Below are 112,114 nucleotides of genomic sequence, written 5' to 3' on the forward strand. Positions count from 1 at the left end.
CCGCGGTCACGCCGACCTTGTTGGCGAGCTCGAGGCGGTAGTCGTTGACGTCGGTGATCACCACGTGCCGGGCGCCCGCGTGCCGGACGACGGCCGCGGCCATCAGCCCGATCGGGCCGGCACCAGTGATCAGGACGTCCTCACCGACCACGGGATAGGCCAGCGCGGTGTGCACGGCGTTGCCGAACGGGTCGAAGATCGTGGCGACGTCGAGGTCGATGTCGGCCGGGTGCTTCCACAGGTTGCCGACCGGCAGGGTGAGGTAGTCGGCGAACGCGCCGGCCCGGGTCAGTCCGACACCCTGGGTGTTGGCGCACAGGTGCCGGCGGCCGGCCATGCAGTTGCGGCAGCGTCCGCAGACGAGGTGACCCTCGCCGCTCACGATGTCACCGACCGCGACACTGTCCGCCCCGGGCCCGAGCTCCACCACGCGGCCCACGAACTCGTGGCCGACCACGAGTGGGGTCGTGACGTGCGTACGGGCCCAGTCGTCCCAGGCCAGGATGTGCAGGTCGGTGCCGCAGATGCCGGTCTGGAGCACCTGGACGAGGGCCTCCCCGGGGCCCGGGGCCGGGTCCGGAACCTCTTCGAGCCACAGGCCGGGCTCGGCCTTGGCCTTCACCAGCGCTCGCATTGCCTCTATCTTCCGCCGGTTGGGAACTACGGGTGCCGGCCGACCAGGGCGATCAGTTGGTCCTGCAGGTCGTCGGACTGGGTGCGTACCGGCGGCGCGAGCATACTGCTGCCCTGCCATTCGGGTACCCGCACGGAGGCGTATCCCCAGACGTGGCGTACGACGTCGGGGTCCAGCCGGGCCTCCAGGCCGGCGCCACGGGCGAGGTCCCAGGCGTGGACGGCGAGGTCGGTCAGCATCTGCTCGGCGTACTCGTCGACGGAGGTGTCTCCGAAGGACAGGTGCACCATGGCGTCGTCGGGTGTCTCCTCCCAGGCCGCCAGCGAGGCGGCGATGGCGGCGTCCCACGCGGCCACCGGCTCGGCGCCGAGCACGTCACCGTCGTAGCGGTCCCCGACCTGTTCGACGGTCTCGCCGCGGAGCAGGTGCGGTGCCCACAGGTGTTCGCCGACCAGGTGGTTGAGCAGGTCTCGAACGCACCACTCGGTGCACGGGGTCGGCGCGTCCCAGCCGTCGGGGGGTACGTCGTGCACCCGGCTGCCGAAGTCCCGTGCCGCGCGGGGGATCAGTGACCGCGCGGACTCCTGCGCCGTCATGGCGTCACCCGTTCGGTGACGCTGGCGAGTCGTGCGGCTACCTGATAGCGTTCGAACATGCTTTCGAATACCTCTCGCGCGGCGGCGTCAGGAAAGCTCGACGAGATCGACCCGATCGCCCTCGGCCATGCCGGTCTCCAAGCCCTCGCACTTGCCGGCACGGCAATCCTCGCACGCTATGTCACCACCGAGACTCGCGCTGACGGAATGGCCGAACTCGAAGGCGTGGTGCCCCATCCGCAGTGGACGATCCTGATGCGGGCCATCGGTGCGTTCGCCGAACCAGGCGAGTCCGACGGTGACGAAGACCCTGAGGGCCGGCGGGCGGCGGCACTCACGGCCATGTGCTCGCGGGCCCGCACGACCCTGACCCGCGAGCACCAGTTGGCGCCTCGCCACCCGAGACGGCACTAGCTGGCGGATCCACCCCGGACATCCCATGTCCGGGGTGCCGCATGTCCGGGTCGTGTCCTAGTGGGCGCCCCGCGGGCGGGACTCCGACGTTCCGGTCCAGCCCGCCGTGTCGACCCCGCCGGGAATCGGCGCGGCGTCGTCGTAGGGCTCCCGGGTGTAGATGAACGTCGCGAGGTTCAGGTGGGTGACCTCACCCGATGGCCCGCGTTCGGCGCGCAGCGTCTCACCCGCGTAGTAGCCGTCCAGTCCGGTCCAGGTCCCGTCGCCGTTCGGGCGGAACCTCGACGCTCGTCCACCGTTGCCGAACGGAGTGAGCTCGAGGAGACCGTCCTGTCGTGCTCGCATCACCGAGGGCGACGGACCCCAGTACCACGGCCCCACCAGGTCGAGGGTGCCCTCGGGCAGGGCGCTGGCCGGCGTCCATTCCGGAGCCGGCGAGGGCTCGCGGTCCAGCAGGATGTCGATCAGGTCGGCGCCGAGGGTGAACGGCCCCATCCCGGAGGTGGTGTTGGCCAGGCAGACGGCGCCGACCTTCTCCTCCACGTCGACGTACAGCCCCGCCAGGAAGCCCGGCATGGAGCCGCCGTGCCCCACCAGGGTCCGCCGGCCCGCGCGCAGGACCTGCCAGCCCAGGCCGTAGCCGGCCGTCCACTGCGGCGCGCGTTCCACCGCGTTCGGCTCCCGCATCTCCGCGAGGGTGTCGGGGTCGAGCACGCCTCCGGTGTCCCCGGCGACGAACGCCGCCCACCGGGCCTGGTCGGTGATCGTCGACCAGAGCTGGCCGGCCGGCGCCATCGCGCCCGCGTCGTGTGTGGGTTCTGGGAGCACCACGTCGGCCCACGGGTGCACCGCGAAGCCGGACGCGTGCGGCGCCTCCGGGTGGTAGGTCGTACGCCGCATCTCCAGCGGCTCGAGCACCTCCGCGCGCAGCACCTCCCACCAGGACCGCCCGCGAAGGCGGGCGACGACCTCGCCCAGGACGGCGAAGCCGAGGTTGGAGTAGTGGAAGCGCCGACCGGCCCGGTGCCGCGCGGTCTCGGCGTTGAACGTCGCCGCCAGGCCGTCCCAGCCCGCGCCCGGGGTGCGCTCCCACCACTGCCCGTCGGACTCCGCCTGGGCTCCCGACAGGTGCGAGAGCAACTGCGCCAGAGTGCGGTCACCGAGCGGGGTGCCCGGAACGTGCCGGTCGAGTGGATCGGCGAAGTCCAGCCGACCCTCGTCGCGAAGCCTGGCCACCAGCACCGCGGTGAACGTCTTGCTGATCGACCCGAGCCGGGACTGCGTGTTGGCGTCCGGCCGGGCGTCACCGACGCGACCTCGACCACCGCTCCACGCCAGGGCGCCGTCGCGGACGACGCCGGCCGTCACGGCGGGGACCCGGCTCGTGGCCTGCTCCTTGGCGATCCGCCGCAGCAGCGCGTCGGCGGTGGCCGGCAGGACCGTGTGTCGCCCGGTCGCGGTGTCCACGCCACGGGTGTCCACGCCAGGGGTCGGGACCTGGGTGGTCGCCGAGGAGTCCAGGGGCTGTGCCATCGGGTCAGGTTAGGGCCTGCCCGGCCGGTCCGGGCCGACGGGTGAACGGGTGTTCCGCGGCCGGCCGGGACGCCGGCGAAGGCCGGCGACCGGGCTCCGGCCAGCGCTTCGGGAGGCCTGGTAGGGCCTGGGTCGATCTGGGCGGAAGGTGTCCGCCCGACGGCCTCGTTCCGGCCGTGGTTACACTCGAACCGTGCCGGGCGGCGATGGACTGCTCTCCTTTGACCTCCACCCCGACGACAAGGGCCCCAAGGACGCGTGTGGCGTCTTCGGAGTCTGGGCTCCTCGGGAGGAGGTCGCGAAGCTTACCTATTTTGGGCTCTACGCCCTACAACACCGTGGCCAGGAGTCAGCTGGCATCGCGGTGAGTAACGGGCGCCAGATCCTCGTATACAAGGACATGGGCCTGGTCTCCCAGGTGTTCGACGAGACGATTCTCGAGTCGCTCACCGGGCACCTGGCGATCGGCCACTGTCGCTACTCCACGACGGGCGCCAGTGTCTGGGAGAACGCACAGCCGACCTTCCGATCCATCGGTAGTGGCAGCGTCGCTCTCGGACACAACGGCAACCTCACCAACAGCGGCGATCTCCTCGAACTCGTCGCGAAGCGGTCGGCCGAGATCGATCGAGCCGAATCGCCCGGTGACAAGGGCGCCACGAACGACACCGACCTGATCACCCGCCTGCTGGCGACCTATCCGGACCTGTCCCTGCTGGACGCGGCCGCCGAGGTCTTCCCCGAGTTGCGGGGCGCGTTCTCCCTGGTCTTCATGGACGAGAACACGCTGTACGCCGGCCGTGACCCTCAGGGCATCCGCCCACTGGTGATCGGCGAGCTCGCCGACGGCGGCTGGGTCGTCGCGAGCGAGAAGGCCGCCCTCGACATCGTGGGCGCCACCTTCCTGCGCGACGTCGCGCCGGGCGAGATCGTCGCCCTGGACGGCGACGGGATCCGGTCCCGCCGGTTCGCGGTCGAGCGTCAGAAGGGTTGCCTCTTCGAGTTCGTCTACCTCTCCCGGCCCGACGCCCGGATCTCCGGCCGCTCGGTGCACGAGAGCCGGGTCGAGGTCGGCCGTCGGCTGGCCCGCGACTTCCCGGTGGAAGCCGATCTCGTCATCCCGGTGCCCGAGTCGGCGACTCCCGCCGCCATCGGGTACGCCGAGGCGAGTGGCATCCCCTACGGCCACGGCCTGGTCAAGAACAGCTACGTCGGCCGCACGTTCATCCAGCCCAGCCAGACACTGCGCCAACTCGGCATCCGGTTGAAGTACAACCCGCTGCGTGAGGTGATCGAGGGCAAGCGCCTCGTGATGGTGGACGACTCCATCGTCCGGGGCAACACCCAGCGCGCCCTGGTGCGGATGCTGCGCGACGCGGGTGCCAGCGAGGTCCACGTCCGGATCGCGAGCCCGCCGGTCAAGTGGCCCTGCTTCTACGGCATCGACTTCGCCTCCCCGTCCGAACTCATCGCCGCCGAGCAGAGCGTCGAGGAGATCTGCGCGTCGATCGGCGCCGACTCGCTCGGCTTCATCTCCCTCGAGGAGCTGACCGAGGCGAGCGAGGTGCCCGCCGATCGCCTGTGCCGGGCCTGCTTCGACGGCAGCTACCCCGTCGAGGTCCCCGACTCCGCCCGCCTGGGCAAGTACCAGCTCGAGGTCGTGGCCCCGGGCCGCTGACGACGCGAGGCGTCCACGTGGCGAGCATCTGATCGAGATTCCGAAGGTGCCAGACCGTCCCCGTCGACGCCCGGACCCGCGGCGCACCCTGCCGCTCCCTGAGAAAGGATCCCCAGCAATGCCCGAGTCCAGCGCCACGCCCGGCGACCGGCGTACGTCCTACGCCCAGGCGGGGGTCGACATCGAGGCGGGTGACCGGGCCGTCGGGCTGATGCGCGAGTGGGTCGAGAAGACGCGGCGCCCGGAGGTCGTGGGCGGCGTCGGCGGGTTCGCCGGGCTGTTCGACGCCTCCGCCCTGCGCGACTACCGCCGGCCGCTGCTGGCGACGTCCACGGACGGGGTCGGTACGAAGGTCGCGATCGCGCAGGCCCTCGACAAGCACGACACGATCGGCCTCGACCTCGTGGGCATGCTGGTCGACGACCTGGTGGTCTGTGGAGCCGAGCCGCTGTTCCTGACCGACTACATCGCCTGCGGCAAGGTGGTGCCCGAACGCATCGCCGCGATCGTCAAGGGGATCGCCGAGGGATGCGTCCAGGCCGGGTGTGCCCTGGTCGGTGGCGAGACCGCGGAGCACCCCGGACTGCTGCAGCCGGGGGAGTACGACCTCGCCGGCGCGACCACCGGGGTCGTCGAGGCCGACGACGTGCTCGGCGCCGACCGGGTACGGCCCGGCGACGTGGCCGTGGCGATGGCCTCGTCGGGACTGCACTCGAACGGGTTCGTGCTCGTCCGCCACGTCGTCCGGGAGGCCGGACGCACCCTGGACGAGCATGTCGACGACCTTGGTCGCACCCTCGGTGAGGAGCTCCTCGAGCCCACCCGGGTGTACGCCAAGGACTGCCTCGCCCTCGCCCGTGGCGTGGACGTGCACGCGATGTCCCACATCACCGGTGGTGGGCTGGCCGCGAACGTCGCCCGCGTACTGCCGGCCGGCCTGGAGTTGGAACTCGACCGGTCGACGTGGACGCCCCCGCGGATCTTCACCCTGGTCGGTGAGTGGGGTGGTGTGGAACAGCTTGAACTCGAGCGCACGCTCAACATGGGTGTTGGCATGGTCGCTCTGGTGAATCCCGCAGACGCTGATGCCGCGGTCGGCCTTCTCGCCGCCCGCGGCATCCACGCTTGGATCGCCGGGAAAGTGCTCGCAGGTGAGGAATCCGCGCATCTCGCGGGCAGCTACGGACAGAGCTGACCGCGATCATGTCAACCGTGGTTAGCGGCGACGTGCGATGCGATGACCCTCATCGGCCCCGTCTTCGTCTGGCTCGTCGGGGTCGTCCTGCTCGGCTCGAACGTCGCCGTTCGTGCCGTCACGACCCGACAGCTCTCGCTGCAGCGCCTCGAGGTCGGTGTCGTGGGTGCGGTACTTCAGCTCCCGGGCGACCTTCGTCTGCTTGGCCTTAGCACGGCCGCGCCCCATGGGTCGACCCCCTCGCACAACATAAACCGGGGCAACACGTTATGCACGTGTGCCCTCGGGCTCACGGTCTCATCTGCTCGTAGGTCAACGGTACCGGCAGCTGGCCGGATCTCGCACCTGGGGTCGGTCCAGATCCGGGTCAAAGGTCCGACGCGGCCCGGGATCCCTGAGTCGGGACGCCCGAAATCGCCCCGGTAGGCCCTTGCGGGGGCCGTTTCCGCGACAGTCCGTATGGGATCAAACGCGCAGAGAAGTCGATTTCGGGAAGTCGGTGTGACCGAGTCCGGGATCGGGCAAGCCGGTCCATACGGCGGAATCGCTTCGAAGCCGGCCGACGTGGTGCGATAGGAATGCGATTACCCAGCATGGCGGGCGACCAGGACGGGACGGCGCAGATGGTCCAGCGGACAGTGCTCCTCACCGGTGCGGCGGGCAGCGTCGGGCAGTTCCTGCTCCCCGGGCTGAGTGAGTACGCACTCCGGCTGACGGACCTGCCCGAGCGGGAGAGCGAGCTCTCCCATCTGGCCGGCGAGGCGCTGTCCACCGAGGTCCGCACCGGCGATCTCGCCGACCGCGCGTTCACCGAGGGTCTGGTCAAGGACGTCGACACCGTCGTGCACCTGGCCGGCAACCCGGCCGCGCCCTCGTCCTGGGCGCAGCTTCGGGTGCCCAACATCGAGGTGGTCGAGACCGTGCTGGACGCGGCCCAGGCGGCCGGTGTCCGCCGGGTCATCCTCGCGAGCTCCGTCCACGCGATGGGCGCCTACGTCCAGCGGGAGCAGCATCCGGTCGACCCGGCGTGGCCGCCCAGCCCCTGCTGCGTCTACGGCGCGACGAAGGCGTTCGCCGAGGCGATCGGCCGCACCTACACCTACCGCACCGGGCTGTCGGTGGTGTGCCTGCGCTTCGGTGGTGTGCAGAAGCGACCCGTGGCGGTCGGCTCCCTGCCCTCCTGGATCGCGCCGGAGGACCTGCGCCAACTCGTCGTCGCCGCGATCGAGGCCGACACCGCCCGCGTCGCGTTCGGCGTCTACCACGGGATCTCGGCCAACACCCGCCGCGAGTGGGACACCTCCAACGCCCAGGCCGACCTCGGCTACGAGCCCACCCGCGACTCCGAGATCTTCCTGGGCGAGATCGACCCGGACACCACGCGAGGCCTGTGTCCGCCGGGCCCGCTGGCCTGAGTGGCCGGCTCGGGCCTACTCCGGCCTCTACGACCGACCTCTACCTCCGACCGACCCCGACTTCAGCCCCGGGAGCTGATCCCCGCACCACCGCGACGTTCCGCGACCGACACACCGGCGTCTCGGCGTCCGATCTCGCGGTCACCAGGGCTGGCGAAACCGCAGACCCACCTCTTTGGAGGAAACGTGAGCGAGCAGGGAAAGATCCGCGTCCTCGTCTGGTCCGAGCACACCGCGCCGAAGGCGATGTACCCGAACGACATCAACGGCGTCGTCGCCGACGGCCTGCGCCAGGACCCGATCTTCGAGGTGAGCACGGCCGAACTGGTCGACCCCGACCAGGGCGTGTCGGAGGAGGTCCTCGCCAACACCGACGTTCTGGCGTGGTGGGGCCACCTCCTGCACCGCATGGTCCGCGACGAGACGGTGGACCGGATCGAACGCCACGTCAAGGAGCGCGGCATGGGCTTCCTCGCACTGCACTCCTCGCACATGGCCAAGCCCTTCACCCGGCTCATCGGTGACGACGGCCGGATCGGCGGGGTCAAGCACGAGGCCGGGCCCGAGGAGGTCAAGGTCCTCGCGCCCGACCACCCGATCGCCGCCGGGGTCAGCGACTTCTCCATCGACCCGGAGGAGATGTACGACGAGGAGTTCGGCGCCGGCAAGCCCGACACGGTGGTGTTCCACTCCACCTTCCCGGGCGGGCACGAGTTCCGGTCCGGCCTCACCTACACCGTCGGCCTCGGCCGGATCTTCTACTTCCGGCCCGGACACGAGGAGAACCCGACGTACTACCGCGACGACGTCCGCCACATCCTGCGCAACGCAGCCAAGTGGGCCGCCGGCCGCTCCTGAGGTCGGCACCGGCCCGGCTTCGGGCGGTCGTCAACGATCTCCACGCGGACGCCGCGGCCGGCGCCATCCGGCCGCGGCGTCCGCGTGTCCGGACCTGGCGGGTGGCGTCACCGCCATCGTGGACGCGGGGTGCCCCGGCGGTCAGTGGCTGAGCCAGAGGTGGCGGAGCCGGCCCACCTCGGCCATCCGGCGTTCGGCCAGCCGGTCGGCTGCGACGACCGGTGGGACGCCTTCCTCCGCGGCCAGCGCGAGCACCTTGCGCGTCGTGTCGAAGATCCGGGCGGCGCGGGCCTTGGCCCGTTCGAAGTCGAAGCCGCGGAGCTCGTCGGCCACCTGGATCAGTCCGCCCGCGTTGACGAGGTAGTCGGGCGCGTAGAGGATCCCGCGGTCCTCCAGCATCTTCTCGATGCCGCGGTGGGCCAGCTGGTTGTTGGCACCACCGCAGACGATGGACGCCCGCAGCAGCGGAACCGTCGTGTCGTCCAGGGCGCCGCCGAGCGCGCAGGGTGAGTAGAGGTCGATGTCGGCGCCGATCAGCGCTCCCGGGTCGGCCAGTACGTCGACCTCGGGGTGGTCGCGGCGTACCTGCTCGACGGCGTGTTCGGAGACGTCGGTCACCACGACCTCGGCTCCGTCCTCGAGGGCGTGCGCGACCAGGTGCCGCCCCACCTTCCCGACGCCGGCGATGCCGACCCGGCGGCCGCGCAGCGTCGGGTCGCCCCAGCGACGCTCGGCGCAGGCGCGCATGCCCTGGAAGATGCCGAAGGCGGTGAGGATCGAGGAGTCGCCCGCCCCGCCGTTCTCGACGGTCCGGCCGGTGACGTGGTCGCACTCCCGGGCGATCACGTCCATGTCGGGTGCGTAGGTGCCGACGTCGCACGCGGTGATGTAGCGGCCGCCGAGGGACTGGACGAACCGGCCGTAAGCACGCAGAAGCGCCTCGGTCTTGTCCCGGTCCGGGTCTCCGATGATCACCGCCTTGCCACCGCCGAGGTCGAGTCCGGCGAGCGCGGCCTTGTAGGCCATCGCGGTGGAGAGGTTGAGAACGTCGGCGAGCGCGTCGTCCTCGGTCGCGTACGGGTGGAACCGGGTACCTCCGAGCGCCGGTCCGAGCGCGGTGGAGGAGATGGCGATGATCGCCTTGAGCCCGCTCGGCTCGTCGGTGCAATACACAAGCTGCTCATGGCCGGGACTCCGGCCGAAGAACTCGGTCACTGTGGTGACTCCTCGTTCAAGCGTGCCCGCAGGGGTGGCGCAGGCGTCCGGCTCCACCATAGAGCGATAACGCCTCCTCTGGATCTGACTGGACAGGTGCCGCGAACGGCTAGAGGGGTGCACGATGGGAGCATGCGGACTTCGGTTGTGCCGCCGTACTGCTGCTACCTGCGGGTTTATGAGCCGCTCCCCGCCTTTCCGGCGCGTGAGCGGACGTCGTGGGAGGCAGAGGTATGTGTGCCCGAACACCCGAAAACAGGGTTTTTGGCAGTGGTCGAGCAGCGTGAGTCGTTGGCGGCGCTGCTGCCCGCGATGCCGCCCGGAGCTGTGTCGGCGGCGCGCCGCGCTTACTCCATGGAGGTGGAGGGCAACCTCCTGCTGTGTCCGGACGAATCCGCCCTTCGGGTCCGCCAGGCACTTGGTGATCTGATGACGTCGTTGCCTGAGCACGTGCTGCAGGTGCTGCTGCCCGCGGGTGGGTTGGACCGCGTGGATTTCGGTGCACTGCAGGACGAAGCGTGCCCGCCGGACGCCGAACCGCACATCCTGACGGCGCGCTGGCACGTTCCGCTGGCTTGGTTCGTCATCTTTAGTGATGAGGACCGCAGTATCGGGATGGATCCCGTGGAGCTCCGGTACCGCACGCCGATGGTGGAGGCGCGCCGCCGCCTCGGGCGGGCCCACCGGCTGCTGAGCCGGCAACGCCCCGAATGGGAGCTCGAGCCACTCCGGACGCTCGGCCGCTGGATCGAGTCGTTCCACCCCCACGGATGGGTGGAACTCGACTATGGCGGCCTGGTTCACCTGATGGATCCGGATACGTTGGCTGCGGATCGTTCCGCCAGCGATGTGACTGCCGCACTCCATGCGGTGGCTCAGGGTGACGATGAGGAGGCGATAACGATCTACCACCGACTACGGAAGCGGTGGTGGGAGCTGCGCGTGAAGGAGCGCGCATCGTGAAACACCGGAACAGGTCCGGGAAATTCTGGAAAAACTGGGCGGAACCCCTGGACACGGGTTACGGTGAGTCACGTGAAGAAAGGGGTGGACTAGCACCATTACGTCACGTGGGGGATAAATGACGTGGCGTGACCAGATATGGGGTGCTTTGTCCGTTTGTTGCTCCTTACTTCGTTGAGGGATTCGATGCACCATGGAGGGTGCGGGACGGACTACATGTCCGCTTCTCGTGGAGGAGGCCGCTCATGACGACACGTACGCCGGAGACCGAGTCTCTGCTGACGCCGGCAGAGGTCGCGGCCATGTTCCGGGTCGACCCCAAGACAGTGACCCGGTGGGCAAAGGCAGGCAAGCTCAGCTCGATCCGGACACTTGGGGGACACCGGCGTTACCGTGAGTCCGAGGTGCGCGCGCTGTTGGCGGGGGTCCTCCCCGAACAGCGCGGCGGAGCCGAGAGCCGCTGAGGGGCGGCTGCAAGGCCTTCGGACGAACTGAACACGCGACGAACGTGGCGGCTTGACCCAACCGGGGTCAAGCCGCCACATTCGTCTCAGGCGCGAGCCCGGATGACCGGGCCCGTCGCTCCCGGGCCGGGGTGTCGACCAGTCGTGGTCGGCGCTGACCGGCCCTTTTTGGTCCGGTGTCCCGGGCGCTCTTGCCACGGGCGACACGTTGAGCTTGTGTGAGATCGGCGACATTCATGCGCCGATCCCGAGCATGACCGCCTCCGGACGACTGTCACGCTCTGTGATCGACTACTGAGGCATTTGCCACGATCCGTCGCTAATAGCCCATTTCGTTGTCAAATCGCTATCGGCGAGCCAGTGTCCATGGCCTCGGAGCGGCATAGTGTGACCGCCAAGGCGCGCCCGGGGGAGAGAGGGGCGACCGTGCGTGAACGCAGGACGTTGAGCCACTACGGCACGGCGGGCACGGTCGCCATCGTGCTCGGACTGCTGGCCCTGGGGGCCCTGGGCCTGGCCTGGCAGGAGCGGGTTCCCCTCGACACCGAGCCGGTCTCGGCCGGCACCGTCATCCCGGTGATCGGTGTGCTGGTCGGCCTCGGGCTGGCCCTGTTCCTCTTCGGGATCACCTCGAGGACTCCGCTCGCCTTCGTACGCCGACGGCAGCGCAGCGGCGGGCTCGGCATGGCCATCACGGGCATCGTGATGTTCGCCGTGGTCCTTGTGCTCCTCGCCTACCACCGCCAGATCGGCGACGCACTCAACAGCGGGCCCCCGCCGCAGCCCCTGCCCTCGCTCACTCCCGTCCCGGGCGGAGTGCCGCCGCCCATCCCCGGCGACCAGGTGACCACCGGCTCACCGGCCGCCTGGAACTGGCCGATCGCGATCATCGCCGGCTTCGTGATCGGGATGGCGGCCCTCGCCCTGGTGTTCGTGTCCCGGCGGGCCGTCCCCGAGGAAGGCGTCGGCGTCGAGGAGCCCTCGCTCGCGGAGATGCACGCCGTCGTGGTCGCCGGCCGCGCCGCGCTCGCCGACATCGACGAGCCCAGGGCGGCCGTGATCGGTGCCTACACCGCGATGGAACGAGCGCTCGCGGAGACCGGACTCCGACGCTCCCCCTCCGACACGGCGGGCGACCTGCTCGAGCGAGCCGGGCGAGCCGGCCTGCTCAGCCCGACCGGGGCAGCCGCGGCGAGCGAACTCACCGACCTCTTCCGGCAGGCCCGCTTCAGCCGGCGTGACGTCGAGTCGACGCTGCGCGACCGGGCGGTCGACGCGCTCGGTCGGCTGGAGGGCGAACTGCGGATGGCGACGATCCTGGATCCGGACGCGGAGGCGCGGGGGTGAGCCAACTCCGGCTGCTGCTGTTCATCCTGCTTCTCATCGCCACCGCCACCCAGCGGTTCGCCGGGCTGCTGCTCGGACTGACCGTGCTCGCGATCAACGAACTCATCCACCTGCTGCTCCAGCTCCAGGGGCCCGCCCGGGTCCGGCGCCGCCCCCTGTCGTCCTGGCTGAACCGGCTACCGGCGCTGCTCCGCCGCCGACGCGGCGCGGTGCGCGACGCGCGCTTCCCGACGTACGACCGGATCGCGGCCGACCTCGGCTGGGCGAGGTTCTCGCGACGCGACTTCGACTTCGGCCTGCGCGAACGGCTGCTCCAGGCCGCGACGGTCCGCCTCGTCGACGGCCACGGCATCGACCTCACCCGCAACCCCGAGGCCGCCCGCCCACTGCTCGGGGAGGAGGCGTGGCGATTGCTCGCGCCCGGCCAGCGCCCCTCCACCGACCGCTCGGCGCCTGGCCTCACCCTCTCTGAGCTGGACCGACTGGTCACCTCACTGGAACGGCTGCGATCACCCGCGAGCCGTACCGACCACACGCCGGCCGGGCCCGAGTCCGGCGGAGCGGAAAGGACCTCATGACCGAGACGACGTGGACGCCGGAGCGAGCCCAGAAGCGGGCGGTCGCGGTTCTGGACGAGATGGAGCGGGTGATCGTCGGCAAACGCGAACCCCTCACGCTCGTCCTGCTCGGGATCCTGGCCGGTGGACACGTACTGCTCGAGGACCTCCCCGGGCTGGGCAAGACGCTGCTCGCGCGGTCGTTCGCCAAGGTGCTCGGCCTGACCTTCACGCGGGTGCAGTTCACCCCCGACCTGCTGCCCCAGGACCTCACCGGCGCGTCGATCTACCACCAGAAGACGGGCGAGTTCGCCTTCCGTGAGGGGCCGGTCTTCACCCAGTTGCTGCTGGCCGACGAGATCAACCGGACCCCACCCAAGACCCAGGCCGCCCTGCTGGAGGCGATGGAGGAACGCCAGGTCTCCGCCGACGGGGTGACCCGGCCGCTGCCGGTGCCGTTCGTGGTGCTCGCGACGGAGAACCCGATCGAGTACGAAGGCACCTACCCGCTGCCGGAGGCGCAGCTCGACCGGTTCGTGTTGCGGACCCGGCTCGGCTACCTGACCGCCGAGCTGGAGGCCGACATGGTTCGCCGCCGCCTCGACCGGGGAGGCGCGCCACCGCAGGTCTCGCAGGTGGTCGACCCGAGCGAGCTGCTCGCCATGTGCGGTGCGCTGGAGCAGGTGGAGGTGCACGACGACGTGCTGCAGTACGTCGTCGCCCTGGTCCGCGCCACCCGCGAGCACCCGAAGGCGCAGGTCGGCGCCAGCCCGCGCGGCACCCTGGCGGTGACCCAGCTGGCTCGCGGAGCCGCCGTGCTCGCCGGCCGCGACTACGTCACCCCCGAGGACGTGAAGCTGGTGGCCAGGGCCGCGCTCGGGCACCGGCTGGTGTTGCGACCTGAGCTGTGGGTGCGCCGGGTGACCGGCGACGACGTGATCGGGGAACTGCTGGCCCAGGTCCCGACGCCCACGACCCGGATCTTCGACCGGACCGGCGCCTCCCGATGAGTCCGGCCACCGGCGACCAGCCCCCGGAACCAGCCTCGGCCGGCGAGCCCAGCTCGTCGGAGCCGGCTCGGCAGCCGACCCTGGCCAGGCAGTCCGGCTGGGTCGGTATGCCGCGGGCCAAGCTCGAGGTGACCCCCCACTGGCGGTTGAGCCGGATGTGCATCCGGCTGGCGGTCTTCGGTGTCCTCCTGCTCGTGGCGGCGATCGTGTCGGCCCGGGCCGAGCCGGTCCTGGTGGCGGCGCCCTGCCTGCTCGCCGTCGTCCTCGCCGTACGCCAGCCCCGCCCGGCCACCGTGCGGGTGGAGGCCTCGGTGTCGGAGCTGCGCAGCTTCGAGGACGACGGGGTGGAGGTCTCCGTCTCGGTCGCCGCCGACACCGAACTCGGGGAGATCGGGCTCGACCTCGCACTTCCCGCGACGTTCGTCATCGACGGGGACCAGGCCCGGCGGGCCTTCGCGGTCCGGGCGCTGTCGCACACCTGGACGGTCCGCGCGGAGCGCTGGGGACGCTGGCGGGTCGGCCCGCTGCACCTGCGGCTGCGTACGCGTGGCTGGGGGCACGTCGGAACGGCCGAGCTCACCCTGTCCGAGCTGACCGTCTTCCCGCCGCCCTCCGCCGCCCGCGAGGTCGCCGTACCCCCCGCGCTGCTGGCCCGGGTCGGCAGCCACGTCGCCCGCCGGACCGGGCACGGCATCGAGTTCGCCGGAATCCGGTCGTTCGCGCCCGGTGACGCCGTACGCCGGGTCAACTGGCCGGTCAGTACCCGACGCGGGGAGCTGTACGTCAACGAGTACGCCGCGGAGCGCGCGGCGGACGTGGTCGCGGTCGTCGACACCACCGTCGACGTCGGACCGTTCGGCCGGTCCAGCCTCGACCTCGGGGTCCGGGGCGCGGCGACCGTGGTGCAGGCCTACCTCCGTTACGCCGACCGGGTGGGCGTCGTCACCCTCGGCGGCGCCCTGCGCTGGCTGGCGCCCGACGTCGGCGCCCGGCAGTACTACCGGATCGTCGAGACGCTGCTGTCCTCCCGCCTCGACGACAGGTTCCTCGAACCCGAGCTGGCCTACCTGCCACCGCAGGCCCTGCCTCCGGGCGCCCTGGCGTTCGTCTTCACACCCCTGATCGACCCGCGGGCCGTGGAGGCCGTCCGCAACCTGCGCGAGCGGGGCCACCCCGTCGTCGTGGTCGACGTCCTCACCAGCGAACCCGAGCCGGGCCGCGAACGCGACGCGCAGCTCGCCGTCCGGATCTGGCGGTTGGACCGGGAGGTCCTCCTGCACGGCCTGGAGGAGATGGGGGTGACCGTGCTGCCCTGGGACGAGGAGTACGGCATCCCGCTGGAACGCGTTCGGCTCGAGCCGCTGCTCGGCGGTGCCCGATGAGGGCGATGAGGGTCGGACCACGGACCGCGGGGCTCTTCGCCGGCGCGTGCGGTCTCGCCCTGGCCCTGGTGACGATCTGGGTGCTGCCGGCCGACTCGCGGGGCTGGGTGGGGATCCCGGCGACCCTCGCCGTCCTGGTGGGTCTGCTCGGCCTCGTCGAGCGTGCCCTGGCCGCGCTGGTGCCGGTCGGGCTGGGCCTGGTCGCGCTGGGGGCGATGTTCGCCGCCGACAGCGGCCGACTTCCGGTGCCGACGGCGGCGCTGATGGGTCTCCTGGGCCTGGCCTATCTGGCGTTCCTGGAGCTGGCGGAGACCCTGATGAACGACACCGGCTGGGAGCGCGGGGGCGTGGGAACGACTTCCGCGAGCCTCGCCGGCTGGGTGCGTACGCTCACCCCGATCTTCGCCGTGGCCCTGGTGGGTGTGGTGGTCCTGTCGGTGGTCCTCCTCGAACCACTGCAGCCCGCGGCCGCGCTGGTCGTGACCGCACCGATCCTGCTCGCGGTGGCTGTCGTCCTGGGCCTGGCACACTTCACCCGGCGCCGGCCGACGGATCCGCCCCGGTAGACCGGACGTGTGGTGGGAAGACCGCCGCCGCGCCGGTCAGCCGGCGGAAGTGGTCGAACTCGCGCCGAGCGTGCTCGCGCCGTAGCGCTCCTTCTCCCGGGCGAGGTCGAGCCGACGGATGCCCTTGCGGCCCTGGAGTGTCTCCTCGTCGAGCTGGTCGAGGGGCACGAACCACGCCACCTCGAACTCGATGCCGTCCGGGTCCTGGCCGTACAGGCTCTTGCTGGTGCTGTGGTCACTCGCGCCCGCGAGCGCACCGGCGGCGACGAGGCGGTCCTGGATCGCCTCCAACTCGGCGAGGGTGTCGACCTCCCACGCGAGGTGGTAGAGCCCGACCGTGGTCCGTCCGGCCTCGCTGGGGCGGGCGTGCTCGCCGATCGCGAACAGGCCGAGGTCGTGGTCGTTCCTGGAGCCCGCGGCCTGCAGGAACGCCGCTCCGGTGAAATCTTCCGGGGTCATGTCGACCCGGCGGAAGCCGAGCACGTCGCCGTAGAAGGCGACGCTGCGCTCGACGTCCCGGACGTACAGGACCGCGTGGTTCAGGCGGGTGATCGGCATCGGAACCTCCATGGGCCGGGCGGCCCGTCCGGCCGCGTCCCTACCGGCAACGTACCACTCATTTGGTTGAAGCTTCAACCAAACGGGGAGGGGTAATCGCCCTGGATCGTGGGGGACTGCTCGGCCTGGCCGTGGACCGCTTAGGGTGCTCGACGTGGCCTCGACCTACAAACTCGTGATCTTCGACTGCGACGGCGTCCTCGTCGACAGTGAGCCCCTCGCCCTGCGGGTCGACGTGGAGCTCTTCGCCGAGCTCGGCTGGCCGCTGTCCGCGGAGGAGATCGCCCGGCGCTTCGTCGGCCGTACGACGGAGTACATGATGGGCGAGCTCGCGGCCCACATCGGTCGTGCGATCCCGCCCGAGACCGACGCGAAGTTCGCGGCCCGCTACCGCGAGGTGCTCGCCGCCGAACTCCGTCCCGTCGACGGCATCGGCGAGGCGCTCGACCGGATCGCCGGGCTGACCTGCGTCGCCTCCAGCGGCAGTCACGACAAGATGCGCTTCACTCTCGGGCTCACCGGCCTCTACGAGCGCTTCGAGGGCCGCATCTTCAGCGCCAGCGAGGTCGCCCACGGCAAGCCCGCGCCCGACCTCTTCCTGCATGCCGCCGCGACGCTCGGCGTCGAACCGCGCGAGTGCGCGGTGGTCGAGGACAGCGAGTACGGCGTTCTCGCGGCTCGTGCGGCCGGAATGACGGTCTTCGGCTACGTCGGGGGCGACCTGATCCCCGCCGAGCGGCTCGAAGGCCCCGGCACCACGCTTTTCGCCGACATGCGGGACCTGCCCCGCCTGCTCGGCGAGGACTCCTAGGGCACACGCCCGGACGTCGCGGCGCCCGCGTCCGGGCCGGCTCGCGTCCTACGCCGGCAGGGCCGCGCGGACGAGTGCCATCCCGGCCTCGCCGGCGACGCGTAGCGGTTCGGTACTCCGAGCCGAACGGCACAGGACGAACGCGCCCTCGATCAGGCTGACCAGGCAGATCGCGGTGGCGCGGGCGGTGTCGGCGGACATGCCGGCGGCCTCGAAGCGTTCGCCCACGGCCACGATCCAGCTCTCGAAGACGTCGGCGGTCGCCTGGCGGAGCGCGTCGTTCGTGCTCGCGACCTCCAGGGCGACCGTCGCGATCGGGCAGGCGTCGGCGTAGTCGGTGTCGACGAGGGTCTGCGCCGCGCCGCGGAAGAAGTCGCCGGTCGCGGTGACCACGTCGGGTGCGGGGTCGAAGATCGCCGCGACGAGCTGGAGGTACATCGCGCCGGAGGTGCGGATGACCTCCTCGCCGAGCTGGACCTTCCCGCCCGGGAAGAAGTGGTACAGCGACCCGAACGGCGCGTTCGCCGTCGCCACGATCTGTTTCACGCCGGTCCCGGCGTATCCCTGCCGCCGGAAGAGCTCGGCCCCCGCGTCCACGATCCGCTGCTTGGTGGTGACCGTCACGCCGTCCCCTTCCGTCCGCCATTGCGTGCCTTCACGACGATAGCTAACGTTCTCTAGAGCGATCTATCAAATCGATCGGACGGGGGTCCGAGATGTCACACGCACGGCCAGAGGCACGGCCGCGATCCCACCTCGCCGCGGCGGGAGCTCAGGGGAGCGCGAAGGACTCCTCCGCCCGGACCGCCGGATGGGTGCTCCACGTCATCCTGCTGACGGCGTTCGTCGTGTCGGTCGTCCACTACACCGACAACTACGTCCGATTCGACCGGTACGCCCTCAACCCCGACAGCCCGATCCAGGAGCCGATCCTGATCGTCGTGGGCTGGCTCCTCTTCACGGCGTTCGGTGTGGCGGGCTACGTGGCCTACCGCCGGCAGCGCTGGTGGCCGGCGGTCGCCCTCACCGCGCTCTACTCCGTCAGCGGTCTGGTCAGCCTCGTCCACTACACCGACGCGGCGCCCTCGGCCTTCGACGGCGCCCAGAACACGCTGATCGTCGCGGACGTCGTCGCGGGAGTCGCCGTCGTCGGGCTGGCACTCTGGCTGATGTTCAGGCGGGCCTTGGTGGCCGACGTCGAAGCGGCCGACGCGGCCGGCTGACGCGGCTCAGGCTGACGCGGCTCAGGACGCGGACTCGCCGAGCACGAGGGCCGCGAGCTGGGTGCGCGAGGAGATCCCGAGCTTCGGGTACGCCTTGTACAGGTGGTACCCGACCGTGCGCGGGCTCAGGAAGAGCCGCGTGCCGATGTCCCGGTTGGACAGCCCCTCCGCGGCCATCCGCACGATCTGGAGTTCCTGCGGTGTGAGGCCGGCCAGGACGTCGGGCACCCCGGACGAGGCGCCGGACGAGGCGCCGGACGTGGCGGTGGGCACGCTCGCACCGGTGGCGCGGAGCTCGGCCCGGGCCCGCTGCTCCCAGGGTTCGGCGTTCAGGCGTTCGAAGGTCTCCAACGCGGTGCCGAGCTGGGCGCGGGCGTCGACCCTGCGACGTGCCCGGCGCAGCCACTCGCCGTAGAGGAGTCGCGTCCGCGCCTCGTCGAAGGGGTGGCCGGCGGTGTCGTGCAGTTCGTGCAGCTCGACCGCCCGGACGAAGTGGCCTTCGGCCTCGGCGTCGGGCGCGAGCAGCGCGTGGCACCGGCACACCGCGGCGTCAATCCAGCCTTGCCGAGCCCAGGAGGCCCACTCCTCCAACCGGGCAAGGGGTTCGGCCGCCCGCTCGGGTTGGCCCAGGCGTACGGCGGCCTCCACCTGGTCGACCGTGCCCCGGATGGCGGGAATCTGGTGGCGTGCCGGCCCACGGCTCAGGGCCTCCAGCCGGGTCAACGCCTCCTCGGTGCGACCGGCCGCGAGGTCCGACGCGCTCAGTGCCCAGTGCGCCCAGGACGGTCCGGGTGAGCTGCCACCTCCGACCGACTCGACGAGTACGGCGTTCGTCAGATCGCGGCAGCGCGCTTCGTCGCCGTCCAGAGCGGCGAGGTAGGCGAGGACGCCGCGGAAGTGGCTCACCACGTGGGCCTGGCCGGTGTCGGCGCCCACGCGCAGCGCCTCCTCGAGATTCGTCGCGGCGTCCCGGTGCCGGCCGAGGAAGAGTTGCGCTTCGCCGAGCGAGCCGAGCCCGGCCGCGAGCCAACCGATCCGGCCCTGCGCGCGTGCCTCGTCGACGAAGCCGGCGAAGATGTCGTGGGCCAGGTCGTCCCGGCCGGCGATCCAGGCCGCACCGCCGAGCATCACCGCGGCGCGTGGATCAGCCTGGCCCGCCCGCAGGGCCGCCTCGGTCATCTCCGGTGACGGCCCGGCCTCGCGATCGTTCGCCAGCCGGGCGTGCATCGTCATCAGCGGGAGCAGGGGGCGCAGCAGATGGTCTGCCGGCAGGCGGACGGCGTCCAGCCTGGCCGCCGCGGTCTCGCTCAACGTCGGGTCGCCGGTGAACCACGCGACGTGCACCGCCTGCATGAGCATCCACGCCGCCTCGCCCGGGTCGTGCCGGTGGACGGCCTCCGCGCCTTCGAGGAGGACCTGGTGCGCCTGCCGGAGCGCACCTGTCCAGAAGTGCGCGTTGGCCCGGATCAGGACGAGCCACGCGGCGGCCTCGTGGTCGAGTGACCGATCCGCGGAACCCGCGCCTGCGCCGGCCCGCTCCGCCAGCGTGATGGCGCGCGGGAAGTCGCCGGTCTGGTAGGCGGCCTCGGCGGCCTGCCGGAGCCGGCAGGCGCGGGCGGAGGCGTCCGGGCTCAGTCGGGCCGCGCGTTCGAACGCCGTCGCCGCGTCCGCGTGTCCACCCCGCTCCGCCGCGCGGGCGGCGCTGGCCTCCAACTCCGCGGCGACCTGTTCGTCGTGGCCGGTGGAGGCCATCGCGAGGTGCCACGCTCGCCGGTCCCGGTCGGCCGGCTCCACGAAGGCGTCCGCGAGCGCCTTGTGCGCGCCGAGGCGTTCGCTCAGCGGCGCGCTCTGGTAGACCGCCGCGCGCACCAACGGGTGGCGGAACCGCACCGCCCGTTCGTCGATCCGGATCAGGCCGGCGCTCTCGGCCTCCCCCGCGTCGTCGAGGCCGGTCCCGAGCTGTGAGGCGGCGCGGAGTACGACGTCCAGGTCGGCGCCGTCAGCGGCCGCGACAAGCAGGAGCAGCGCCTGGGTACCGGCCGGCAGCCGGCGGACCTGGCCGTGGAAGGCGACCTGCAGGCGATCGGTCAGGGGGAGGGTGCCCGCCGGCGTCGCCGCGGCCGCGGGTTCCCGCGCCAACGCGGCCGGAAGCTCCGCCAGGGCGAGCGGATTACCGGCGGCCTCGCGCAGGACCCGGGACCGCACGCTCGGCGCCAGCCCCTGCCCGCCGGCCGCACCGACCCGGGCGTCGCGCCGGGGGGTGTCGAAGTGGGCGTCGAACTGGGCGTCGAGCAGCGCGTCCGCGGCCTCCGGGGACAGGCCGGCCAACGCCAGTTCCGGCAGCCCGGGTGCGGCGAAGGTGGCCGCGCCGTCCCGAGCCGCGATCACGAGCGCCACCCCCTCCGCGTCCAGGCGACGAGCGGCGAAGAGCAGCGCCTCGGTCGACGCCTGGTCCAGCCACTGGGCGTCGTCGACGAGGCAGACGACGCCGCCGTCCTCCGACAGCTCCGGCAACAGGGACAGGACGGCAAGGCCGACGAGGAACCGGTCGCCGCCACCCTGGGCCGGTCCCAGCCCGAACGCCGCCGCCAGGGCGTTCCGCTGCGGCTCGGCGAGAGCGTCCAGCCGGTCCAGGGCCGGACGCAGGAGCAGGTGAAGTCCGGCATAGGGGAGTTCGGACTCCGACTCGATGCCGCTGGTCCGCAGCACCCGCAGGTCGCCGGCCGAGGCGGCCGCGTGATCGAGCAGCGCGCTCTTGCCGATGCCGGGATCGCCGCGCAGGACCAGGACGCCGCTGCGCCCCGCCCGCGCGGTCGCGATCAGCTCCTCGAGCCGCGCGAGTTCGCTCGCCCTGCCGTACAGCACCCCAGCACGCTACCGGGGCAGCCGCGACGGATCCCCCGGCGAGGCCCGGTGGGCCGGTCGTACCGGTGCCCGACTGATGCCGTACTGGTGCCACCGGTCCGCGGACCAGTCATTTGACGGAAGCCCGGGCAGGTGCCCGCTCCATAGCGTTTGACCTGCCAGAACGCACCAGAACAGGACAGGTTCACGGCCCGGACCAAGGCGGGCCAGACGCCCAGAGGAGCAGACGATGAGTGACTTCAACGAACTGGCCGAGCGGTACATCGCCACCTGGAACGAGACCGACCCGGCCGCCCGGCGGGCGGGCATCGAGGCGATCTACACCGCGGACGCCACCTACACCGACCCACTGGTCGTCGCGGAGGGCCACGACGCCATCGACGCGACCATCGCGGCGGTGCAGGCGCAGTTCCCCGGGCTGGTCTTCCGGCTCGGCGGCGGCGGCGTCGACGCACACCACGACATCGCCCGCTTCACCTGGGAGCTGGGCCCGCAGGACGGCGAGGCGCTCGTCGTCGGGTTCGACGTCGCGGTACGCGCCGAGGAGGGCCGGATCAAGGCCGTGCACGGATTCCTCGACAAGGTGCCCGCCGGCGCCTGAGCCGTCGACCGCGGACGCGTGGTCCGCGAGGCGGCGGCAACGCCGACCGAACCACCTCCGAAACGACCAGCACGGCGGCGGAGGCGGTCCCGACCTCACGGTTCGGGCCGCCTCCCCGCCGCTCCCACCCGATCGGCCCAGATCGACGGCCTCGATCGACGCAGACCAGACCTGGAAGGACCGCACGTGTCGCAGATCCTCAGCCCTCGCAGGACCCGGCCCCGTCCGTCCGCCCGTTCGGCAGCCGTTGCCGACGCGGCCGCTGCGGCTTCGACCGGCTCGGCGTCCTGGGGGCCGTTGTTCGTCGTACTCGCCGGGTTGTTCATGACGACCCTCGACTTCTTCATCGTGAACGTCGCCATCCCCTCCACCCAGCAGGACCTGGGCGCCGGACCGGCTGCGATCCAGTTCATCGTCGCGGGCTACGGGCTCGCCCTCGCCGCGGGACTGATCACGGCGGGACGGCTCGGTGACCTGTACGGGCGGCGGCGGATCTTCGCCCTCGGGCTCGCCGTGTTCACCGTCGCGTCCGCCGCCTGCGGTGTGGCCCCGTCGGCGGGCCTGCTCATCGCCGCCCGGGTCGCGCAGGGGGCGGCCGCCGCGCTGCTCACCCCCCAGGTGCTGGCGATCCTGAGCACCGTCTACAGCGGGGCGCAACGGGCCCGCGCCTACCGCGCGTTCGGCCTGACGCTGGGCTTCGCGGGTGTGTTCGGTCAGCTCATCGGCGGGGTTCTCATCCGCGTCGACATCGCCGGACTCGGCTGGCGGACCATCTTCCTGATCAACGTTCCGGTCGGTGTGGTGACGCTGGCCCTGATCCGGCGGGTTCTGCCGGAGTCCCGCGCGGAGAACCGGTCCCGGCTCGACCTGCTGGGCACCGCGCTGGCCGCCGTGGGTCTGGTCGGCATCGTGCTGCCGCTCGTCGAGGGACCCGAGCAGGGCTGGCCGCTGTGGACCTGGGCCTGCCTGGCCGGTGCGGTCGTCGTCCTGGTCGGCTTCGTGGCCCAGCAGCGCCGCCTGGGTCGGCTCGGTCGCGGACCGTTGCTGGACCTGGCGCTGTTCCGAGCGCGGGCGTTCAGCGCCGGTAGTGCGATCGGGCTCGCGTACCTCATGGCGGCGGCACCGTTCTTCCTGTTCCTCGCGGTGTACCTGCAGGAGGGGCGTGGCCTGTCGGCCCTGGAGTCGGGCGTGATCTTCATCCCGCTCGGGCTCGGGTACTTCGCCTCGTCGCTGCGGGCCGGAGCGTTGGCCGCCCGGCTCGGTCGGCAGGTGATGGCGCTCGGCGGTGGTCTGCTCGCGGCCGGCCTCGGGGTCCTGTGCCTGACAGCGCTCCGGCTCGGTACGACCGGCGCGGTCGGCTGGCTGATCCCGGGCCTGGTGATCGCCGGAGCGGGCATGGGGCTGGTCATCGGCGCGCTGCCCGGCACGGTCCTGGCGGGAGTCCAGCCGGCTCACGCGTCCGCCGCCTCCGGGATGCTCTCCACCGCGCAGCAGGTGGGCGGCTCCATCGGCGTGGCCGTCGTCGGACTGGCGTTCTACGGACGCCTCGGCGACCTCGGCCAGTCGGCGGGTCCGGCTGGGATCCCCTCGGCGTTCGCGCTCAGCCTGGAGATCGTGGCCGCCATCTGCGTCGGGATCGTCGTCCTCGCCCAGCTGCTCCCACGCAGTCGCGCCCACTGACCTCGGTCCGGGGTCGCTCGGATCGAGGACGAGAAGACGGTTGACCTCAACCAAGGATGAGGTTGAAGGATGTGAGAGCACCGAGGAAGGCCGGGCGTCGATCGGGGCGCCCGGCCGAAGGTCGGCCGTAGGCGAGAGGACGTGGGACGGTGCGTGCAGTGCTGGTGAGTCGGTTCGGTGGGCCGGAGGTCCTGGTGCCGACGGATGTGCCGGACCCGGAGGCGGGGCCGGGTGAGGTCATCGTCCGCGTCGCCGCGGCTGACACGCTCTTCGTGGACACCCAGATCCGGCGCGGAGCCTGGCAGGACTACCTTCCGGTCGAACTGCCGTACGTGCCTGGCGGCGCTGTGGTCGGCACCGTCGTGTCGGGCGTGGGAGTGGATCCCTCCTGGATCGGTCGGGACGTCGCGACCAGGACCGTCGGGTGGGGTGGCTACGCCGAGCAGGCGGTGGCACGGGCCGACGACCTGGTCCCGGTGCCGGACGGACTGGACCGACAGCAGGCAGCGGCACTGCTGCACGACGGCCCCACCGCGTTGGGGTTGTTCGACGCGGCCGGCGTGCGCTCCGGCGACTGGGTGCTGGTGACGGCGGCGGCCGGCGGGATGGGCACGGTGCTCGTGCAACTCGCGCGTTCGGTGGGCGCGCACGTCGTGGGGGCCGCCCGGGGTGCGCCGAAGCTGGACCTGCTGCGCGGCCTGGGCGTCGAGGCCGCGCTCGACTACACCACGCCTGGTTGGGCGGAGCGGGTCCGTGAGCTGACCGGCGACACCGGTGTCGGCGCCGCGTTCGACGGTGTGGGTGGAGAGATCGGCCGGGCGGCGTTCGACCTCACGGCCGACGGGGGCCGCTTCTCCCAGCACGGAGCGCCGAGCGGTGGGTTCGCCGGGATCGCTCCCGAGGAAGGCGAGCGCCGGGGCGTGAGGGTACGCGGCATCGAACAGGTTCAGTTCGCGCCGGAGCGGGTGAAGGTGCTGACCGCCCGCGCTCTCGCGGAGGCGGCGACGGGCCGCGTCCGGCCGGTCATCGGGCGGACCTTCCCGCTGGAACGCGCGGCCGACGCCCATGCCGCGATCGAGGGCCGGGCCGTGGTCGGCAAGGCCCTGCTGGTGGTGTGAGGTCGCGGGGGCCTGCCGACGCGTACGTGCGATGGGGGAAGTGAATGGGGGAAGGAGCCGGTCGCTCCTTCCCCCACCCCCATGGTGTTTCCCGTGTGGTCCCGTCTGGTGGAACGGTCGGTCAGCCCAGGGCGCTGCCCGCTCGCCAGTCGGTCCAGGACAGGTTCCAGTCCCCGTAGCCGTTGTTGAGCTCCATCGGATCCCCGTCGGGGTTGACGAACTCCACCGGGTCACCGATGTGGGAGACGCTGTACAGCCACGCGGAGTTGTCGGTGCTCATACCCACGCAGCCGTGGCTGACGTTGGAGTTGCCCTGCGCGCCGGTCGACCAGTACGCGGTGTGCATGAACTCACCGCTCACGGTCACCCGCATGGCCCACCTGGCGGTGAGCGCATAGCTTTCCGCCGCGCCGATCATGTCGTTGGTGAACAGGTAGTTCTCCCGCTTGTCGAGGATCACCTTCGTACCGCTGCGGGTTTCCCAGCCGGGCTTCCCGCCGGTGACCGGAATCGTCTTGGCGAGCTTCCCGTCGATGAAGGTGCGGGAATGGTGGTCGACCAGGTTAACCTTGGTGACCACGGAGTTCGTGATCGAGAAGTTCTGCTCGATGTTGCCGACACCCCAGGTGTCCGGGCCGGCATTCACCTTGTCCAGATTGGCGTTGATGGTGACCCTGCTGTGTGCCGGCCAGTATGTCTTCGGCCGATAGCGGACCTCCTTGGAGTCGATCCAGCGCCACGCGCCCTGAATCGGCTTGGAGGACTTCACCTCGAGTCGCTTCTCCACCGCGGCCCGGTTGCGCACCGGCTTGTCGAACTTCACCGCGACCGGCATTCCCACACCGACGCTGCTGCCTTCCTCCGGTGTGACGTGCGCGCCGAGTACCTTCGGCGGCACCCCGGTGCTGAACGTGTTCACCCTCGCCGATGTCTGGCCGTCCCGGTTGACGGCCTCGGCCTCGACGCGGTAGACGAGCGTCGGGATGAGCGAGTCGGTGGCCGTCCACACCGTGCGGTTGGCGTTCCAGGTGCCCCTCAGCCGTTCGCCGGTGGCGGCGGACACGCTGACCTTCGCGAGCGTCCCGCCGGTCGCCACGACCTTGACGGGAGCGTGCAGGCCCACGGCCACGGCGTTGTCTGTCGGTGCAACCGCGATCCGGGCCGGCGGCGCCGGGCCGCTCTCACCGGACTGGCCTTTGGAGCCGGTACAGCTCGCCACCATTGCGGTGCACAACGCGATCGCGAGTAATCCGAATATCTGCGCCGTTTGTCCGTGGCGCCCTCGTCGTCTCATCTCGACCCCCTGTGTCGGCGGCCACTGGCGAGGCCTTTCCGTGAACCCCTTCGAAAGGGTCTCGTCGCTGAGAGGATGCATTGCCCATGGGGGATGCACTTCCCTTGGGAAGGGAGCACGGATCTGTGCCACAGAAATATTACCCAACCGACAGGGTCCGCGACGCTCGGTGAGTAATTTCGTCGTACGCACGAAGGCATTTCGCGCCGGACGCAGGACTGGTCCGTATTCGCGAGGGGGAAACGTCCCTTGTGCGCCAGGTGAATGTAGGCGGACGAGTAACGCAGTTTTCTTCAAGTGGGGCAAGTCGGACGCTACGCTCTGCCGGTGCCACACAGCCCTGTTCGCTACCAATCCGCCGACGAGGACAGTGCCCGCTGGGAAGGCTTTCCCTTCCGGTCGGGCGACATCGTGATCAGCACCCGCTCCAAGAGCGGCACGACGTGGATGCAGATGATCTGCGCGCTGCTCGTCTTCCAGACTCCGAACCCACCGGCGAAGCTTTCGGAACTCTCGCCCTGGCTGGACTGGCTGGTCGTCTCGCGCGATGCGGTGTATGCCCGCCTGGCCGCCCAGGAGCACCGGCGTTTCATCAAGACCCACACCCCGCTGGACGGGATACCGCTGGACGAGCGGGCCACCTACATCGTCGTGGCCAGGCACCCGCTCGACACGGCGGTGTCCCTCTACCACCAAGGCGACAACCTCGACCGCGGCCGGCTTCGCGAGCTGATCGGCCAGCCCGAACCCGAACCCCACAAGCCGCCCGCGCCGCGCCTCCCGCTCCGGGACTGGCTGCTGTCCTGGATCGACCGGCACGTGGATCCACGCGAGGAGATGGACTCCCTGCCCGGGGTGATGGCGCACCTGTCCGACGCGTGGGCCCGTCGCGGCGAGAAGAACGTCGTACTCGTGCACTACGGCGACCTGTCCGCCGACCTCGAGGGTGAGATGCGGCGACTCGCGAGCAGGCTCGGAATCACCGTGCCGGAGGAGGCCTGGCCGGCGCTGGTACGCGCTGCGACGTTCGAACAGATGCGGGCCAACGCCGACCAACTCGCCCCCGACCCCGCCGGCATCATGAAGGACCGGTCGGCCTTCTTCCGGCACGGGACGTCCGGCTCGGCGAGGGAACTGCTCCGCCCCGAGGAGGTCGCCCGCTACCACGCCCGCGTCGCACGGCTGGCGCCGTCGGACCTGCTGAGCTGGCTCCACCGCGAGCGGACCGGCGGCTCCTGACCCACCCGCGGGGGTGGTTCGCCGGCTCGGCGAACAGCGAACCGCTCCCGGGCCGGCGGGACTCATCGGCCGACGGGACTCAGGTTCCGGAGGTCTTGGCACGCCTTCTCGTGCGGGGACGGTGCGCTTTGGCCGGGCAGCTGTCGAGGTGATCGTCGATCACGCCGACGGCCTCCAGGAACGCGTAGATGATCGTCGTACCCACGAACGTGAAACCACGTCGCTTGAGGTCCTTGCTGACCCGGTCGGACAGGTCCGTTCTGGTCGGCAGGTGACCCATGGTGCTCGGGTGGTTGACGACCGGCGCCCCTCCGACCCACTGCCACAGGTAGGCGTCGAAGGACCCGAACTCCTCGCGGACGGCGATGAACGCGCGCGCGTTCTTGACGGTCGAGGCCACCTTCAGGCGGTTGCGGACGATGCCGGCGTCCTGCAGCAACGAGTCGAGCTTGGCCTGGTCGTACTTCGCGATCGTCGCGACGTCGAAGCCGTCCAGCGCCCGCCGGTAGTTGTCCCGCTTGGCGAGGACGGTCGACCAGGACAGGCCGGCCTGGGCGCCTTCGAGGAGCAGCATCTCGAACAGGTAGGCGTCGTCGTGGGACGGCACGCCCCACTCGGTGTCGTGGTAGGTGGCCATGGCCGGCGAACCGTTGGCCCATGCACATCGTTCGGCGGTGTTCACGGGCCGTCCTTCCGGTAGCGGAAACGCACTATTCGAGCGTACGTGCGGACTCCTGTTGCGCGGCTCCGGGGGTGCGCGCCAATGTTCGGAGGGCGGAGACAGGGCGTGGGGTGGGGGTCCGGGGGAGGTGCGGCAGGATGTGGCGTATGGCTGACGGTGATGAGCAGATTCGTGTTCGACCGGCGGTGGTGGACGACAACGCCGCGCTGTTGGCGATCGACAACACGGAGTGGACCCAGGGCTCAGGCTTCCCCTCGGTGATCGAGCAGGAGCGCACGACGTACTTCACCATCGACACTCCGCCGGGTGACCATCTGGTGGCGGAGTACCGCGGTGAGGTGGTCGGATACGTACGCCTCAAGCCGAAGACGCCGCTGCGGGAGGGTGTGCACGTGTTCGGCATCTTCGGCCTGGTCGTCACCAGGCGGGCCCGACGGCTGGGTGTCGCGTCGGCTCTGCTGGAGGCCGCGGCGCAGGAGGCGCGGGCCCGTGGCGGCCGCAAGCTCAGCCTGCACGTTCTGGGCAGCAACCCCGCCGCGCTGCGGCTCTACGAGCGGAACGGCTTCGTCACCGAAGGGCACTTTCGCGAGGAGTTCCTGATCGAAGGCGAGTACGTCGACGACATCACCGTGACCAGGTGGCTCAAGTGACGGCGCCCCGACGCGGGTGAGCCCGCGGGAGCGCCGCCTCGTGACCCGGCGCCGGAGGGGCGCCGGTCAGTCGTCGACGAAGCCGAGGATCCGCTCGTTGACCTGCTCCGGTTCCTCCAGGGTGAGACCGTGTCCGACGACCGGCATGACCTCCACCCGAGCGCTCGGCAGGAGCGCGTGAACCCTGGCACGGGCCCGCCGCGGGCGTAGCAGAGAGCTGCGCTCGGCGAGGAGGAAGTACGCCAGTGTGGCGATCGAGGCGAGTTCGTCGTCGCCCAGCCGCGGGGCCGCCGACCGGGTGAGCCGGAAGGTACGAGCGGCGAGCATGAGCGTCCGCTGCATGCCCGGTGGTGCGACCAGGGCCGGGTTGGCCATCCGGCGCGCCAGCCATGGACGCATCCGGCGGGGCGCGGCGAGTGCCGGGAGGCCGGCCAGCGCGTGCAGGTAGAACCGCGCGGGTACCTTCTCCAGCCCGCCAGGGTCGATCAGGGTGATCGTGGCCAACGTCTCGGGAGCGCGGATCGCCTGGTTGAGGGCGAGGTAGCCCCCGTAGGAGTGGCCGACGAGGTGGACTCGGTCGAGCCCCAGCCCGTCGAGCACCTGGGCCAGCCAGGCGGCGTAGTCGGCCGGTCCGTTGATCGCCGCCCGCTGCACGCTGCCGCCCGGATCATCGATCGTGTCGACGGCGTACACCGGATGGTCGCTGCCGAGGGTGCCGACCTGGAGGTACCAGTTCGACGCGTTGCCCGCGGATCCGTGCAGCAGGACGATCGGGTCGCCGTGGTCGGCGCCGCCGCGGTGGACGCGGGTCATACCGAACCCTGTCTCCACGTCGATCTCGCGCCGGGGGAGCGGCCACAGGTCGAGCGCCGCGTCGTACGCCTGCAGAAACTCGTCTCGCGCCGCCTCGCTGGTGAACTCGGCGATCCGCGTCCGCTCACTGGTAGCTGTCACCACTGCCTCCTCTGTCGCACCACTGCGTACCGGCCACTGCGTACCGACGTCGTGGTACATGCGTATCATAAAGGCGGGTCGACGGAAAAGGAGCCGACGGGAAGGGGCGGACGTGCCGAGGACCACCGACCATGACGAGCGCCGCACGCACCTCGTCAAGGCGCTCTTGCGTGTCGCCGGACCGCATGGCCTGCACGCGGTCACGATGCGGAACGTCGCGGCGGAGGCCGGCGTCTCCTTGCGCATCGTGCAGTACTACTTCGGCACCAAGGAGGAACTCCTGCACGCCGCCCTGCGACACCTCGGCGCGAGCGTCGCCGAACGCGTGGGGTCCTCACTCACAGCCGCCGGACCGGAGGGATCCGACCGCGACACCATCGAGGCCTGGCTGCTGGCCATGTTGCCGCTGGACGAGGCGAACCGGGACTCGTGGATCGTCTTCGCCGAGTACCACGCGCTCGCGTTGACGGATCCGGCCCTGGCCGCGATCCGCTACACCGACATGTCGAGCACCCTGGAGGAAGCGCTGGCCGGGCTGGTCGCCGCGGCACAGAAGGCGGGAACGGTGGCCCGCGGTCGGGATCCCCGAACCGAGGCCGCGATCCTCCTTGCGACGACCACCGGCCTCGGCGACAGCATCATGGCCGGTATGCGCGAGACGACCCAGGCCGTCACGATCCTGCGCTACCACCTCGACCGCCTGTTCGACCGGCCGACATGACGAAGGCGGAATCCCCTCAGGCGCCGGCGGCCGGTGACTTCCCGCCGCGCAGGGACTCCGTCCACGTGGCGTTCTCGTGGCTGCTGACCTCGACCACGCGTTCGGCGAGGAGCCCGTGTGGGTCGGCCGCCCCGGCGTAGTCGCCGGCGCGCTGGGCGAACAGCCAGGCCTCGTTGCGTAACCGCTCCGCCGCCACCCGGTAGGCCAGATAGCCCTCCTGAACGCGGAACAGGCTTCTCACGCCCTCGGCCAGAGCGATCAGCGCTCCCAGGATGGCGATCGTCCAGCGCGGACTGTCGAAGGCCGCCGACGACGCGATCACCACCGCGGCGGCCAACTGGACGAGGCTCAGACTCCAGTAGGCGAGGCGGGCAAGCCGAGCCTGCCGGGCGTACCAGCCGAACCTCCTGGTCGCCATCTGCTCCGCGGGTGAGTCCCGCAGGGTGGGGAAGTCCCGAAACTCGCCGGCACCCATGCGAAACCTCCCGTGCGAAGCCTCCCGGTGATCCAGGCCGTGTCGATCTTAGGGCCGGGCAGGGGCCAGTGTTCGTTCGCCGGTGTGGGGTGAGCGGTTGCGGGTTCATCGGCCCGCCACCCACCTCACGAAGCCTGGCAAGGCAACGTCGAGAGATTCGCCCCGGAGGTTCCTCGTGTCAGACTCCGCGAAACTGAGTCGCCGATCATTCGTCCTGGCCGGAGGTGCGGCCGCCGCGCTGTGTGTCGTCGATCCCACCGCACTGGCGGCCAACGCCAAGGCCGCCGGCACCCTTGATCCCGTCGACCTGATGGGTCCGCTCGGCCCGGTGCCCGACGCGCGGGACGGCGTACCTCGTCTCGTGCTGCCCAAGGGTTTCGGCTACCGCAGCTTCGGGATCGCGGGCACCACGTTGGACGACGGCAACATCTGCCCCTCCCAGCACGACGGGTCCGGCGTCTTCTCCCTCGGCGACGGGCACCTGCGGATGATCCGCAACCACGAGGTCGACGACGCCTCGATCGACGCCAAGCCCCTGGCCGGCGGCCACAACGCCTACGACAAGCGGGCCGGTGGTGGCACCACGACCGTCGACATGCGGGTCCACCGGGACGGCACGGTCGACGTGATCCGCGAGTTCGTGAGCCTCAACGGCACGCACACCAACTGCAGCGGCGGACGGACGCCGTGGGGTTCGTGGCTGTCGTGTGAGGAGACCATCGAGGACGACCGGCCGTTCGTGGTGAACGAGGAGAACGACGAGTTCCAGAACGGCTTCGAACGCCGGCACGGCTACGTCTTCGAGGTTCCCGCCACCGCCAACGGGCCGGTCGACCCGGTCCCGCTCGTCGCGATGGGCCGCTTCATCCACGAGGCGGTCGCCATCGACCCGTACAGCGGTGCCTGCTACATGACCGAGGACGCCGACCAGGCCGGCTTCTACCGGTTCGAGCCCGACCGCCCGGGGCACCTCGCCGAGGGTGGCGTGCTCCAGGCGCTGCGGGTGCGGAAGTCCCCGGGCATCGACCTGCGTGGCGGGGTCGCTCCCGGTTCGCGCTTCGAGGTCGACTGGGTGACCATCGAGGACCCCGACCCGCCGGCCGGTGAGACCTACGAGGACGCCGCCTACGGCGTCTACCGCCAGGGCGCCGCCCAGGGTGCCGCCACGTTCACCGGCCTCGAGGGCTGCACCTGGCAGGGCCGGGGCCGGACCCGTGGCAGCGCGGTGTTCGTGTCGACCGCGGGCGGCGCCGCCAAGTGCGGCCAGGTCTGGGCCTACCACCCCGACAACCGCGGGCACGGGAAGGCCGAGACCGGGGTCCTGGAGTTGCTGTACGAATCGCCCGGCATCGACGTCCTCAGCTACCCCGACGCCCTCACCGCCTCCAACCGCGGCTCGCTGGTGATCGCCGAGGACGGGCCCGGCACGGTGCTGCTGCGCGGCATCACGCCCCGCGGCGAGATCTTCCCCATCGCCCACGCCGTCGACATGGTGAACGACGTGACCGGCCCGACGTTCAGCCCGGACGGCAAGGTGCTGTTCTTCAACCTGATGGGCGAGGACCCGCCCTACGAGCCGGGCATGTCCTTCGCGGTCTGGGGACCCTGGCCGAAGTACACCTGAGGTCGACCGCCCATCTGAGGACGACCGGCCGGGTACGCCGCAGGGGGGAGCGGCGTGCCCGGGCGGCTCACGGCGGTCCGGCGGGCTCGGTCGAGGGACGTGGCTCCCGCGATGGGGCAGAATCGTCCCTCGTGAGCGAGTTCTCCGGCCGATCCGCGCAGTCCCCGGCTGCCGAGGATCCCGACCTGGCCCGGGCGCGCCAAGGCGATGGCGCCGCGTTCACCCGGCTCCTCGCCCCGTTACGTCGCGAACTCCACGCCCACTGTTACCGCATGCTCGGCTCCACCCACGACGCCGACGACGCCCTGCAGGACGGGATGTTGCGCGCGTGGCGAGGGCTCGCCCGCTTCGAGGGCCGTAGCTCCCTGCGCTCCTGGCTCTACACCGTGGTCACCCGTACCTGCCTGGACGCCCTGGAGACCCGCGACAAGCGGGCCATGCCGGTCGACCTCAGCCCCTCCAGCGACCGCGCCGTGGTGAGCGACGCTCCGCTGACCGACGTCGCCTGGCTCGGCCCGTACGCCGACGCCGGCCTGGCGGGAGGTCCCGCCGGACCGGACGCCCGCTACGAACAACGCGAAGCCGTCGAACTCGCCTTCGTCGCCGCACTGCAACACCTGCCGGGTAACCAGCGGGCGGCCCTGCTGCTGTTCGAGGTCCTCGGCTTCACGCCCGCCGAGATCGCCGCGACGATGAACACCTCCGTCGCCTCGGTCCACAGCGCCCTGCAGCGGGCCCGCGCGATCGCCGCTCAGCGGATCCCGTCCCCCACCCAGCAGCAGACGTTGCGCAAGATCGACGACGCGCGGGTCCGGGAGATCGTGGCCGACTACTCCTCCGCGCTCGAACGCGGCGACGCCGACGCCCTGGTGGCGCTGCTCACCGAGGACGTCACCTGGTCGATGCCGCCGCTGCCGGGCTGGTACCACGGCCTCGCGGCCGTCACCGACTTCGCCGTACGTGTCCCTCTGACCGGGTGCGGTTCCTGGCGGCACGTCCCGATCAGCGCGAACGGTCAGCCGGCGATCGCCGCCTACCTCCGACGCGACGAGGCCGCCTCGACCTACGACCGGTGGGCGATCAACGTGCTGACCCTGCGCGAGGAGCGGATCGTCGAGATCACGTCGTTCATCGGCTCCGAGCACTTCGAGCCCTTCGGGCTGCCGGTCTCGCTGACCTGAGCCCTCCGGCGCACGGACGCGCCTGAGGCCGGACGTCTCATGTATCTATGTTGTATCTATGAGCTAGGCTCGGCCTCATGCCTGCGACCTCCAGAGCCCAGGTGCCCGCCGCCGAGCGCGCCTACGTGCTCACCAAGAGCCTCATCCTCAGCGGGCAACTCCCCGGCGGAACGCTGATCAGCGAGGGCGAGATCGCCGAGCGGACCGAGCTGAGCCGCACGCCCGTCCGCGAGGCCTTCCTGCGCCTGCAGGCCGAGGACCTGCTGCGCCTCTTCCCCAAGCGCGGTGCCGTGGTCGTACCCGTGGCTCCCGGTGAGGCCGAGGACGTCCTGGAGTTGCGCGAGGCGCTGGAAGGCGCCGCCGTCCGCCGCATCGCGCGGCGCGAGGAGCCGCTGGACGACGTCGTTCCCGTCCTGGCCGGCTTGGTCGACGCGCAGCGCGAGCCCGCGCGGACCGGCGACGTGGTCACCTTCGCCGAGGCGGACACGGCGTTCCACCGGGGGATCGTGGCGGCGTCGGGCAACGCGCTCGCCGAGCGGATCTACGACACCCTCGCCGACCGCCAGCGCCGGATGGTCGTCCAGGCCGTCCGGCCCCGGCCGAACCTTCTGGACGTCCTCGTCGAGGAGCACACCGCCCTGCTGGACCGGATCGCCGCCCGGGACGCGGACGGATTCGCCGAGACCCTCCGGGCGCACCTCGACGCCACGCACCGCACCATGACCGGCCGCTGAGCACCCCGGCCTACCCGCAGGAGTGGCACCGCACGTGAGCATCACCCGACAGGCCCCGGTTCGTCGCGCCCAGGCCTCGGCGACCGGCCGGCCGTGGCTGCCCGTGGTGGCGGCGATGTTCTGCTGCGGATGGGGCGGCAACCAGTTCACGCCGTTGCTGCTGATGTATCGCCAGCAGGCCGGCTACTCCGAGGTCACGGTCGACGCGTTCCTCGCCGCCTACGTCCTCGGCCTCGTGCCCGGGCTGCTGGTGGCCGGACCCGCGTCGGACCGGTACGGCCGCAAGCCACTGTTGACAGCCGGAACCGCGTTGTCCCTGGCGGCCAGCGCTGTCCTGGCCGGCGGTGTCGCCGGAGCGCCCGCCATCTACGCAGGACGCCTCCTCGCGGGAGCGGCCGCCGGCGTCGCGATGGCCGTCGGCACCAGTTGGGCGAAGGAACTCTCCCAGCCGCCGTACGACCCCGCCGCCGACACCGGCTCGGGAGCGCGCCGCGCCTCCCTGGCACTCACCCTCGGCTTCGGGTTGGGAGCGGGCGTCGCCGGTGTCCTCGCCCAGTGGGGCCCCTGGCCGATGGTCACGCCCTACGTCGTCCACGTGCTGATCGTCGTACCCGCCCTGCTGGCTGTGGTCCGCGCCCCCGAGACCCGGCCACGGACACCGGAGGCCGCGGCGCGCAGCCTGTGGGCCGACCTCAGGATTCCCGCGGCCGGGCGGCGCAGGTTCGTCCGCGTGGTGGTTCCGATGGCCCCGTGGATCTTCGGCTCGGCCGGCGTCGCCTACGCCGTGACCCCCGAACTCGTACGGGACCGGCTGGGCCACCTGAGCCTCGGCTACGCCACCGGGCTGACCGTCCTCATGCTGGGCACCGGTGCGGTGGTCCAACCACTGGTCAGGCGGCTCGAATCCCGCTCACCCGCCCGTACCGGCGTGGGCGGCATGGTCCTGATGGCCTGCGGCATGGGTCTGTGCGCCGTCAACGCCGTCCTGCGTTCACCGCCGCTCGGAGCCGTCGGGGCGGTGGTGTTGGGCGGGGCGTACGGCGTCGTCGTGATCTCCGGCCTGCTGGAGATCCAGCGCATCGCCCGGCCGGACGACCTGGCCGGACTCACTGGCGTCTACTACGCCCTGGCCTACACGGGATTCCTGCTGCCCGCGGTCCTGGCGTCCGTGTCGGCCGTGCTGTCCTATCCGGTGATGCTCGCCATCCTCACCGGGCTCGCGGTGACGAGCCTGGCCCTCGTCGCTCGCGGCTCACGGCTTCCCGCAAGCGCCGATTGACGAGCCCGGGGACGGACGCTCTAACGCGGACTCGGCGAACTGGTAGCAACGGCGCCACTTGCGGTGGCGACGTGCCAGACCAGCCGCTCGCCGTGGCCTCCGTGGTCGACGAAGTTGTTACCGTGCACCTGTCCGGGGGCGTGGTCCTCGTCGAAGGTGTAGAGCGGTCGGCCGTTGCGGGCGAGCTGCCGCTTGTGGTCGGGTCGGGTCACCACGGTGAAGCGGCCCTTGATCCCGGGCAGGGTGGCCGGCACCGTGCTGGCCGTCACTGTCACCGGCGGCCATTCCTCCGCGCACTCGCCGGTGCAGACGATCCGGGCGGCACTGGTCTCGTGGTCGTTGGTGTAGAGCGCCATGCCCCGCGAATCCACGAGGATCGTTCCGACGCCCGCGACCTGGCGGGTCTTGATCGTGGGCACCCCCGGCGTCGAGGGCGCGGCCACAGGCTCTCCGCTGGTGTCGCTCGGAGAGTCGCATCCGGCGACCAGAAGCGCCAGTACGGCGGCCGTGGCCCCGAGGGCCTGGAGCGTTGATCTCGTCGACCTCATCGAGGTGTCCTTTCTCCGGGCAGCACCTGTCTCCGGCAGCACCAGCCGAGGCGGGCTGGAGAGGACGTACCCCCCGATCTTGGCGTTCAATCTGTGTCACCTGTCGGGCGGAAACACCCGCCCCAATTGCCGGACGCGGGATCGAAGGAGACGGAAACGCCGACTACGTGGCAGACACGAGGGAAAGATGGTCCGCAAGGCCGCCTTGCGGACGGCACGAACCAGCAGTTCGCCTTGCGTTGGTCCAGCCGGTGGGGCGGGCGTCGCCGGAGTGGGGGAGGGTTCTGTCATGTTGGGTCAGGCGTTCGGACTGCCCCTGCACGTGCTCGTCAACCACGCCGTCATCGTGTTCGTCCCGCTCACCGTGATCGCGGCCGTCGTCTTCGTCGTGCTACCGCCCTGGCGATGGGCGGTGCGCTGGCCGATGCTCGGCCTGGCCGTACTGAGCCTGGTGGCCGCGTTCTTCGCCTGGATGAGCGGACTGGCGTTCTTCACGGCACTGAACGACCCGCCGGTCGCGGTGGTGCACCGGCAGCGGGGCATCATCATGTGGTGGCTCGTGGTGGCCCTCTTCGTGATCACGCTCCTGGCCGCGTTGTTCATCGGTGGCCGCACCCGGATGGTCGGTGGTCACGACCGTAAGGGCGCCCCGAAGCTGGTACAGATCATCATCGGGATCCTGCTGGTGGTGGTCGCCGTCCTCGCCGGGATCCAGGTGATCCTGACCGGTGACGCGGGCGCCCGGGCGGTGTGGGGATCGCAGCAGTAGCTCGCCTACCGCGTACGACGTTCGGTGTTCGGTGTTCGGCGGGCCCTACGGCTTGCTCACCGTCCGCAGGTAGCCCGCCGCGGAGTCCCGGGAGCTCAAGGTGATCGGCAGCACGGTGTGCCGGGGCGGCCCGGGTTCGGCGGCGGAGATGCGTTTGGCCAGGAGCCGCATGGCCTCCCGGCCGAGCTCGCGCGAGGGCAGGACCGCCGCGACCGTGGTCAGCGGCAGCGGACCGAACGGGCCGGCGTTGTCCATGCCCGCGAGCTCGAGCTGGTCGGGTACCTCGACACCGAGCTGGACGAGGTTGTGCGCGGCGGCGGCCAGGACGAAGCCGCTGGCGCACAGCAACACCGTGGGCGCCTCCGGTCCTTCCAGGAGGCTGCTCAGCAGGGTCGGATGCGTACCGTCGACCTGACTCCAGTAGCGCCGTACGACGGTCAGCTCCGGCAGCACCGGCAACCCGTGGTCGCGCAGGCTCTGCTTGTGACCGGTGAGCCGGTCCTGCACGCTCGTACAGTCGGTCTCACTCCACAGGGTCGCGATGCGCTCGTGTCCACACTCGATGAGGTGGTTGGTGAGTTCGTAGCCGACCGCGAAGTGGTCCGGAACCACCGCGTCGGTGGCGAGCTCGGGCAGGAACCGGTCGACGAGGACGACCGGGAAGTCGCGGGCGCGGAGCTCGGCGTAGGCCTCGGTGTTGGCCCGGCCCTGGACGGGGTAGGCGACGATCCCGGCCGCGCCGGCAGCGACGGCCTCGCGGATCGCCTGCGCCTCACGCCGCGGTGAGCCGTGTGAGTCGGCGAGCAACATGCGATAGCCGAGCTCGGCGCACATCGACTCGATCCCGGCCACCACGCTCGTTCCGTGCGGGCCCTCCAGGCCGTGCACGACACAGCCGACGAGCGTGCCGGGCTCGCCGCGTGGTGGCGCCGGCCGCGTCGCCGCCGCGACCGGTAGGGGGCCGACGGCGGACGCCACCCGCGAGGCCGTCGCCGGCGTCGTGGTGAGGGGGCCCGCGGTGGCTGGTTCGGGTCGCTCGGCCACGAACGTTCCACGCCCCCGCCTGCGTACCAGGACGCCCTCGTTCACGAGGTCGTTCAGCGCGCGGATCGCGGTGGTGGTGCTGACGCCGTACCGCTCACACAGCTCCCGCTGGGTGATGAACGGCGCTCCGACGGTGTACTCGCGCCGCCGGATCGCCTCGCGCAGATCCTCCTTGATGCGGTGGTACAGCGGCGTGACCGTGTCGTGCTCCCTGCGCATCGGGGCGGGCTCCTCACGACGTCGCTCGGTCGTCATGACAACTCTCTTTACGCGTCAATGACGCCGGCCACCCACTATCTGTCCGGCATCCGCCATCTTTGACCCGATTTCTTGACGCATTAACACTCGATATTTAGGTTCGAGCAGCCTTCGCGAAGTCGGTACTTCCACCCGCAAGCCGAGATCGACGCCTGCCCGCGAGCCGCGTTCGAGGCCGCGCCCGGCGCCACCGCACCCTCTGCTGGAGGTCCCTTTCATGAGCTCACCCGTCGGCCGGCGCGCGTTCCTCCGCCACACCGGTCTGGCCACCGCCGGGGTGGCCGCGGCCGCCGCCGGCCTGCTGCCCGCCCGCCAGGCGAACGCCGAGGAGCAGCGAGTCCCCAACCTGCCGGCCTCCTTCTACGACCGGCCCGGCCTGGAAGGGATGCCGCGGATCGACTACGAGTCCATGCCGGTCGTGAACGTCCGTGACCACGGCGCGGCCGGAGACGGCCAGACGCCGGACGCGGCCGCGTTCCACCGGGCGGTCGACGCGTTGGACGCGCAGGGCGGCGGCGTGCTCTACGTCCCACCAGGTCACTACCTGTTCACCCCGCCGCCGGCCCCGACCCGGGAGTACTGGCGGCGGCAGTTGACCAACATCCATGTCGTCGGCGAGGGCGAGTCCTCGACCGTCGTGTTCGAGCAGCCGCGGATCGAGGGAGACACCTACCCGAACGTCGCAGGTTGGGCGCTGTGGGATTCGGTGAACATCTCGATCCGGGGGATGGCCTTCACCTGGAGCCCGTACCAGCTCAGCCGCAACTCCCATCCGCACTACTCGCTCACGCTCTCCCAACAGGACCGGGCGCAGTTCATCGGCGTCGTCCTCGACCAGGGCCAGCCCGGCCTGTGGATGAACCAGGGCAACGGCTACTGGGTCGTCGACTGCACGCTGCGCAACGTGTCCGCCGACGCGATCCACTTCGAAAGCTGCACGGACTCCGTCGCCGCGTACAACTACGTCGAGAACTGCTACGACGACTGTGTCGCCAACGTCACCAACACCCGCTCGACGCCCGACCCGTCGAACCTGACCGGCGTACGGCTGGTCCACAACACCGTCGTCTTCGTGCCCTGGGGGCGCGGCGTCACTCTCGGCGGCGCCGGGCAGATCACCGAGCACAACTGGGTCGAGTCCGTCGGCAACGCCGGCATCTTCTCCACCGTGGGCGGCTTCGCCGACTGGCCGGCCGCGCCGCTCTACGACTCCGTCGTCCGCGACAACACGGTGATCCGGGGCAACCTCGCCCAGCGCGAGGACAACGCGTACTACCGGTTCGGGACCGGCGGCTTCCAGGCCGGGCTCGCGCTCATCATGGAGATCCGCGGCCTCACCCTCGAACGCAACCGCATCTACGGTTCGCAGGTCCACGGCATGGCGTTCGGCATCCAGGGCTGGTACGGCATCTCGGGCAGCGACTTCGTCGTCAGGGACAACGACATCCAGGGCGCCACGGGGGGTGGCGTCCAGGTGACCAACAACAGCACGGTCGCGGGCCTGGACCTCGAACGCAACGCCATGCTCGGCACCACGACCGGCAGCGTTCTGGTCGACGGCGCGATGACCGGCGTCGACACGGCCGGCAACCAGGTCTCCCAGGCGCCGGTGGTGACAGGCTCGGTCGACGGTGACTTCGACGGCTTCACGGTCGTGGACACACCGCTGACCTACCGCGACGTCTACCAGGACTTCCGGCAGGCCGGAGACGAGACCGGCTGGGCAACCGCGCCCGCGCTGCCAGTGAAACTGCCCCGGCACACGGCGAACGTGCGCGCGTTCGGAGCCCGCGGCGACGGGCGTACCAACGACCTGCTGGCCTTCGAGCAGGCGCTGGCGAGCCTGCCCGCCGACGGCGGTGTGCTGCGGGTGCCGGCCGGGCGTTACCGGCTCGACCCGTTGCCCGATCACGACTCCTCCGCGTTCACCCGGATCAAGCATCACCTGCTCGTCTCGGGTCGCCGCAACGTTCACCTGCGGGGCGACGGCGCGGAGTCGGTGCTGTCGTTCGGCAGCGCCGACCACCAGGGTCTGCGCTTCCTGGACGTGTCCGACTGTTCGGTGAGCGGGCTTCGACTGGAGCTTCGCCAGCAACCGTCGGTGCGGCGCAACCGCGCCTTGCTGGAGTTCTCCGCCGCGCGGTCCTGTGTGGTGGATGACGTGACAGCCGTACGGTCGAGTGGTCCCGGCATCCGGATCGACTCCTCCCGGCTGGTGCGCGTCACCCAGTCGCGCGTCGAGGGCGCGGGCACGTACGGCATCGAGGTCGCCGCGAGCCGGCAAGTCCGGGTTGACGGCTGCCGGGTGTCCGACAGCCGGGACAACGCGATCGAGACGTCGTGGGTCGGCAGCATCCAGTGCGAGCCGCAGTACGTCCGGATCAGCGGCAACCGCGTGGACGGCACCCGCGAGGGCAGCGGAGTCGGCGTCGTCGGCGGCCAGCAGGTCGTGGTCGAGCGCAACGAGATCCGCGACACCTACCTGCCCGGCGTCTACCTCTACGAACGGTGCTCGAACTTTCCACCGAAGCGGATCGAGATCACCGGGAACCGATTGTCGGCCACCAACACTGGGCGACTCACCTACGTACGTGGGGCGATCTCACTCGACGGCCTGTCGGAGGGGCGGACCAGCGGTGACATCGCGATCGCCGACAACACCGTCGACGGCACGACGTTCGCCGGGGTCTGGGTCGGCGGGATCACCCCGATCAGCTCGACCTACAGCGTGCTCGACCGGCTCGAGGTCACCGGCAACACCTTCCGCCGGGTCGGGACCGTAGGCGTCGACATCGATGACGATCAGCGCACGCACATCGGCGAACTCGTCCTCGCGTAGTCGCGGCGCGCATCGACAGAAGAATCCGAAGAGGTCGCCCGCTTCCGGGCGGCCTCTTCGGCATTGATCGCATCGCCGTCGCTCACCGTCGCCCCCTGAACCTCAACCCTCGCCCCTGGCTCCTGGAGGCCTGGCTACACATGTGTGTAGTGTCTTACTCGTTCGAGTAGTGAGCTGGACGTGTGGGTAGGTGGGTGTGCAGTGACGACGATCAACCCCGATCCCGAGGACCTCACCGCGCGGGCCCGGATCCGGGACGCGGCGATGCGGCACTTCGGTGAGCACGGCTTCGACCGGTCGACGATCCGCGGCATCGCCGAGACGGCCGGCGTGTCCTCCGGGCTGGTCCGGCACCACTTCGGCTCCAAGCAGGCGCTGCGGGAGGCGTGCGACGAGTACCTGGTCAGGGTGCTCCGCGGGATCAACGAGCGGGCCCGGTCCGACGCGACGGCCGGTGACGTCAACTACGTGGCCCTCGGCCGGACGACGCTGGGGCCCTACCAGCCCTACCTCGCGCGCGCCCTGGCCGAAGGTGGCGCGGGCCAACTCTTCGACGGGTTGGTCGACATGGGTGCGCTGTGGCTCGCCGAGGCCGACAAGAGTCGTCCGGACCCGCCCGACGTCGACGCCCGGACCCGCGCGGCGGTGGTCACCGCGATGGCCCTGTCCGTCACCGTCCTGCACCAGCACCTGTCCAGGGCCATGGGCGTGGACCTCTCCAGTCCGGAGGGTGACCAGTTGCTCGCCCGGACGCTGATCGACCTCCACTCGCATCCGCTGCTCAGCCTGGAGGACGCCGCCACCCTTCGCGCCGGCCTGGACCGGATCCGAACCCAACCAGCGGGCTGACCGTCGCCGACGAACCAGCCCCGCGACGTCCTGTCTGGACGGCAGACCCGGAGGATCCCATGGACAAGCTTCCGATCCATTTCACGGACGTACGATTCACCGCACTCCTGCAGCTGTACCTTCGATGGTTGGACAGCAAGGAACGGCACCCGATTCTCGGCGATCCCTGGGCGGAGCAGGTCGTCAACCGCCTGGACTTCGACTTCTCCGGCTTCAAGTCCGCCGATCTCGGGCGTTACAACGTCGGCCCCAGGTCCCGGATCATGGACCGGTGGGTCACGGAGTTCCTGGCGAACAACCCGGATGCGGTCGTCGTGGACCTCGGGTGTGGGTTCGACAGCCGGGTCTTCCGGGTGAACCCAGCGCCTGATCATCACTGGTACGACGTGGACTTCCCGGACGTCAACGAGATCGCGCGCCAGCTCTACCCCGAACGCGCCGGGCACACCAGGATCGGTGCATCGGTTCTCGATCCGGACTGGCTCTCCAAGATCCCAGGAGAGAGACCCGTCGCGGTCGTCGTCGATGGTCTGTTCATGTTCCTCGCCGAGGAGGAGGTGCGGCGCGTCTTCCAGCAGATCCTCGACCATTTCCCGAGCGGGGAGTTCGGCTTCAACACGTACTCCTCGGTCTTGAAGGAGCGCAGCCGCAAACGGCCGGGACCCATCTTCGGGAAGTATGGCGTGACGCTCACCTGGGCCCTCGACGACGAGCGAGCAGTGGAGAAGTTCGACCCCCGCCTGCACTATGTGGAGGAGGAGATGCTGGGCCCGTCCTGGTTCGCGCACGCTCCGCTGCACATTCGCGCGATGTTCGCCGTGCTGGGCGCGATTCCAAGCGCGAGGAACAGCACCCGGATACTCAGGTATCGATTCTGACGACGACCGCCACGCCGGCGGGAACGGAGCAGATCCTGGTGACGACCCAACTCGCCTGGGCCGACTGTCTCAACGCCCGCGACCTCGGCGGCCTGCCCACGTCCGACGGCCGCCGGATCAGGCCGGGCGCCCTGATCCGCTCGGACAACCTCACCCGGCTGACCGAGGCGGGTGTCGCCGCCGTACGCCAGGCCAGCGTGAGTCGGATCGTCGACGTCCGAACTACGGATGAGTGCGCGCGGTACCCGTCTCCGTTCGCGACCGATCCCCTCTACGTCAACATGCCGCTGGAGCGCGAGGGCGAGGGCGCCCCCTGGGATCCCACCTGGACCCTCGACCAGGCCTACGTGGCGATGCTGGACCGCGGACCCGACCTGATCGCCGCCGCGGTCGGTGCGATCGCCGATGCACCGCCAGGTGCCGTCGTCGTGCACTGTCATGCCGGCAAGGACCGCGCGGGAAACATCGTCGCTCTGGCCCTCCGTGTCGCGGGGGTGCCCCCGGAGACCGTCGCCGGGGACTACGCCGTCGTGGACCCTCGGATGCGCGACCACTTCGCCGACCAGCTCGTCCTCGTCGACGATCCGGCGGAGCGAGACCAGTTGGCCGAGTCCTTCACCGCTCGACCGGAGACGATGCTCGCCACGCTGCGACACCTTGACGACAGGTACGGCGGCGTGGAGACCTACCTCCGTCAAGGCGGCCTTACCGCAGCGCAGTTCGACGCGTTGCGGAACCGCCTCCTCGACTAGCGGAGACGACCACGCGTGCAGCGACGAACTCTGACACGTCGACCTCGGATCGGTTACTGGCTTGACCGTGGCCGGGGCAGTGGTGAAGGTGTACGCCATGGATGCTGCCCACACTGACGAGCGAGTCCAGATCGTCGCCTACCGAGACACCTGGCCGGGCACGTTCGCGGTCCTCGGGTCCAGGCTGCGCGGTGGGCTTGGTGATGTCGCCCTGCGCATCGATCACATCGGCTCGACGTCGGTGCCCGGTCTGGCCGCCAAGCCGGTCATCGACATCCAGATCTCCGTCGCGGAGTTCGAGCCGGTCGACTCCTTCCGAGGGCCCCTGCGCGAGTTGGGTTTCGAGCACCGGGTGGACAACCCTGATCGGACGAAGCGGTACTTCCGGGAGGCGCCGGGCCAGCGACGGACCCACATCCACGTCCGACGATCGGGCAGTTTCTCCCAGCAGTACGCGCTGCTCTTCCGGGACTACCTTCGCGCGCATGCGGACGCGGCGAAGGAGTACGCCGACGTCAAGCGGCAGTGCGCGGCCGAGCACAGCCACGACCGGGAGGCCTACGTCGAGGCGAAGGCGTTCTTCGTGTGGGAACTCATCCGCCGCGCCGACGGATGGGCGCAACGCATCGGCTGGCAGCCAGGACCCTCAGACGCCTGACCCCGGCGCCTGACCACAGCGCCGACGGTCCGCCGGGCCGATGGACCGCGATTCCGAGCACGGGCAGGAGATCATGGCAGTCGTTCGTGAGATCGTCGGCTTCGGCGAGGATGACGCCCTCGTCTTCTCCCAGGAGTTCCCGGAGGAGAAGATGAAGGAACTGCGACCGCTGTTCGACCATGGCGACGACGAACAGATGTATGCGGGCTCCTACGAAGTGACCGCCGGCAACCGCGACCGGGTCGCCGCCATCCTCGGGATCGACCTCCGGCCGGACGTCGACTACTGCATCGAAGCATCCGAGACGTAGACCGGCGGACCGTGGCCGGTCACGGACCTCGGTGTTGCTCTCTCCTCGCGGGCGGACGACCTTCATCCAAGAGCCCGACAGTCGTTGCCCCACGGGACGTTCGCCGCGAGGAGAGGTCGATGAGGATGAGCAGCACCACGCGCGTGTGCGGTCTGGTGACCGCGCTGCTCCTGGCCGCGCTGACCGCCGCGTTCGCTCCCAGCGCCGCGAACGCCGACCAGCCGGCCCCGGCCGCCGAGCCGGCCTCAGGAGTGCAAGCCATGACCTACGACTCGTTCCGGCCCGGTCAACCGTGGCTGGACGACCAGGGCCGAACCATCCAGGCGCACGGCGGGCAGGTCGTCGTCTCGAAGGACGCGGCCGGCGAGACCCTCTACTACTGGTACGGCGAGGACCGCAGCAACGGGTACTCCGACAGCCCCGGCATCCACGTCTACTCCTCCCGCGATCTCTACAACTGGAAGGACGAGGGGCTCGCGCTGCGGTCCATGCAGTCCCCGGACCAGTTCACGACCGACCCGTACTTCAGTGAGCTCTACGCCGGCTACGACGACACGCAGAAGCAGGCGGTCTATCGCGACCTCGGAACCCGGCGCGTCAGCCCCGACGTCACCCCGGCGATCCTGGAACGTCCGAAGGTCATCTACAACGCGCGGACGCACACGTGGGTGATGTGGGTGCACGCGGACGGTCCGTCGGAGACGTCGAACGCGCAGTACGCCAAGGCGCGGGCCGGTGTGGCGGTCTCGGACTCACCGATGGGGCCGTTCCGCTGGATCGACAGTTATCGGCTGCACGTCGCGCCTGCGGGCGAGCCGAACTACCAACCGGACAACCCGGGCATGGCCCGCGACATGAACCTCTTCGTCGACGACGACGGGACCGCGTACATCATCTACTCCAGCGAGGAGAACTACTCGCTGTTCATCTCGAAGCTGAACGACGACTACACCTACCTCGCGACTCCTCCTGAGAGCGCCGTCAAGGGTGTCGACTTCATCCGGCCCTACATCGGTGCGCACCGCGAGGCGCCCGCGATCTTCAAGTTCGCCGGTACGTACTACCTCATCACCTCCGGCGCCACTGGCTGGGATCCGAACCCGGCCAGCTACGCGACCGCGACGTCCATCCTCGGTGAGTGGACCGACCATGGAAACCCGACCAGCGGACCTGGTGCCGACACCACGTACTCCTCGCAGAGCACCTCGGTCGTTCCGGTCGACCCGGCCAACGGCAGGTTCGTCTTCATGGGTGACCGCTGGACTCCGGACACCCTCGGTGCCTCGCCGTACGTCTGGCTTCCGATCCGGTTCGGCGAGGGTGACTCGATGGCTGTCGACTGGCGGGACGCGTGGACGCTCGACGACCTCACGCCGCAACAGCGTTACACCGTCGACGCCGCGATGCCGGACTTCGTCTGGCTCGGCGACAGCCGGAAGCTTCCCCGCCGGGTCAAGGTGACCCGAAACGGCGTCACCACCGTCTCCGGGGTCAGTTGGGACACGAGCACCCTCGGCCAGCCGGGCCCGGCGTCGGTCACGGGCACGCTCCACACCGGCGGCCAGACGTTCACCCGCACGGTCCTGGTCGTTCCGCACGGCCTCAGGTACGTCGTCAACGCGGGCGAACAGGCCACGCCCGACTGGCTCAGGACCATGGCGGTCGCGGGGGAGGAGGGCACGGTCCTCAACTCCGTTCCCGAGCAGCCGCTTGGCGCCGACCCGTCGACCGGTGCCACGTGGGGCTATGTCAGCGAGGGGAGCAAGGCGAAGGAGACGACGGACGGGGACCTCTACACCACCCTGCGGTACGCCGTCAGCCACCGCGACCTGTCCTACCACTTCTCGGATCTGGATCCGGATCGCACCTACACGGTCCACGTCGGCTACTACGACCCGTGGCCCTGGGCCAACCGTGCCGCCCGCGTCAGCATCAACGGCACGGTCGTCGACCAGCAGCGGCTCTTCACCAGCCAGTACACCTCGGGCGCGTACGCCGGCATCAGGTCGACCTCCGACGGCGAGCTCACGCTCACCCTCACACCCACCCGCAGCCCCGACATCCAGGTGAGCTGGGTCATGATCTCCCAGACCGGCTAGGAAACGACCTAGGACACGACCTGGTGCCCTGGCCCGCGGAAAACGGGTCGACGGAGTTGCCGGGTCCTGCCACTGTGACGCTCCATGACGAACTTCGAGCTCGTGACCGCTGCGGACGTGCAGCTCATGCAGGGTCTGGCGCAGCGTGTCACCGCCACCCGCCCGGACCTGATCAGCGCCGGCGCGTCGTACGGGGAGCTGGCCTGGATCTGGGGCAGGGGGCACTCTGCCTACGGCACGAGCTGGCAGCGTCGGTTGTGGTTCTCCGGTGACGATCTGGTGGCGTGGGGATGGGCCCATCTTCCGCACCAGGTGAGGCAGAGCGACGGGTCGGTGAAAGAGGTCGCCGACGCGACTCTGACCTATCAGGTCCACCCCGACCACGCCGGACTGGTCGACGAAGTGATCGACTGGTACGACGGTGCGGCGGTCGGTCTCGATCGCACGGTGTGCCCGACGGACGCCGAGGAGTTCGCCCTGAAGCGATGGGCGGCGCACGGGTATGAGACCGACCCGTCCTCACTCGGCGACACGGGGTACTGGACCCAGCTCAACGAGCGGGACCTCACCGACGTCGAACAGCCGGTCCTGCCAGCCGGATTCCGGTTCCGCACCGCAGAGGAGGCCGGGCCGAAGGCCGCGGTCCAGGCCCAGGTGGACGCCTGGGCCCCTTCGTCGTACACGGCCGAGAGCTACGAGGGCGTCCGGCAGACGGCGGGGTATCGCGGCGACCTGCACATCCTGGTGGAGGCGCCGGACGGAACGATGGCGTCCTCGACGATCATGTGGCTCGACGAAGCGAACAAGACTGTTGAGTTCGAGCCGGTCGGGACACATCCGGACTACCTGCGTCTGGGGCTGGCAAGGGCGATGCTCCTGCACGGGATGCATCTCGCGCGGGCGGCCGGGGCCACGCATGCGACGGTCGTCTGCCTGGGTGCGCCGGGGCATCCCAAGGCGCGCGGGCTGTACTACGGCGTCGGGTTCCGGGAGCTCTCGCGGGACGCGCCGCTCATCAAGACCAAGGCCGCGGGCTGAGGACTGGTCGTTCGGGTGCTCGCTGTCAGGCCACGCTTGCTCGGGTGACGACCTGACAGCGACGCCTTGACGTAGGCGGGTGACGTAGGCGGGTGTTGTCGGCGTGGCGGTTGCCAGACGTCGGCCGTTTCGCGATTTTGGTGATGCCGGACTCCGGTGTCCTCCACCATGGTCACGGACACGGAATTAGGCCCCCTGGCTTCGCGTACGCCCTCGTCCAACGGGAGGAGAATCCCCGGTGGGCTTGGCTGAACGCGGAACGAACGACCCGTAGCAGCCCCGACCGGGGGCGCGGCAAGAGGAGATTCCCATGACCGACATCGACGGTTACCCCTACACGCTGACCCGGACCTTCGACGTACCCGCCGACGTGGTGTGGGAGGCGTGGACCACCCCTGACCAGTACGCCGAGTGGGCCAACGCGGTTCCCGGCTCCGTCGAGATGGACGTGCGCCCGGGCGGCGTTTGGAAGGCCGTCATGGTCACCCCCGAGGGAGACTTTCCGCTCACCGGCTCCTACCTCGAGGTCGAGGTGAACGAGCGACTGGTGACCGGCATGGACATCCCCGGCCGGCCTGAGCCCGCGACCATGGAGATGGAGCTCGAGGAGCGCGGCGAACAGACCCGTCTCGTGCTCACCCAGGTCTGCGACTCCGCGGAGGAGCGCGACATGGCCGAGGAGGGCAGCAACATGCTGCTCGACGGCCTGAGCGACTTCCTCGCTGACTCCTGACGCCGGTCGGCGTCACGACGCGTGGAGGCCCCAGGGAGTCCGCAGGGGCCTCCACGCGGGAACGTCGCGGGCCTGAAGGTCGGGTCGTCGTGCTTGTCTGACTTGGCGCTGCGGCGTTTCATGAGGAACGTGCGTACGTCCGACGCGGCCAAGGTCGTGACCGGGGTCCTCGCTGGCCTGCTGGTCGTCCTCGGCTTGGCCGGGTGCTCCGATGACCGCTCGAGCGGGCTCAGTCCCACCACCGGACCTCCCGCTCGACCGCGGGTGGGGACGGACCTCACGCTGGCCGACGCCAGCCGATGCGCGGTGACTGTTCCCCGCAGCGGACCGTCGGTCATACCCCGGGAGGACTTCTTCGGCTGGGAGAACTCCTACGGCAACGGACGCCTGTGGGTGGGAGCCTTGTGGCCTGAGGGCATCGTGGTGGCCGACCGACGCCTCGCGGCTCCTGACGGCTCGGTCGGCTTGAAGTTCGGCTGGTGGCGCGGCGTTCCGGGCCACCTCGAGATCCGGGGACGAAGGCTCGACGCGGCGGCGCCATCGTTACGTGCGCGCGTACCGTCCGGCTATGGCGAGTCCGGCTTCCAGTCCAGTGGGGTGACCTTTCCGACCGAAGGTTGTTGGGAGGTCACCGGCACGATTGGGCGCGCGGCCAGCCTGACGTTTCGAACGTTCGTCGTACGGCGGTCCGCCTGAGGTGTTCGCCGGGCCGCGCGCGGTCAGCGCCCAGGCTCGGGCGGGATCCCGACCGCCGGCAGCACCGCCTGGTCGACGATGGCGACGAGCGTCTCGTCGTCCGGCAGGACGCCGGTGTCCAGGGCGCGCTTGAAGACCAGCGCCTCGCCGATGTCTCGCACCACCGGAGTGAGCAGGTCCGGGTCGAGCTTCCCCTGGTCGGCGTAGTGACGCAGGACCACGCTGGTGACGGTGCCGCCGCGGGCGCCGAAGACCTGCTCGTACAGCGCGTCGACGAGGTCGGGGTAGCGGTGGCGTTCGTTCATGATCGCCATGACCGCGGTCGCCGCTGGCGTGACCATCCAGCTGACGAGTTGTCGCAGTGCGTTGATCAGGTCTCCGCGCAGGTCGTCCGCGCTCAGCGAGGGCACCTCCTCGGGGTGCGCCTCGTGGAGAGCGTCCAACAGCAGCTCCCGCGGTGAGGCCCAGCGCCGATACAGCGAGGTCTTCGCGGTCGCCGCGCGCTTGGCGATGCCTTCCATGGTGAGGCCACCGACGCCCACCTCGATCACCTCCGCGAGTACGGCGGCGTGGATGGCTCGGACCAGGTCGTCCCCACGGCGCCGGGTGCGCGCCGAGGTCGGCGCCTGCTCTGTCCCGCTCATGATGACTCCAGTCTAAGAAACGCTTGCGTAGCTTACTAGGTCCGAGGTTAGATACGCTTGCGTAGCTAATCGACCCAGCCCCTGCTGCCGGCCCCGGCGATTCTGCCCTGCTGCGTGGACCTGGCGGCCCGCCGGAGAACGAGGTGTCCCGTGTCCACGCTGATCCCGGAGCCCACGGACGCTCCACCCAGCCGCCAGACCAGCGGTCCACCCAGTCCAGTTAGCCCAACCAGACTCCTCGACCGATCACTCGCGCCCGATCTTGCGCGCGGCGCGATGCTGCTGCTCATCGCGCTGGCTCACGCGCACATGTACCTGTACGGCAATCCGACCGGGTTTCGTGGCTACGACCTCGAGGGCGGCCCCCTCGACCGCGTCGTCGCCGGCGTGCAGGTGCTTCTCGTCGACGGCCGTGCCCTGCCCATGTTCGCCGCGCTGTTCGGCTACGGGCTGGTGCAGTTGGCCAGCCGGAGGCTCGCTGCCGGAACCGAGTGGCCCGACGTACGCCGCCTGCTGCGGCGCCGGGGCCGGTGGCTGATCGCGTTCGGCTTCGTCCACGCGCTGCTGCTGTTCTTCGGCGACATCCTGGTCACCTACGGCCTGGTGGCGCTCGTGTTCGTCGGGATGGTGCGGGCCCGCGACCGGGTCCTGCTCTGGGTCGCGGGCCTGTGGCTGCTGGTCTTCGCCGCGGTCGCCATGGTGTTGGCCTGGAGCATCACGACCCAGGGGTCCCCGCCCCTGCCGACTGCCGTCGAGTCGCCGCTCGAAGCGCTCGGCGCACGCCTGGCCACGTGGGCCGCGCTCGGGCCGACACTGGCGGTGGACGTCATCTCGCCGTTCCTGCTCGGTATCTGGGCCGCGCGGCGGCGGCTGCTGGACGAGCCCGCACGGCACCGCCCGCTCCTGGCGCGCGTCGCGGTGATCGGCCTTGCCGTCACCGTCGTCGGCGGCGCACCACTCGCGCTGGCCGACGCGCGCGTATGGACCGGCTGGAGCGAAGGTGCCGGAGTGTCGGCGTACGTCCTGCACAGTGTGACCGGCGTCGCGGGTGGCCTCGCCTACGCCGCGTTGGCGGGGCTCGTCGCCCACCGTCTCGCCGCCGCGCCGGGACGGGTCGTCACCGCCCTCGCCGCGTGCGGCCAGCGATCGCTCACCTGTTATCTCCTGCAGTCGGTGCTGTTCGTCGCGATCTTCGCGCCGTTCACCGCGGGCCTCGGCGGGCGACTCGGTGACGCCGGCGCGTCGGCGGTCGCGATCGGCGTCTGGGCGACGACCGTGCTGCTGGCCGACCAGATGCGCCGTTCCGATCGGCGCGGTCCGGCCGAGGTGCTGCTCCGTCGTCTCACCTACCGCCCGCGCCGAAGCGCTCGGCCGCGACCCGCGACAGGCTGAGTCGGACCGCGCCGGCTCAGGACCGCTCAGCGATCGAGTTGGAGCCGGCGCCAGGAGTCGGCGGCGAGTACGACGCACAGGGTGCCCACCACCAGGACGAGCGCGCACTGCAGCGGCAGGGCTCCCGCGAAGGCGGGTGTCGTGGACGTCGACCAGATCCCGGGCATGGCGAACGGGAACCACCCACCGGCGCCGACGATGGCGGCGACCTGGGCGGCGACGACCAGCCCGAGAACGGTCCCGACGCCCGCCAACACGTTGCGACTGAGGGTCGCCACGAGAGCCGCCGGAAGCGCGAGCAGGCCGGTCAGCAGGGTCACCAGAAACTGCCGCAGCAGCAGCGGAACGACATCCGGACCGAGTGGACCGAGGGCGACGGCGAAACCGAGCCCGAGCAGGGCGAGCACCAGAACCGCCGCGACGGCCACGACCCACCCGCCGTAGACCGCGAGCTTCGCCGCGAGGATCGCCCGCCGCGAGACCGGGAGGGCGAACAGGCCCGTGATCGTCCCCTCGGCGAACTCACGCCCGACCAGCCAGGAGAGGACGACGCCGAAGCCGAGCAGGCCGGCGACGGCGCTGATCTGGCTCGCCGTGGTGAGGTAGCCGGCCCAGCCGCCCGGATCGTGCAGCAACGCGAGCTTGCCGGCGAGCTGGGGGTCGTCCTTCGCCGCGGCCATGACCATGCCCGCACAGATCGCCGCGATGCCGACCACCAACATCGCAGTCGCGACCTGGCCGACGCGGGCGGAGGCGAACTTGCGGGCCTCGCTCTCCAGCGCGGGCACGAACGTCCGGACGGAACTCATGCTGACCTCCTGACCGGCCGACCGCCGCGGACCGCGGCCTCGGCGGATCGGTGCCGATCGTCCTCATGGACGAGTTCGAAGAACGCGCGCTCGATGTCGACACCGTGCGGGTCGAGCGTGCCGATGACGCGGCCGCCGTTCAGCACGGTGATCCGGTGCGCGATTCTCGCGACCTCGTCGAGGTGGTGACTCGACACCAGGATGCCGGCGCCGTCCTCGCCCGCGCGTCGCAACAACGCTTCGCGCAGGAGGATCACCCCCGAAGGGTCGAGGGCGTTGGTCGGCTCGTCGAGGACGATGAGGCGCGGGTGGTGCTGGAGCGCCGACGCGAGTCCGAGGCGCTGCCGGTTGCCGAGCGAGAGTCGGCGCGTACGGCGGTCGGCGAAGGGCTCGAGCGCGAGTTCGTCGAGGACGCGCGCGACGACGTCGGCGATCTCCTCCCGTGCGATGCCGTGCAGGCGTGCGGCCAGGCCGAGGCTGTCGCGCGCCGTCAACTCCGGGTAGGTGAATGGCACCTCGACGAGTTGACCCACACTCGCCCACGTCGTGGACGCCGCGCGCGAGATGTCCGTACCGTCGATCTCCACGATCCCGGCCGTTGGCCGCAGCATCCCGAGCGCGATCCGCATCAGCGTCGACTTGCCCGCGCCGTTCAGTCCGACGAGCGCGTGGACCTCGCCGGGTACGACCGTGAGGTCGACGCCCTGGACGCCCGCGCCCGACTCGAACAGCCGCCGGATGCCGCGGAGCGCGAGCCGTGGCTCAGTCACGACGCACCTCCAGTACGTCGAGGGCGGCGTCGATCGCGGCTCCGAGTTCCGTCCCCTCCTCGTCGAGGCTCCACTCCAGCAGCGCGGCGGTCAGCGCGGCCATCGTGGCGGCCGCGGCGACGCGTGCCGGCAGGGGCGCCGCGCCTGAGGCCACGAGCTGTTCGACGATCACGCGCTCGCTCTCGGCCGTGTTGCGCCACATCGCCGCGCGCAGACTCGGCGTGGACGCGGCGATCCGCACGCGTTCGCGGACGAGGTCGCCCTCCGGTGCCGGGATGGAGTGCCAGGCGGCCCGCGCTCCTCGGACGACGCGGGTGAGGGGATCGAGGCTCGCGGGCTGGGCGGCGACGGCCTTGGCCATGAGCGGGTCGTAGGGGTCGTCGAGGAGCAGCCGCTCCTTCGCCGGGAAGTGCCGGAAGAACGTCATCTGCGTCACGCCAGCGGCATCCGCGATCTGGGCGACCGTCGTCTGGTCGTACCCGTCACGCGCGAACAGCGCGAGTGCGACCTCGGTCAGCCGTTGGCGGGTGCGCTCACTCCTCGTTGCCACGATCCGAAATGTTAGCCACTAACGTTTCAGCTGGCAAGGTGGGTACGGTCCGGCCGCGCCGACCTCGCGGAAGGGCTACTGGGGGTCCTCTACGAAGAACTGCTCCGGCCTGGTCGGACCCGGATCCGGATACAGCCAGGCCTCCGGTACCGACTTCGGGACGTTGTGCAGGTTGTCCTGAACGACGTTGTAGCCGACCGCCGGAAGCACCAGACCGATGGCGTAGAACTGCTCCTGCGCGATCCGCAGGATCCGCATGTACAGCTCACGCTGCTGGTCGGGGTCGACGGTCACCTTGATCCGGTCGTAGAGATCCATCTGCTCCCGTGCGTAGGCAGGCGGCTCCATCCCGGTCTTGCCGCCGGAGTTGTACCAGGTGCCCCATGCGACGGCGAAGAAGGAACCCGAGCCGTACGGGAAGTACCACGTCGGGTCCAGCAGCGCGTCGCGCAGGCCCGCGTTGCCGTCGTACAGCACGGCGTCGTGCTGGTTGGCCTCGACCCGCACCTGGAAGAGCGAGTCGCTCTCGGACTTCACCCGCATGTCGACACCGACGTTCTTCCAGTAACCACGTAGCAGTTCCGCAGCGTCGGTCCAGGCGGGCTTGAAACCGGTGGGGATCTCGACGTCGAACGCGATCCGCTTCCCGTCGGGGCGGAGCCGGAACTCCTGTGCGTCGCGCCGCGTCAACCCCGCCTGGTCGAGATGCTGGTCGGCCTTGGCCACGTCGTACTCGATGTACTGCGTGGCGAGCTTCTCGTCGTAGAAGTCCGACTCCTTGCGAGGGCCGACCTGCCACGGGGTTCCCTGCCGCTGGTAGACGGCGCGGATCACCTCGGGGCGGTTGATCGCGTACGACAGGCCGATCCGGAAGTCCCTGTTCTGGAAGACCTCCCGCAGCGCCGGATCGCGATGGGTGAGGTTCAGGGCGAGGATCGCGTCGTTCATCGTCGAGGTCACCCAGTCGACGAAGTGATACTTCCCCTTCTCCCGCGCGGCCGCCACGACCGGCTTGTCCTGCAGCGTCAGGAGATCACTCGGCGGAAGGCTGTAGCGCCCCTCGGTCGTCTGCAGGAGCGCGGTGTTGGGCTCGGTGACGACGTCGATGGCCACCTCGTCGAGGTAGGGCAGTTGCCGGCCGTCGGGATCGGTCTTCCAGTAGTAGGGATTGCGGACCGCGACGAAGTGACCGTCACTCGTCATCGGCCGGCTGACCTTCCACCCCAACAGGGTGGGCAGGTCGGGTGTCTGCCAGGCGCCGAGTTCCAGCGTCCCGAGGCCACCCTTGGCCGCGAACATGTCGGTCCAGCCCGCGAAGCGCTCCTTCTTCGCCCGCTCCTTCGCGTCCGGCGCGTACTTCGGATGAAACCGCCGGAAGAACGCCTTCGGCAACGCCGTGAGGATGCTTCCGTCCGGCGTCGCGAGGCGTTCCAGCAGCAGTGCGTGGGGTTCGGTGAAGCTGAGCCGAAAACTGTGGTCGTCCGCCCGCTCGAACGTGCCCGGCTTCCCATCGACCGTCAGCCATTCGGGGAAGACCGGGAAGAGTTCCTTGTTCTGCAGCACATCGGTGTAGGCGAACTCGATGTCCTCGCTGGTGAACGGGGTGCCGTCGGACCACTTCGTCCCGGCGCGAAGCTGGAAGACGTAGGCGCGGCCGCCGTCCTCGATCTCCCAGGACTTGGCGATGTTGGGGATCACCTTGGTCCAGCCCGGATCCCACCGCACGAGTCCGTCGTAGCCGATCATCTCGTAGGCGTCGCCCGGCACCGACTGGGTGCAGGTGTGCCATCGCCCGCCGTAGACGCCGACGCGCTCGGTGGGTTCGAGTACGAGTGGTTCGCTCGGCAGCCGCTGCTCCAGTGGTGGAAGCTTCCCTGCCTTCACCTGGCTCGTGAGCGCGGGCGCCTCCTTGGTCGCCGGTGCTGCGGGTGTGCCCTCCGCTCCGCCGGCCTTGCCGGAGGGGTCGGTCGAGAGCAGGTCGCAACCCGATCCGAACACCGCGACCAGTCCGGCGCCCCCAGCGGCCAGGGCCTCTCGCCTCGTCAACTGCCTACGCCTGCGCCCCACGCGGTCTCACGCTCCTGCCTCAGGTCGTTCTCGTCCTCCGACTACGGGTCGTGCTGATCCGGCTACAGCCAGACCATCCATCATGAAAGTTGGGCGCGGCCGGAGTCGAGGCTTCGACCGGTGCCGGTGACAGCCAGAACCGGCCAGCGTGCGGTTGTGCGAAGCGCTACGACCGTTGTCGCGGCGGTCTGGAACGATCTCGGCATGTCGCTGAGCGAGGAGAACGGAGAGAGGTCCGACGCCGTCGAGGCGCTGGAACGCATCGAGCGTGACCTGGACTGGGACCGGCCGGTCCTGCACGGCATCGGCTTCGACTCCTCCAGCCCCGACGGCGAGGGCGGCGGGGGCGACAGGGGCGCCGAGGAAGGCGGGGACCGCGAGTCGGACGCCGGCGAGGGTGCCTTCGCGTTCGTCCGGGTCGATGATCGCGAGCACCTGTTCGCCGCGGCGGCGCTGGCGACCGCCACCCGGCGGCGTGGTGGCACCGGTTCGGTGCGGTTCGGGCAGGCTCAGCTCGCCGAGGCGATCCGCCTGCTCGGACAGTCCGACGCGGGCCGGGAGAGCCCCAACCTCGCGCTCTGGCGCGAGATTCACGACTGGGCCTGGCTCGGAGGCGACGCGATGCCGTCTTCGACTCAGATCCGAAGGCTCTGACCGACGACCCGTACGTTCGTGCTCTGCGTGAGGTCCCGTCGGGTCGACAGGACGTAGCAGACGACGAGGTCCGCGCCTGGCCGCCGCCTGGCAGCGAGGGCCATCCGCTGCAGGCGACGTGGGAGGCCGCGTGGCCGGGACTCGCACCGATCAGCTCCACCCTGAGGTGGGAGGACGACCGCTGGGTGCGCTTCCACAGCCTGCCCGGATCGAAGCGCTACGCGGAAACCGAGGAGGAGTACGCGACCGTCCTGCACCGGCACAACACCGTGCTCGACGAACTCCGCGCGGGGGCTCCCGAGCTCCTGGTGCTCAGCCTGGAGCACGCGGGCACACCGTCGCCGCGGGCGCGGACTCCGATCCTCACGTCCCTGCTCCCGGGCGCCGAGTGCTGGGCGGTGCTGTCCTGGCCGTTGCAAGTGAGTAGTCATGAGCTACACATCTGTACCTTCTGGCGAAGGAGTCCGGGTCTGACCGGCTACTGCCGTGCCTGGTTGACGTTTCTCAGCCACCTGCCCGGTGACCCGGGTCTTCTGGTCGGCTCCGCGTCCGTTTTGTGTCTCCGCACTACTCGCGGCGACTGCCAGTGCGGCGAGGTTCCTGGCCGCGTTCTTGTCGCGGTCCATGGTCAGACCGCAGGTGTCACAGAGATACTCGCGTTCGGACAGGAGCAGCTTGGCTTTCACTGCTCCGCAGCCCGAACATGTCTTGCTTGAGGGGAACCACCTGTCCGCCACGATTACCCGGCTGCCGAACCGTTCGGCCTTGTATTCCAGTTGGCGCCGGAACTCACCGAACCCGGCGTCGGCAACGTGGCGGGCGAGTTTGCGGTTGGACATCATGCCGGTGATGTTGAGGTCTTCGACCACGACCGTGGCGTAGGTGGACGCGAGCCGGGTGGTCAGCTTGTGTATGGCGTCGCGCCGCTGGTCAGCGACGCGGTGATGCACTCGGTTCCGTTGAACGTTGGCGCGCTGCCACCGCTTCGACGCGGCCTGGCCAGTACGCCGGTCCGGACCGCGACGACGGGACACGCGTCGGGACAGGCGGGCCAACTTCCGCTGAGCTTGGGCGTAGTGACGCGGGTTCTCAACGGGTGGGCCTTCGGAGATGGTCGCGAGGGTCTTGATACCCAGATCCACGCCGATAGCTGCATCGGGCCGAGCGGGTGTGAGTTCGGGAAGCGACTGTTCCACGGTGAACGATACGAACCAGCGGCCACGTTCGAAACGGATCGTGGCGCAGATGATGCGCGCCGACCCTTCAGCCAGCGCGGCGAGCAACTTGGTTGGATGCTCGTGCAGCTTCACCCGCCCGATGCGCGGAAGTGCGGCGTGCCGCTGTTCACAGCGGATGGTTCCGGTTGTGAACCGGCACGAGTGCACCGCGCGTCGCTTGGACTTGAACCGAGGAAAGCCCACCACACGACCCTTGCGCTTGCCCTGCCGGGAGTCGCCCCAGTTGCCCAGAGCACGTGTCAGCGCGTCGAGCCCGGAGGAGTAGGACTCTTTGCTGTACTCGGCCCACCATGGCGCTACGTCGTTCTTGGCCTGGTTCCAGTCCCTGCGGAAGCTGTAGAGCGACCAGTTGAGACGAGGGGTCAGTAGCTCGTCAGGGATGCCGTAGGTGCGTTCGGCTGCCCGCTGGTCCAGATTCGCCTTCACCCGGCCAAGACCCCAGTTGAACGCACGACGTGCGGCCGCGCAGTGCCCAGCCATGTATCGGGCCTGACGCGGCGTCGGGTCAAGTGCGTACCTGTACGCGAGCAGCGTCACGCCGGGTCCTCGCAGAGGGCAGCGACGGCAGAAGCCGCCCGGTTGGCCGCGCCACGGCGACCGTAGGCCCGCGCGCACAATGAGGTCAGGATCTGCGTCACGTCCCGAACCAGATCCTCATCAACCTCAGACGGGTCCGCCACGACCAGACGGCGCCCTGATGCCGCGAGAGCGGCCTCTACGTATTCGGCACCGAAGCGGGCGATGCGGTCACGGCGCTCAACGATGATTGTCGAAACTGAGGGGTCACGAAGCAGTGCGAGGAACTTCGGTCGCTTCCCGTCGAGCGCGGACCCGACCTCGGTCACGATCTTGGCGACCTGGTAGCCGTTGGTCGTGGCCCACGCCGACACCCACGCAACCTGCCGGTCCAGGTCGGCACTCTGGTCACTTGAAGAGACACGGGCATAGACGGCCACAGCCCTACCAGCGGCGACTCCAGGCTCACCGATGACGATCAACCGCCCGGCCTGGTAGGCGGGAACAGGCAACTTCCCAGCCTTGTACCACCGCAGAGCAGTGGCGTAGCTGACACCCTGGGAAGCCGCCCACTCCTTCAAATTCACAATCACTACAATAAACTAATGACAGCTAATGACAACTCAACTTCAAAATATTACAGACCCTACGCGGAGCCACACCTTCTCTTCGCGCACGCGTACGTCAGCCGCCTCGCCTGGCAGCCAGGGCGGCTCGACGACCTCCTGTGCAGGGTCGCCGCTGACGAGGTCGACGGCGTGATCATCGCGACGCCGGATCTCGCCTTCCTCTACGCGCCCTACGACGGTGGTGCCGACATCCTGTCGGCCACCGCGGCGCGACGCGACGACCTGCGCGACCGGTATCAGCGGTGGCTGCCGAAGCAGCCCGCTGGGGTGTGACGGGTCGCGGTGGGGAAGGTCCCCGCGACGTCGGCCGGGGACCTGACAGGTCAGCCGTGGCAGACGGCCTCGACGTTGTGGCCGTCGAGATCCCGAAGGAAGACGGCGTAGTAGCCCGGGTGGTATTCCGGCCACACCCGCGGCTCGTGCAGGACCTCGACGCCGTGCTTCACCGCCGCCTCGTGGACGGCGTCGACGGCCGCGCGGTCGGGTGCGGTGAAGGCGATGTGGATCTCCCGGGTCTCCGGGCTGCCGGTGCCGCTGACCCAGAAGTCGGGTGTGCCGCTCGAGCCGGCGAGACCGACGGCGAAGGAGTCGCCGGCGGGGAAGCGCATCGCCTCGGCGAAACCGAGCGGTGCGAAGACGTTCAGATAGAAGGAGACGGACGCCTCGACGTCCCGGACCTGGATCCCCACATGGTCGAGCATGCGGGGAGTGTAGAGGCGACCTACCCCCAGGCCGGGCCGGAAAGGAACGCGTCGCCGTGGGCGTTCCGGACTCCCGACGGCCGACGAGCAGGGGACGTGGTCGCCTCCCGGCGCCGTACTGAGTACCACTCGGCCTAGGCTCACCGGGTCCGAGACGCGGAGTGATCGAAGCCAGGAGGCGAAACCCACCATGTACGACCCGTTGTTGCGGGACCTCGTGGACGAGGCAAGCCACGACGAGGACGTCGTCGGCCTGCTCCTGACCGGCTCGCTCGCCCGCGGCGATGCCCTGCCCGGAACGGATCTCGACCTGCGATACATCCTCACCGACGGGCAGAGCAGGCCGTTTCGCAGCGAGCAGCGGGACGGCGTACTCCTCGAACAGGGCTACTCCGACGCGGCCACGGAGGCGGCGAAGATCGACGCCCAACCGATGAACGTCTACGCCCACCTGGACGGGCGGACTCTCTACGACCCGCAGGGTGTGCTCGCCCACCTGAGGCGACAGGCCCAGAAGCGTTTCGACACCTACCAGGTGTCGGAGCAGGAGCGCTCGACCACCGACTTTCTGCTCCAGTGTTGCCAGGACAAGATCAGGGTGGCCCTGGCCGGCGGCGACCTGCTCAAGGCCGCCTTCGTCACCGGGACGGCGTCCTGGCGACTCATGGAGGGACTGTGGGCGGCCAACAACCGGCCATTGCCGCCGAACAGTTCCGTCCGTCCGCACCTGAAGGATCTGGCTGGACCTCGCGACGTCGAGGCGCTGTACGCCCGGCTCTTCCTCGCCGAGACACCGGAGCGCGTCCAGATCACGCTCGAGCTGATCGACTGGATCCGCGCCCGCCTCGCCTGACGCCAGGGCATTGGGCATCGGGCGCTGTCGTCACAGGCAACGGATCCAGGCGACGATCAGTGTCGATTCTCCGTTCGGCAACCGAGGCTTCATGTAGCCGGCCTCGACCCGCGCCTCGGCCACGGACTCGTCCTCAGGGGCTCGCAGACAACTGGGGAGGGCACCCACCTCGTCCCGGCCAGCGCGATCGGTCCAAGCGACCTCGCCGGGAATCAGCGCGCTCGCTCCACCGTGGTCGGCCTGGAAGGTCCCCAGGTGCTCCTGGTGGTTGAAGTACGCGGTCCCTCGGCTCACGGTCACCGGGTGAGAGCCATACGGAAGTCTCAGACCGACGAGAACGCCGACGAGCAGCGCTCCGACGATGACGTCCAGGCAGCGGAGGACATGGCGCATCGTGGCGATCACCGCAGTCGCCACGGCGACGTTCAGCTCATCCGAACTGGACGTGGTCGAGCCAGAAGTCCAGCAGTTGTGCGTCTCCGAGCACCTCGACCCCCTTGCCGCGGGCCGGTCGCCGGCGGTAGATCAGCAACAGCAGCTCGGTGAGCGGTGCGTGTACGGCGACGGCCGCCTTCTCATGGGCCCGCCGCCAGGCCAGCAGGTCGCCGGTCAGGTCGACGACCCACTCCGCCCAAGCCTCCGGTGCGGTGTCGGTCGCGTGGAAGTGGAGCGTACGACCGGGACCGAGCAACTCACGCTTGCTCGGGTAGTAGTCGAACATCACCGGCAGCGAACCCAGCATCAGCCACTCGTCCACGGCGTCGATCGCCACCTCGTCGTCCACGTCGTACGTCGCGTCGACGGCGAGGGCGGCGTCGGCCCGGTGGATGAGCGTCTCGTGTGCCATGCGCCGGGCGAAGAACTCCGGGGTCGGACGTCCGCCGGGGACGGGCGTCCACACCGTCACCTCCGGGCCCGCCTCCCGCAGCGTGTCCGCCAACATGGCGGCACCCTCGGCGAGCCAGGCGTCCAGGACGGCGGGATCCTCACCGGCGTAGCGGGAGACGTCGCGCCAGCTCTCGTCCTCGGGAGGCTGGCTCGCACGGGTGCGTACGGCCAGTTCGGCCGAACGATGCGCGCCGCCGAGATGCCGGAGCAGTTGGTTGAGGTTCCATTCCGGGCAGGACGGGACGGGGACCGTCGTGTCCGCGTCCTTGAGGTGTGACCTCAGCAGGTCGGTCTGGGTGACGATCTCGGCGCACAGCCGGTCGAATGCCAGCGTGGCGGGCTCGGTCGTCGGGCTGTGGTCGGTGTCGGGTCGGTCCATTGCCTACTCCGTCTCGCCAGGTCTCCTCAGGACGCTAGTTCATCCTCTGGTCGGATCCGAACCTCAGATCTTGACCCGGCGTGGCGAAGACTTTGAGCTGATCGAGAAAGCTCCACTGCATGATCGCGAAAACCATCCGCCGCCGGCTTGCACGGAGCACCATGGGAGGAAGGAGGGGAGCCGACATGGGCCTGGACGCGAACTACCCAGCGGTGACGATGAACGACCCGAACGGCACGGTCACGGTCTACAACCAGGACCACGTGTCCATCGGATACCTGGGCCCGTCGCCGTACCATTCTCCCTCCGTCAACGTCACCTGCCGGCTCAAGGCCTGGGACGAGGCGTACTGGTACCGTCTACTCAGCCCCGACGGCTGGTCGTTCCCAGCCACCAGCGCCTACGTCTCCGCCGACGAGACCCACGAGCTCAACCCGGGCCAGGCGCACCCCATCCCCGAGTGCGCGAACGTGAGCTGTCTTCGCCGGGCCGGGCAGGCGGCGGGAGTCGGACTGCTCGCGCGCTGGTGCCCGTGGCCGGCGTGGTCTGGTGGCGGCGTACGCGGGGCAGTCAGGCGTGACGGGTCACGGGGTGCGCCGTAGCGGCGGACGCTGAGCCCAGGTGGCCCACCGCCACAGCCACTCCAGCGGGCCAAACCGGTACTGGCGCAGCCAGATCGAGGAGAACACCCACTGCGCCGCGAGGATGGCACCGACGATCGTCGATGCCGTCGTCACGGTCCAGGTCTCACCCGAGCCGCCGATCACGTGTCTGGTCGAAAGGACGAGTACGGTCGCGCTCAGGTAGTTGGTCAGCGCCATCCGGCCGAGCGGCGCGAACACCATCCGCAGCACCGGCCGGAGCCGCGTCCTGAGCAGGACCAGCAGCACGTTCACGTACACCCCGGCGATCAGCAGCCCGGCCAATGCGAACGAGACGCTGAAAGCGCTGGTGGCCACGTCGGCTCCCGCCGCGTTCTGCCACCACAGTGCGGGCACCGCGGCGGCCGCGAGGAGCAGGCCCAGCAGCGCCGGTACCCGGATCGACCGTTCGATCCGGTCGACCACGCCGTAGCGGGTCAGCGCCGAACCGAGCAGGAACAGTCCGGCGATCAACACGATCCTGTCGCCGCCGACGACCAGGGAGGCGGGCACGAGTACGGCGGCGAGGCCGGCCACCGCCCAGCGCGGCAGCCAGGTGGAGGGCAGGAGGACGAGCAGGCCGACGGCGGCGTAGATGGTGAGGATGTCGCCTCGCCAGAGCAGGAACATGTGGATCAGCCCCATCGCGAGCAGCACGAGGAGTCGGCGAAGCAGCAGCAGTCGCGGGCGAGTGGCCCGGTCGGCGGCGGAGCTCAGGAGCAGCGAGAAGCCAATACCGAAGAGCAGCGAGAAGATCGGGAAGAAGCGCTGGTCGACCAGCGCCCCCTGCCAGGCGTCCGTCGCCCTCGGTGCCGACGGCGCGGCCAGTTCGACCGTGCTCGCGATCGGCCGGACATTGGCCAGCAGGATCCCGCACAGTGCGAACCCGCGGAGTACGTCGAGTGCGGCGATGCGCGACCGGCGGGGCGGTGAGGTCGGTGCGGAGGTCGGTGCGGGCGCAGGTGCGGATGTGGATGCGGTCAGGCTCGAGGGCCCAAGAGCCGCGGAGGAGTCGTCAGGTGGCATGGGTTCATCGTGCGAACCAGCGGAGTACGGCGGCATCAGCCTGAGGCATCATCGGCGGCCGCGGGATCGTACTTTCGGCCGGTTCGGCGCGGCGCGCGGATCTCGTAGCCTCGGCGAGATGAACCCATGGCGTCGACTGGTCGCGCGGGCCGGGATCGCGACCGACATCGGGCTCGGTGCCGTGTTCGCCGGAGCGCTGGCCCTCCAGGCGTCCCAGATCGCGGTGAGTTGGGGTGGCGACTACTGGCTGTTCGGCTGCGTCGCCGGGCTGGTGGTCTGCTCGGTCGCTCTGCTGCGTCGACGTCATCTGGTGGGCGCGGCGAGTGTCGGCCTGGTCGTCGCCGTGGCCGCCGTCCTGGTCGGGTGGGTCGCCGACCTGCCGCACGAGCCCGGGCCCGCGCTGGCTCTGGGGCTGGCCGTCCTGGTGGGTTCGGCGATCCGGGCGCTCCCGGTGCGCTCGGCGGTCATCGTCGCGGCCGGGGGGTTGCTGGTGGTCGCCGCCGGCTTCCTCGTGGGGTTGTCCGGTTCCTCCTCCGCCGTCGTGGCCGTGCTGAACAGCATTACCTGGCTGGGCTCCGTCGCGGCTGGTCTCTACCTCCGCCTGCTCGACACCCAGCGCCGTGCGATCGCCGAGCAGGTACGCCGGGACGAACGCCTGGAACTCGCGCGGGAGTTGCACGACGTGGTCGCCCACCACATCACCGGCATCGTGCTCCAGACCCAGGCCGCCCAGATCGTCTCCCGTAAGAGCCCGGAGAAGCTGAGCGGCTCGCTCGCGGACGTCGAGGCCGCAGGCTCCGAGGCGTTGGCCGCGATGCGTCGTGTCGTCGGTCTGCTCCGCGACGGCGACGGCGACGACGCGGCCGGAAGTACGCCCCGATCCGAACGGCTCACCGACCTCGTCGACCGCTTCACCGCGCTCGGCCCCGACGTACGTCTGCGGCTGCCCGACGGCGAGCCGGGATGGCCTCCCGAGGTGACCAGCACGGTCTACCGGATCGTCCAGGAGTCGTTGACGAACGTCTCACGCCACGCCGCGCATGCCCGCTCGGTCTCGGTCAGTGTCGACCGCGAACGCGACGCCGTCACCGTCGAGGTGGTCGACGACGCTTCGCCGATCCCGACGCGGTACCGCCGTGGTGGATATGGGCTGGTCGGGATGCGTGAACGTGTCGAGGCGCTCGGCGGCACCGTGCTCGCCGGGCCGCGGCCGGGCAGCGGTTGGTCCGTTCGCGCCACGGTGCCGCTTCTCGCCCAGGACCGCCGATGACCATCCGGGTCCTGCTGGCCGACGACCAGGCGATGGTTCGGGGCGGCCTGCGGCTCATCCTCGAGGACCAGCCCGACATCACGGTGGTCGCGGAGGCCGCGGACGGTGTCGAGGCGGTCGCCCTCGCTCGGCAGCTACGCCCGGACGTGTGCCTCCTGGACGTCCGGATGCCTCGCCTCGACGGCATCGAGGTCACCCGCGCGCTGGCCGGCCCGAACGTTCCCGACCCGCTCCGGGTGGTGGTGGTGACCACCTTCGACCTCGACGAGTACGTCTACGGGGCACTGCGCAGTGGCGCGGTCGGCTTCGTCCTGAAGGACGCCGGTCCGGTCCTGCTCGTGGAGGCGGTCCGGGCGGCGAACGCCGGTGACGCGTTGATCTCCCCGTCGGTCACCCTCCGGCTGCTGCGGCGGATGGCGGTGGGCGGTGCACCGGCGACGCACGGGCCGAGCCGACCGCTGTCCGAACGGGAGACCACGGTCGCCCGGGCGATCGCCCGGGGCCGCACCAACCAGGAGATCGCGGCCGAGTTGTTCATCTCGCTCAGCACGGTGAAGAGTCACGTGTCCGGGATCCAGGCCAAGCTCGGCGTACGGAACCGGGTCGAGGTCGCTGCCTGGGCCTGGGAGAACCGGATCGTGGGAACGCCGTGAGGCCGCGCCGGCGGGCCTACCGGCGCGGGTGCACAGCGCGGGTGGTCGGTCAGGCCTGCGCCGTGGCCGGTCGGTCCCAGATGCGTCCGGTGACCCAGGCGTACTCCCAGGCCTGGATGTCGGGTGGCTCGATGCCGAAGCCCGTCAGGATCGCGCAGACCTGCTCCCGGTGATGGTTCGCGTGGTTCAGCGCCTGCGCGAGGAAGATGCCGGCGTGGACCTCGCGGATGCCGTCGTCGACGATGATCACGCGTTCGACGTCGATCGGACCGGCCAGCAGGTGCTCCCAGAGGCGCTCCGCGTCCTCGGCCCACGTCGCGAGCGTGGCCAGGTCGACGTCCTCCTCCTGGTCGAGCCAGGGGAGTGAACCGTCGGTCAGGCGTCGCACGTAGCTTCCGTCGGAGGTGATGATGTGCTGCAGGGTGGCGACGATGCCGCCGAACGTTCCGACGCCCGGCGTCGCGAGCTGTTCCTCGGTCAGGTCTTGCTCCTGGCAGAACGCCACGAGCCTTCGGGTGGCCCAGTTGTTGTGCCGGACCGCGTCGAGCAGGACCTCGTTCACGATCTCCTCCTGCGTCGGAAGTGATGATCGCGCACGCTACCCGGGGTCCCGCTCGACGCTGTACTGCTTTTCCGGCCGCCGACTGGCGTCTCTCGCCCTACTCGGGCTGGTGGGCGTGCTCGGCGGTGAGAGTGGCGACGTAGGCGTCGCAGCGGTCGAGGCTGGTGACGAAGCCCGCCTGCGCCTCGGCGCTGAGGTACGGGGCCGGGACGTTGGTCTGATGCGTGACCACCTCGGTGCGCCCGTCGTGCAGGTCGACGAAGGTGATCGTCGTACGCATGCCACCCTCGACGTCGGCCTCGACCCACACCAGCCGGTCGGGGCGGACGACCTCGGCGTAGACGGCCCGCATGGTGTAGGTGCTGCCGTCGGCGTCGTTGACCATGGTGGTCTCGAAGGCGCCGCCGGGCCGCAGGTCGATGGTGATGTTGTCGACCGGCGTGGTGGTCCCGGTGGGACCCCAGAAATGCGTGAGGTGCTCGGGTGTCGTCATGCAGTCGAACAGCAACTCAGGTGACGCCTGGTGGATGCGCCGGTAGGTGAGCTCACCGGTCTCGGTCATGGTGTCGTTTCCTCTTTCGACGCTGGGGTTCGCCTGGCGCGCAGGGTCGCCAGGTGCTCGTCAAGGCGGTCATGACGGTCGGCCCAGACCTGCCGGTGGAGTGCGATCCAACCGGCCGCAACGTCGAGTTGCTCCGTGTCGAGGGTGCAGGGCCGCGACTGCGCCGTGCGCGTTCGCGAGATCAGGTGGGCGCGCTCCAGCACCTTGAGGTGTTTGGAGATCGCCTGCTGTGTCATCTCGAACGGCTCGGCCAACTGGCTTACCGTCGCGTCGCCCTCGGCCAGACGCTCCAGGATCGCGCGCCTGGTGGGGTCGGCCAGCGCCGAGAACACCAGGCTCAACTCATCGTCAACGACCGTCACACCCCGACCATATCCACAACCGCTCGTTTGCACAACCGGATGGTTGTGTAGGACAGCCGTGTCGACCTCAGGGGAGGAGAGGGCCGCGGCGGGATCGGGGTCTTTGCCCGATGTCGAACGGCTGCGGCGAGTGCGAGGTTCGGGTGAATGATGTCGGGTCGACCAGGGCCGCGGGCTGGGTATAGTTCACAAGAGACTGGCCGGAAGGCCTCAGCCCAGCGGAGACATCTCTTCCCGTGCGCCTGATGTTCGTTCCCGTAGAAGCCCACAGTCCAGACGCCTCGGCCACTGCCGGGGGTCCTCCGGGCGTGGCTTCCGGAGGCGGCACGGAGTTCTACGTCGCGGCGTTCGTCGCCTCATCCATCGGCGCGCCAGGCCAGGGTGACAGCGCGATCGAGCGCTTCGCCCAGGCGGTGGCGACGATGTGGAGAAACCCGCTCATCGCGTGAAGCGCACGAGTGCGTCCGATGGCTTCCTGAGGAGTCGGTGACTCGACCTCAGAGCCGCATTTCCCTTCCTGGTGCGCGTACGGCCAACAGGTAAGGGGACGCGCTCGGCCCCACATCCTGCATGTCCGTAGCTCCGTTCACCTCTCCGGAAGTGGCGAGTACGGAATGCACTCTCGACCCTGTTCCTGTCCCGATCCGTGCTGCCGTCTGCCGCAGCACCAGAGCGGAATTCGGTGATCATGAGCTCGAAGATCGCAACCGCGACAATGCTCCGTTCCTCCGTCCTTGGCCCGGTCTTCCTTCCCGGAGAGGACGGATACGCCGAAGAGGCGTCGCCCTACAACCTGGCACTCACTCACCACCCCGGAATCATCGTCGGCGCGACGAACGCGGCCGACGTGCAGGAGACGGTTCGTTGCGCGAACGCGGCGGGGGCTCCTGTCGCTGTTCTCAACACAGGTCACGGCCCATCCACGGCCTGTCCGGACGATGCCATCCTGATCACGACGCGCAGGATGCGCCACGTGGCAGTCGATTCATCATCCAGAACGGCTCGGGCCGAGGCCGGCGTGCTGTGGGGTGAGGTCGTCGAGCGTGCCAGCGAGCTCGGCCTCGCTGCCCTCGCCGGATCGTCTCCGACCGTGGGGGTGGCCGGCTACACGCTCTCCGGCGGCGCGAGCCCTGTCATGGGCCGAACCTACGGCTGGGCAGCCGATCACGTGCAGAAGATCGAGGTGGTCACCTCAGACGGCCTGCTCCGGCAGGCCACGCCGAGGTCCGAGGCGGACCTCTTCTGGGCCCTGCGCGGCGGGAAGGGAAACTTCGGAGTTGTCACGGCACTGGAGTTCTCGCTCTTCCCGGTGAGCCAGCTGTACGCGGGTGCGCTGATCTTCGCCGGCGATGACACGGAGGCCGTCCTGCGTGCCTACCAGGCGTTCACCGTCACGGCACCAGAGGAGATGAACTCGTCACTGGCCCTTCTGCGCCTGCCGGATGTTCCCTTCGTTCCTGAGCTCATGCGCGGAAAGCTCACGGTGACCGTGCGAGTCTCCTACCTGGGGAGCGAATCTCGTGGTCAGGAACTCGTGCGACCTCTCAGGGACTCGGCGCAACCCATCCTGGACACCGTGGGTGTCCTTCCCTACGCACAGATCGCGTCCATCCACTCCGACCCCACCGATCCCGGCATCGCGATCGAGCACTTCGCCATGCTCAGCGAGTTCACACCCGCAGTGATCGACACGATGCTGGAGGTCGTGGGCCCGGAGGCGTCGACCGGAATCACGATGGTCGACCTGCGTCAGCTCGGCGGCGCGTTGGCCAGGCGGCCCAAGGTGGCGAACGCGATCGGGAATCGTGATGCCGCCTTCGGAGTCTTCGCGCTGACGGTCGTACCACCCGAGCTGGTCGAGGCGTCCAGGGAGTCGGGTCGGGAGCTCACGAAGCGCCTGGAGATCGTGGGGAAGAACTCCGACCGGAATCCGAGCTTTCTCTCCCCTGCCGACGCCGACGGCGATGGTGTGCGACGCGCGTACGAGTCGCACACCTACCGGCGGCTGCAGGAGATCAAGGCGCCAGGTGGATCCGAAGAACCTGTTCAGGTTCAGCCACAACATCCCGCCGCACGAACCGCCGCGCGGCTGATCCGACTGGCTGTGAACGATGGTGTCTGGGTGCGTGACGATCCCGGCATTCGTGGCGTTACTCCTACGGTCATCGAGAACCCAGGAGCATCGCATGTTCAGTGCACGAGGTTGGTCCCTTCGCCTGGTCGCCGCCGCGACCATCGGCGGGTCGCTGCTACTCGCGGCGTGCCAGGCGACCACCCCTCCGGCCACTGCGCACGGACCGAGCGCGCGCCCCGCCGCCAGGGCACAGGGACTCACCGACTACTCCATGCGGGTCACGTTGTTCGCGGGCGGCGATCAGTCGAAGGCTGGGAAGGCCTACGGCCCGGTTCGGCAGGCACTGGAAAGGATCGTCGACCGAACGAACGTCCTCGGTGGCATCGCCCATCGAATGGTCGAGCCGCGTTGGGCGTTGGACGCTCTCTCGGGGGACGAGCAGAGTGCGGATGTCGAGTTGAACGAGGTCTGTGCGACCGGGGTCGGTGAGCAGGCCAGCTTCGCCGTTCAGGCTACCGATCATGGCGGAGGTCTCGGCCGGTTGAAGCGGGCCGCCTGCGTGGGCTCAGGCCGCGGGGTCACCTTCGTTCCTGACCGCCTCGTGAACGCGCTCGACTTGGACGACGTGCCCGGCGTCGTCGCGCCGTACGCGATGGAGGACTTCGTCGCCGCCGCCGTACTGGTCGAACGGTTGGCCGTGGAGGGCTTCTTCGACGGCGGCGGAGAGCTCGCGATTCTCGATCCAGGTAGGGAGTTCAGCCCCGCGATAGCGACCAACATGGAGCGCGCGCTCCAGGACGCGGCGGACATCTTCGACCCACTCATCATCACCGACAAGGTCGACACGCAGGCGCAGATTGACAGACTGGTCGGTCGACTCGTGAGCGAAGGTGTCGACCGCGTCATCTACTTCGACGACGCGCCCACCATGAGCGGAGTCGTCCGGGCCATGGTCGCGCAGAAGTTCACCCCGCCGCTCGGGCTCGTTGCCAACGCCCAGTCCAACTCGGTCATCTCGACGCTGAACTATCCCGCGCGGCAGGTCTACGCGGTCTCGACAGTCGGCGCCTACCCCACGACCAACGGCACCCGCACATCGCTCCCCGACTACGACGTGACCAAGGAATGCCTGACCGCGAAGGACGTCGACACGCTCGGCCTCGACGGGCCGCGCATCTCCGTGGTGCTCGAGGCGTGCGACATGCTGGCACTGATCAACACCGTGATCGACGCTGACGGTACCAAGCCGACCACCGCTTCCTTCTACGACGGACTGGCCAAGGTTTCCAACTTCGAGTCGGCGTATGGCACGACGCTGGACTTCAGCCTCAACCGGATCGGTGCCACCCAGGTGTGGGACCTGCGAGGAGACCCCATCTGCCGCTGCCTCAAAGTGGTGAGCCGCTCGCATTCGGTGTCCATTGACTAGGTGGCGCCGATCGGACCATCAAGACCTGGGAGCGTCGAATGTTCAGCGCACGAGATCGGACCCTCCGCCTGGTCGCCGCCGCGACCGTCGCCGCGACGCTGTTGCTCGCGGCGTGCCAGGCGACAACCCCGCGAGCCGCGTCGGAGGACGCGCGCGCGAAGCCCGCCGGGAAGGCCCTCGGCCTCACCGACTCCTCCATGCCGATCACGTTCTTCGCGGCGGGAGACGAGCGGTCCACACAGTGGCAGACCTACGGCCCGGTCCGCCGGGCCCTGGAGAAGGTCGTCGGGAAGAGGAACGCCGCCGGCGGCATCGCCCACCGGAAGATTGAGCCGCTGTGGGCGTTGGACGCTCTGCGGGGCGGCGCCGATCGAGACGAGGACACCGAACTCGAGGCGATCTGCGCCGCTGGCGTCGGCGAGCGGCGCAGCTTCGCCATTCAGCCGACCGATCACGGAGGCGACCTCGGCCGGCTGCAACGTGCCGGCTGTGTGGGATCGGGCCACAGCATCACCTTCGTTCCCGACCGGGTGGTGAACACCGTCGAGTTCGACAAGATGAACGACGTCGTGGCGCCATACGCGCTGGAGGACGTGACCGCGGCCAACGTGCTGGTCCACCGGCTGACCGCGCGGGGCTTCTTCGAGGGCGACCCGGCCGTCGCCTTCCTCGACCCGGGTGGGGAGTTCGACATCACCGTGCGGACCGTCATGGCCAGTGAGCTGTTGGTGACGGCCGGGATCCTGGAACCACTCATTGTCACCGACGAGGCGGAGACGGAGGCGCAGGTCGGGTCCCTGGTCCGAAAGCTCCAGAGCGAAGGTGTCGAACGTGTCGTCTACTTCGACGACGAGCCCAATCTGGTCGCGATCACGCGCGCCATGGTCGCGCAGGGGTTCACTCCTCCCCTCGCGATGATCGCCAGCGCCCAGTCGAACGCGGTCCTGTCCTCGTCCAGGTACCCGGCGCGGAAGGTTTATGCGATCTCGTCAGTCGGCGCCTATCCAGCGGCGGGTGGCGCGGCGCCCGCAAGCGCGTCGCTACCCGACACCGAGGCTGTCAAGGCGTGCTTGACGGCCTGGGACGGCAGCCGCCTCGAGGTCGACGGCCTGCGCATCCCCACGGTGCTGGAGGCCTGCGACATGCTGGCTCTGCTCGACAGCGCGCTCCCTGCCGCTGTCGAACCATCGACGGCCTCCTTCGCCGACGGCCTGGCCGGGCTCACTCACTTCGAGTCGGCATACGGCGTCACGCTGGATTTCAGCCACGGTCACGCCGGTGCCACCGAGGTGTGGGACCTCCGCGGCCACCCAGCCTGCCACTGCCTTGAGGCGGTGGGCGGTCCGTACCCGTTGGCGGACGAGTAGGACGTGCCCGCGCCTCCGTTGACCGCGGACACGTCCTGGCTCGCATTCGGCTTCGAACCGCGTTCCCTAGCGGTCCTGGAGGTCCATCACCATCGTGGAACCCCAGTCCGCCCGGCGTTCCTCGTGGAAGCCGATCGCCTGGTAGAAGGCGAACGCGCCCGGGTTGCCGCTCCCGACGCCCAGGTGCAGGCCCCGTACGCCGCGGGCGCGCAGCGCGTCGGTGAGGGTGGTGACGAGCCGCCGGCCGAGCCCCGACCGCTGGCCCCTGGGCAGGATGTCGATGTGCAGGTGCGCGGGGTACTTCTCGTAGAGGTCGTCGGGGGTCGGTCGTGAACGGTGGATGTGCGCGATCCGCAGCCAGTCCTGCGTTCCGTCCTGTGGGTCCTGCCCCAGTGACACGGGGTACTGCTCCCGCAGCCCGGGCCACCAGTGCTCTTCCTGCCAGGTCTCGAACTCCAGGGTGTCCGCGGTGGCGATGATGTAGCCGAGCACGCCCTGCTCGTCGACCGCGACGAAGCTCAGACCGGGGTCGGCGACGGGGTAGGGCCCGGCGTAGGTGTGTGCCAGCAGGTCGGGGTTGCGGTAGAGGGCGGTGGCGTCCTGGCCGGAGTCGCCGGTGCGCAGGCACACCTGATACATGCCGGGCAGGTCGAAGGGCTGGTACGGGCGAACCGTCACCATCGATGATCTCCTATCGCAGTGCGGAGCAGGCGAGCAGGAACCACGCGCTGTGGGGGATCCATTGTTCGGCCCACCGCCATGACTCGCCGGTCTGGTGGTGTTCTGGCGGCATGAACGCGATGTCGCGTTCGTTGTCGAAGCCGCTCGTGATGCCGTTCAGGATCCCGCCGGGAACGTTCTGGAAGGCGGTGGAGTACTCCACGTTGTTGCGTCCCCGACCCTGGATCATCGAGGAGTCGAACGGGTTCAGCCCCATCACCCAGTGCAGTTGGTCCTCGGCGAGACGCTGGAGGCGCTCGCGCGAGTCCGGGTCGCAATCGGGAAGCTCGCTGACGAGCAGAGCGGCGAAGGCGATCGAGCAGATGTTGGCGTTCTCGCCCTGCCACCAGTAGCCGGTCTCGTTCTCGTGCGGGTAGAAGAACGCCGCCCGCGGCTGCGCGCCCTTCGGCTGGGTGTACTGCCGGAAGTAGCCGAACGGATTGTCGACCTCGTCGACCAGCCGGGTGACGTCGCGGAGCAGGGTGAACGCCAGGGTGCGTGCGTCGCGCGCGAGCGGGGAGTCGGGGCGCACCTCGGCGAAGCGGATCAGCGCGACGGCGGGCATCCCGGACTCTGCCGCGTGGAAGAAGGGCCGGTCCTCGGCGTCCCCGCGCAGGTAGCCGACCCCGTCCTCGGTCGTCGCGTAACGCGCCATCAGGGAGGCCGCCCGGCGCTCCGCCGCGGCCTCGATCGCCGTGACGTCGATCGCCGTGAGGTCGAGGGCCGCGGGGTTCGTCCGCACGGCGTACGCGAGTTCGGTCGCGGCCATCAGCGCACAGTAGTCGTCGATGATCGACTCCACGCCGTCGTACAGGTAGTCGGAGTTGTGGGCCTGCAGGTGCACGAACCCCCGGTATGCGGCCTGGAGGTACTCCTTCGGCCCGAAGTCCCCGTGGTCGTCGACGGTGGAGGCACGCGCCAGCGCCGCGATCGCCATGCCACCACCCTGCCGGTACGCCGCCTGCCATCGGGTGGTCCGCACGCTGTCCTGCAAGGGTGCGTTGATCACCCGCTCGTCGAGGTTCTTGGTGAGGGCGTCGAAGATGGCGGTGTAGAAGTAGCCGTCGCTCGACTGGAAACGCACCAGGAAGTCCGCGCCGTACAGTCCCTCGTCGCGCATCCGGCCACCCAGGACGCGGGCGAGCTCGGGATGCTTCGCCGCCAGCTGGTCCCGCGCGGCGAAGAACGCCCACGCGCACAAGGGGATCTGCTGGGGGTTCATCATCCGGGTGTAGTTCAGGTGGCTGAGGAACTTGCTGTGGTCCCCGGACGCGTCCAGCCAGCCGCCCCGGGCGTCGACCGAACGCCCGGAGTCGTCGAGGTAGAACCGCGCGGCGCGGTCCTTGCGGTCGATCTCGCCGCTGGAGCGCACCGCCTTGAAGTAGTAGAGGATGTCGGACAGCGTCGAGTGGTGAACCCGTCGTTCCCCGATCGTGAACGGTTCGGACCGTCGGGGTCCCTCGGGCGTGGCGAGCTCGACCTGGAACTCACCCGCGGTCCGCACGTGGCTGAAGTCGACGCGTCGGAACGTCCCCACCGACCATTCGTCGACTTCCAGCTCCGGGCCCAGCTCGAGGTCGATCCGGCTGCCGCCCTCCGTGTCGACGAGCGCCGCGGCGTGGACGGTGCTCGGCGCACGGAGGAGGACGACAGCCTTCTTCGACCCTGACGTGTTGTAGCCCAGGTGGCTCGTCAGGATGTTCAGCATGCTCAGCCGGCCTCGTTGGCCTTGTGCGCCGCGATCCGGTCGGCGTAGTAGCGCGCGGACCGCTTCGGAGTGCGCTGCTGCGTTTCGTAGTCGACGCGCACGATGCCGAACCTGCGGTCGTAGCCGAACGCCCACTCGAAGTTGTCCATCAGCGACCAGGCGAAGTAGCCCTTGAGGTTGACACCCTGTGCGCGGGCGGCGAGGGCCGCGTCGATGTGGCTGCGCAGGTAGTTGGTCCGGTCGGTGTCGTCGACGTAGCCGTTCGCGTCCGGCTGGTCGTCGTAGGCCGCGCCGTTCTCGGTGATGTACCAGTCCGGGCCCGGGTACTCCCGCTCCAGGCGCAGCAACAGGTCGGTGAGCGCCTCCGGAGTGACCTCCCAGCCCATGGCGGTGCGTTCGACGTCGCGGTCGACGGCCTCCGGCGTCGGCCAGCCGTTGTCACCGACGGGTGTCGACCGGACCAGGCGCGAGGAGTAGTAGTTGATCCCGAGCACGTCCACGGGCTGGGCGATGACGGCGAGGTCGCCGTCCTGCACCGGCAACGGGCTGCCGAGCTCGGCGACCTTCGTCGCGATGTCGGCGGGGTACTCACCGCGCAGCAGCGGGTCGAGGTAGAGCCGGTTGCTGAGACCGTCCTCCCAGCGCGCGGCGGCCTTGTCCTCGGCCGAGTCGCTCGCCGGGGTGGCGACGCCGAGGTTGAGGGTGATGCCGACCTCGAGGCCGTCAAGCCTGTCCTGCGCAGCCGCCTTCTCCCGGATCACCTGCGAGGCAAGCCCGTGCCCCAACAGCAGGTGGTGGACGGCGCGCATTCCGGCGCGGGCGTCCTGGCGTCCGGGCGCGTGCGCGCCGACCACGTAGCCGAGCATGGCCGAGCACCACGGCTCGTTCATGGTCGTCCACTGCTGCACCCGGTCACCCAGCGCGTCGTAGGTGAGCCCGGCGTAGTCGGCGAAACGGTAGGCGGTGTCGCGGTTGGGCCAGCCGCCGGCGTCCTCCAGCTCCTGCGGGAGGTCCCAGTGGTAGAGGGTGACCCACGGGGTGATGTCGTTCGCGAGGAGTTCGTCGACCAGCCGGTCGTAGAACGCGATTCCGGCGGGGTTGACAGGCCCGGAGCCGCCCGGTTGGACGCGCGGCCACGCGATGGAGAACCGGTAGACGTCGATCCCGAGCTCGGCCATGAGGGCGACGTCCTCGGGCATCCGGTGGTAGTGGTCGCAGGCGACAGCGCCGGTCGCGCCGCGGAGCACGGTCCCCGGAGTGGCGCTGAAGGTGTCCCAGATGGAGGGGCTACGCCCGTCCTCGGCTACCGCACCCTCGATCTGGTACGAGGAGGTCGCCACTCCCCAGAGAAACGTGGGCTTGTTGTCCATGTGATCCGGCTTTCGTTCGATCGTGCGTGACGGCGGGGTGTGGCGGAGAGGTCCGGTTCGGCAGTGCCTTGGCCACTTCTTGGGGGAGCCACTACGGCTCTCGCGAGATGGACTCGACCCACTTCTTGGTCTCCTCGATCTGCCCGGGCTTGGTACGCCGCCAGACCCCCGTCCCTCCCGTCTGCCACGGGTGAGGTCCGTCCAGCGGACGGTACTCCACGCCCAGCGCGTCGAGTCGTTCGAGATGCCCGGCAAGGCGCCCCCCGAACTCCGCGAGGTCGGCGACGTGGCCGGACCACAGCACCTCCGCGAGCGCGCAGGCACGGGGAAAGGCCAGGTAGTCCAGGTGACGCTCGGAGGGGACCCACTCGGTCCAGATCTGGAACTGCCCGCCGAGGATCCGGGCACGTTGCCGCTCGGGCCAGTCCTGCGGCGCCGGCGCGAACGCCGCCACGTCGGCGAGGGTGATCGGCCCACCTTCGGAGCGCCGTTCCTCCGCAAGGTCGGACTGGTCGAAGTTGAAGTACGTCGGGAACAGCGGCGCGCGGATCACGTCGTGGGACTCGGCGGCCCGGCCCGCCACCCCGTGACCGCGCCACGCCATCACGATCGTGTCGGCCAGCACGCCCTCGGTGAGGAAGCCCTCGTCCCACACCACCATCCGGACGTCACGCTCGGCGAGGAACTCGCCCAGGGACCGGAGGAAGTGCCCGTGCATCTGCTTGACGTCGGTGTAGCCGTGCTCGGCCATCTCCGCGCCGATCACCGGGTCGTCGGACCACCACCGCATGTCGCACTCGTCGCCGCCGAGGTGGACGTACGGGGTGTCGACGTACTCGAGGATCTCCTCGAGGACGTCCTGGAGGAAGGACACGACGGGCCGGGTGGGTGACAGGGAGGAGCCGCCGGCCCAGACGGTGTCCAGGACCGTGGGCTCGCTGCCGGGCTGACCGAGTTCGGGATAGGCGGCGCGGAGCGCGGAGGTGTGGCCCGGGACGTCGAACTCGGGGACGATCGTGATCCCCCGCGCGCGGGCGTACGCCGAGATCTCCGCCAGGTCCTCCAACGTGTAGTAGCCGCCGTGCGGCGTTCCGTCAGGCTCGCCGTCCGGGCCGAGCCGGGTGGACGGGCGCCAACTCCCGACGCTGTGCAGGCGCGGGTGGCGGCGGCTCTCCACCCGCCACCCCTGGTCGTCGCTGAGGTGGAGATGCAGGCGGTTGAAGCGGTGCGCGGCGAGGAGGTCGACGTAGCGCAGCACGGTGCGCTTGGGGAAGAAGTGCCGCGCGACGTCGAGCATCGCGCCGCGCCAGCCGTATGCCGGCCGGTCCACGACGGTCCCGCACGGCACGGTCAGGCCGCCGGGGTGCGCTCCGCGCCGCCAGATCCGCGCGGGGAGGAGCTGCCGCAGGGTGGTCAACGCGTGGTGGACGCCTTCGTAGTCGCCCGCGCGGACCTCGATGCCCGCCTCGGTGACCTCCAGGACGTAGCCGCCGGCCGGCTGCTGGTCGTCGGTGTCTGTCGCGGCGAACCAACTGGTCTGAGTTGTATTGGCTGGTTCGCTCGGCTCCGGGAGCCCCAGGTCGGCGACGAAGCCACGGACGAGGCGCTCGGTCGCGGCCGAGCCGGTGACTCTGACCTCCGTCCTCGCGTCCAACGGACAGCTGCCAGGGCGGGGAGTGACGGCTGACGCTCGCGGCAGGAGCGAGGAGTACGCGTCCACAGGTGAGTCCCGACTGTTGGGGGCGTAGAGCGCCGGCGCGGCCTCACACCCCGCCAGCTCGGATGCAGGGAAGTTACTTGTTGTCTTACTTTGGTGCAAGTGGTACGTTGCCGCTGCTTCAGATGTATCGGTCTGGTCTTACGGGTGTCTATCCCGGAAGCAACAGGTACTTGTCCGCCCGGTGCGCGCCGCCAGTACGGCTGGCGCGCCCCGGTGCTGGGGCGACCCTGAGGAAGAGGTGAGCATGGCAGTCGACGAGGCGGCCGCCCGGGTGAGTGCACCCAGAGCGGCACACGCTCACCCCCCGCACAAGGTGCCGTTCCTGGTCAGGCTGCGAAACGACTCGCCGCTCCTCCTCATGGTCGCGCCGGCCGTGATCGTGCTGCTGCTCTTCACCTACATCCCGCTGTTGGGAAGCGCTGTCGCGTTCATGGACTACGTTCCGTTCCTCGGCTTCACCGGGTCGGAATGGGTCGGCTTCGACAACTTCACGGCGCTCTTCCAGGACTCCGCGTTCTGGAGTGCGCTTTCCAACACATTGCAGATCACCTTCCTGCAGTTGGTGCTGTTCTTCCCGCTGCCGATCCTGCTCGCCGTGCTGCTCAACGCCGTGGCGCTTCCCCTGGCCAGGCGGTTCGTGCAGTCGGTGATCTACCTGCCGCACTTCCTGTCGTGGGTCATCATCGTCGCGCTGTTCCAGCAGATCCTGGGCGGTGCGGGGGTCGTCAACCGGTTCCTGCTCACCCACGGCCTCAGCGCGATCGACGTGATGTCCAACCCGAGCACCTTCAAGCTGCTGCTCACGATGCAGGGGATCTGGAAGGACGCCGGGTGGGGAACGATCATCTTCCTCGCCGCGATCGCGGCCATCGATCCGGGGCTGTACGAGTCAGCCGTGATCGACGGTGCGAGTGCCTGGCGTCGGTTCGTTCACGTCACGCTCCCCGGCATGCGGCCGATCATCATCCTGATGCTCATCCTCCGCCTCGGTGACTCCCTCACCGTGGGCTTCGAGCAGATCCTGCTGCAGCGCGACGCGGTGGGGCCAGGTGCCGCGGAGGTTCTCGACACCTACGTCTACTACCACGGCGTCGTCGACGGGAGTTGGGGAACGGCGACCGCCGCCGGCCTCCTCAAGGGAGTGGTCAGCCTCCTGCTGGTCCTGCTGGCGAACAAACTGGCCCACAAGCTTGGTGAGGAAGGCGTGTACCAGCGATGACGTCTCTTGACCGCCCCGTGTGGATGGGCCGGCCGAAGCCGGTGGCCCTTGCCCTGAAGGGCCTCGCGCTCATCCTGATCAGCGGCGTCGTGATCTTCCCGTTCCTGGTCGTCGTCTCGACCAGCCTGGCGACCACCCAGGAGATCAACCAGAACGGTGGCTACGTCATCTGGCCGAGCCACTTCTCCTTCGAGGCGTACCGGCAGATCTTTGACGGGACGCAGGTGAGCAGGTCCATCGTCATCAGCGTGGGGATCACGCTGGTCGGCACCGCGTTCAGCCTGTTCTGCACCGTGCTGGCGGCCTACGGCCTGAGCCGCAAGGGCTCGCTGTTCCAGCGCGGCCTGCTCTCCTTCGTGCTGCTCACCCTGCTCTTCGCGCCGGGAATGATCCCGGTCTACCTCATGGTGAAGCAGCTCGGGATGCTCAACACCTACTGGTCGCTGATCATCCCCGGCGCGGTCAGCGCGTTCAACGTCGTCATCATCCGCGGCTTCATCCAGGGAATTCCCCAGGAGTTGTTCGACGCTGCCCGGATCGACGGCGCCGGCGAGTGGCGGATCCTGTGGTCCATGGTGTTGCCGCTGTCCAAGGCGGTCATCGCCGTCGTCGGGCTGTTCCTCGCGGTGGGCTACTGGAACAACTACTTCGGTCCGCTGCTCTACCTCAACGACACGAACATGTGGCCGCTGCAGCTGGTGATGCGGTCGTTCGTGCTGGAGAACCACGTCACGTCGACCGCGACGCACGTCCCGGGTCAGGTGGCGCCACCCGCGCAGTCGGTGCAGATGGCGCTCGTGGTGATCGCCACCCTGCCGATCCTGTGCGTCTATCCCTTCCTGACGAAACACATGTCGAAGGGAATGCTCACGGGGGCCATCAAGGGCTGAGCCCTGTCCGTCAACCACCAATTGCTCGGCTCGCGGACGTTCGAGTCGTCCGCGCACAGAAAATAAGGAAGTGACCATGGCGAGCAACAACGAGTCAGGTCCGCAGGTGCCTGGGTACCAGGTCAGTCGTCGGTCCCTGCTCAAGGGCACCGGTTTCGCCGCCGCGCTCGCGGCGTTCGGTGTCCCGCTGGCCGCGTGCGGCCCGGATTCGGGCGGCGGATCCACCACGGAGGCGGCCAAGTCGGTCAAGCTGCCGACCTACGTGGAGCCGACCAAGCCCCAGCCCCAGTTGGCGGGTAACGCGCAGGGGCTCATGGACGTCTACGCGTCCTTCCCCATGGACGGGCCGAAGACGGTGGCCGGCCCGGTCGGTGACGGCAGCGACTTCAACGTGCTCATCATGACCTACGGGCAGCCCCCGCCCCCGCTGCCGCAGAACGCCTACTGGCAGCTGCTGAACAAGCAGCTCAACCTGAACATCAAGCCGCTCATCGTGCCCTACGCCGACTTCGCGACGAAGTTCCCCGCGATGGTCGCCGGCGACGACCTGCCCGAGGTCGTGTCGGTTCCCCTCTACGAGAACGTCGCCCGGCTTCCGCAGCTGGCCGAGTCGCAGTTCACCGACCTGTCCGACTACCTCTCCGGCGACGCGGTGAAGAAGTACCCGAACCTCGCCGGCATCCAGGAGGCCGGCTGGCTCAACGGCTACCTCAACGGCCGGATCTACGGCGTACCGAAGTCCGACCCGATCTACACCGTCCAGATCTACACCAAGACCGACGTGATCGAGGCGGCCGGCGGCAACCCGCAGCCGAAGAACCTCGCGGAGTTCAAGGAACTCTGCAAGGCCGTCACCAACAAGAAGGCGGGCGTCTACGCCTTCGGCGGCGGCATCGGCGACATCATGCAGATGTCCTTCGGCGTGCCGAACAAGTGGACGGCCAACAGCGACGGAACCTTCACCTCCGCCTACGAGCACGAAGGGTTCGTTCCGGCCATCTCCGAGATGGCGGGGATGTACAAGAGCGGCTACTTCCACCCCGACACGGCGACGATGAGCAAGGTCCAGCGCGACGCGCTCTTCCGGTCGGGCAAGCTCGCCATGATGCAGGACGGCACCCGCTCGGTCGGCATCGTGGCCGACGACAAGGACGTCGTCTTCGGCATGATGGTCCCGTTCGAGAAGGACGGCGGCAAGTCCCTCTACTGGACCGGTGGCGGCGCCTACGCCATGACCATGATCAAGAAGTCGGCCAGCAAGGCGCGAGTCGAGCTGTTCCTGCGCGTCATGGACTACATCGCGGCCCCGTTCGGAGCCCAGGAGTCCTTCGTCATGAACTACGGCGCGAAGGATTCGGACTACACCGTCAAGGACGGCGTGGCGGTGCTGACCACGCGCGGCCAGCGCGAGCAGGACCTCGGCTTCGCCTACATCGCCGGTGGTCCGCAGGTCCTGTGCAACCCGCAGGGCGCCCCCGGTGTCGACAAGGCCAACTACGAGTGGCAGGAGAAGGTCGTCCCGATGCTCCTGCCCAACCCGGCCGCGCACCTGTACTCCCAAACCAAGAACACCAAGGGCTCGGCGCTGGAGCAGCAGATGCAGGACGCCATCACCTCGGTGTTCCTGGGCCGCGCCTCCGCCTCCAGCCTGACCGCGGCGGTCAAGTCCTGGAAGCAGAACGGCGGCGACGCCATGGCCAAGGAGTACGCCGAGGCGGCCAAGAAGGCCGGCTAGATCGGGTAGGCCTGGTACGCCGAGAGGATCGAAGGACAGGAGCTGCACACGATGAGGCTGAGGGCTTCGCGGTCGGCGATGGTGATCGTCGACGGAACCGACATCCACCACGACCTGATCGGGGCCGCGCTGGCGCTGCAGGAAGTGGTCATCGAGGCGGGACTGCCGGCGGCGCGAGCGGTCGGCATGGACCGCTTCGTCGACCCGATGCCCGCGACCGCCGAAGCCGACGCCTACGTGGTCTACCGCTCCAGCGTCGCCTTCGATCCCGGCCAGCAGCGTGCCCTGTCCGACCTGGTCGCTACCGGCAAGGGACTGGTCGTTCTGCACGCCAGCAACCTCTTCGGATTCGGCCCGGGCGGCCTGGACGCCGACCGGACCGGGTTCGAACTGGTGGGATCCCGCTACATCTCCCACGGGGACGCGGGCTCGGAGGGGCGTTTCGCGGTCGAGGTGCGCGGCGGGCATCCGGTGACGCGGCACCTGGACGACTTCGAGATCGACGACGAGTACTACGTCATCGAGCACGCACCCGACGTCCAGATCCTGGCCGAGCGCACCACGCCCGCCGGACCGCAACCGCTCGTCTACGTACGCGAGCACGGGCTCGGCCGGGTCTGCTACATCGCGCTCGGCCACGACGGCCGCGCCTGGGGCAACCCCGGCTTTCGCCAGTTGGTACGCCAGGCCACGCTCTGGGCGGCCCGCGTCCCCGAGGACGACATCGCGTCCTGGTCGACGCGCTGGCCGCTGGGGAACGGCCGCACGATCGAAGGGGACGCATGACCGGACCGGCGGAGCAGCACGACGCGGGACAGGTCGATCCCGCGCCCATCGCCGTACAGCTGTGGTCCCTGCACCGTGAGGCCGCACGCGACCTGCCGTCCGTGCTCGAACGCGTCGCCGAGATCGGCTACGTCGCGGTCGAGACCTACGACCTGTACGGCAACGCGCCGGCAGCGATCCGCGCGGTGGCCGACGGCCTCGGCCTGCGCATCTGCAGTTCCCACGCGCCCTTCCCCGTGGGAGACCGGGCCACGGCGATCCTCGACGACTACCAGGAACTCGGGGTGTCGACGCTGGCCTGGAGCCTCGAACCGGAGGAGTTCACCTCGCGGGAGGCGATCCTGCGCGGTGCGGAGCGGATCAACCAGGCGTCCGCGAACGCCGCGCGGCGCGGAATGCGGATCGCCTACCACAACCACTTCGCGGAGTTCCGCAACGCCTTCGACGGCGAGCAGGCCTACGACATCCTGCTCGGTGCGCTCGATCCGGCGGTCGTCGTCGAACTCGACACCTACTGGGTCCAGACGGCCGGTCTCGAACCGGGACCGGTCGCGGCGGCCCTGGGCGAGCGCCTGGAACTCATCCACATCAAGGACGGCCCCGCGCAGGGGATGGACGACGAGATGGTCCCCTTCGGCGAGGGCGCGGTCGACCTACCGCGCACCGTGCGGGCCAACCCCGCGGTCCGGTGGAACATCGTCGAGATGGACCGCTCCCGGCACGACATGTACGACCTGCTGCGCGGTTGCTACGACTACCTCGTCGGCCGCGGACTCGCGGTCGGAAGGCGACCCGTCGAGGGCTCCGCGACAGCTACGAAGGTGAGGCCGTGATGGGTTCGCTCCGAGTGCTCTTCCTGGGCGGTACGGGTGTGATCAGCGCCGCATGCGTGCGCGACGCGCTCGAGGCCGGAATCGATCTCACCGTCCTGACCCGAGGCCGGACCACGACGCGCCCGGTGCCGGACGGCGTGCGGACGCTGCACGCCGACGTCCACGACGACGACGCGATGCGCGCCGCACTGGGCGAGGAGGAGTTCGACGTCGTGGTGAACTTCGTCGGATACACCCCCGCCGACGTGCAGACCGACGTGGCCCGCTTCGCCAGGAGAACAGGACAGTACGTCTTCATCTCCACCGGCTCGGTCTACGCCCGCCCGCCACACCTACCGGTGGTCGAGTCCTCCGCACGGCGACACAACGGGTTCGACTACCCCCGCAACAAGCTGCTCTGCGAGGAGACCCTCGAACGCGCCTTCCGCGGCGAGGACTTCCCGGTCACGATCGTGCGGGCCGCCCACGTCTACGACCGGACCGTCGTCCCCAACCTGACCGGATGGACCACCATCGCCCGCTGGCGGGCCGGAAAGCCGGTCGTCGTCCACGGGGACGGCACGTCGTTGTGGAACCTCATGCACGCCGACGACTTCGCCCGCGGACTCACCGGACTGCTCGGCAACACCCACGTCGTGGGCGAGAACGTCCACATCACCTCCGACGAGATTCTCAGCTGGGACGAGATCCACGTCCTGCTCGCCCGCGCCGCGGGTGTCGAACCGCGCCTCGTGCACCGGTCGAGTGAGGACATCGGCCGCGAGATCGACTGGATGGGCACCGTTCTGAGCGAGGACTTCCGCTACTCGATGGTCTACGACAACTCCAAGATCAAGCGCCTCGTACCCGGCTTCGCGTCCCGGGTGCCGTTCGCGCAGGGAGCACGCGAGATCGTCGAATGGTTCGACGCCGACCCGTCCCGCCAGCGGTACGACGCGGCCATGGACGCCGCCTTCGACCGTCTGGTCGGAGGTCGTGATGGATGAGACTCGGCGAGGCGTACCCGATGTGAGAATGTCGTTGGGTATGCCAACGGACGGGTGGGTTCGGGGAAGGACGTGGACGGCGTGAACGTGGAGACGAAAGCGGCGCTCCTCGCCTCGGACAGCCATGAACCCCTGTGGGTACGGGCCGCCGAGGTCATCGAGCGGCACGTGAACGAAGGGACCTTCGCTCCGGACCGGCGACTCCCCACCGAGCGGGAGCTGTGTGACCAGCTGGGAGTCAGCCGGGTCACGCTGCGGCGCGCGCTCCAGCACCTGGTCGAGGGCGGCGTGCTGCGGTCCTCACACGGACGCGGCTGGTACGTCGCCGCCCGATCCGACCGCGAATGGCCCAACTCCCTGGAGTCCTTTACCGAGACGGCACGGCGCAAGGCCCTCGTCCCGACGTCGAAGGTTCTTCGGGCGGAGGTCAAGGAAGCGTCCCTCGACGAGGCGGACGAGTTCGGAGTCGCGGCCGGAACCGAGCTGTTCGTCCTCGAACGGGTCCGGATGCTCGACGGTGTCGCCATCGGCGTGGACGCCTCCCGCGTGGTCCTCAACCTCGCGCCGGGACTCGTGAACGCCGACTTCACCAACGCCTCCCTCATCCAGGAGCTGGCGGCGCAGGGAGCCGAGCCGGTCGCCGCGGAGTCGATGATCGAGGCACGCGGATGCGCCGAGGAGATCGCCGAGCACCTCGAACTCCAACCCGGGGAGCCCGTTCTGGTCATGTCCCAGTCCATGACCGATGCCCGGGGACGGGTCGTGCTCGTGTCCACCATCACCTACCGGGGCGACCGCTACCGCCTGCGGACGTCCTTCCTGCGTTCTGGCGGACCCACCTGACGACCGACGCGACCACCCACAAGGTAGGTCGCGGAGGACCACAAGACTCGATGTGACGTCCGCTGACCATGCGGGCGCCGATGGTCGCGCGGTGCGCGGGTCGCCTTCGGGCGCCACGCGCACCGACACGGCGCGACGGAAGTGTGAAAGGAAGACCCGACATGCCCGGTGTAAGGATCCCCTATCTCGACGGGCGGACCGGCCAGTCCGCCGCCCTCGAGCGGATCGCGTCACGTGTGGGGGATCAGCTCACCGGTCTCGCAACTCCGGACGGCGCACTCCGTGGGTGCGCGCGCCCGGTGTTCGTGGGTATCGGCGCCAGCTACGCAGCACTCGCGCTGCCGGTGGAGGTCCTCGCCAGCGGCGGCGTACCCGGTCGCCGGGAGCTCGCCGGTGAGATCGGATCGGGCGTTCGGTTCGCGGACGCGGACCTGGTGGTCGGCGTCTCCCAGTCGGGCCGCAGCCCCGAGACCATCGACGCGCTGGCGATGGTGCCCCTGAACCAGCGGGCCGCGGTGGTCAACGTCGTACCGTCCGGGCTGGCCGACTCCGTCGCGCACGCCGTCGACCTCGGCAACGAGCCGGACAGCTACGCCTCGACCATCGGCTACACCGGCACCCTGGTGGCCCTGTCCATGCTGGCCCGCACCATGATCGGCTGGACGCCGGCCCAGGTCGCGGCGGAGTGGGCCGGCATCGGTTCGACCCTCGACCGGCACGAGATCGCCATGGCCGCCGTGGTGGACGAGGTCGCCCAGCGGGCTCACCACGTCGTCGCCGCCGACGTGGTGGCCTCGGGTGCGGCGCGTTCGACCTCGGAGTCGGGTGCACTGCTGCTGCGTGAGGTCTGCCGGGTGCCCTCGGCCGCCCTCGTCACCCGCAACTACCTGCACGGCGAGATGGAGTCGGCCGGTGCGACCCTGCACGTCGTCATCGGCGATGGCCGGGAGCTGGAGCTGGCCCGCTCCCTCGCCCGCGCGGGTCACCTCACCCTGTGCATCACGACGACCGCTGTCGAACCCGACGACCACCTCCACGTCGCTCGGATCTCCGAAGACCTGCCGGTGCCCGTCCGCACGGTGCTGCAGACCGCGGTGCTGCAGCGGCTCGCGGGTGCCCTCGCCGCGGTGCGAGGCGTCGACATCGAGGAGTTCGTCTTCGACAACACCGACACCAAGGTCGAGGAGCCGGCCGCCTGATGTCGTGCCTCGTGTTCGGCGTCGACGTCGGCGGAACGAAGACCCAGATCCGGCTGGTCGACGCGGAGAGCGGGACGGTCACGGCCGACCGCACCGTGTCAAGCTCGGATTGGCAGGCGAGCCGGGTACCGGAGGCGGCCGGGTGGTTGGCCGCCCAGCTGCGACCGCTATTCCAGCCAGGCGACGAGCCGCTGCTGACCGTCGTGGGGGCGCACGGCTGCGAGACCGAGGAACACTGCGCGCGGCTCGCGGCCGAACTCCAGGCCGCGCTGCACTCCCCGGTCACCGTGGTGAACGACGCCGAGCTGCTCGTGCCGGCCGCCGGCCTGGACGACGGCATCGCCGTCGTGGCCGGGACCGGATCCGTCGTGGTGGGCAGGCACCAGGACACCGGGGAACGCCTGACCGCCGGCGGCTGGGGCTGGGTCCTCGGCGACGAGGGCTCCGGCTCCGCGCTGGTGCGCGACGCCGCTCGCGCCGTGCTCGCCCGGGCCGACGAAGGTCTCCCGCCCGAACACCTCGAGGCCGCGCTGCTGCGTTCCTTCGACGTACCGGACCGGGTCGAACTCGCCGCGGTGATGAGCTGGAACGACGGGGTGGAGACGTGGGGCGCGCACGTCCCGGCCGTCTTCGAGGCCGCGGATGCCGGGTCCTCGCCGGCGCGGGAGGTCATCCGGACCGGTGGCAGTTCCCTCGCGCGCCTCGTCGTACACCTGGCCCGGCGCGGAGCGAACGCCGACGCCGTCGTCGTCGCCGGTGGCGTCATCACCCACCAGCCGCGGCTGAAGACGGCGTTCGAGGAGGAACTGCGCTCCCACTTCCGCGACATCCCGATCACCCTTCTCGAGGTCCCGCCGGTGCAGGGGGCGGTCGAGTTGGCGCGGCGTGCTGTCGTGGGTGGAGGTACGCCTGCGGACCAGGTGAGGTCCGCGGCTCGTCCGTAGCAGGTTCGGTCCGTCGTCGACCCCACAGACACCGTCGCTACCGCCGACGCACCCAGCCGCGAAAGCGGCGCGGAAGAAGAGAGAGAACGTGCGCTACTCCGAGGTGATCGCCGCTCGTACCTCCCGTGTGGTCGAGGTACCGGACGTCCTGCCCGCCGCGGGAGAGGTCCAGGTCCGTGTCCAGGCCTCGGGTGTCTGCATATCGGAGCGGCCGCCCTGGGAGCATCACGACGGCGGCGAGCCGCACCGGCTCGGGCACGAGCTGAGTGGTGAGATCGTGGCGATCGGCTCCGGGGTCCACGGATGGTCGGTCGGGGACAGGGTGACCGGATTCGGATCACCCGTCTTCGCCGACCTGGTGAACGTCTCCGCGAGGTCGCTGCTGCCGACGCCGGCCAACGTCCCGAGCTGGGCGGCGCTCGGCGAACCGCTCGCCTGTGTGGTCGAGGCGCTCTCCCGGTGCGCGCTCACACCGGGCATGCGGGTCGCCGTCGTGGGCCTGGGCTTCATGGGGCTCGGGGCCCTGCAGGTCGCGGCGAGCCACGCGCCCGGAAGGCTGGTGGGCGTCGACCCCAACCCGCACACGCGCGCGCTCGCCCTGGAACTGGGAGCCCACGACGTGTGCACCCCGGAGGAGGCCAAGGACAGCCTGCGGCACGGGTTCGACGTGGTCGTGGAGTTCTCCGGTACGGCGCCCGGGCTGGCGTTGGCGGGCGACCTCGTGGCCCAACACGGCGTGCTCTGCATCGCGGGCTACCACCACGACGGCGCTCGGGAGCTCGACGTCGAACTCTGGTACCGCGCGGTGACGATCATCAACGGTTTCACCCCGCAACGCTGGCGCGTCATGGCGGCGATGGCCGAAGGTCTTCGGCTGATGGCCGACCGCCGGCTGACGTTCGAACCGCTGATCACCCACCGGGTCAGCCTGGACGACATCGACACGGGGTTCGGCTACTTCCTCGACCGACCCGCCGAGTTCGTCAAGGCCATCTGCGAGCCGTAGGACGACGTCTTCCTAGTGCGACCGCGCCCGGGTCGCGGTGACAAGGCCGCGTGGCCATTCGACGTCCAGGACCGCACCTGCCGGGGTCGCGGCCCACTGGTCGCGCAACGTCCGAAGATCCTCCATGGCGACCCGGAACTGCGCGGGCGTGTACGGAAAGGGGTCCTCGCGGACGATTCCCCACGCGTGCCGGGCGCGTTCGACCAGGTCCTCGACGCGGCCGTCGTGCAGTACGACGTCGTAGACCAACGACGTCATCACCTCGGCCACGGTGATCGTGCGCGCCTTGGTGTTCGTTCGCAGAACCTTCTGCGAACGGCGTTTCGGGTCGTGGCGTAGCCGGCCCGACGTGACGGTCATCCCGTCGAACAACCACCCGCGGCCGCGCCGCCGAACACGCCGCCGGTCATCCCCAGCGCCCGCTCGGTCGCGAGGTGCGCCAGGTCGTGCGGGATCGGCCACCTGCCACCAGCGCCAGGAAGAGTGACGACGACACCGTCGGGGCGGTGGATGCGCACGGAGTACTCCGCACCCTCACCTCGGTGGAACTCCACCTTCATGCGAGCCACCCTGACACGTTCTGGTGGCGGCGCCAACCGCTGAGGCCGCCGGCCCGGGGGCCTGGCGGCCGCTCGACATGTCCGTCGGCGGCCGCCATGAGCCCCGCCCGCTGGCACATCCGCGGGGGCGTCACCAGCCCCAGTGCCGTCGGTGCGCGTCGGTCGACCAGGCATCGAGGACGTCTCGGTTGGCCTGCTCGGGCAGCGGCGTACGGCCGGCGTCGAGCAGTTCCTCGATCTCTCGTTGGACCATGGCGATCTCGTCGAGCACGGCGTTCTGCGCGACCTCACCGCGTTTGACCGACAGCACCCGCTCGCGTTCGGCGGACGGCATGGGCAGGGTCAGGCGACCGTGCGTGGCGACCTCACGGCCCTGGTAGGCCAGCCGGAGCGCGTGTGAGGCGTACTTGACGTCGTACCCGTACCTCGCGACCAGCTCGGGGCGGTTGGGCGGCCGGTTCTGTTTGCCGCCGCCGGTCATCCGTTCGCGCTGGGCGTTCACGTAACCCAGGAAACGACGAACGGCCTGGCGACTCAGGACCTGGCTCGCCTGCGAACGTAGCTCCCGGCCGAGCGGCGTCATCACGACGACCGAGTCCTCCGGAGCGAACAACGGCAGGAGCGCCGTCGGATTGCCCTTCGTCGCGAGCCGTAGGTACGTGCGCAGCGAGTACATCACCAGGTCGATGTCACCGGGACCGCTGCGGGCACCTTCTGGCTGCGTGCGGTAGACGTAGTGATCGACGGGGCGGCGTAGTCCGACCACATACTCCGGCGGCTCGACGAACACGCCCATCTCATCGTGGTCGTCGGTTCCCTCGATCGCGATGCCATGGACGCGCCAACTTAAACCGGCCCTGAAGGACCGGGCTTGGAGGTAGCGCCCAACTGGCTGCTGGGTTGGCTCCTCCGTCCAGACACTCCTTATGGGGTGGCAGGGACGCGTGACTCACGCCCCGCAGTCCACACAGCCTCGCCCTTGCGGGCGATGTTGTGGGAAGCGTTCCGGTCGGCGTGGGCAACGACCCCGCAGTTCCGGCAGATGAAAAGCCCCTGGTCGACACGGTTGCGCTTGTCGACGTGGCCGCACTCCGAGCACTGCTGAGAGGTGTAGGCGGGATCGACGAAGACCACGGGCACGCCGGCCCTGCGGGCTTTGTAGACGATGAAGTCTCCGAGCTGGGCGAAGGCCCAAGAGTGGAGTGCGACCCGTTGGGGCTTGCGGAGCCGTACCCTCTGCCGGATTCCCTTGAGTTCTTCCAGGGAGATCCCGGCTGAGGTGCGTTCAGCCTCGATCACGATCGTCTTGGAGATGATGTGGTTGGTGTTGGCGACGTGGCGCCGTTCGCGCCGGTTGCGCTTCTTGAGGAGGCGCTTGGCGGACTTGGTGCCCTTGCGCTGCAGCTTGCGGCGCAGGTCGAGCTGCCGCTTGCGGTGCCGGTTCAGGCCGCGCCCGGCAGCCTTGTAGCCGGTGGAGGTGGTCGCGATGTTGACGACGCCGAGATCCACGCCGATGAAGCCGTTGGGCTCGTACTGCTCGGCCTCGGGAACCTCGCAGGTGGCGTACAGGTAGAAGACACCGTCCCCTTCGATCAGGTCGGACTCGCCCTGCCGGTGCTCCCGCAGTGTCTTGAGCGCGCCCGCAGAACACGCGAACCGCACGTTCTTCAACCGGCCCGCAATAGTCCAGATGGACACCGTCTGCGTGTCGTAGTGCCAGGAAAGGCAGCGGTCGTCGTATGGCTGGGCCGCCTCGGCGCGGAACACGATCGGCTTCGTCTCGGCCTTTCGACCTCCCTTCGATCCGGGCTTACCGAGGTGCCCGGCCTTGACGTTCGCCTTAAGCGCCGTGTAGGCGTCACGGACCTTCTTGATCACGTGCTGGGCGACCTGCGCACCCAGCCCCCACGACCTCAGCACGGCATAGGTGTGCTTGCGCAGCTCATACTCACGCGGAACACCACGCTCCAACGCCACCGAAGAGACCCAGTTCGCAGCCTCGTTGACCGTGTGCAGAGTCGCCGACAACGCGGCGGCCTGGTCGGCCTCCGGTATCAGCTTCACCTGCACGACGATCTCCACGGACATGATCCTACCGTTGGTCTATGCCACCACGATGGGAGCCAAACCCCGATATCCGCAAGGGTCGCACAGTCGTCTACACCCTCCATGCACACTTGGTCTTCACTCCGAAGTACCGGCGCGGACCGTTCACCGACGACATCCTTCGACGCTGCGAGGAAGTCATGCGGGACGTGTGCACCGACTTCGGAGCGGAGTTGCGGGAGTTCAACGGCGACACCGACCACGTCCACCTGCTCCTCCACTATCCGCCCAAAGTCGCCCTGTCCCGGCTCGTCGGCAGCCTCAAAGGCGTCTCCGCCCGCAGGCTCCGGCAGGAGTTCCCCGGACACATCCGCACCTACCTGTGGGGTGAACACTTCTGGTCCCCGTCCTACTTCGCCGCATCCTGCGCAGGCGCCCCGCTCACTGTGGTGAAGGAGTACATCGAGAACCAGAAACGTCCCCGCTGAGGCAGACAGCGCAGATCCGTGCGTCCGTGCAGGTCACCCCGGTTCTAAGAAGCGATTCCTCCCGGGCCCGAAGGCCCGGGGCTCCTCGCTAGATCCTGCTGAACCCACCACGGTCCGCAGAATCTCGGTGCGTCGTGCCAGCTGGCCGTCGCCGTGTTCGGTCGTCATGGTCGCTGATCATCGCGCTGCGTAAGGCGGATCGCCACCGGGTTTCACCCCGCGACGCTGGTCCGGCGCCAGTATGTTCAGCGGACCTTGCGCCCGGCGAAGAGGTGGCGAATCCGTCGGGTCGACGTGCCGGGGTGCGATGATTCGGCAGGTGACCGTTCGTGCTTCCTCAGCGCGCGCTCCGATCGACGACTCGGATGCGGTCGCCAGCGCCGGCCGTCGACACCGCGGGGTGCTCGTCCTGGCCGCGATCACCGCCCTCATCGTGGCCGGCGACCTGGCCGTCAAGGGCTACCACCGTTACGTCCAGCCCGTGCCCGGTGATGTGGTCATCGTGCTGAACGTCGGCAGCGAGGCGAACGTCGCGGCCTGGTGGAACACCACGCTGCTCCTCGCGGTTGCCTGCATGGGTGTCGTCGCGATGGTTCTGGCCGGGCCGGGCGCACGGCCCTCCCGGGGCTCCTGGCTCGCGCTGATCGTCGCCGCGACGTGTCTGAGCCTGGACGAGGCGGCGCGGATCCACGAACGCCTGGGGGTGCCCGTGCAGAATTGGGCGAACGACCATGGCGTTCGGATGCCGACCTTCGCGTGGGTCCTTCCGGGCACTCTCATCGCCGTGGTCGGCGTGGTCTGTGCCGTGCTGTGGGTCCGATCGCTTCCGCGCGACCTGCGGATCGGACTGCTCGGTGCGCTGGCGATGTATCTCACCGGTGCGCTCGTCGTCGAGGCGATCAACGGGTGGACGAAGCGGCAAGGGGCGAGCGCCGCCTACGTGCTCGGCACGAGCTTCGAGGAAACCCTGGAGATGGGTGCGTGCCTGGTGGCGTTGGTCGTCCTGTCCAGGGCCGTGGCGCTCACCCGCGACCGCGGCACCGGCGGATGGTCGATCCGCCTCCGCGAGGACCTGCGCTGAGGAGCGTGTCGCTTTACAGGCGTAGCCGCACGCACTAACCTACAACGAAATGGTTGTACGTGAGCTGACCGACGAGGCTGTGGACCACCTGTTCCACGCTCTGGCCGACGCCACGCGCCGCGACATCCTGCGGCGCAGCGCCCAGGGGGAGCTCTCGGTGTCGCGCCTTGCGGAGGCATACCCGATGAGCTTCGCCGCGGTGCAAAGACACGTCGCGGTCCTGGAACGCGCCGGCCTGGTCACCAAGCAGCGGCGCGGACGGGAGCAACTCGTCCACGCCGCCCCCGACGCCGTACGTCGGGCGCACCAGGCCCTCGACCAACTCGAGGCGGCCTGGCGCGGCCGGGTGGACCGGATGTCCCAGCTACTCGCGGACGACTCCAACCAAGCAGAGACCAATGCGACGACAGGACATGGCAGATGAGCGTCACCAGCGTCCACAAGGACTTCGACACCCGGACCCTCACCCTGATCGCCGACTTCGACGCCCCGACCGAACGCGTGTGGCACCTGTGGGCGGACCCGCGACAGCTGGAGCGCTGGTGGGGAACCGAGGACTACCCGGCGACCGTTGTGGAGCACGACCTGACCGTCGGTGGCTCCGTCATCTACTTCATGACCGGACCGACGGGTGAGAAGGGCTATGGCTGGTGGCGGATCACCTCGGTCAACCCGCCGAAGTCGCTGGAGTTCGTGGATGGTTTCGCCAACGAGGACGGCACACCTGTCGCCGACGGCCCGACCACCACGATGCAGGTGCAGCTCACCGAGGACGACGGTCACACTCGGATGCGGGTCCGCTCGATCTACAGCTCCCGCGAACACATGGAGGAGATCGACCGCCTCGGCGCGACCGAGCTCTTCGCGCAGTCCATCGCCAAGATGGACGCGCTGCTCGCCGATTGACCCGGTGTCAACAACCGCTTGACGGTTTATCGCCCGTTTCTCACCAGTAGCCACCCCCCGGAAGGAAGGCGACACGTGCGCAAGTTCAAGTTGCAGGTCCAGACCACCGTCGACGGCTACATGGCCGGCCCGAACGGAGAGATGGACTGGATGACGTTCCCGTGGACCGCTGACATCAACAACTACATCGGCGCCCTGGACGAACCAGTCGACTGCATCATGTTGGGCCGCAAGCTCGCCGAGGGGTTCATCCCGGCCTGGGCCGCCGGACCTCCTGGTGAGGACCAGGCGGCCATCGACAAGATGAACAAGACGACCAAGGTCGTGATCTCCAACTCGCTCACCGAGTCGCCCTGGGACAACGCCGTCGTCGCCGGCGGTGACCTCACCAAGGTCGTGAACGACCTGAAAGCCAAGCCAGGCGGCGACATCATCGCCTACGGCGGTGGCACCCTGGTCCGGGACCTGATCGCCAAGGAACTGCTCGACGAGATCCACCTGTTCGTGAACCCGAACGCGATCGGCGCCGGTATGCCGGTGTTCGCGAACGTCGGAGCCCAGCAGAAGCTTCGCCTGGTGAACGCGCAGCCGTTCGAGTGCGGCATCACCGCCCTGCACTACGAGCCCAAGCGCTCCTGAGGATCAGACCGATCCACTCGGCGGGGGCAGTGGTCAGACGCTGCCCCCGTTCGGGCTACCCGTCCACGAGGATCGGCTGGTTCGCCGGGCCCTCGGTCAGGAGTGTCACCAGCAGGGCCGGCAGGCCGGCCGGTCGCAGCAGGTCCGTGGTCGCGGCGAGTTCCGCGGTGGTCCACCATCGATGCCCTGTGATCGCTGACGCCTCGAGCGCCTCGAAGCCTGAGGTGTCGACCACGAAGGCGGGTGCCCGCACCAGGAAGTAACGTTGCCGAACCTCGTAGCCGATGCCGTCAAGGACAGTTGTCCAGGGTCGTCCACGCCAGATCTCCGGGCCGAGCGTCACCCCGGTCAGCCCGGTCTCCTCGCGCAACTCCCGCAGGGCCGCCTGCTCGTGGCTTTCGCCCTGCCAAAGGCCACCGCCGGGGGTGAACCAGCGACACGAACCGTCGTTGGCGTTCCCGGCGGAGAACAGCAGCACCCGGTCCGCGTCGTCGAGCAACACCACACGTGCTCGCTGACTCGGGCGTAACGCAAGGTCGCGCGCTGGCTCGTCCACCTCGGGCACGTTAGCCTCTCGACGGCCACCCGCCAACCGGGTTGTGATTCACTCGGCGGTGTTGCGTTCTCTCGCGATCTCGGCGATCCGGTCCCAGGCCGGCGACAACCCGCGGGTCGACGTCGCGACGAGCTGGACGACGGTCGGGTCCGGAGCCGGCCTGGCTCCGCCCTCAGATCCGCGCCGGTCCGCCATCCACCGCGCAGTACGGTCGGCCAGGTCGTGGAGGCGCGGATCGTCCGGGGACCAGTCGAACGCCGCGTCGTAGTCGAGGTAGATGGCGCGGAACTCCGGATCGCCGATCACGTCGAGCTTGTCGGCGATCCAGATCGCCGCCTCCTTCGGCGAGAACGCCTGCAACAGGATCCAGAGGTCGCGCTCGCTGTGGACCGTGCGCTGGCTGATTCCGAGCTCGTGCAACCGGTCGAGGTAGTCGGCCACCTCCACGGAGACGAAGAGTCGGTCGCCGCTGTGCAGCTCAGCGATCCGCTCGCGGGCACGAAGAATCTCCTCGGCCCGATTCTGAAGGTCGCGGTCGATCTCGGCGATCGCCGTGGCGAACTGGTCGGGATCGGCGGCGAGTAGATCCTTGATACGGGCGAGCGGCACCCCGGCCCCGCCGAGAGTCCTGATCCTGACCAGGTCGATCGCATGCTCTGCGGTGTAGCGCCGGTAGCCCGAGGCGTCGCGTGCCGGCTCGGCGAGCAGGCCGCGTTGGTGATAGTGGCGGACCGCCTTGATCGTCACGCCCGCGTACGCAGCAAGCTGGCCGATGGTGATCATGTGCGTTCGCTACCCTCTCGGCCAGCTCGGTTGGACGTTCATCCTGACATTCGAACGACGACCGGCGCGGGCAGGGCTCGGCTTACCTGGAGACTGCCGGGACCCGGCCGAACAACCGGCCGGCCAGGTCGACTCCGACGACCGCGCCGGCGTCGTCGCGGGTGAAGTATCCACGCTGGCCTCGCATGCCACCGCTGGTGACGACGTACTCGTCGGCGTCGCCGGGCAGCAGTCCGATGGCCGCCGGAGCGTAGTCCGGGGGCAGCTCCTTGTCCGCCGCCGCACGGATCTCCGGTCGTATCAGAACCTCAAGGCTCAGTCCCGCCCCGTCCGCGTCGATCGAGAGCGTCATGACGTCGTTCGCGTAGCCCCCCACGATCTCGCGGGACCGCGCCTCTTCGTAGGGCAACGGCTCCGGGTCCTGGTCTGTCACTCCCAGGTAGGTCTGGAGCGCCCAACGGACGACCTCCTGGTTGAACAGCACGCCGTTCGGGCCTGCGTTGGACAGTGTGACGACGGCGAAGTCGCGTCCCGGCACGGTGAGCAGCTCGGCGAACTGGCCGTTCGCCGACCCGGCGTGACCGACCGTACGCACGCCGTCCACGTCGCGTAGGAACCAGCCGACACCGATGGCGTCGCCAAGACTGCTGGCCCGCAAGGAGACCGTCGGCTCCTGCATCCGACGGAGTACGTCGGCGGGCAGCACGCGGTCACCGTTGGGTGCGCAGCCGTCCCCGAGCTGGAAGCGTGCCCACCGCAGCTGGTCCGCCACCGAGGACACGAGGCCCCCGCCAGGGTTCTCACCCCGCCAACGCCGCCACAGCCGCGCGACGGACAGCGTTCCGTCCGCACCGAGGTTGTGGCCCACGGAGAACCGTCGGGTCATGACGTCGTCGCGGGCGAAGAAGCTGTGCGAGAGTCCCAGCGGCTCGAACACGAGTGAGGCGAGTGCCTGCTCGAACGTCAGACCGGTGACGTTCTCCACGACCCGCCCTGCCAGGTTGTACCCGGCCTGGCTGTAGGAGGAGCGGGCGCCAGGCGCTGCGATCAGCTCCAACTCGGCCAGCTTCGCGACGTAGCCGGCCAGCGCGTCGTCCCCCTCCCCGGTGTCGACGGTGATTCCCCAGTCCAGCCCCGACGTGTGGTTGAGCAGGTTCAGCACGGTGATCTGCTCCGCGGCCTGCTCGTCAGCGAGAACAAGGTCGGGAACGTACCGACGTACTGGGGCGTCCAGCACGACCCGTCCCTCCGCGACCAGGCGCATCAGCGCGGTCGCGGTGTAGGTCTTCGTGACCGAGCCCTGGACGAAGAGAGTGTCCTGGTCCACGGGCAGTGGGTTGTCGACGCTCGTCACGCCGTGGCACGCGTAGATCTCCCGGCCGTTCACCCACACTCCGACGGCAACACCAGGAACACCGAACTTCGTGGCCGCCGCCTCGACGAACTCCGACAGCTGTGACATCCATCCCCTTTTCCGGCTCACTTCGCGCATGGTCGCGGACGTTTTCCGCGGCGACTCGCACCGTGATCCACGTGCGGTCGCGTCATCCATGCTGGAACCCTGCCCCAGGGGCAAGGTCAAGGCTCCGGCCGAGAAGACTCTTCGCGGCGATCGCCGCCTCTTCCTCGCTACCCCCGTTGGTCGGGAGCTACGAACACCAGCGCCTCAGCCTGGCCGGCCGTGCGTCGCGCGCGCAGCCGCCAGCAGCCGGGAGAGTCGAAGCGATACCCGGCGCCCCACTCGTCACCGGGCGCGTCGAAGTTACTGACGTTGCCGTGTGCCGTTGGGCCCCAGGTCAGCGCGGTACGCGTGCCGTCGGAACCGATGGCCGAGAGCTCGATCGGGCCTTCGCCCGTCATACGCCACACGATCTTGACGTCTTCACCAACGCGTATCGGCAGAGGCCGCGTCATCATGATCAGCCCGGACAGTTCTACCCCGGCGTGCTGGCCCGCAGAGCCGAGTCGTGACGCCGTGGTACGCCAATCAAGCGCCACGGCGCTCCGCTTTCATGCCACCTGGGGCGAGCGCCCTGGCCGCCAGTACCGCCGATGAGGAGCGGGTCTGGTTCGATGAGCGTCCGAAGCGATGTCGAACCGTTCCTCGGTTGCCTTCACTCTGACCATTGGCCTGAACCGTGAGGAGTTGTCCGCGTGGCTGAGTTCGTCACTGGCTTGGACATGAGCCGGCAGTTCTACCAGGAAGCCGTACGCCCGATTCTGGACGCGTCGTTCCCCGGCCTGCCGCACAGTGCCGCCCTCCTCGGCCGCGGCTCGGAGGTCCTGGGTTTCGACGACGAGATGTCCACGGACCACAACTGGGAGCCGCGGGTCCTGCTCTTCCTGCGGGAAGAGGACCGTGCCCGGCATGGCGACGCCGTTGGTGCCGCACTGCGTCGCGGCCTGCCGCTCCGGTTTCGGGGCCGGCCGACCGATCACGGGATCCACGCGCTGCGCGGGTACTTCCTGGAACTCCTGGACGTCGAAATCGAAGGCGACTTGGAAGCGCGCGACTGGCTCACCTTCGCAGAACAGCAACTCCGGATGATCACCGCGGGCGCGGTCTATCACGATGACGTCGGCCTGCAGGACGTCCGCGACCGCTTTGCCTACTATCCCCACGACGTGTGGCTCTATCTGCTCGCGGCAGGTTGGTGGCGCATCCATCCGGAGGCCAACTTGGTGGGCCGAGCGGGTTCGGTGGGAGACGAACTCGGATCGGCGCTCATCGGATCCCGCCTCGTGCACGATCTGATGCGGCTGTGCTTCCTGATGGAGAGGCAGTACGCGCCGTATTCGAAGTGGTTCGGGACGGCCTTCTCCCGGCTGGCATGTGCCGCCGAACTGTCGCCGGTGCTGTGGAAGGCCCTCCAGGCACAGACCTGGCCGGAACGCGAGAACGCCTTGCTGGCGGCGTACGAACAGGTGGCCACCATGCACAACGCACTGCGCATCACCCCAACGGTTCCAACGCAGGAGCACCAGTTGTGGGAGCGCCCGTTCAAGGTTCTCTGGGGAGACTTCCCCGGCGCCCTCCTCGCCCAGATCCAGGACCCGGCGGTGAAGCGCATCGCCGAACGCTGGCCCGCCGGCGGCGTCGACCAACTCAGGGACCTCCTGCTGGGGCCGCGTAGCCGCGGGCGGCTGCTCCGCGTGTTCGAGTAGGCGGAGAGGAACCGCTCTCCACAGCCCAAAATCAGCCGCTCAGGGAGGCGGGCTGCCACCCCCGGCCAGCAGCCTCGCCCCGATGACGCGCGCGGCCTCCTGAAGCTCGGGACATCCCATGATCCGGTACGGCACCGGGATCATCGCGAGCTGCGCGGCGTACCACGTCGGGTTGCTCGTACTCCCGATCAGCCGGGTCCGCTCGGCGTCGAGCGGCTCGATCCGACCGAGCGCGCGCGGCAGGCTCGGCGCCACGGACTCGACCGGCGCGTCGATGACGACCTCGACGTCGTACTCCCATCCGACGGCGAGATGCTCCTCCAGCATGGCGACGGGGTTGAGGTCGACGGGCGGGCTGAAGGAAGCCTCGAGCACCTCCACTCCGCGGACCCGGTCGACCCGGTACGCCCGCCGGGCGTCCGAGGTGTGCGAGTGGCAGAGCAGGTACCACCGGCCATGGCGTACGACGACCGCCCACGGGTCGACCTCGACGAGCCACTCCGACCCGGCCTCGGTCCGGTAGTCGAGTCGTACCCGACGATGGTCGGAGCAGGCATGGACGAGGGTGGTCGTGGTCCTGGGGTCGGGTCTGGCGGCGGCGCGGTCGGGAGCGGGCGCCGTGGACCGACGGACCGCTTCGGCCTGGGCGGCCACGGGTTCGGGGAGCGCTCGCATGATCTTGCTGAGCGCGCTGCCGACCAGGCCACTGGGGTCGTTTCCGTCGTGGTGGCCGTCGAGCACGGCCATGACCAGGCCGAGGGCCTCGGTGGCGCCGAACATCAACGGCGGGAGCCGAAGGGCGCGGCCGACGCTGTAACCGCCGTAGGGCCCGCGGACGGACTCGATCGGGATGCCGGCCTCGCGCAGGATGCCGACGTAGCGCCGGGCGGCCCGCTCGGAGACGCCGAGTTTGTCGGCGAGCCGGTCGGCGGTGATGCCCGGGCTGGCCTGCAGCAGTTCGAGAGCCAGCAGCGCCCGTGCCGTGGGACTCAGGTCCGGTTTCACCGCATCCACCATTCCGGAATCAGAACGTCCGGAATGGAGGTTAGCGTGCGGCGCATGACCGACGACACCGTTCTGGACACGAAGCTTGTCGAGCCGTCGATGACGGCCGGCGAGGTCGAGATGCTCCTCTTCGCGCTCGACCGTTCCCGGGCGCAGTTCGCCTGGAAGGCCGGCGGCCTGGACGCGGCCGGGCTCAGGAGGCCCTTCCCGCCGTCGGCGATGACCCTGGCCGGCCTGCTCAAGCACCTCGCCTTCCTCGAGGACTACTACGTCTTCCGGGACCTGACCGGTCAGATGGGTGGCCCCTGGAAGCAGGCTGACTTCGAGGGCACGCCCGACTGGGAGTGGCACTCCGCGCTCGAGGACTCCCCCGAGGAGTTGTACGCGCTCTGGAGCGGCGCCGTGGAGCGCTCCCGGGCCGCCTGGGCCGCGATCCTCGCCGATGGCGGACTCGACCAGCCCTCGAAGATCGTGCTCGACTCCGGTGAGTCGCCGAACCTCCGGCGGATCCTGGTGGACCTGCACGACGAGTACGCTCGCCACGTCGGCCACGCCGACCTCTTCCGCGAAGCCGTCGATGGTCTCGTGGGAGAGGACCCGCCGCAGGAATGATCGCCCACGTGGAGACGGCATCGGCGTTCACCGAGGAGCAGGTGCGCATCGTCCCGGCCAACGAGGCGTCCTGGGACGACCTCGTCGCGATGTTCTCGCGTGCCGTGGTCGGGCCGTCACGGGGACAAGGACGACGACGGCGTCTGAGCGGTGACCTGCTTCGCGGTCCGGAAGGGCTATCGCGGCCGCGGCCTCACCTACCTGCTCGCCAGCTCCACCGTCGACCACGCCCGTGACCACGGCGCCCGCGCGATCGAGGCCTACCCGATGATCGCCCAGCGGGGCAAGGAGATCACCTGGGGTGAAGCACACGTGAGGGTCCGTCAGGTCTTCGAGGACGCCGGGTTCGAGGAGGTCACCCATCCCACTGCCCGGCGTGTGGTGATGCGAATCGACTTCCAAGCCGGGTGAGGCAGGTCTGCGCCGTTCCACCAGCGTCGGCACGGGGCACCAGACCTCCGACGCCGTTACGTACGAGGGGACTGTGATCATGCTCGAACACGGCCGGGCGGCGACCAGGCTCCCCGCCCAGGATCTCGACCGGGCTCGAGCCTTCTATGCCGACAAGCTCGGCCTCGAACCCGTCGAGGAGCGGCCCGGTGGCCTGCTCTACCGCCTCGCCCAGGGCGAGTTCGCCCTCTTCCAGTCCGCCGGCGCCGCGGCCGGGTCACACACCCAGATGGCTGTGGAGGTCGACGACCTCGACGCCACCGTCGCTGAGCTCCGGGCCCGCGGGGTGGTCTTCGAGGAGTACGACCTGTCCGGCCTGACCACCCACGACGCGATCGCCGACGTCGTGGGCAACTATCCGAGCAAGGGGGGTGTCGGCGAACGCGCGGTCTGGTTCAGAGACAGCGAGGGCAACCTGATCGGGATCGGCCAGCCGATCCACTGACGGGATCAAGGACCGACCGCTCGCCTCCGGCACGCAGGTCGTGTCAACGTGAGCCTGACGGCGCGGGTGGATCGGTGCCCCGATCGGTGCCTTTCAGGGCGACGAACCGGCGCAGCTTTCCGCCGACGGAGCGACGCTGGATGCCATCGACCACATCGACCTGGACCTCGGGATCGGGCAGTCCCTGCCGGCGCAGTTTGCTCGCAATCGCCTGGATCAGACTGGGCACGTCGGGTGATCCCACCGCGAGGATGTGCGCCCCGGTCGCCGTTTGCCGGACCTGGTACTCGGCGATGCGAGGGTCGGTGCCGAGGACCGACCGGAACGCACTGGCCGGCACGGTGCAGGTCGGATAGCGGAAGTCGTCGTCGAGTCGCCCCGCTATGTCGGCCAGCCGGACGAACTCGCTGCCGCATTCGCACGGCCCCGGCAGCACGGCGACCTCGTCTCCGAGGTCGTAGCGGATGAAGGGAAACGTCCGGTTCGCCAGCCCGGTGGCCAGGGTGCGCGCCGCCGGCTCGTGCGGGGCGACCGGAACTCCGGCCTCGTCGACACGTTCAAGCACGACCTCGTCCTCACACACGTGCAGGCCGGCGCCGCCACCGCACCCGGTCGCCGCCACGCCGATCTCTGTCGATCCCCACAGGTTGTGGACGGGGACGTTCCAGGCATCGGCTATCGCCTGACGATCCTCCTCGAGAAGGGGCTCGGAGTTCGTGCTCACCCGAACGGGCTGGATGTCCAGGTCACCCGCCGCGGCGGCGCGCGCCAGCCGCCCCACTACTGTCGCGTACCCGACGAGATGGGTGGGCCTCGCGGCGGCGACTGCGGCGAGCACCTCCTCGAACGGTGCGCTCGCCGGTATCACGACTGTGTCCATCCCCGCGACGGTCGCCACGTCGAACAGCGGTGTGCTGGCATGCGGCGGTCCACCGGCCTGGAGGACGGCAAGCTTCGCTTGACGCCGCAGCGGCGGGTCGCGACGTTCCTGCCGGGTCTGCATTCGCCAGGCGAGGCAGGCGAAGGACACGAACAGGTCCCAGTCCCAGACGTAGACGCCGCGCACCCCGCTCGACCCGCCGGAGCTGAAGATCTGTTGGCCGCCGGGCGTGTAGGAGAACCATCGTTGCTGGCCCAGGATGCCTTCTGCCCGCTCGCGGGTGAGGTCAGGGACGGTGACGATGGAGTCCCAGTCCTGCTGCGTCTCCTGTTTGGTCATCACCGGCAACCGCGCCAGGTCGGCGACCGTGGCCGAGGAAGGATCAAGGTCACGGAGGCGGCGCGCGTGGAAGGGTGAGCGTTCGCGAGCGTGGGCGAGGAGCGCCCGCAGTCGCTGGTCGCGGTAGTGCTCGATCCGTTCCCGGGGCCAGTCCAGTCGCGCGATGTGGTCCTCGAGCGCCGCCCGCACCGCGTGCAGGTGGGCGGCGCGCAGACGACCGTACGCGGCTTTCGCGGCCAGATCTGGATCACGGCCCTCGCCCGGTCCCGACACAGCCGTCCTCCCGGGCAGTGACCCAGATCCAGGACGTCGTGAGGTACGCCCCACCGTTGAGGGGGTTCCCGCGCGCCGTACCGGCAAACTCGGCCGTGTCCGCCAGTCGAGCCGCTTGCGGTGTGAACTGTCTGGATTCGGACGCCGCGTGACCAAATCGGTTCGGGCGCCGTTACCTCCGTCGGGTCATGCATCGACCGGAAGGTTGCGCCGTCCAGGCCTTCAACACCGCCGGCGCCAGCAAAGCCTCCGCACGATCCAACCAGGCCACAGCCCGATAGCGGGACAGCTCGGCGCTCCACCCATCGACGTCGGCCTGCCGGACTTATGCCGGCAGGCCGAAACCTCGGTCCTACACGGCCTGTGCCTTCACGACCTGTTCACTGGTGAGCCGTAGCAGGGTGGTGGGTCACGCGGTGACACTTGGTTGTCGATCGACCACGAATGCAGGAGGTTGACAGTGACCCAGCCGCGCTCTCGCGACCTCATCCAGGATTGGGCTTTCAGCCGCCGAGGTTTCCTCGGCCTGTCCGCGCTCGGTGCGGCGGCGGTGCCGCTCGGCTCCCAGGTCGGACCGGTCGGCTCAGGACGACCGTTCCGGTTCGGCGTCATCGCCGACTGCCAGTACGCCGACGTCGACACCGTCGGGACCCGGCACTACCGGGAGTCCGTGCGCAAGCTTCGCGAGGCGGTGACGGAGTTCAACGACGCGGACCTGGACTTCGCCCTTCACCTGGGCGACTTCGTCGATCGGTTCGCGGAGAGCTTCGAGGACGTCGTGCCGATCTTCAACAGGCTGCGGATGCCGAAGTACCACGTGCTCGGCAACCACGACTTCCAGCTGCCGATGGGTGAGCTGCTCACGACCCTGCGCATGCCGGCGCCCTACCACCACTTCCGCCGCAACAGTTGGCGTTTCGTCGTCGTCGACACCAACGACGTCAGCCTCTACGCCAACCCGGAGGGATCGGAGAAGTACGAGCTGGCCCGCGACATGCTCGACCGGCTCACAGCCGAGGGCGCGGTCAACGCCCAGACCTGGAACGGCGCGGTAGGGGAGGAGCAGCTCGCCTGGCTGCGCCGCGTGCTCGACGGCGCCCGCTCCCGTGGCGAGAAGGTGGTGCTCAACTCCCATCACCCGATCTACCCGAAGAACGTCCACAACGCGTGGAACGACGAGGAGTTGCTCGACCTGGTGACCGGGTACGACAACGTTGTCGCCTGGTTCAACGGGCACAACCACGAGGGCAACTACGGCTTCACCGGCGGCAAGCACTTCGTGACGTTCCACGGCATGGTGGAGCTCGACACGAACGCCTACGCGACCGTGCGGGTCCTCGGTGACCGGTTCGAGATTGACGGCTACGGCCGCGAGCCCGACCGCGTCCTGCCCTTCGGTAGCCCGGTCGCGGAACTGACGGCCTGATCGGCCTGAACCCCTGGTGTCAAGGTGCCCCCATGCCGATGACGCACGCCCGCCGATGGTCCGGCGGGCGTGTGGTCAGTTCCCATGGCCGGGGGCAAGGATCGTCGGTGGAGCGCTCGCTACCGCTGCGGCCGCTTCGCTGACGCGCAGATCGATCAGCGCGTCGCAGGACACCTCCGCGCATTCGCAGTCGAAGGTGCGGACACGCTCGCCCGGATCGACGGTGGACAGCGGCCGCGCTGACGGGCTGAGGTACTGAGCGAGGAGTGCCTGGTTGCCGTGGCGGATCAGGGCCCGGCGTTCCTCCAGACTCCCCGCCGTGGGGCCTCTGCCGAGGTGGACCGCGAAGACTCGCTCGACTTCGCGGAGCGTCTCCGCCACCGTCAGGTGGTCGACCCTGATCCCGGTGATGCCGGACTCCTCGAACTTCCTGACCATCGACTCCCAACTCTGCAGGTACGCCGGTGGAACGCCTTCGGGGTGGCGGATCCGCAGCCTCGTATGCTGCACCTCCTTCGACGGCACGAGCCACACAGCCTGGCGTGTGATGTCCGGGCGCGACTCCACCATCCCGGGCGTCAATGGTCCATCAGCCACGATCAACGGGGATGCGGGTAACGAGCGCAGGTCGTCGATCATCATCGGGCGACGGTCGTAGTGCGCGCTGCCCGGGCCACGGTCGGGCAACGTGACGCCGGCGGCGAGTGCCCGATCGCGATGCTCCCACGTCTTGGTGTCGGAGCTGTACCAGCGCAACCCATGACGCCGCGCGAGTAGGCGGGCCACCGTCGTCTTGCCGGCACCGGGCGGGGCACCAATCCACAGGACGTTCGGCAGTTCCATCCAACGGACCTTATCGACACCGGTGACCGAGGACGATCTTCGGACCGGAGCGCCGAACCGTCGATCCTCATCCCTGTTCGGTGCTGATCTCGTGGCGGGGAAGCAGGAACGCCGTCCCGCACATCAGTGCCGTGGAGACGGCGAGGGTCAGGCGGGCACCGAGCTGAGTCGCGACTAGGCCGCCGAGGAGGATGAACACGGGTTGGGCGACGGTCGTCGCGAAGGACCACAGCGTGGACACCCGTGCCATGAGGTGGTCCGGTGTGGCGAGCTGGCGATAGCTGGACATGGTGGAGTTCGCCATGGCGGCGAAGAACAGAAGGCCGAAGAAGCCGACGCTGCACTGGATCAGTCCGAGCAGGCCAGGACCTGCCAGCGGGATGAGGAAGTTCCACGGCCCACGGAGCACGCTTGCCCACCACAGGGCACGAACCGGGCCGAAACGAGCGACCGTCCGGCGGGTGAGCCGGGCACCGAAGAATCCACCCAGGGACGGCAGTCCCATCAGCAGGCCGTACTCGAAGGCCGTGAAGTGCAGGTCGCGCAGATAGAAGATGGTGGTGACCGGGCCGGACAGCGCGATCGCCCCGGTGAAGCAGACCCAGCTGATCAGCATCCTGCGTAATGCGGTGTGTCCCCAGGCGAAGCGCAGTCCTCCGGCAAGCTCGCTGCGTCGTGATCCTCGTGCGTCGCGCGGTGGCGGCGCTGGTTCGGGTTGACGGATCAGGCGGATGGCGAGCGCGCTGGCAAGGAAGGAGACCGCATCGATCACGAGGGTGCCGAGCGCGCTGAGGAAGCCGACGAGGGCGCCGCCCAACGAGGGGCCGACCGACATCCGCAGCCAGTTGGTCGACTCCAGTCGTCCGTTGGCGTCGGCGAGGCGGTCCGGGGATACCAGGGCCTTTAGATGTGCTTGGGCCGCTCCGGCGAAGGCGATGCCGCAGGTCGCGTTGATGACGGCCACGACACACAGCTGCGTGAACGTGAGGCCGTGCACCAGTCCGGCCAGCGGAATGCTGCCCAGGCTCGCGAAACGGGCGACGTCAGCCGCGATCATGACCGGACGCTTCCGTCGGAACTCGACGTAGCTGCCCATCGGAAAGGCGAGCAGGGCGGTCGTGACCGCCGTGAACGCCGCCAGTACGGAGATCTGGAACGTCGACGCGTGGACGACGTTCACAGCGACGATCGGAAGCGCCACCCCGCCCACGGCGGAGCCGAGCTGGCTGACCGCCAATCCCGACCACAGTCGCTGAAAGTCCCGATGCCCCCGCACGCTGACCTGATGCACCGTCACTCGAAGCCCCCAAGCAGACGAGACCGGGTGACGTTACAGCAGGACGGCCTCGGGCTGCTTCACACGACCGCCATCGGTCGGGAAGAACCGGCCGCGTGCGATCGATGCGTGCGGAGGAACGGCCTGGCGCGCGTGCCTAGACGGGCCGGCCGTAGGTGACGGCTTCGCGGACGAGCCGGGGCGCGTTCTTGGCAAGCTGCGGATCCGGCCGCGCGCCCAGCGCGTCGTTGACAGTGGAGAACGCCAGCCGGAACGCGATCCAGGTCGTCGCCTCGAAGATCTCCTGGTCGTCGAAACCCGCGCCGCGCAAGCGGTCCACGTCAGCTTCGGTGGTGGCGTTCGGATCGTGGACGACCTGACGAGACCAGGCCGCCAGCGCGGCCTCCCGATCGGACAGGTCGCCGTCGACGCCTTGCAGCACGCCCGCGGCGGTCGCCTCGTCGCTGAGTTCGGCCAGCCTGGATCCCCACGCCAGCGCGCAGTAGGCGTCGTGACGGGCCGCGGCTGTGGCGGCGACCATCACCGCTACTTCCCGGGGCGACAGGCGAGACTCGGCGAGCAGCTCGGTACGCAGAGTCTGGAAGGACGTCAGCACGTCAGGACGCCAGCACCAGACACGTGTGAGGTTGTTGACGTAGCCGTCGGAGGCGAGATCGGCCTCGTAGGCGGCGGACACGGCCGGGTCTTGCGGCGGATCGCCGAGGAACGCCGCCGAACTGTTCATACGCGCAGTGTGCACGCAAGGACCGACCAAGACCAGCCTGGCGAGCATGTCGGGCTGCTCGGGGTGGCGGCGTCCTCCTGAAGTCCTCGTGAAGCAGGTGGCTACCCCGCTGTGGGCCGGCCGTTGCCGTACTCGTCGTGCCAGTTCCACCATGCGTAGGGCGGGGTCTGGGGATAGCCTTCGGGCGAGTCCTCCCACTCCTCCTGCCGTCCGAGCGCGGTCATGTCGAGGTAGCTCCACGTGCTCCCCAACGACTCGTCACCACGGGCGTTGATGAAGTAGGTGCGGAAGACCCTGTCGCCGTCGCGGATGAACGCGTTCGTGCCGTGCCATTCGTCCACGCCGAAGTCGGCGTCGAACTCGTCGGTCATGGTGTACCACGGCATTGTCCAGCCCAGCCGCGCCTTCACCCGCGCGATGTCTGGCTGCGGGGCACGCGAGACGAAAACGAGCGTGGTGTCGCGGGCGTTCAGATGGGCCAGGTGTCCTACGTGATCGGCGACCATCGAACACCCGACGCACGCGTGGTCGGGCCAGCCGGAGACGCCGGGCTCGAAGAAGGCGCGGTAGACGATCAGTTGACGGCGGCCCGCGAACAGGTCGAGCAGGCTCGCTCTCCCTTCGGGCCCGTCGAACTCATAGCTCCTCTCCACCGCCATCCACGGCATCCGCCGGCGCTCCGCGGCCAGGGCGTCCCGGGCGCGGGTCAGCCTCTTCTCCTTCTCCAGCAGTTGCTCGCGCGCTGTCTCCCATTCCTGGGCGGACACAATGGGGGGAGTCGGGAACTGTGTAGGTTTGTCTGTTTTCGAGGTTTTGGACATGCCATCCCCTTCGCCCGGCCGCTGTCGCGGGTGTGAGCGCGGGCCGCCGCGTACTCGACCGCGTGAGACCCGCGCGGCGGTGCCCGGTTCCCGACCGATGTTACGCGGGCCGCTCACCGACGGTGGTCGAACCGAGACGCGCTGGCGTGACGACGTCGAAGTCGACCACGACGCAACCGTCATGCGCCAGGCGACACCGAAGTGCCGGGCTCACCAGGGCACGGTGTCTCGTGGGCCCGAGTGGGCAGGCTAGGAGGCCAACGGCTTCCGTGTGTGGTGACCAGGGCTGGTCTGTTCGACACCGCGTTCGGGGTTGATCTCGGCCCACACCGCGTCGAGGGAGAGGTCGAGGACCTCGGCGATCGCGGCGATGGTCGAGAAAGCAGGGGTCGCGACGCGGCCCGTCTCGATCTTTCGGAGGGTCTCCGGTGAGACGCGTGCGTCGAGCGCGGTCTCGAGCATCGAGCGCTCTCCCCTGGCGCGACGCAGGAGGGCGCCGAGGCGCTGTCCGCGCTCGACCTCCGCGGGAGTGAGCGGCAATCTGACCATGGGGCCGATTCTAGTACCGGGATAGTATGGCCGGGATAGTTATTGGAACGTGAGAAGGACGCCGCATGATCGAGATCCTGAACCCCACCGAACTGTCCCGAGCGAAGGAGACCGGCGCCCTCGTCGCTGACATTCTGCAGTCCCTGAAGAGCCGTAGCACGGTCGGCACGAACCTCCTGGACATCGATCGGTGGGCCCAGACCATGATCGTCGAGGCCGGAGCGCAGTCCTGCTACGTCGACTACGAGCCGTCCTTCGGGCGGGGGCCGTTCGGCCACTACATCTGCACGGCGGTCAACGACGCCGTGCTCCACGGACTGCCGTACGACTACACCCTTGCCGACGGCGATCTGCTGACACTCGACTTCGCCGTCTCCCAGGGCGGAGTCGCCGCGGACGCTGCCATCAGCTTCGTCGTGGGCGAATCCAAGCCCCCGGAGAGCGTCGCGATGATCAGCGCAACCGAACGCGCGTTGAGCGCGGGGATAGCCGTTGCCGGACCCGGAGCTCGCATCGGTGACATCTCCCATGCCATCGGCTCCGTCCTCAGCGAGGCGGGGTACCAGATCAACACCGAGTTCGGAGGTCATGGCATCGGATCGACGATGCACCAGGACCCGCACGTGTCAAACACCGGACGGCCCGGCCGTGGGTACAAACTGCGCCCTGGGCTGCTGCTGGCACTGGAGCCGTGGGTCATGGCGGACACCGCCGAACTCGTCACTGATGCCGACGGGTGGACACTCCGAAGTGCGACAGGTTGCCGGACAGCACACAGCGAGCACACGATCGCTATCACCAAGGACGGAGCCGACATCCTCACCTTGCCTACGCAGGCACAACCGTGAGGTCGAAGCCACGCCCGGTCGCAGGACACCACCTGGCCAGGCCGCTCGGGTGAAGCTAGGGTCGCACGGTGTTTCCTGCTGCGATCGACAGTCGACCCGCGCGCTACGTCGAGCAGCTCGGCAACGTCTTCGCCCGCTTCGGCGCTCACAGCCAGGACTCCGGCAACGTCTCCTACGGCGTCGATGCGGACGGCCGGCGATTCTTCGTCAAGACCGCGGGCGATCCGGCCGACACCGCCCCGTATCTGGACTTCGGTGGCCGGGAGAGCCTTCTCCGCAACGCCGCTCGGCTCGCCGAGGGAGTTCGGCATCCACTCCTTCCCACGTTCCACGGTCTGGTCGAGTCGCCCGGCGGACCCCTTCTGGTCTACGACTGGCGGGACGGCGACCACCTCGGCACACCGCGACATGTACGAGACGATCCCGACACCGCGTTCCAGCGCTTTCGTGCCCTGGCCGTCGAGGAGATTCTGGTCGCTCTCGATGCGTTGTTCGACCTGCACGGACAACTGGACGTCGCCGGCTGGGTGCAGGGGGACTTCTACGACGGCAGCCTGCTCTACGACTTCGACCGGCATCGACTGACCGTGATCGACCTGGACAGCTATCGGCCCGGGCCGTACCGCAACGACATGGGTCGGATGTTCGGGTCGAGCCGGTTCATGGCGCCTGAGGAGTTCTCCTTGGGTGCGCCGATCGACGATCGCACGACGGCCTACGTGATGGCCCGGACCGCGCTTGTCCTCCTCGCGGACGGCACGCTGCACCGAGATGCCTACCGCGGTCCGGACGCGCTGTACGCCGTCGTGCAGGAGGCCGTCACCACGAGGTTCCCCAGCTACATCGCCTTCCACCGAACCTGGCTCGCCGCCAGAGGCTGATCCGTACGAACAGCAAGCCTCCGTCGCTGTTGACCGGGCTGTCAGCGTGTGTCTAGCGTCACCCAGGCGTGGGCAGGGGCCGCGCCGAGACTCGCCGGAAGGCTGGAAGCCACCCCATCAAGCGATCAGCCGCAGCGGAGCTCAACGCGCTCTCTTGTGTGCCCGTGCGAGTCCGGGCAGGAGAGGACGCGCTGTGCGCATTCTGCCGGACAGGCCGAGTCTTGCCTTTCTCCGCAAGGAGGCGAAGGACGTTCTGGTCGCCCTCCGTGAATCCAGCCCTGGAGCGTCGCTGGCCGACGCGCAGCGGGCTCTGGCCTCGGAGTACGGCATGCGCGACTGGGCCGCGCTGAAGTCCGAGGTGGAGCAACGGGCGGAGGAGACGCCCACCGCACCCGTCGGGCTCGCCGACTCGCTGGCCAACGCGTTCGGCCTCGGTCGCGTCACCGGGTCGCCGGCGCCGGTCTCGTACACGCCGACGGGCCGCAGTTGGTCGATCACGACAGACCGCGGTCGCTGGCTTGCCGGCACCGTCCTTCCCTTCATCACCGACGCGCAGGCCGAAGTCGGTGCGCGGCTCCGCGATGCCGCGGTCGCGGCCGGTGTCGCCGCCCCGACTCCCGTACGCAGTCCCCATGGTCGGCTGATCGAACCCGTTCAGGGGCAGAGCTGGCGGGTGCAGGAGTGGATCGAGGTCGGGCCGGCACCGATGATTCCGGTGCCGGCCGCGGTGGCTCGCCGGGCCGGAAGGACTCTTGGGACGCTCCACTCTCTGGCCATCCCAAGTGACTCGCCCATCAACTCCTACCTGATCTCGCGTCGACCCGAAGCCGCCTGGTGGGCCCTCCTCGATGAAGCCCGTGCCGCGCACAAGCCGTGGGCCGAGCAGCTCGGTGAGGTCGTCCCGACGCTGGACCTGCGCGCGATCGAGCCCGCCATCGACGACAGCGACGTCATTCTCTGCAACCTCGTCCTCAACCCCGAGAACGTCCGCATGGGCCACGACGACGTGCTTGTGGTCACCGATTGGGATCTGACCGGGTCGCTCACCCCCGAGCTCCAGGTCGGATCGGCACTCACCCACTGGGCACTGCAACCATCGATCAACCGCCCGGCGATCGCCGCGCTCCGCGACGGCTACGTCCAGGCCGCCGGCCGGTGGCCCACGCTCGGCCTGGCGTCCTTCGCCACCGCCGTGACCGGCTATCTCAACTGGACGTACCAAACGATCTGCGCGGCCATGAACTCAGCCGACCCGGACCATGTGGCGTTCGCGGAGCGTGAGTCCGTCGACCTGCTCAAACGACCCATGACACGCTCCTCCCTCCACGAGCTCCTCGCGGCGGTCGACGGATAGGGTCCCGCCGACCCTGACGCTGCCTCGATGCGGTGGGGAGTCGCCCGCCTCAGACCTGCCGTGCCGGCCCACCCGGCTCGGCCGGTCCGGCGGGGGACGCGCCGACTGCCATGCGAGCCGGGGTGACGGTGGCCCAGTACTCGTCGATCCGCTCGATGGTGCCGGGGTCGGCGACCAGCCCGACGTAGCCGTCCGGGCGGACCAGGATCAGGGTCCCGTCGGTCGCGCCGTATCCGTCCCGGACGTGTCCGTGGCTGTCGATCACCACGTGCTGGTCGGCCGAGTCGGCCAGCTGACCGGGTTGCACCGCACCGGGTTGCACCACCACATGGGCGTGCAACGCCGGACCCAGCCGGTCGGTGAGGGCCTCGACGGTGTGCGCGTGCGCCGTACCGAAGGCCAGCAGGGTCCAGTGCGGGCCGTGGAAGAGGTCGAACAGTCGCACCGCGCGACCGTCGGCCGTGGTCACCGGCGCGTCCGGGGCCCGGTCGCCGGCCCTAAGTTCGGTGGGTCGGACACGTTCGTCGCGGGAGAGTGGGCTGTGGCGGTAGTTCAGCGTGAGCCCGTGCACCTCGGGGCCGCGCACGTGCGCGTCCTCGTCGCCTCGCCTGTGCTTCTCCAGCAGAGTCGTGGCGATGTCGAGCGCGGTGCGCGCCGCCGCCATCCGCTCCGGTTCGTAGCTGTCGAGCAGGAGGTCCGGGGCGCCGGCCAGCGCGGCGGCGAGCTTCCAGCCGAGGTTGTAGCCGTCCTGGATGCCGGTGTTCATGCCCTGGCCGCCGGTCGGTGGGTGCACGTGCCCCGCGTCGCCGGCCAGGAAGACCCGGCCCTCGCGGAAGCGCTCGGCCAGGCGGGTGTTCGGCCGCCAGGTGGTGTGCCAGGTCACCTCGCGGACGACGATGTCGCTTCGGCCGGACGACTCGGTGATCTGCCGTTGCAGGTAGTCGCGGATCGGCTCGTCCTGGTCGGCGGGCGGCTGGGCCACGACGACGAACAGGTCGGTGCCGGCCAGTGGCATCACCGACGCTCCACCGTCGGCGGTCTGCCACATCCGGCCGTGGTCACGGCTGATCCCGTCCACCCGGGCGTCGGCGAAGAGCACCGTGGTGTTCTCGTCGGTCTCGCCGGGGAACTCGATGCCCAGCCGCTTGCGCACCGTGCTGCGCCCGCCGTCGGCCCCGACGAGGTATCGGGCGCGTACGGTCTCGCTCGTCCCGTTGGCGACCAGGGTCGCGGTCACGCCGTCGGCGTCCTGGGTGAAGTCGGTCAGCACGGTCGACCGTTCCACGTGCGCACCGAGTGCGGCGAGCCGCTCGCGGAGGATCTCCTCGGTGCGGAACTGCGGAACGAACCAGATGTTCGGGTACGGCACCGACGGGGTGGGCTCGGTGGGCTCGCTCATCTGCCCTTCCCAGACGACCTTGTCGCCCTGGTACGCGCGCATCACGATGCCGAGGTCGCCTCCGGCCAGGATCTGGTCGAGTACTTCGAGGTCGGCGAAGACCTCCATGGTTCTCGGCTGGATGCCGTCGGCACGTGATCCGCCGAAGAACTCCTCCGCCCGATCGACGACTCGGAGTCGGACGCCCCGCACCGCGAGTTCGCAGGCCAGGGTGAGTCCGGTCGGTCCGGCCCCGACGATCAGTACGTCGACATCGGTCATGACGCCCTCCATGCTCCGTGAGCCACGCTTGTTCGTATGGCGTACCGGACTTTGGTACGTCGTACGAAGAAGGCTAACGGTACGGTGTACGAATGGCAACCGCTGACGACTCCGCACTCATCTGGACCCGGCCCGAGCCCGGGACTCGTCGGCCGAAGTTCACCCGCGACCAGATCGCGTCGACCGCGCTGGCGATCGCCGACGCCGAGGGGTTCGCGGCGGTGTCGATGCGCCGGATCGCCGGCGACCTCGGCGCCGGCACCATGACGCTCTACTACTACGTCCGCACCAAGGACGAACTCGTCGCGCTGATGGACGACGCGATCATGGGCGAGGTACTCGTCCCGGCGGAGGAGTTCCCGACCCACTGGTACGACGCGCTCATCGCGATCGGGACGCGTACCTGGGAGGTCATGATGCGCCACCCCTGGGCGCCGTACTCCCTGCAGAACGCCATGCCCGGCCCCAACGCCATGCGGCACTTCGAACAGTCACTCGCGG

General features: G+C 69.5%; 118 protein-coding genes and 1 pseudogene (2 of these 119 running past the window's edge). 71 read left to right on the forward strand and 48 right to left on the reverse strand.

Features of this window, described 5'->3' with window-relative positions; all coding sequences use genetic code 11:
* Both tdh and HEB94_RS10485 read right to left on the reverse strand, forming a co-directional pair.
* Positions 1–634, reverse strand: partial view of an L-threonine 3-dehydrogenase gene (tdh, locus tag HEB94_RS10480; protein WP_192749714.1) — the 5' portion only. Its footprint begins 398 nt before the window's first position; only the first 634 of its 1,032 coding nucleotides appear in the window; it begins with the start codon at positions 632–634; its stop codon lies off the left edge, out of view.
* A 26-nt stretch (positions 635–660) separates the two neighbouring features.
* Positions 661–1,230, reverse strand: a complete 570-nt coding sequence (locus HEB94_RS10485; RefSeq protein ID WP_192749715.1) for a TIGR03086 family metal-binding protein — start codon at positions 1,228–1,230, stop codon at positions 661–663.
* A gap of 57 nt (positions 1,231–1,287) precedes the next feature.
* Here HEB94_RS10485 and HEB94_RS10490 point away from each other — a divergent pair, with 57 nt between their 5' ends.
* Positions 1,288–1,644: a hypothetical protein gene (locus HEB94_RS10490; RefSeq protein WP_192749716.1), complete on the forward strand. Its 357-nt coding sequence runs from the start codon at positions 1,288–1,290 to the stop codon at positions 1,642–1,644.
* A gap of 57 nt (positions 1,645–1,701) precedes the next feature.
* Here the strand turns inward: HEB94_RS10490 and HEB94_RS10495 are convergent, their stop codons facing one another.
* Positions 1,702–3,177, reverse strand: a complete 1,476-nt coding sequence (locus tag HEB94_RS10495; RefSeq protein ID WP_192749717.1) for a serine hydrolase domain-containing protein — start codon at positions 3,175–3,177, stop codon at positions 1,702–1,704.
* Between the two features lie 193 nt (positions 3,178–3,370).
* Here HEB94_RS10495 and purF point away from each other — a divergent pair, with 193 nt between their 5' ends.
* Together purF and purM are read left to right on the forward strand one after the other, a co-directional pair.
* Positions 3,371–4,855: an amidophosphoribosyltransferase gene (gene purF, locus HEB94_RS10500; protein WP_192749718.1), complete on the forward strand. Its 1,485-nt coding sequence runs from the start codon at positions 3,371–3,373 to the stop codon at positions 4,853–4,855.
* A gap of 118 nt (positions 4,856–4,973) precedes the next feature.
* Positions 4,974–6,050 (forward strand): phosphoribosylformylglycinamidine cyclo-ligase, encoded by a 1,077-nt coding sequence (gene purM, locus HEB94_RS10505; RefSeq protein WP_192749719.1) that lies wholly within the window; start codon positions 4,974–4,976, stop codon positions 6,048–6,050.
* 21 nt (positions 6,051–6,071) lie between these two features.
* On the opposite strand, the gene HEB94_RS10510 is transcribed toward purM, so the two are convergent.
* Positions 6,072–6,278 (reverse strand): DUF3073 domain-containing protein, encoded by a 207-nt coding sequence (locus HEB94_RS10510; RefSeq protein ID WP_192749720.1) that lies wholly within the window; start codon positions 6,276–6,278, stop codon positions 6,072–6,074.
* Positions 6,279–6,628: 350 nt separating this feature from the next.
* On the opposite strand from HEB94_RS10510, the gene HEB94_RS10515 reads away from it, so the two are divergent.
* Together HEB94_RS10515 and HEB94_RS10520 are read left to right on the forward strand one after the other, a co-directional pair.
* The gene (locus tag HEB94_RS10515; RefSeq protein WP_192749721.1) at positions 6,629–7,465 is read left to right on the forward strand and encodes an NAD-dependent epimerase/dehydratase family protein; all 837 of its coding nucleotides are present in this window, start codon (positions 6,629–6,631) and stop codon (positions 7,463–7,465) included.
* Positions 7,466–7,651: 186 nt separating this feature from the next.
* A complete protein-coding gene (locus tag HEB94_RS10520; RefSeq protein WP_192749722.1) occupies positions 7,652–8,323 on the forward strand; it encodes a ThuA domain-containing protein in 672 nt (223 codons plus the stop codon).
* Positions 8,324–8,464: 141 nt separating this feature from the next.
* Here HEB94_RS10520 and HEB94_RS10525 read toward each other — a convergent pair whose 3' ends face one another.
* The gene (locus HEB94_RS10525; protein WP_337917590.1) at positions 8,465–9,538 is read right to left on the reverse strand and encodes a Glu/Leu/Phe/Val family dehydrogenase; all 1,074 of its coding nucleotides are present in this window, start codon (positions 9,536–9,538) and stop codon (positions 8,465–8,467) included.
* A 132-nt stretch (positions 9,539–9,670) separates the two neighbouring features.
* Here HEB94_RS10525 and HEB94_RS10530 point away from each other — a divergent pair, with 132 nt between their 5' ends.
* The 7 genes from HEB94_RS10530 (at position 9,671) to HEB94_RS10560 (ending at position 15,827) form a co-directional block, all read left to right on the forward strand.
* The gene (locus tag HEB94_RS10530) at positions 9,671–10,501 is read left to right on the forward strand and encodes a DUF8083 family protein (protein WP_192749724.1); all 831 of its coding nucleotides are present in this window, start codon (positions 9,671–9,673) and stop codon (positions 10,499–10,501) included.
* Positions 10,502–10,746: 245 nt separating this feature from the next.
* Positions 10,747–10,965, forward strand: coding sequence for a BldC family transcriptional regulator (locus HEB94_RS10535; protein ID WP_092651690.1), 219 nt, complete (start codon positions 10,747–10,749; stop codon positions 10,963–10,965).
* A gap of 426 nt (positions 10,966–11,391) precedes the next feature.
* On the forward strand, positions 11,392–12,312 hold the full coding sequence (locus HEB94_RS53450) for a DUF4129 domain-containing protein (RefSeq protein WP_192749725.1): 921 nt from the start codon (positions 11,392–11,394) through the stop codon (positions 12,310–12,312).
* Entirely contained in the window at positions 12,309–12,890 is a 582-nt protein-coding gene (locus tag HEB94_RS10545; protein WP_192749726.1) for a hypothetical protein, read from the forward strand. The genes HEB94_RS53450 and HEB94_RS10545 overlap by 4 nt, the downstream gene beginning before the upstream one ends.
* Positions 12,887–13,879, forward strand: coding sequence for an AAA family ATPase (locus HEB94_RS10550; RefSeq protein WP_192749727.1), 993 nt, complete (start codon positions 12,887–12,889; stop codon positions 13,877–13,879). The genes HEB94_RS10545 and HEB94_RS10550 overlap by 4 nt, the downstream gene beginning before the upstream one ends.
* On the forward strand, positions 13,876–15,261 hold the full coding sequence (locus tag HEB94_RS10555; RefSeq protein WP_192749728.1) for a DUF58 domain-containing protein: 1,386 nt from the start codon (positions 13,876–13,878) through the stop codon (positions 15,259–15,261). The genes HEB94_RS10550 and HEB94_RS10555 overlap by 4 nt, the downstream gene beginning before the upstream one ends.
* Before the next feature lie 5 nt (positions 15,262–15,266).
* Entirely contained in the window at positions 15,267–15,827 is a 561-nt protein-coding gene (locus HEB94_RS10560) for a hypothetical protein (protein ID WP_192749729.1), read from the forward strand.
* A 36-nt stretch (positions 15,828–15,863) separates the two neighbouring features.
* Here the strand turns inward: HEB94_RS10560 and HEB94_RS10565 are convergent, their stop codons facing one another.
* Complete coding sequence (locus tag HEB94_RS10565; protein ID WP_192749730.1) at positions 15,864–16,385, reverse strand: VOC family protein; 522 nt, start codon at positions 16,383–16,385, stop codon at positions 15,864–15,866.
* Between the two features lie 154 nt (positions 16,386–16,539).
* On the opposite strand from HEB94_RS10565, the gene HEB94_RS10570 reads away from it, so the two are divergent.
* Entirely contained in the window at positions 16,540–17,196 is a 657-nt protein-coding gene (locus tag HEB94_RS10570) for an HAD-IA family hydrolase (protein ID WP_192749731.1), read from the forward strand.
* 48 nt (positions 17,197–17,244) lie between these two features.
* Here HEB94_RS10570 and HEB94_RS10575 read toward each other — a convergent pair whose 3' ends face one another.
* Positions 17,245–17,820 (reverse strand): TetR/AcrR family transcriptional regulator, encoded by a 576-nt coding sequence (locus HEB94_RS10575; RefSeq protein WP_337917592.1) that lies wholly within the window; start codon positions 17,818–17,820, stop codon positions 17,245–17,247.
* Positions 17,821–17,912: 92 nt separating this feature from the next.
* Between HEB94_RS10575 and HEB94_RS10580 the strand changes: the two genes are divergently transcribed.
* Complete coding sequence (locus HEB94_RS10580) at positions 17,913–18,419, forward strand: hypothetical protein (protein ID WP_192749732.1); 507 nt, start codon at positions 17,913–17,915, stop codon at positions 18,417–18,419.
* 21 nt (positions 18,420–18,440) lie between these two features.
* On the opposite strand, the gene HEB94_RS10585 is transcribed toward HEB94_RS10580, so the two are convergent.
* Positions 18,441–21,284 (reverse strand): AAA family ATPase, encoded by a 2,844-nt coding sequence (locus HEB94_RS10585; protein WP_192749733.1) that lies wholly within the window; start codon positions 21,282–21,284, stop codon positions 18,441–18,443.
* 229 nt (positions 21,285–21,513) lie between these two features.
* Between HEB94_RS10585 and HEB94_RS10590 the strand changes: the two genes are divergently transcribed.
* The 3 genes from HEB94_RS10590 to HEB94_RS10600 all read left to right on the forward strand — a co-directional run bounded on the left by HEB94_RS10590 (position 21,514) and on the right by HEB94_RS10600 (position 24,683).
* On the forward strand, positions 21,514–21,885 hold the full coding sequence (locus HEB94_RS10590) for a nuclear transport factor 2 family protein (RefSeq protein ID WP_192749734.1): 372 nt from the start codon (positions 21,514–21,516) through the stop codon (positions 21,883–21,885).
* 186 nt (positions 21,886–22,071) lie between these two features.
* A complete protein-coding gene (locus HEB94_RS10595; RefSeq protein WP_202896257.1) occupies positions 22,072–23,565 on the forward strand; it encodes an MFS transporter in 1,494 nt (497 codons plus the stop codon).
* 149 nt (positions 23,566–23,714) lie between these two features.
* Complete coding sequence (locus HEB94_RS10600) at positions 23,715–24,683, forward strand: zinc-binding dehydrogenase (protein ID WP_192749735.1); 969 nt, start codon at positions 23,715–23,717, stop codon at positions 24,681–24,683.
* A gap of 121 nt (positions 24,684–24,804) precedes the next feature.
* Here HEB94_RS10600 and HEB94_RS10605 read toward each other — a convergent pair whose 3' ends face one another.
* On the reverse strand, positions 24,805–25,905 hold the full coding sequence (locus tag HEB94_RS10605) for a L,D-transpeptidase (protein WP_202896258.1): 1,101 nt from the start codon (positions 25,903–25,905) through the stop codon (positions 24,805–24,807).
* Positions 25,906–26,304: 399 nt separating this feature from the next.
* Here HEB94_RS10605 and HEB94_RS10610 point away from each other — a divergent pair, with 399 nt between their 5' ends.
* Complete coding sequence (locus HEB94_RS10610) at positions 26,305–27,216, forward strand: sulfotransferase domain-containing protein (RefSeq protein WP_192749736.1); 912 nt, start codon at positions 26,305–26,307, stop codon at positions 27,214–27,216.
* A gap of 79 nt (positions 27,217–27,295) precedes the next feature.
* Here the strand turns inward: HEB94_RS10610 and HEB94_RS10615 are convergent, their stop codons facing one another.
* The gene (locus HEB94_RS10615; RefSeq protein WP_337917593.1) at positions 27,296–27,898 is read right to left on the reverse strand and encodes a DNA-3-methyladenine glycosylase I; all 603 of its coding nucleotides are present in this window, start codon (positions 27,896–27,898) and stop codon (positions 27,296–27,298) included.
* 146 nt (positions 27,899–28,044) lie between these two features.
* Here HEB94_RS10615 and HEB94_RS10620 point away from each other — a divergent pair, with 146 nt between their 5' ends.
* Positions 28,045–28,548, forward strand: coding sequence for a GNAT family N-acetyltransferase (locus HEB94_RS10620; RefSeq protein WP_192749737.1), 504 nt, complete (start codon positions 28,045–28,047; stop codon positions 28,546–28,548).
* Between the two features lie 66 nt (positions 28,549–28,614).
* Here the strand turns inward: HEB94_RS10620 and HEB94_RS10625 are convergent, their stop codons facing one another.
* A complete protein-coding gene (locus HEB94_RS10625; protein WP_202896259.1) occupies positions 28,615–29,502 on the reverse strand; it encodes an alpha/beta fold hydrolase in 888 nt (295 codons plus the stop codon).
* A 112-nt stretch (positions 29,503–29,614) separates the two neighbouring features.
* Between HEB94_RS10625 and HEB94_RS10630 the strand changes: the two genes are divergently transcribed.
* Positions 29,615–30,223 (forward strand): TetR family transcriptional regulator C-terminal domain-containing protein, encoded by a 609-nt coding sequence (locus HEB94_RS10630; RefSeq protein ID WP_192749739.1) that lies wholly within the window; start codon positions 29,615–29,617, stop codon positions 30,221–30,223.
* A 16-nt stretch (positions 30,224–30,239) separates the two neighbouring features.
* On the opposite strand, the gene HEB94_RS10635 is transcribed toward HEB94_RS10630, so the two are convergent.
* Entirely contained in the window at positions 30,240–30,698 is a 459-nt protein-coding gene (locus HEB94_RS10635) for a DUF4231 domain-containing protein (RefSeq protein ID WP_192749740.1), read from the reverse strand.
* A 175-nt stretch (positions 30,699–30,873) separates the two neighbouring features.
* On the opposite strand from HEB94_RS10635, the gene HEB94_RS10640 reads away from it, so the two are divergent.
* The 4 genes from HEB94_RS10640 (at position 30,874) to HEB94_RS10655 (ending at position 35,516) form a co-directional block, all read left to right on the forward strand.
* Positions 30,874–32,322: an alkaline phosphatase PhoX gene (locus tag HEB94_RS10640; protein WP_192749741.1), complete on the forward strand. Its 1,449-nt coding sequence runs from the start codon at positions 30,874–30,876 to the stop codon at positions 32,320–32,322.
* A gap of 131 nt (positions 32,323–32,453) precedes the next feature.
* Positions 32,454–33,503, forward strand: a complete 1,050-nt coding sequence (locus HEB94_RS10645; protein ID WP_192749742.1) for an RNA polymerase subunit sigma-70 — start codon at positions 32,454–32,456, stop codon at positions 33,501–33,503.
* 77 nt (positions 33,504–33,580) lie between these two features.
* Positions 33,581–34,237 carry a GntR family transcriptional regulator gene (locus tag HEB94_RS10650; RefSeq protein WP_192749743.1) on the forward strand — a complete coding sequence of 219 codons (657 nt, stop codon included), beginning with the start codon at positions 33,581–33,583 and terminating at the stop codon, positions 34,235–34,237.
* 34 nt (positions 34,238–34,271) lie between these two features.
* Positions 34,272–35,516 (forward strand): MFS transporter, encoded by a 1,245-nt coding sequence (locus HEB94_RS10655; RefSeq protein ID WP_202896260.1) that lies wholly within the window; start codon positions 34,272–34,274, stop codon positions 35,514–35,516.
* Between the two features lie 20 nt (positions 35,517–35,536).
* Here HEB94_RS10655 and HEB94_RS10660 read toward each other — a convergent pair whose 3' ends face one another.
* On the reverse strand, positions 35,537–36,064 hold the full coding sequence (locus HEB94_RS10660) for a COG4315 family predicted lipoprotein (RefSeq protein ID WP_192749744.1): 528 nt from the start codon (positions 36,062–36,064) through the stop codon (positions 35,537–35,539).
* 289 nt (positions 36,065–36,353) lie between these two features.
* Here HEB94_RS10660 and HEB94_RS10665 point away from each other — a divergent pair, with 289 nt between their 5' ends.
* The gene (locus tag HEB94_RS10665) at positions 36,354–36,833 is read left to right on the forward strand and encodes a DUF2231 domain-containing protein (protein WP_192749745.1); all 480 of its coding nucleotides are present in this window, start codon (positions 36,354–36,356) and stop codon (positions 36,831–36,833) included.
* Between the two features lie 45 nt (positions 36,834–36,878).
* On the opposite strand, the gene HEB94_RS10670 is transcribed toward HEB94_RS10665, so the two are convergent.
* Positions 36,879–38,132: a GntR family transcriptional regulator gene (locus HEB94_RS10670; protein ID WP_238361484.1), complete on the reverse strand. Its 1,254-nt coding sequence runs from the start codon at positions 38,130–38,132 to the stop codon at positions 36,879–36,881.
* A gap of 220 nt (positions 38,133–38,352) precedes the next feature.
* Between HEB94_RS10670 and HEB94_RS10675 the strand changes: the two genes are divergently transcribed.
* The 10 genes from HEB94_RS10675 to HEB94_RS10720 all read left to right on the forward strand — a co-directional run bounded on the left by HEB94_RS10675 (position 38,353) and on the right by HEB94_RS10720 (position 48,987).
* A complete protein-coding gene (locus tag HEB94_RS10675; protein ID WP_192749746.1) occupies positions 38,353–40,974 on the forward strand; it encodes a right-handed parallel beta-helix repeat-containing protein in 2,622 nt (873 codons plus the stop codon).
* Between the two features lie 201 nt (positions 40,975–41,175).
* The gene (locus tag HEB94_RS10680; RefSeq protein ID WP_337917594.1) at positions 41,176–41,823 is read left to right on the forward strand and encodes a TetR/AcrR family transcriptional regulator; all 648 of its coding nucleotides are present in this window, start codon (positions 41,176–41,178) and stop codon (positions 41,821–41,823) included.
* A gap of 59 nt (positions 41,824–41,882) precedes the next feature.
* Positions 41,883–42,701, forward strand: a complete 819-nt coding sequence (locus tag HEB94_RS10685; protein ID WP_192749747.1) for a class I SAM-dependent methyltransferase — start codon at positions 41,883–41,885, stop codon at positions 42,699–42,701.
* A 38-nt stretch (positions 42,702–42,739) separates the two neighbouring features.
* Entirely contained in the window at positions 42,740–43,453 is a 714-nt protein-coding gene (locus HEB94_RS10690) for a tyrosine-protein phosphatase (RefSeq protein WP_192749748.1), read from the forward strand.
* A 97-nt stretch (positions 43,454–43,550) separates the two neighbouring features.
* Complete coding sequence (locus HEB94_RS10695) at positions 43,551–44,111, forward strand: GrpB family protein (protein WP_192749749.1); 561 nt, start codon at positions 43,551–43,553, stop codon at positions 44,109–44,111.
* A gap of 40 nt (positions 44,112–44,151) precedes the next feature.
* Positions 44,152–44,421, forward strand: coding sequence for a DUF7683 domain-containing protein (locus tag HEB94_RS10700; RefSeq protein ID WP_192749750.1), 270 nt, complete (start codon positions 44,152–44,154; stop codon positions 44,419–44,421).
* Positions 44,422–44,546: 125 nt separating this feature from the next.
* Positions 44,547–46,520: a glycoside hydrolase family 43 protein gene (locus tag HEB94_RS10705; RefSeq protein ID WP_192749751.1), complete on the forward strand. Its 1,974-nt coding sequence runs from the start codon at positions 44,547–44,549 to the stop codon at positions 46,518–46,520.
* Positions 46,521–46,604: 84 nt separating this feature from the next.
* Positions 46,605–47,558 carry a GNAT family N-acetyltransferase gene (locus tag HEB94_RS10710; protein WP_192749752.1) on the forward strand — a complete coding sequence of 318 codons (954 nt, stop codon included), beginning with the start codon at positions 46,605–46,607 and terminating at the stop codon, positions 47,556–47,558.
* 310 nt (positions 47,559–47,868) lie between these two features.
* Positions 47,869–48,291 (forward strand): SRPBCC family protein, encoded by a 423-nt coding sequence (locus HEB94_RS10715; RefSeq protein ID WP_192749753.1) that lies wholly within the window; start codon positions 47,869–47,871, stop codon positions 48,289–48,291.
* A gap of 129 nt (positions 48,292–48,420) precedes the next feature.
* The gene (locus HEB94_RS10720; RefSeq protein WP_192749754.1) at positions 48,421–48,987 is read left to right on the forward strand and encodes a hypothetical protein; all 567 of its coding nucleotides are present in this window, start codon (positions 48,421–48,423) and stop codon (positions 48,985–48,987) included.
* Between the two features lie 23 nt (positions 48,988–49,010).
* Here the strand turns inward: HEB94_RS10720 and HEB94_RS10725 are convergent, their stop codons facing one another.
* A complete protein-coding gene (locus HEB94_RS10725; protein WP_192749755.1) occupies positions 49,011–49,631 on the reverse strand; it encodes a TetR/AcrR family transcriptional regulator in 621 nt (206 codons plus the stop codon).
* A gap of 150 nt (positions 49,632–49,781) precedes the next feature.
* On the opposite strand from HEB94_RS10725, the gene HEB94_RS10730 reads away from it, so the two are divergent.
* Positions 49,782–51,023, forward strand: a complete 1,242-nt coding sequence (locus HEB94_RS10730; RefSeq protein WP_337917595.1) for a DUF418 domain-containing protein — start codon at positions 49,782–49,784, stop codon at positions 51,021–51,023.
* A gap of 26 nt (positions 51,024–51,049) precedes the next feature.
* Here HEB94_RS10730 and HEB94_RS10735 read toward each other — a convergent pair whose 3' ends face one another.
* From HEB94_RS10735 to HEB94_RS10750, 4 genes are all read right to left on the reverse strand, one after another.
* Positions 51,050–51,832 carry an ABC transporter permease gene (locus HEB94_RS10735; protein WP_192749756.1) on the reverse strand — a complete coding sequence of 261 codons (783 nt, stop codon included), beginning with the start codon at positions 51,830–51,832 and terminating at the stop codon, positions 51,050–51,052.
* Positions 51,829–52,602 carry an ATP-binding cassette domain-containing protein gene (locus HEB94_RS10740; protein ID WP_192749757.1) on the reverse strand — a complete coding sequence of 258 codons (774 nt, stop codon included), beginning with the start codon at positions 52,600–52,602 and terminating at the stop codon, positions 51,829–51,831. The genes HEB94_RS10735 and HEB94_RS10740 overlap by 4 nt, the downstream gene beginning before the upstream one ends.
* Entirely contained in the window at positions 52,595–53,152 is a 558-nt protein-coding gene (locus HEB94_RS10745; RefSeq protein ID WP_337917596.1) for a TetR/AcrR family transcriptional regulator, read from the reverse strand. The genes HEB94_RS10740 and HEB94_RS10745 overlap by 8 nt, the downstream gene beginning before the upstream one ends.
* Before the next feature lie 75 nt (positions 53,153–53,227).
* Entirely contained in the window at positions 53,228–55,198 is a 1,971-nt protein-coding gene (locus tag HEB94_RS10750) for an ABC transporter substrate-binding protein (RefSeq protein WP_192749758.1), read from the reverse strand.
* Positions 55,199–55,375: 177 nt separating this feature from the next.
* Here HEB94_RS10750 and HEB94_RS10755 point away from each other — a divergent pair, with 177 nt between their 5' ends.
* Both HEB94_RS10755 and HEB94_RS54465 read left to right on the forward strand, forming a co-directional pair.
* Positions 55,376–55,873: a hypothetical protein gene (locus HEB94_RS10755; RefSeq protein WP_192749759.1), complete on the forward strand. Its 498-nt coding sequence runs from the start codon at positions 55,376–55,378 to the stop codon at positions 55,871–55,873.
* Between the two features lie 185 nt (positions 55,874–56,058).
* Positions 56,059–56,259, forward strand: a pseudogene (locus tag HEB94_RS54465) (DUF3885 domain-containing protein); the annotation flags it as partial.
* Positions 56,260–56,307: 48 nt separating this feature from the next.
* Here the strand turns inward: HEB94_RS54465 and tnpB are convergent.
* The gene (gene tnpB / locus HEB94_RS10760) at positions 56,308–57,648 is read right to left on the reverse strand and encodes an IS607 family element RNA-guided endonuclease TnpB (protein WP_192749760.1); all 1,341 of its coding nucleotides are present in this window, start codon (positions 57,646–57,648) and stop codon (positions 56,308–56,310) included.
* Positions 57,645–58,214, reverse strand: coding sequence for an IS607 family transposase (locus tag HEB94_RS10765; protein ID WP_192749761.1), 570 nt, complete (start codon positions 58,212–58,214; stop codon positions 57,645–57,647). The genes tnpB and HEB94_RS10765 overlap by 4 nt, the downstream gene beginning before the upstream one ends.
* An 18-nt stretch (positions 58,215–58,232) precedes the next feature.
* Between HEB94_RS10765 and HEB94_RS10770 the strand changes: the two genes are divergently transcribed.
* A complete protein-coding gene (locus tag HEB94_RS10770; protein ID WP_192749762.1) occupies positions 58,233–58,529 on the forward strand; it encodes a DUF3885 domain-containing protein in 297 nt (98 codons plus the stop codon).
* A gap of 50 nt (positions 58,530–58,579) precedes the next feature.
* Here HEB94_RS10770 and HEB94_RS10775 read toward each other — a convergent pair whose 3' ends face one another.
* Positions 58,580–58,957: a VOC family protein gene (locus HEB94_RS10775; protein WP_192749763.1), complete on the reverse strand. Its 378-nt coding sequence runs from the start codon at positions 58,955–58,957 to the stop codon at positions 58,580–58,582.
* A gap of 190 nt (positions 58,958–59,147) precedes the next feature.
* On the opposite strand from HEB94_RS10775, the gene HEB94_RS10780 reads away from it, so the two are divergent.
* Positions 59,148–59,810, forward strand: a complete 663-nt coding sequence (locus HEB94_RS10780; protein WP_192749764.1) for a nucleotidyltransferase domain-containing protein — start codon at positions 59,148–59,150, stop codon at positions 59,808–59,810.
* Positions 59,811–59,840: 30 nt separating this feature from the next.
* Here the strand turns inward: HEB94_RS10780 and HEB94_RS10785 are convergent, their stop codons facing one another.
* Complete coding sequence (locus tag HEB94_RS10785) at positions 59,841–60,227, reverse strand: hypothetical protein (protein WP_192749765.1); 387 nt, start codon at positions 60,225–60,227, stop codon at positions 59,841–59,843.
* Between the two features lie 13 nt (positions 60,228–60,240).
* Positions 60,241–61,077 carry a maleylpyruvate isomerase family mycothiol-dependent enzyme gene (locus HEB94_RS10790; protein ID WP_192749766.1) on the reverse strand — a complete coding sequence of 279 codons (837 nt, stop codon included), beginning with the start codon at positions 61,075–61,077 and terminating at the stop codon, positions 60,241–60,243.
* Positions 61,078–61,262: 185 nt separating this feature from the next.
* Between HEB94_RS10790 and HEB94_RS10795 the strand changes: the two genes are divergently transcribed.
* Positions 61,263–61,679 (forward strand): hypothetical protein, encoded by a 417-nt coding sequence (locus HEB94_RS10795; protein ID WP_192749767.1) that lies wholly within the window; start codon positions 61,263–61,265, stop codon positions 61,677–61,679.
* Here the strand turns inward: HEB94_RS10795 and HEB94_RS10800 are convergent.
* Positions 61,662–62,744 (reverse strand): DUF418 domain-containing protein, encoded by a 1,083-nt coding sequence (locus HEB94_RS10800; protein WP_192749768.1) that lies wholly within the window; start codon positions 62,742–62,744, stop codon positions 61,662–61,664. The two genes, HEB94_RS10795 and HEB94_RS10800, sit on opposite strands and share 18 nt — an antisense overlap.
* Before the next feature lie 118 nt (positions 62,745–62,862).
* On the opposite strand from HEB94_RS10800, the gene HEB94_RS10805 reads away from it, so the two are divergent.
* Both HEB94_RS10805 and HEB94_RS10810 read left to right on the forward strand, forming a co-directional pair.
* Entirely contained in the window at positions 62,863–64,014 is a 1,152-nt protein-coding gene (locus tag HEB94_RS10805; RefSeq protein WP_192749769.1) for a sensor histidine kinase, read from the forward strand.
* Positions 64,011–64,667, forward strand: a complete 657-nt coding sequence (locus tag HEB94_RS10810) for a response regulator (RefSeq protein WP_192749770.1) — start codon at positions 64,011–64,013, stop codon at positions 64,665–64,667. Before HEB94_RS10805 ends, HEB94_RS10810 begins: the two co-directional genes overlap by 4 nt.
* A 49-nt stretch (positions 64,668–64,716) precedes the next feature.
* Here HEB94_RS10810 and HEB94_RS10815 read toward each other — a convergent pair whose 3' ends face one another.
* The 3 genes from HEB94_RS10815 to HEB94_RS10825 all read right to left on the reverse strand — a co-directional run bounded on the left by HEB94_RS10815 (position 64,717) and on the right by HEB94_RS10825 (position 66,123).
* Positions 64,717–65,229 (reverse strand): DinB family protein, encoded by a 513-nt coding sequence (locus tag HEB94_RS10815; protein ID WP_192749771.1) that lies wholly within the window; start codon positions 65,227–65,229, stop codon positions 64,717–64,719.
* Positions 65,230–65,326: 97 nt separating this feature from the next.
* The gene (locus HEB94_RS10820) at positions 65,327–65,791 is read right to left on the reverse strand and encodes an SRPBCC family protein (RefSeq protein WP_192749772.1); all 465 of its coding nucleotides are present in this window, start codon (positions 65,789–65,791) and stop codon (positions 65,327–65,329) included.
* A complete protein-coding gene (locus HEB94_RS10825) occupies positions 65,788–66,123 on the reverse strand; it encodes an ArsR/SmtB family transcription factor (protein WP_337918519.1) in 336 nt (111 codons plus the stop codon). The genes HEB94_RS10820 and HEB94_RS10825 overlap by 4 nt, the downstream gene beginning before the upstream one ends.
* A 338-nt stretch (positions 66,124–66,461) precedes the next feature.
* Here HEB94_RS10825 and HEB94_RS10830 point away from each other — a divergent pair, with 338 nt between their 5' ends.
* The 4 genes from HEB94_RS10830 (at position 66,462) to HEB94_RS10845 (ending at position 71,023) form a co-directional block, all read left to right on the forward strand.
* The gene (locus HEB94_RS10830; protein WP_192749774.1) at positions 66,462–66,602 is read left to right on the forward strand and encodes a hypothetical protein; all 141 of its coding nucleotides are present in this window, start codon (positions 66,462–66,464) and stop codon (positions 66,600–66,602) included.
* A gap of 239 nt (positions 66,603–66,841) precedes the next feature.
* Positions 66,842–68,716, forward strand: coding sequence for an FAD-binding oxidoreductase (locus HEB94_RS10835; RefSeq protein WP_192749775.1), 1,875 nt, complete (start codon positions 66,842–66,844; stop codon positions 68,714–68,716).
* Positions 68,717–68,828: 112 nt separating this feature from the next.
* Positions 68,829–69,656, forward strand: a complete 828-nt coding sequence (locus HEB94_RS10840; RefSeq protein ID WP_192749776.1) for a hypothetical protein — start codon at positions 68,829–68,831, stop codon at positions 69,654–69,656.
* Between the two features lie 38 nt (positions 69,657–69,694).
* On the forward strand, positions 69,695–71,023 hold the full coding sequence (locus HEB94_RS10845) for a hypothetical protein (RefSeq protein ID WP_192749777.1): 1,329 nt from the start codon (positions 69,695–69,697) through the stop codon (positions 71,021–71,023).
* A 66-nt stretch (positions 71,024–71,089) separates the two neighbouring features.
* Here HEB94_RS10845 and HEB94_RS10850 read toward each other — a convergent pair whose 3' ends face one another.
* The 4 genes from HEB94_RS10850 to HEB94_RS10865 form a co-directional block, all read right to left on the reverse strand.
* Complete coding sequence (locus tag HEB94_RS10850) at positions 71,090–71,704, reverse strand: GNAT family N-acetyltransferase (RefSeq protein ID WP_192749778.1); 615 nt, start codon at positions 71,702–71,704, stop codon at positions 71,090–71,092.
* Positions 71,705–71,714: 10 nt separating this feature from the next.
* Positions 71,715–73,451: a glycoside hydrolase family 9 protein gene (locus tag HEB94_RS10855; protein WP_192749779.1), complete on the reverse strand. Its 1,737-nt coding sequence runs from the start codon at positions 73,449–73,451 to the stop codon at positions 71,715–71,717.
* Positions 73,452–73,453: 2 nt separating this feature from the next.
* The gene (locus HEB94_RS10860) at positions 73,454–74,821 is read right to left on the reverse strand and encodes a GH1 family beta-glucosidase (RefSeq protein WP_192749780.1); all 1,368 of its coding nucleotides are present in this window, start codon (positions 74,819–74,821) and stop codon (positions 73,454–73,456) included.
* A 91-nt stretch (positions 74,822–74,912) separates the two neighbouring features.
* Positions 74,913–76,541 (reverse strand): family 20 glycosylhydrolase, encoded by a 1,629-nt coding sequence (locus HEB94_RS10865; RefSeq protein ID WP_192749781.1) that lies wholly within the window; start codon positions 76,539–76,541, stop codon positions 74,913–74,915.
* A gap of 244 nt (positions 76,542–76,785) precedes the next feature.
* Here HEB94_RS10865 and HEB94_RS10870 point away from each other — a divergent pair, with 244 nt between their 5' ends.
* From HEB94_RS10870 to HEB94_RS10915, 10 genes are all read left to right on the forward strand, one after another.
* Positions 76,786–77,760: an ABC transporter permease gene (locus HEB94_RS10870; RefSeq protein WP_192749782.1), complete on the forward strand. Its 975-nt coding sequence runs from the start codon at positions 76,786–76,788 to the stop codon at positions 77,758–77,760.
* Positions 77,757–78,650, forward strand: a complete 894-nt coding sequence (locus HEB94_RS10875) for a carbohydrate ABC transporter permease (RefSeq protein WP_192749783.1) — start codon at positions 77,757–77,759, stop codon at positions 78,648–78,650. Before HEB94_RS10870 ends, HEB94_RS10875 begins: the two co-directional genes overlap by 4 nt.
* Before the next feature lie 76 nt (positions 78,651–78,726).
* On the forward strand, positions 78,727–80,385 hold the full coding sequence (locus tag HEB94_RS10880) for a type 2 periplasmic-binding domain-containing protein (RefSeq protein ID WP_192749784.1): 1,659 nt from the start codon (positions 78,727–78,729) through the stop codon (positions 80,383–80,385).
* A gap of 51 nt (positions 80,386–80,436) precedes the next feature.
* Entirely contained in the window at positions 80,437–81,171 is a 735-nt protein-coding gene (locus HEB94_RS10885; RefSeq protein WP_202896263.1) for a ThuA domain-containing protein, read from the forward strand.
* On the forward strand, positions 81,168–82,004 hold the full coding sequence (locus tag HEB94_RS10890) for a sugar phosphate isomerase/epimerase family protein (protein ID WP_192749785.1): 837 nt from the start codon (positions 81,168–81,170) through the stop codon (positions 82,002–82,004). Before HEB94_RS10885 ends, HEB94_RS10890 begins: the two co-directional genes overlap by 4 nt.
* Positions 82,004–82,990 carry an NAD-dependent epimerase/dehydratase family protein gene (locus tag HEB94_RS10895; protein ID WP_192749786.1) on the forward strand — a complete coding sequence of 329 codons (987 nt, stop codon included), beginning with the start codon at positions 82,004–82,006 and terminating at the stop codon, positions 82,988–82,990. The genes HEB94_RS10890 and HEB94_RS10895 overlap by 1 nt, the downstream gene beginning before the upstream one ends.
* An 81-nt stretch (positions 82,991–83,071) precedes the next feature.
* Entirely contained in the window at positions 83,072–83,833 is a 762-nt protein-coding gene (locus HEB94_RS10900; RefSeq protein ID WP_192749787.1) for a UTRA domain-containing protein, read from the forward strand.
* A 161-nt stretch (positions 83,834–83,994) separates the two neighbouring features.
* Positions 83,995–85,032, forward strand: coding sequence for an SIS domain-containing protein (locus tag HEB94_RS10905; protein WP_192749788.1), 1,038 nt, complete (start codon positions 83,995–83,997; stop codon positions 85,030–85,032).
* The gene (locus tag HEB94_RS10910; protein WP_192749789.1) at positions 85,032–85,976 is read left to right on the forward strand and encodes an N-acetylglucosamine kinase; all 945 of its coding nucleotides are present in this window, start codon (positions 85,032–85,034) and stop codon (positions 85,974–85,976) included. Before HEB94_RS10905 ends, HEB94_RS10910 begins: the two co-directional genes overlap by 1 nt.
* 88 nt (positions 85,977–86,064) lie before the next feature.
* Positions 86,065–86,982 (forward strand): alcohol dehydrogenase catalytic domain-containing protein, encoded by a 918-nt coding sequence (locus HEB94_RS10915; RefSeq protein ID WP_192749790.1) that lies wholly within the window; start codon positions 86,065–86,067, stop codon positions 86,980–86,982.
* A 12-nt stretch (positions 86,983–86,994) separates the two neighbouring features.
* On the opposite strand, the gene HEB94_RS10920 is transcribed toward HEB94_RS10915, so the two are convergent.
* From HEB94_RS10920 to HEB94_RS10935, 4 genes are all read right to left on the reverse strand, one after another.
* Positions 86,995–87,342, reverse strand: coding sequence for a hypothetical protein (locus tag HEB94_RS10920; RefSeq protein WP_192749791.1), 348 nt, complete (start codon positions 87,340–87,342; stop codon positions 86,995–86,997).
* A complete protein-coding gene (locus HEB94_RS10925; protein WP_192749792.1) occupies positions 87,339–87,542 on the reverse strand; it encodes a hypothetical protein in 204 nt (67 codons plus the stop codon). Before HEB94_RS10925 ends, HEB94_RS10920 begins: the two co-directional genes overlap by 4 nt.
* 130 nt (positions 87,543–87,672) lie before the next feature.
* On the reverse strand, positions 87,673–88,470 hold the full coding sequence (locus HEB94_RS10930) for a nucleotidyltransferase domain-containing protein (RefSeq protein ID WP_337918520.1): 798 nt from the start codon (positions 88,468–88,470) through the stop codon (positions 87,673–87,675).
* The gene (locus tag HEB94_RS10935) at positions 88,467–89,630 is read right to left on the reverse strand and encodes an RNA-guided endonuclease InsQ/TnpB family protein (RefSeq protein ID WP_192749794.1); all 1,164 of its coding nucleotides are present in this window, start codon (positions 89,628–89,630) and stop codon (positions 88,467–88,469) included. The genes HEB94_RS10930 and HEB94_RS10935 overlap by 4 nt, the downstream gene beginning before the upstream one ends.
* A 17-nt stretch (positions 89,631–89,647) precedes the next feature.
* On the opposite strand from HEB94_RS10935, the gene tnpA reads away from it, so the two are divergent.
* From tnpA to HEB94_RS10960, 5 genes are all read left to right on the forward strand, one after another.
* Positions 89,648–90,076, forward strand: coding sequence for an IS200/IS605 family transposase (tnpA, locus tag HEB94_RS10940; RefSeq protein WP_192749795.1), 429 nt, complete (start codon positions 89,648–89,650; stop codon positions 90,074–90,076).
* A gap of 319 nt (positions 90,077–90,395) precedes the next feature.
* The gene (locus HEB94_RS10945; RefSeq protein ID WP_202896264.1) at positions 90,396–91,157 is read left to right on the forward strand and encodes a hypothetical protein; all 762 of its coding nucleotides are present in this window, start codon (positions 90,396–90,398) and stop codon (positions 91,155–91,157) included.
* Between the two features lie 49 nt (positions 91,158–91,206).
* The gene (locus HEB94_RS10950; protein ID WP_192749796.1) at positions 91,207–91,581 is read left to right on the forward strand and encodes an ArsR/SmtB family transcription factor; all 375 of its coding nucleotides are present in this window, start codon (positions 91,207–91,209) and stop codon (positions 91,579–91,581) included.
* On the forward strand, positions 91,578–92,063 hold the full coding sequence (locus HEB94_RS10955; protein ID WP_192749797.1) for an SRPBCC family protein: 486 nt from the start codon (positions 91,578–91,580) through the stop codon (positions 92,061–92,063). The genes HEB94_RS10950 and HEB94_RS10955 overlap by 4 nt, the downstream gene beginning before the upstream one ends.
* A 75-nt stretch (positions 92,064–92,138) precedes the next feature.
* Positions 92,139–92,702: a dihydrofolate reductase family protein gene (locus HEB94_RS10960; protein WP_192749798.1), complete on the forward strand. Its 564-nt coding sequence runs from the start codon at positions 92,139–92,141 to the stop codon at positions 92,700–92,702.
* Positions 92,703–92,757: 55 nt separating this feature from the next.
* Here the strand turns inward: HEB94_RS10960 and HEB94_RS10965 are convergent, their stop codons facing one another.
* The 4 genes from HEB94_RS10965 to HEB94_RS10980 all read right to left on the reverse strand — a co-directional run bounded on the left by HEB94_RS10965 (position 92,758) and on the right by HEB94_RS10980 (position 95,901).
* Positions 92,758–93,258, reverse strand: coding sequence for an NUDIX domain-containing protein (locus tag HEB94_RS10965; protein WP_192749799.1), 501 nt, complete (start codon positions 93,256–93,258; stop codon positions 92,758–92,760).
* 48 nt (positions 93,259–93,306) lie between these two features.
* Positions 93,307–94,041, reverse strand: a complete 735-nt coding sequence (locus tag HEB94_RS10970; protein ID WP_192749800.1) for a MerR family transcriptional regulator — start codon at positions 94,039–94,041, stop codon at positions 93,307–93,309.
* A gap of 82 nt (positions 94,042–94,123) precedes the next feature.
* Complete coding sequence (locus tag HEB94_RS10975; RefSeq protein ID WP_192749801.1) at positions 94,124–95,503, reverse strand: serine hydrolase domain-containing protein; 1,380 nt, start codon at positions 95,501–95,503, stop codon at positions 94,124–94,126.
* 167 nt (positions 95,504–95,670) lie between these two features.
* A complete protein-coding gene (locus HEB94_RS10980) occupies positions 95,671–95,901 on the reverse strand; it encodes a hypothetical protein (protein WP_192749802.1) in 231 nt (76 codons plus the stop codon).
* 294 nt (positions 95,902–96,195) lie between these two features.
* Between HEB94_RS10980 and HEB94_RS50465 the strand changes: the two genes are divergently transcribed.
* Positions 96,196–97,206, forward strand: coding sequence for a DUF4037 domain-containing protein (locus HEB94_RS50465; RefSeq protein ID WP_202896265.1), 1,011 nt, complete (start codon positions 96,196–96,198; stop codon positions 97,204–97,206).
* Positions 97,207–97,245: 39 nt separating this feature from the next.
* On the opposite strand, the gene HEB94_RS10990 is transcribed toward HEB94_RS50465, so the two are convergent.
* Complete coding sequence (locus HEB94_RS10990; protein WP_192749803.1) at positions 97,246–98,211, reverse strand: WYL domain-containing protein; 966 nt, start codon at positions 98,209–98,211, stop codon at positions 97,246–97,248.
* A gap of 54 nt (positions 98,212–98,265) precedes the next feature.
* On the opposite strand from HEB94_RS10990, the gene HEB94_RS10995 reads away from it, so the two are divergent.
* From HEB94_RS10995 to HEB94_RS11005, 3 genes are all read left to right on the forward strand, one after another.
* The gene (locus HEB94_RS10995; RefSeq protein ID WP_192749804.1) at positions 98,266–98,823 is read left to right on the forward strand and encodes a mycothiol transferase; all 558 of its coding nucleotides are present in this window, start codon (positions 98,266–98,268) and stop codon (positions 98,821–98,823) included.
* A 150-nt stretch (positions 98,824–98,973) separates the two neighbouring features.
* On the forward strand, positions 98,974–99,234 hold the full coding sequence (locus HEB94_RS11000) for a hypothetical protein (protein ID WP_192749805.1): 261 nt from the start codon (positions 98,974–98,976) through the stop codon (positions 99,232–99,234).
* Between the two features lie 79 nt (positions 99,235–99,313).
* Positions 99,314–99,718, forward strand: a complete 405-nt coding sequence (locus tag HEB94_RS11005) for a VOC family protein (RefSeq protein ID WP_192749806.1) — start codon at positions 99,314–99,316, stop codon at positions 99,716–99,718.
* Between the two features lie 43 nt (positions 99,719–99,761).
* Here the strand turns inward: HEB94_RS11005 and HEB94_RS11010 are convergent, their stop codons facing one another.
* A complete protein-coding gene (locus HEB94_RS11010; protein ID WP_202896267.1) occupies positions 99,762–101,210 on the reverse strand; it encodes a phenylacetate--CoA ligase family protein in 1,449 nt (482 codons plus the stop codon).
* A gap of 460 nt (positions 101,211–101,670) precedes the next feature.
* On the opposite strand from HEB94_RS11010, the gene HEB94_RS11015 reads away from it, so the two are divergent.
* Positions 101,671–102,636, forward strand: a complete 966-nt coding sequence (locus HEB94_RS11015; protein ID WP_192749807.1) for a metallophosphoesterase — start codon at positions 101,671–101,673, stop codon at positions 102,634–102,636.
* 75 nt (positions 102,637–102,711) lie between these two features.
* Here the strand turns inward: HEB94_RS11015 and HEB94_RS11020 are convergent, their stop codons facing one another.
* From HEB94_RS11020 to HEB94_RS11040, 5 genes are all read right to left on the reverse strand, one after another.
* Positions 102,712–103,479 (reverse strand): P-loop nucleotide/nucleoside kinase family protein, encoded by a 768-nt coding sequence (locus HEB94_RS11020; RefSeq protein ID WP_192749808.1) that lies wholly within the window; start codon positions 103,477–103,479, stop codon positions 102,712–102,714.
* Positions 103,480–103,546: 67 nt separating this feature from the next.
* The gene (locus HEB94_RS11025) at positions 103,547–104,776 is read right to left on the reverse strand and encodes an MFS transporter (RefSeq protein ID WP_337917602.1); all 1,230 of its coding nucleotides are present in this window, start codon (positions 104,774–104,776) and stop codon (positions 103,547–103,549) included.
* A 136-nt stretch (positions 104,777–104,912) separates the two neighbouring features.
* Positions 104,913–105,500: a carboxymuconolactone decarboxylase family protein gene (locus HEB94_RS11030; protein WP_202896268.1), complete on the reverse strand. Its 588-nt coding sequence runs from the start codon at positions 105,498–105,500 to the stop codon at positions 104,913–104,915.
* 101 nt (positions 105,501–105,601) lie between these two features.
* On the reverse strand, positions 105,602–106,267 hold the full coding sequence (locus HEB94_RS11035; RefSeq protein WP_337917603.1) for a DUF899 domain-containing protein: 666 nt from the start codon (positions 106,265–106,267) through the stop codon (positions 105,602–105,604).
* Between the two features lie 303 nt (positions 106,268–106,570).
* The gene (locus HEB94_RS11040; RefSeq protein ID WP_192749811.1) at positions 106,571–106,870 is read right to left on the reverse strand and encodes a helix-turn-helix domain-containing protein; all 300 of its coding nucleotides are present in this window, start codon (positions 106,868–106,870) and stop codon (positions 106,571–106,573) included.
* Positions 106,871–106,935: 65 nt separating this feature from the next.
* Between HEB94_RS11040 and map the strand changes: the two genes are divergently transcribed.
* From map to HEB94_RS11055, 3 genes are all read left to right on the forward strand, one after another.
* Positions 106,936–107,718 carry a type I methionyl aminopeptidase gene (map, locus tag HEB94_RS11045; RefSeq protein ID WP_192749812.1) on the forward strand — a complete coding sequence of 261 codons (783 nt, stop codon included), beginning with the start codon at positions 106,936–106,938 and terminating at the stop codon, positions 107,716–107,718.
* Positions 107,719–107,786: 68 nt separating this feature from the next.
* On the forward strand, positions 107,787–108,599 hold the full coding sequence (locus tag HEB94_RS11050; protein ID WP_192749813.1) for a serine/threonine protein kinase: 813 nt from the start codon (positions 107,787–107,789) through the stop codon (positions 108,597–108,599).
* A gap of 193 nt (positions 108,600–108,792) precedes the next feature.
* Entirely contained in the window at positions 108,793–109,953 is a 1,161-nt protein-coding gene (locus HEB94_RS11055; protein WP_192749814.1) for a phosphotransferase, read from the forward strand.
* A gap of 49 nt (positions 109,954–110,002) precedes the next feature.
* Here HEB94_RS11055 and HEB94_RS11060 read toward each other — a convergent pair whose 3' ends face one another.
* Positions 110,003–111,613 carry an FAD-dependent monooxygenase gene (locus HEB94_RS11060; RefSeq protein WP_192749815.1) on the reverse strand — a complete coding sequence of 537 codons (1,611 nt, stop codon included), beginning with the start codon at positions 111,611–111,613 and terminating at the stop codon, positions 110,003–110,005.
* A gap of 92 nt (positions 111,614–111,705) precedes the next feature.
* Here HEB94_RS11060 and HEB94_RS11065 point away from each other — a divergent pair, with 92 nt between their 5' ends.
* Positions 111,706–112,114 carry the 5' portion of a TetR/AcrR family transcriptional regulator gene (locus tag HEB94_RS11065; RefSeq protein WP_192749816.1) on the forward strand. The gene runs 338 nt beyond the window's last position, so only the first 409 of its 747 coding nucleotides appear in the window; its start codon is at positions 111,706–111,708; its stop codon lies off the right edge, out of view.

The sequence above is a fragment of the Actinopolymorpha pittospori genome (assembly GCF_014873875.1).
Taxonomy (GTDB): domain Bacteria; phylum Actinomycetota; class Actinomycetes; order Propionibacteriales; family Actinopolymorphaceae; genus Actinopolymorpha; species Actinopolymorpha pittospori.

Coding starts and splice junctions, on each gene's coding strand:
- HEB94_RS10485 (WP_192749715.1), bottom strand. CDS start 1,230: ATGACGGCGCAGGAGTCCGCGCGGTCACTGATCCCCCGCGCGGCACGG.
- HEB94_RS10490 (WP_192749716.1), top strand. CDS start 1,288: ATGCTTTCGAATACCTCTCGCGCGGCGGCGTCAGGAAAGCTCGACGAG.
- HEB94_RS10495 (WP_192749717.1), bottom strand. CDS start 3,177: ATGGCACAGCCCCTGGACTCCTCGGCGACCACCCAGGTCCCGACCCCT.
- purM (WP_192749719.1), top strand. CDS start 4,974: ATGCCCGAGTCCAGCGCCACGCCCGGCGACCGGCGTACGTCCTACGCC.
- HEB94_RS10510 (WP_192749720.1), bottom strand. CDS start 6,278: ATGGGGCGCGGCCGTGCTAAGGCCAAGCAGACGAAGGTCGCCCGGGAG.
- HEB94_RS10515 (WP_192749721.1), top strand. CDS start 6,629: ATGCGATTACCCAGCATGGCGGGCGACCAGGACGGGACGGCGCAGATG.
- HEB94_RS10530 (WP_192749724.1), top strand. CDS start 9,671: ATGCGGACTTCGGTTGTGCCGCCGTACTGCTGCTACCTGCGGGTTTAT.
- HEB94_RS10535 (WP_092651690.1), top strand. CDS start 10,747: ATGACGACACGTACGCCGGAGACCGAGTCTCTGCTGACGCCGGCAGAG.
- HEB94_RS10550 (WP_192749727.1), top strand. CDS start 12,887: ATGACCGAGACGACGTGGACGCCGGAGCGAGCCCAGAAGCGGGCGGTC.
- HEB94_RS10555 (WP_192749728.1), top strand. CDS start 13,876: ATGAGTCCGGCCACCGGCGACCAGCCCCCGGAACCAGCCTCGGCCGGC.
- HEB94_RS10560 (WP_192749729.1), top strand. CDS start 15,267: ATGAGGGTCGGACCACGGACCGCGGGGCTCTTCGCCGGCGCGTGCGGT.
- HEB94_RS10565 (WP_192749730.1), bottom strand. CDS start 16,385: ATGCCGATCACCCGCCTGAACCACGCGGTCCTGTACGTCCGGGACGTC.
- HEB94_RS10580 (WP_192749732.1), top strand. CDS start 17,913: ATGTCACACGCACGGCCAGAGGCACGGCCGCGATCCCACCTCGCCGCG.
- HEB94_RS10590 (WP_192749734.1), top strand. CDS start 21,514: ATGAGTGACTTCAACGAACTGGCCGAGCGGTACATCGCCACCTGGAAC.
- HEB94_RS10605 (WP_202896258.1), bottom strand. CDS start 25,905: ATGGTGGCGAGCTGTACCGGCTCCAAAGGCCAGTCCGGTGAGAGCGGC.
- HEB94_RS10620 (WP_192749737.1), top strand. CDS start 28,045: ATGGCTGACGGTGATGAGCAGATTCGTGTTCGACCGGCGGTGGTGGAC.
- HEB94_RS10635 (WP_192749740.1), bottom strand. CDS start 30,698: ATGGGTGCCGGCGAGTTTCGGGACTTCCCCACCCTGCGGGACTCACCC.
- HEB94_RS10650 (WP_192749743.1), top strand. CDS start 33,581: ATGCCTGCGACCTCCAGAGCCCAGGTGCCCGCCGCCGAGCGCGCCTAC.
- HEB94_RS10660 (WP_192749744.1), bottom strand. CDS start 36,064: ATGAGGTCGACGAGATCAACGCTCCAGGCCCTCGGGGCCACGGCCGCC.
- HEB94_RS10665 (WP_192749745.1), top strand. CDS start 36,354: ATGTTGGGTCAGGCGTTCGGACTGCCCCTGCACGTGCTCGTCAACCAC.
- HEB94_RS10670 (WP_238361484.1), bottom strand. CDS start 38,132: ATGACGACCGAGCGACGTCGTGAGGAGCCCGCCCCGATGCGCAGGGAG.
- HEB94_RS10675 (WP_192749746.1), top strand. CDS start 38,353: ATGAGCTCACCCGTCGGCCGGCGCGCGTTCCTCCGCCACACCGGTCTG.
- HEB94_RS10685 (WP_192749747.1), top strand. CDS start 41,883: ATGGACAAGCTTCCGATCCATTTCACGGACGTACGATTCACCGCACTC.
- HEB94_RS10695 (WP_192749749.1), top strand. CDS start 43,551: ATGGATGCTGCCCACACTGACGAGCGAGTCCAGATCGTCGCCTACCGA.
- HEB94_RS10700 (WP_192749750.1), top strand. CDS start 44,152: ATGGACCGCGATTCCGAGCACGGGCAGGAGATCATGGCAGTCGTTCGT.
- HEB94_RS10705 (WP_192749751.1), top strand. CDS start 44,547: ATGAGCAGCACCACGCGCGTGTGCGGTCTGGTGACCGCGCTGCTCCTG.
- HEB94_RS10710 (WP_192749752.1), top strand. CDS start 46,605: ATGACGAACTTCGAGCTCGTGACCGCTGCGGACGTGCAGCTCATGCAG.
- HEB94_RS10715 (WP_192749753.1), top strand. CDS start 47,869: ATGACCGACATCGACGGTTACCCCTACACGCTGACCCGGACCTTCGAC.
- HEB94_RS10725 (WP_192749755.1), bottom strand. CDS start 49,631: ATGAGCGGGACAGAGCAGGCGCCGACCTCGGCGCGCACCCGGCGCCGT.
- HEB94_RS10735 (WP_192749756.1), bottom strand. CDS start 51,832: ATGAGTTCCGTCCGGACGTTCGTGCCCGCGCTGGAGAGCGAGGCCCGC.
- HEB94_RS10770 (WP_192749762.1), top strand. CDS start 58,233: ATGACAGCTAATGACAACTCAACTTCAAAATATTACAGACCCTACGCG.
- HEB94_RS10775 (WP_192749763.1), bottom strand. CDS start 58,957: ATGCTCGACCATGTGGGGATCCAGGTCCGGGACGTCGAGGCGTCCGTC.
- HEB94_RS10780 (WP_192749764.1), top strand. CDS start 59,148: ATGTACGACCCGTTGTTGCGGGACCTCGTGGACGAGGCAAGCCACGAC.
- HEB94_RS10790 (WP_192749766.1), bottom strand. CDS start 61,077: ATGGACCGACCCGACACCGACCACAGCCCGACGACCGAGCCCGCCACG.
- HEB94_RS10795 (WP_192749767.1), top strand. CDS start 61,263: ATGGGCCTGGACGCGAACTACCCAGCGGTGACGATGAACGACCCGAAC.
- HEB94_RS10800 (WP_192749768.1), bottom strand. CDS start 62,744: ATGCCACCTGACGACTCCTCCGCGGCTCTTGGGCCCTCGAGCCTGACC.
- HEB94_RS10805 (WP_192749769.1), top strand. CDS start 62,863: ATGAACCCATGGCGTCGACTGGTCGCGCGGGCCGGGATCGCGACCGAC.
- HEB94_RS10810 (WP_192749770.1), top strand. CDS start 64,011: ATGACCATCCGGGTCCTGCTGGCCGACGACCAGGCGATGGTTCGGGGC.
- HEB94_RS10820 (WP_192749772.1), bottom strand. CDS start 65,791: ATGACCGAGACCGGTGAGCTCACCTACCGGCGCATCCACCAGGCGTCA.
- HEB94_RS10835 (WP_192749775.1), top strand. CDS start 66,842: ATGAGCTCGAAGATCGCAACCGCGACAATGCTCCGTTCCTCCGTCCTT.
- HEB94_RS10845 (WP_192749777.1), top strand. CDS start 69,695: ATGTTCAGCGCACGAGATCGGACCCTCCGCCTGGTCGCCGCCGCGACC.
- HEB94_RS10850 (WP_192749778.1), bottom strand. CDS start 71,704: ATGGTGACGGTTCGCCCGTACCAGCCCTTCGACCTGCCCGGCATGTAT.
- HEB94_RS10855 (WP_192749779.1), bottom strand. CDS start 73,451: ATGCTGAACATCCTGACGAGCCACCTGGGCTACAACACGTCAGGGTCG.
- HEB94_RS10860 (WP_192749780.1), bottom strand. CDS start 74,821: ATGGACAACAAGCCCACGTTTCTCTGGGGAGTGGCGACCTCCTCGTAC.
- HEB94_RS10870 (WP_192749782.1), top strand. CDS start 76,786: ATGGCAGTCGACGAGGCGGCCGCCCGGGTGAGTGCACCCAGAGCGGCA.
- HEB94_RS10875 (WP_192749783.1), top strand. CDS start 77,757: ATGACGTCTCTTGACCGCCCCGTGTGGATGGGCCGGCCGAAGCCGGTG.
- HEB94_RS10880 (WP_192749784.1), top strand. CDS start 78,727: ATGGCGAGCAACAACGAGTCAGGTCCGCAGGTGCCTGGGTACCAGGTC.
- HEB94_RS10885 (WP_202896263.1), top strand. CDS start 80,437: ATGAGGCTGAGGGCTTCGCGGTCGGCGATGGTGATCGTCGACGGAACC.
- HEB94_RS10890 (WP_192749785.1), top strand. CDS start 81,168: ATGACCGGACCGGCGGAGCAGCACGACGCGGGACAGGTCGATCCCGCG.
- HEB94_RS10895 (WP_192749786.1), top strand. CDS start 82,004: ATGGGTTCGCTCCGAGTGCTCTTCCTGGGCGGTACGGGTGTGATCAGC.
- HEB94_RS10905 (WP_192749788.1), top strand. CDS start 83,995: ATGCCCGGTGTAAGGATCCCCTATCTCGACGGGCGGACCGGCCAGTCC.
- HEB94_RS10910 (WP_192749789.1), top strand. CDS start 85,032: ATGTCGTGCCTCGTGTTCGGCGTCGACGTCGGCGGAACGAAGACCCAG.
- HEB94_RS10920 (WP_192749791.1), bottom strand. CDS start 87,342: ATGACCGTCACGTCGGGCCGGCTACGCCACGACCCGAAACGCCGTTCG.
- HEB94_RS10925 (WP_192749792.1), bottom strand. CDS start 87,542: ATGAAGGTGGAGTTCCACCGAGGTGAGGGTGCGGAGTACTCCGTGCGC.
- HEB94_RS10935 (WP_192749794.1), bottom strand. CDS start 89,630: ATGTCCGTGGAGATCGTCGTGCAGGTGAAGCTGATACCGGAGGCCGAC.
- tnpA (WP_192749795.1), top strand. CDS start 89,648: ATGCCACCACGATGGGAGCCAAACCCCGATATCCGCAAGGGTCGCACA.
- HEB94_RS10950 (WP_192749796.1), top strand. CDS start 91,207: ATGGTTGTACGTGAGCTGACCGACGAGGCTGTGGACCACCTGTTCCAC.
- HEB94_RS10955 (WP_192749797.1), top strand. CDS start 91,578: ATGAGCGTCACCAGCGTCCACAAGGACTTCGACACCCGGACCCTCACC.
- HEB94_RS10970 (WP_192749800.1), bottom strand. CDS start 94,041: ATGATCACCATCGGCCAGCTTGCTGCGTACGCGGGCGTGACGATCAAG.
- HEB94_RS10975 (WP_192749801.1), bottom strand. CDS start 95,503: ATGTCACAGCTGTCGGAGTTCGTCGAGGCGGCGGCCACGAAGTTCGGT.
- HEB94_RS10980 (WP_192749802.1), bottom strand. CDS start 95,901: ATGACGGGCGAAGGCCCGATCGAGCTCTCGGCCATCGGTTCCGACGGC.
- HEB94_RS10995 (WP_192749804.1), top strand. CDS start 98,266: ATGACCGACGACACCGTTCTGGACACGAAGCTTGTCGAGCCGTCGATG.
- HEB94_RS11005 (WP_192749806.1), top strand. CDS start 99,314: ATGCTCGAACACGGCCGGGCGGCGACCAGGCTCCCCGCCCAGGATCTC.
- HEB94_RS11020 (WP_192749808.1), bottom strand. CDS start 103,479: ATGGAACTGCCGAACGTCCTGTGGATTGGTGCCCCGCCCGGTGCCGGC.
- HEB94_RS11030 (WP_202896268.1), bottom strand. CDS start 105,500: ATGAACAGTTCGGCGGCGTTCCTCGGCGATCCGCCGCAAGACCCGGCC.
- HEB94_RS11040 (WP_192749811.1), bottom strand. CDS start 106,870: ATGGTCAGATTGCCGCTCACTCCCGCGGAGGTCGAGCGCGGACAGCGC.
- map (WP_192749812.1), top strand. CDS start 106,936: ATGATCGAGATCCTGAACCCCACCGAACTGTCCCGAGCGAAGGAGACC.
- HEB94_RS11060 (WP_192749815.1), bottom strand. CDS start 111,613: ATGACCGATGTCGACGTACTGATCGTCGGGGCCGGACCGACCGGACTC.